We start from the raw sequence: 93,972 nt of genomic DNA, 5'->3' as shown, positions 1-93,972 counted from the left end.
AGCCGATGGTACTGCTTAACTGCGGGAGAGTAGGTCGTCGCCGATTTTTTACTACACACATCAAAAAGCCCGTCTCAACATAGACGGGCTTTTGTGGTTTACTTCTTCTTCATCTACACTTACCCTCTACCCTTCTATCCATCTCGCTCCTTTTACCGCTCACTCCTATTCTTTAACCCACCCCCACACACCTCTGTGAACGTCACTTCTTCTTTGTTGCTCTTGAACGCTTATACGCGCGCTCCTTTGCCCTCCTCCCTCGATGGCGATTTGTATGGTTGTCATTCAATAGCCGGAACAAATGACGCATTTTTCCGGTTATAAAAAAACACTCCCGACGAACCAGGTTCGGGAGAGCACTGTATTCTTTATGGAGTACCCATCTTCCGAGAAGCCTTTCCAAGGAGGTTGCATGAACGCCCGTCTTTCCTATTATCCCGCCGGAGTTTTCGCTTCGCAGGAACCACCCTGTATGTCGGTGTATCAGAAAACTCATCGTCACCACCCTGAAAACCAGCAGGATCCTATACGGTTCCGGAATCTTGTCAAAAAACTCGAGGAATCTCTTTCGAAGAAATATCCGAAAAAAGAGGTCATGCCGTTATTGAGTCCCTTTTATCGATTGGCAGACGATCATCGCTTCTGGAACCACACCCTTGACGGCCTTGCCGTATTTGGTGCGCCGGGGATGTTCAGGGTGTACAGGCTTCAGGAAAGTGTCAAAGATTTTGCCGTTGTTTCGGAAAGCTTCCATACCAAGCCGCTGGTACGGATTTTCCAATCGTATGAGCGTTTTCAGGTATTGAGCCTTACACGCAGTGCCATTCGATTGTATGAGGGAACAAAGGACGCTCTCGATGAAATACCTCTTGGAGAGGAAATCCCCGCTACCATGATCGAAGCATTGGGAGATCTTGTCACTGCACCACATCAGACAGTTGCATCCTACGGCAAAGGGGTAAAAGGACCAGCGATGCATCATGGTCACGGTGTGAGAAAGGACGAAAGCGAAATTGATGCCGTGCGGTTTTTCCGTATCGTCGATAAAGGAGTTTTCGATCATCATTCACAAACGACCGGTCTTCCGCTTCTTCTCGTCGCCTTGCCGGAAAATCAGGGTTTGTTTCGTCAGATCAGTCAAAACCCCTATCTGATGAAAGATGGTATCGATATGAATCCTGATGCATTGGCAAACGGCATGATGCACTCGAAAGCCTGGAAAGTGTTCGAGCCTCAGAGCAGGAGTAGGTTCAACGCTTTGATCGATGAGTATGGCGATGCATTGTCGAAAGGTCTTGGTTCAGGTGATCTCGAAGAGGTCGCTCGGGCTGCTGTATCAGGAAAAATTTCGAAATTGTTTATCGACAATGATTTCCAGGTGCCTGGTCGTTTGAACAGGGCTACCGGTACGTTTTCTCCTGATGATCTCGACAATCCGGATATAGGAGATCTATTGGATGATATTGGAGAGTTGGTGCTGCAGAAAGGAGGAAATGTCCATGTTGTACATTCTGAGAGGATGCCTTCCAATACAGGGATCGCTGCAGTTTTCAGGTTCTGAATTTACGGTCACTTTTCGATTAATTTGAATTTGTGTCCGGATTTTTCTAACGCAGGCGTAAGCTTCGATGTTCGCTGAAGTTTGGTGATGGAAAAAGTTGATTCTGCCTTGTGGCTGCCATATGAGTCACCTGATTTGCCATCAGGGTAAAAAATAGCTGTCATGCGGTATTTTCCTGTTTCGGAAAGCGCACTGGACGGGATGCTTTGTATGGTTGAGAGACCGGATAATGGCCAGCTTTTACTGTAAACAGTTGTCGGTGTTTTTGGCCATGAGCCCGGTGCTGTTTCATGAAGCTTCGAGACGAAAACTTCTGCGAGAGAGCCGGGTTTGACAAGATGTGTCGGGATATCGAGAGTAATCCGGATGGTTTTTCCATAAAGAAATGACGCTCCGTTTCCGGGGGATGTTATGGTTATCGCCGGCTGCAGGGGCGGTTGAGACAGTGTTTCCGAGACCGTGACTTTGAATGTTCTCCATACGGCTTCATCAGGATGCTGAAACTCCGGTTGAATACTGTACGCTCTCGCTCTCCAGCTACCGGGTTTCATGTCGATAGAGGTTCCCCAGTACGAGTTCGAGCCGGGAGCGGAGAGATCCTGTATGATATTCTTCTCCTCACCTTCCAGCTGCTCTACTTGTAATCGTATCTTTTGGGCGGGAACGAGTGTGAGGTCAGGGGGGATGTTCTGGCGTATCATGAACAGCACAGGGTTCTCGGCCTTGTACGAGGCATTTTGCCGGGGTTCGATAATGACAAGTTTTTTTGCTTCACCGGCAACCTCCTTTTCGAGGATCGCAACTTGTTCTGCGGTCAGGAGTTTATTGCGCATAGGCGGTATGAACCAACTGGAAGGAATGGTACGGGACTGGTATGTGGCCGTGCATGGGGTGTTGTGGTTCAACCATGGGTCAGCTGAACAGCTGTACTCTCCAGCAAATTCCAATGGAGGGTTGAAGACAGGATCCGAGCCAGTGACTAGGATTGATTCCTTTGCTGTATTGCTGTTTGCGTCGAACATTCCTTCAATGCTGTAATCGAAATATCTGATAGGGCCGGCCTCATGTTCCGAAGAGAGGATCGCTTGTCCGGTACCTTTGAGCGTGTAGATTCGTGTCCCGTTTTTAAAGGATACGTCAACTTCTGTTGGTGAGTTCCACGATGCAGACCATATCGGGGCTTTTCCTTCTTTGTCAAGGCTCATTGCGTGGACGGTGCACGGCAAGATTACATATGAAATAATCGCACAGAGGGCAGAGATTGTCCATCGGACCGCACTGTGGGACACCAGAGGATAACGAGGAGAAAGCATGGTAAAACTGTTTGCATTACTACGGTTGCTTACCATAATAATGTATACATTTTATACGTGTAATGCTTTAGGGTACCTCTATTCATTTGCCGCGTACCATGATTCCTTCGTTGATCGGTGCATATAATTCTGATGTACTCAGTGTACAGTTCCGCTTCAGCATTCCGTTCGGTTCATTCTCATTCCGCGGCGATGTTAAGCGATGTACTGCACTGCTTTGAAAAACCAAAACAGGCAGCATGCCTGTTTTTTCGATAATTCATATTTTCTACCATGCATGAACTTTTGAGTCATACTCTGGTGATGATCGGTGGTTATTTTGCCATCATGAATCCTTTTGCCAACACGGCAATATTTACCGCGGTTACCGCAGGTATGGATGCCCGTTCGGTTAAAAAAACGGCATTCAGTGCTGTTGTGACGGCTTTGGGTATCGTTTTGAGCTTTATCCTGCTTGGCCGGATCATTTTCGATTTTTTCGGTATTACGCTGCCTGCGCTGCGTGTTGCGGGTGGAATTATGGTTTTTTTTATCGGTTTTGACATGATGCACGGCAGGACATCGGCGGTTCATGCTCCCGCAGGTGACAATACCCCGGCAGATCAGGGGCAGAATATCGGTATAAGCCCGTTGGGTATACCGATACTTGCAGGTCCGGGAACAATCGCAGTTTCCATGAGTTATTCCGCAACGGGGAATGTTCAGGAAATCGCTATCAACGCTCTTGTGTTTTCGGTCATGTGTATGGTGACCTATGTTTTTTTTCTGCTCGGAGAAAAAGTTGAAGAGAAACTGGGTCAGGAAGGGCTCAAAGTCATTACCCAGCTTATGGGTTTGATACTCTCTGTCATAGGTATCCAAATAGGACTCGAGGGAATTTTCGGCGCAATATCCATATTCGAACAGCACCATGCAGGATAAGGGCACTTTTTTCTATTTACTCCGCGTACCGAATGTGCCTGTCGAGCCCGGGATGTCGGATCGAAATCCTCTTCTTGCGACGTGCCGAAATATTTCGGTTTCTCTGTGTTCTTTCTTGTTGTATTCCGATGCGATCGGGACTCATGATCAAGAATGAACGTTTCCGCCAGTCAAAAGTTTAACAATCAGAATATGTTGATTATGATACACCCGCTCTTGTCTCGCATTGCTCTATTTGCTTTTTTGTTTCTCATGAGCTGTGGAGACAGTCCGCAGTCTGTAGCGAAAAACTTTACGGAAAACCTTGCAAAGGGCAGAATTTCCGAAGCGAAGAAGTATGCAACCGAACCGACAGGTGAAATGCTTGACTTTGCCAGCAAGATCGGGGCTATGCCGGTCAACCCCGATTTTACGTTCGTTTATGTTGAAAAAAACGTTGATGGCGACAAGGCTACGGTTGTGTACAGAGAGTCAGTGGATGGGCCTGATGAGCGCATTAACCTGGTGAGAATCGATGGTGAATGGAAAGTTCACATGCAGACGCCGAAGTAGCTGGTTATTGCTGCAGACGCTTATTGTGATGTTTTTTCTTCCTTTGCAAACGGTGTATGATGAACAAGGCCGTTTGGAGGGAAAAAGAACACGTATGAGTATCGAGTCGCTGACCGGTATTCTTGATGAAGGTGATATTATTTTTCGTTACGGAAACGGGGTCTGGTCTCCTGTCTTTAGGAATGTATCCTTGACCGAGAAAAGATTTTCTCATGCGGGGGTTATCATTGTAGAAAAAGGGCGGTTCTGGGTTGTCCATGCATCGGCACACGAGATGAACGGTGTGGGCTATGTATCGAAGGTGTCGCTCGAGCAGTTTCTTGCTGTTTCTTCGGACTACGCTGTTTATCGTTTTGGAAAAGAAAAAAATGTTCGGTGGCGCATAGCTGAAAACGCCAAAAGTTATATCGGACGTCCATTTGATTCCTCGTTCGACATTGCTGATAGAAACAGGGTGTATTGTACCGAGTTGGTGATGCATTCGGTTAATGACGCTGTCGGTTATAACGCTATTTCCCCGACAGTGGTCAACGGTGTTTCGCTTGTCGCTCCGGATGACTGCTATGAAGGCCGTGGTTTTTTTTCTGTAGCTGACAAGCGATTGTCCGGGAAACTCTGAGAGAGAGGTAGCAAGATCGAATACTCCTTTCAGGATTGTTTTTTCAACGCGGCTTTTATGCCGAGGCCGATTTCCTGTGCTGAGGCGACAGCTTCCGGTTGCTTTTCAAAAGCTCTCAGGCCGACCGAGGCCGTTGTCGCACCGGGTCCGTAGAGCAAGGTGATGCCCGTCATGCTGCAGCTATCTCCGTTTCCGCAGGTCAGGCAAGGTACATTGCCTTTTAGATCGACGTTGCCGAGATAGTTCATGCCCTCTTCCATCATAAAAAACTGAACGGCATTTGCGCCCAGCATCCCGGCAGGAGGCAGGCCTTCGGCATTTTCCGGGACACATGAGGAAATGACCGAAGCACCGGGTTTTCCTTTTAATAAGCCATGATTGTGCCGTAGAGGATACATGCGCTCCAAAAAGGCTTTTGTGCGTGAATCAAGTGTGGAATAAGGAGTGAAGCCCCCTATGACCAGGGCATCGGCCTCCTTGACGAGCTCAACGAAGAAATTACCGTCATCTTTGATGACACAGCGATTTGTTTTTACACAACCGAGGCATGCGTTACAGGGCGAAACAGTGTATTCGCTCAATTTGTGAAATTCATGGTCGATACCCGATGCTGAAAGAACGGCTTTAACGGCTCTGTCGGTGTTACTGTCAGCAATAGGAGAGCCGGAGATTCCTAAAATTTTCATTGATCACAGCTTTTTTGAAATACTACGGATCGAACTATTTTACAAAACATGAACGATAATGTTTTTTTATTGTATTAACAATTATTAACGCATTGTTCAATGCAATCATACAACTTCACGCTTCCCATGAGCGTTCGTGATTACGAGTGCGATATGCAGGGGATTGTCAATAACAGTGTCTACCAGAACTATCTCGAACATGCCCGCCATGAATATCTTAAGGCGGTCGGGATGGATTTCAAGATGTACGCACAGGAAGGGATAAACCTTGTTGTCGTAAGGGCTGAACTCGATTATAAATTTCCGCTTGAAAGCGGTGACAGATTTTTTGTCGGGGTGAATATGGTGAGAGAATCAAGGCTGAAGTTCGCGTTTTATCAGGACATTTTTCGGGAAAAGGATAAAAAGCTTATCCTGAAAGCAAAAATTACCGGAACTGCACTCAATCAACGAGGCCGACCGGCAATTCCCGAAGAGCTTGATGCTGCTCTTGAACGCATTTCTACTACGATAATCGCTTAAAGAGTTCTTATGAAACCATTGAAACAGGTGGCTCAGGCGTATATGGCACTGAGTAAAGGGGAGAGAGGTTTGCAGGAAGGTGCTTTTGAAGAAGCTGTTTCAGAGTATCAAAAGGCGATGGCGGTTACTCGTACAATTCCACAGGAAGAGGTTTTCGATCATGATGGCTTCGATGCGCTCTGTCATGCAGGGCTTTCCAGTGCATTTCGGCAGTTGGAGCAGTACGAGGAAAGTTTGGCATCTGCCGAAAAGGCATTGCGCTATTTCAACCGCCGGGGTGAGCTTCATCAGGATGAAGGGAAACAGTGGATCGCCGCTGTTGTCAGCCGTGCATTTGCACTTGCGAGGACCGGTCAGCCGAAGGACGCGCTGAGAGCGTTTCATAGAGCGGGTGAAATGATTGCCGACCGGAATGGTGATTGGCCGGAGAAGAAGGAACTTCAAAAAACAGTTTCCGACAATATCGCCTTTCTACAGACTTCCATGCCGGAGGACAATGCGAAACGTAAGGCATGGTGGGAGTTTTGGTCCTGAATGGTTTTTCGAAGAGGTACAATGGATGATGTCAGGAGAATTCTGGTCATCAGGTTCAGTTCGATCGGTGATATCGTATTGACCACCCCTGTTCTGCGTCGCTTGCGGGCGGCTTATCCGGAAGCGGTAATCGATTTTTGCATCAAATCTCCTTTTGCTTCCCTCGTAGAAGGCTCTCCATATCTGAATACTGTCTATACATCCGATGCTCCACCACGTGGTCGTTATGATTTGGTTGTCGATTTGCAGAACAACCTTCGTTCACGTTCATTGGTGCAATCGATTTCATACCATGAACTCTACCGGTATCATAAAAAGAACTGGAAAAAACTGCTGCTAGTCAGGACTGGACTCAACCTGTTCGGTACAGCCGAGTCCGTTGTGGACCGGTATATGGCTGCAATAGAGGGCAGACAGATAGCAGGCGATGACAAAGGCTGTGAGTTATGGCTTTCGGATAATGACCGCAACTTTGCAGCTTCGGTGGATTGTGGAGGCGGACGCCGGCTGGCTGTTTGTTTCGGAGCTAATCATCTGACCAAGCGGTACCCTCCCAAAAAGTTTGCGTCGATTATTGAAGCGGTGCTTTCTGAACTGAGGCTGAGTGTTCTTCTGCTGGGAGGAACAGAAGATGTGGGGCAGGCTGATGAAATTATTGCAGCCCTCTCCGTGGCTGCGGTACCGGGAGTCGTGAATCTCGCTGGAAAAACTTCACTGACCGAGTCGGCGGCAGTACTGGAACGTTGTGATGCTGTATTGACGAACGATACCGGCCTTATGCACATGGCGTCAGCTTTCGGAAAACAGTTGTTCGTGCTTTTCGGCTCTTCGGTAGGTGAGTTCGGATTTCTTCCCTACCGTACACCGTATTGCATGTTCGAGATTGTCGATCTTGCATGCCGCCCCTGCTCTCATATCGGCAAAGACCACTGTCCGAAAGGTCATTTCAAGTGTATGATGGATATTCCCGAACACGCGGTGATTGAAAAGATCACTGATTACTTCAAAAAATTGTAACATACGTTCGAATACAAGTGCAACGTGAAATGATATGCTCATGAAGATAGCTACCTGGAACATCAACGGTATTCGGGCACGTAAGGATAGTTTGCTGGCATGGATCGATGAGAAAAAACCGGATATTATCGTGCTCGAAGAGCTCAAGGCTCAGGTGGAGACTATTCCCGAAGAGATCTTGTCGCTGAATGGATATACCAAATTCTGGAACGGCTCGACATTCAAAAAAGGATACAGCGGAATCGGTTTTCTTCTCAGAGAAGGGATCGATAGCGACTGCCGTTTTGAAATACCAGATTTTGACAGGGAGAATCGAACAGGGGTGGTCCACTACACAAACCTCACCGTTATAGGGACCTATGTTCCAAGGGGTGACGGAGATGCTCATTACGCTGTTAAACTCAATTATCTTTCCGATTTGAGTGCTTATATCCAGAGCCTTTTGCAGGAAGGAAGGCAGGTGATTCATGCAGGTGATGTCAACGTGGCTCATACGGAACTCGATGTTCATCGCTCCCAGAACAAACCGGGAGCCGTAGGACTTCGGCCTGAAGAAAGAGCCGCTATCGACCGGCATCTTGCCGTAGGCTTACACGATATCATGAGAGAACGGTTTCCCGACAAAAAGGATATGTTTACCTGGTGGCCATATTGGAAGGGGGCGAGAGAGAGAAATCTCGGCTGGAGAATCGATTGTTTCTACCTATCGGATCATCTGGTAGAGACTGTCCGGAAGGTAAGCGTCGATCTCGATGAAAAAAGTTCAGATCATGCTCCGGTTATCCTCGAGCTCGAATATTACATTGATTGACAGGTGTATCGTGATGTATCGGGTCTCTTTGACTGCATATCGGCGCCGGGATTTATTCTTGTTGGAATAATGACGAAAATCAGTTACTTTTAAGGTTCAAATTTGCAAGTGGTGTTCATGAAAGAGCATGAATCCAAGGGACAGGGAGGCGCAATACCTGGTCCCCGCCATTTGTTGGAGTCAACATAATCGTTAATAAGTTGTTTGCGCTATGGAAATGAAAAAACTATACGAATGTACCGTGATCATCGATGGCGGACTGGAAGATGACGGGATTGCCGCCGCCATGGATGAGGTAAAGAAAATCATCGCTGATAATGGCGGTGATATTGAAAATGTGCTTGAAGTCGGGAGACGGAAGATGGCCTACCCGATTAACAAGCAAACGATAGGTTCCTACGCTCATATCGAGTTTCAGGGGAACCCGTCAGGCTTGGCAGCCATTGAAAAAGCTTTCCGTTATGACGACAACATCCTGCGTTTTCTGATCGTGCATTTGAGCACTCCCCTACTGGAAATGCGCAAAAGGGTTGAGAAATACAGTGTAGTGATCGGCAGCCCTGAGGACCAGAGTGAAGAGGAGCAGCAACAGAGCTCTGCTGCAAAAAATTAGCACCCCTGGCTCAAAGTCTACAGTTAACTATGAATCGATACCTTTTGGATAAAACGGAGGAAAGGTTATGGCTGATTTGAAAATGCCTGAAATCAACAGTGTTGTCATCGCCGGTAATTTGACCAAAGACCCTGTTTTTCGTCAAACCAATTCGGGTGGTACACCTGTTGTGAATTTCTCGATTGCCTGTAACAGGCGTTTCAGGGACAGTAATCATCAATGGCAGGAAGATGTCTGTTATGTTGGTGTCGTTGCCTGGAACAAACTGGCTGAGAGCTGTCGTGACAACCTGAAAAAAAGCGCAGCAGTACTCGTTGACGGTGAGCTGCAGAGCAGAACATGGAAGGCCCAGGACGGGTCATCGCGGACAGTGGTTGAAATCAAGGCACGGAGAATTCAGTTTCTCAACAAACGAAAAAAGTCCGAAGGTGAGGAAGAGGACTCCTCTGGTTTTATCGAAGATGATTTTCATGGTAGTGAAAGCGTAGATGAGGGTTTTCGGAATGATGAATCCGGCCACGTATACGAGTATAAATATCTTTCTTCCGAATAAGGAAGGAAAAATCTGACAAATTGTAACGAGAGAATGAAACAGAGACGTACAAACTCATCGATGAGCAAGTCAATTGGTAATGCGCTTGCATCCAAGAAAAAAGTATCAAAGAATCAGGTTGTTTTTTTTGACTACCGGGATGAAAGAAAACTGAAACGCTTCATCAACGATCAGGGAAAAATTATTCCGCGTCGCATTACAGGATTATCCGCAAAAGAGCAGAACCTTCTCACCCATTCGGTTAAATGGGCAAGGTTCCTTTCTATTATTCCTTATGTTGCGGACGAGTACAAATAAGGTTATTGGAGAATTTTGTTTAAACATTTATTGAAATTGAGGAAGCAAAGCTGTGAAAGTTATTTTAAAAAAAGATATTGTAACGCTCGGTGATGCCGGTGAAGTTGTGGAGGTCAAAAACGGCTATGCCAACAATTTTCTTATTCCACAGGGGATAGCGCTCAGAGCTACCGAAGGCGCTCTCAAAGCACGCGATACAGAAAGAAAACAGCAGGCTAAAAAAATCGAACAGCAGAGAATAGCTGCACGTGAAACAGCGGATAAATTGCAGCAGTTGAACCTGAAGGTTTCTGCAAAAGCCGGTGATTCCGGAAAGCTTTTCGGTACGGTTACTTCAGGGGATATTGCAGAGGCGCTGAAGAACGAGGGCGTAGCGGTTGACCGCAGAAAGATCAGCCTTGAGGCACCGATTAAAGCGTTGGGGAACTATGAAGTAGGGGTAAAGCTTTTCATGGATGTTTCCGCAACACTCAAGGTTACCGTAGAGGCTCAAGGATAAGCTTTTTTTTCCTTCTGATAAGCTCGGAAAAGGATATATAGCCCGCCGCACAACGACCGATATCGTTGTGCGGCTTTTTTGTTTATGTCGAGAAATGATATAAATTGCTGTGCTAAAGTCGTAATAAGTGGTGTATAAGTAAAGTGTTAAATTTAATTGAAAAATGAATGAAGAGTGTCAACCCCCTATTGTTGAAAGCCAAGAAAGAAGCGGTGGATTGTCCCCATAATCATATCTGTTTGGAGGGTAAAAGAGAGCACCTGTGCAAGGTATGCGCTGAGTACGGTGATAAAGTTCTTTTTTTGAAGAATGGATTTCCCCAAAAAAGGAGTTGTCCCTACTTTTATACATTCGGTGATGATGGCATCTGTACCTGCCCGGTGAGATACGTGCTCTATAACGAATAGACGCGTAAATCCGGATAGTGTCCAATCGGAATTTTTTGTCGATTTTGATCTGGATACTATGCGATAATACGTTCTATGGTTTTATTTTATCCTTGTAGTGCCACTGCAGGAAGTATATCATAAATTTTTTTGGGGAGTAACACCATGAGGCAAGCTCTATTTCAGGAAAAATACCCAATTTACACGCTGGAAATCGACAAAACGGAAACCTCCTATGGTTCTGTCGATGAGATTCTGGCATTTTTCAAATCCAAAATTGATGCCCATCCGGTTGTTTCCTATATCGGTGCATTTGATCATTATGCACATACAAAGTCATTGAAAGACGGTAAGGTCAGCGACCAGATACTTGGGGCAAAAAACATTCTTTTCTGTTTTGGCAAGGAACTGCCGAGCCCATGTGTGCTTTCTGTACGTCCACGTTCTATCGGAGTTGCCGAAATGGATGATGCATATGTCATTACCTTTCTCGAGGCTCCGAATCCCATGGCTAACAAGGCTATGGAGGATTGGGCACTGAGTATAAAAGATAAGTAGCCGAAAAAGTTCGTGACGTGATTGGTGAAAAGAAGCAGGCTCAAAAGTGCTGCGGTCACCTTGCATACAGATCCGGAAGAGAGTCACGCCGCCCCTGAAATCCAGAAAAACTGTTTCACGGGGCGGTATGGCTTTTATGGCGTTTACTGAGAGAATTGCTCGAGCATTCTGACGTCGTTTTCAAAGAGAAGACGAATATCGTCGATCTTGTATCGCAGGAGCGCTGTGCGGTCGACTCCCATACCAAATGCGAAACCGGAATATTCATCCGGGTCGATCGAACAGTTTCGAAGAACGTTTGGATGAACCATTCCGCATCCCAGGATTTCAAGCCAACCGGATTGTTTGCAGACACGGCAGCCTTTGCCACCGCAGAGGTAACAGGTTACATCGACTTCGGCCGATGGTTCGGTAAAAGGGAAAAAACTCGGTCTGAAACGAAGTTGTACAGTGCTGCCGAACATCTGTTTCGCGAAAGAATAGATCGTTGCTTTCAGGTCGGAAAAAGAGACCTGTTTATCGATATACAACCCTTCGAGCTGATGAAAGACACAGTAGCTTCTCGCACTGATGGCTTCATTTCGATAGACCTTACCGGGACAGATGACCCTTATCGGTGGCTTTTCATCGAGCATAACCCTGATCTGCACTGGTGAGGTGTGTGTGCGGAGAAGCAGATCATCTTCACCGTCGTTTCTTGTTATGAAAAAAGTGTCCTGCATATCCCTTGCAGGATGATTTGCAGGAAAATTCAGCATGTCGAAATTATAGCTGTCTCTTTCGAGCTCCGGACCGGTTGCTATGGAAAAACCCATGGCCCGGAAGATTTGCTTCATGTCTCCCAGGACTTTCTGCACTGGATGCTCGGAGCCGGAGTACTCCTGTCGGCCGGGAAGGGTAAGGTCGAGATGCTTTTTCCCACTTCCTGACGATGGAGTCTCAAGCTGCTTTTTCGCTGCATCGTACTTTTTTTCGGCCGACAGTTTCAGCTGATTCAGCATTTTCCCTATACCTGGACGTTCAGACGGTGAAACGTCTTTCAGCTGATTGAAGAGTTCAGCTACACTCCCTTTGCGCACCATGAACTGGAGACGAAATGCCTCCAGTTGTTCAGTGCTCTCTATAATGAACTTGTCAATTTCCTGCTGTAGCGCTTCTATGCTGTATTTCATGGAATGGTAGTTGCTGCTTACAGTCTTAACCTATAGCTGATTTTACGATCTGGCTGAATGCGGCAGGATCCTTTACGGCAATTTCAGCGAGCGCTTTGCGGTTGATGTCGATATTTTTCTTGTTCATAGCGTCCATCAAGCGGGAATAGCTTGTACCGTTTTCCCTTGCGGCTGCGTTGATACGCATAATCCAAAGGGAGCGAAACGTCCTTTTCTTGACCCTTCTGTCACGGTAAGCATACTGCTCGGCTTTGTCAACAGCATGTTTGGCAACGGTGAGAATATTGCCTCGTGAACCCCAGTATCCTTTTGCCTTCTTTAATATCCGTTTTCTTCTTGTGCGTGATGCAACTGCGTTTGTAGCTCTTGGCATCGTAGTTCTCGATTTAAATGTTTAACAATAAAACTGTATTAAGCAAGGATCATGCGTTTAATCTGCTTTTCCTGAGCTTTGTCTACTAGCGTTGATTGATGCAGACGTCGGGTTCTTTTTCTGTTCTTTTTTTCCAGATTATGCGACCCGTTCATTTTTTCGCGTTTAACTCGTCCTGATGCGGTTGTTTTAAACCTTTTGCAAGCGCCGCGATGCGATTTCATTTTAGGCATGGTCGTCTCGTTTTGTTATATGTGTATACTTACTGTTGTGATTCCTTGTTCATTTTAGCCAGCTGTCTCTCGTAGGCTTCAATTTTTTTCTTGTCCGGCTCAAAATAGACAAACAGTCGTTTTCCCTCGAATTTGGGGGTGCCCTCACGATTGCTGACGTTGCTGAGCCGCTCCGTCAACCGTTCAACGAGTTCGAAGCCTTTGTCTTTATAAATAATGGAGCGTCCGAGAAAAACAACGGTTGCCCGGACCCTGTTGCCCTTACGAAGAAACTCTTCAAGGTGAGCCGCTTTGAAATCAAAATCGTGTTTGTCGGTATTGGGATGAAACCGAAGCTCTTTCAACGCGGTTGGTTTTGATTTTTTCTTTCTGTCCTTGTCTTTTTTGTCGAGTTTGTACTGAAGTTTGCCATAATTATCAAGCTTGCAGACGGGTGGTGTCGCAGTTGGCTGTACTTCTATGAGATCAAGCCCCTCTCCTTCTGCAAGTTTCAAGGCATTGCCAGTTTTCATGATCTCCTGTGATCCGTCACTGAAAACAACCCTTACCTCAGGAGTTCTGATTTGTTCATTGACCCTGTAGGTTACTTTCTGCTTTTGAGGAGTGCTTTTCTTTTTTCTCATACGGTCTCGATTATTTTAAATAACGCTGTTGATTCAAGATTTCTCTTTGATTTCTGTTATCAGCTTTTGCAGCAGGTGCTCAATCGTTAGATTTCCCTGATCGCCTTTTCTGTGTCGGCGCAGTGAAATTTCGCCGGAATCAGCCTCTTTCTGGCCGATTATCACCATATAAGGGATTTTACTTACTTCCGCTTCACGGATTTTTTTGCCTATTTTCTCGCTGCGCAGGTCAAGCTCGGCACGTATAGCCTTATCGAGCAGTGCTTGATGAACCGTGCTGGCATAGTCGTGAACATCTTCGGTGATCGGCAGGACAGCCACTTGAACCGGCGCAAGCCATAAGGGGAAATTACCGGCTGTATGTTCAATGAGAACACCGATGAATCGTTCCATGGAACCGAATGGGGCTCGGTGAATGATGACCGGCCGATGTGGCTGTCCATCACTTCCGATATAGGAAAGGTCGAACCTCTCGGGCATTACGTAGTCAACCTGGACGGTGCCGAGCTGCCATTTTCTTCCAAGAGCATCACGAACGATGAAATCGATTTTTGGGCCGTAAAAACTCGCTTCACCGATCCCGATGATGTAGTTGATGCCCATGCTATCGGCTGCTTCTCTGACATCATGTTCCGCTTGCTGCCATACGTTTTCTGTGCCGCCATATTTTTCAGGATTTTCCGGATCATGGAGGGAAAGCCTGATTTCAATGTCGTCGAAACCAAGTGTGGCGAATACGAATTTCGTGAGATCGATTGCGTTGCAGATTTCATCGACCAGCTGGTCCGGCCTGCAGTATATGTGTGAATCGTCCTGAGTGAATCCGCGGGCTCTGATCAGTCCGTTCAATTCACCTGACTGTTCATGTCGGTAGACCGTGCCGAATTCTGTCAAACGTATCGGAAGTTCCCTGTAGCTGCGAAGTTTTGAACTGTATATCATGTGATGATGAGGGCAGTTCATCGGTTTCAGCAAATACTGTTCCTCCCGGCCCAGGTCATCCTTGTAAGTGAGGGGCGGGAACTGTGAATCACTGTAATACGGATAATGGCCTGATCGCTTGTACAGCTCGATATTGCCGATATGCGGTGTGTACACGGGAACGTACCCACGTTTTCTCTGTTCTTCGCGAAGGAACGACTCGAGTTCGCTGCGAACGATAGCTCCTTTCGGCATCCATATCGGCAGGCCGCTGCCGACTTCCTGAGAAAGCATGAAAAGCTCGAGCTCGGCTCCGAGTTTGCGATGGTCCCTTTTCCTTGCCTCCTCGATGGTAGCGAGGTGTTGTTTCAAGAGCTTTTCAGATGGAAAGGCTATACCGTAAATTCTCTGCATGCTTTCTCTTGAAGCATCTCCTCGCCAGAACGAAGCGGAAATGTTGGTCAGTTTTACCGCCTTGAGCTGAGACGTGTTTGAAAGATGCGGACCACTACAGAGGTCGGCAAAATCTCCCTGATGGTAAACGGATACCCTTGGTGTATCTTTCAATGTATCTGCCAATATCTCTACCTTATAAGGGTCGTTTCTGGTAGAGGTGAAGTATGCTATAGCATCTTCTCTGGAAAGATCTTCACGTCTGATTTCAAGTGAACGTCTGCTGATTTCCAGCATTCTTTTTTCGATGACTTCGAGATCGCTTTCGGTGAAGCGGTGCTCGGAAGCGATATCATAGTAGAAACCCTGCTCGATCGCCGGTCCTGCACCGAATTTCGAACCAGGAAACAGTTCCTCGATCGCTTGCGCCATGATATGGCTCGCGCTGTGCCAGAAGATCTCTTTCCCGATATTGTCGGGATGATCGAACGTTATGATCTCTACTTCGGCATTTTCAGAAATTGGAATAGAAAGGTCGATGAGTTTGCCGTTGACCTTTATGGCTAGCGCATCCTTTGCCAATTTGCGTCCAATTGATTGTGCTATATCGTAACCGGTTACTCCCGAGGTAAATGAACGGTTTTCACCGTCAGGAAACGTAATGGTTACCGCAGCCTGTACGTCTATGTTGTCGGACATGAATTCTTCTGTCTCTATCAATACTCTTTGAAGAAGTCTGTGTTTGAACAGCTTCTTTCCTGATTTCAGGATGATCCAGCCGCTTTTAGTCAGTGTATTGCCGATAGGGAGGGCTGGCTTTCAGCATTTTTACTGCTGCACGTTCCCAAAACGACAAGAAGTCAGGGATGTTACGAATTAATCGTCACAATTCAAAATTATGCCGCTACGAAAAACCTGCAGCGCGTTTCGATTGCTGCGTTGGAGTCTGTTTTAAACGGTTTATCTTCGGTATAGAGCTTACATTCGGTATTAATATTCAGTTACACCTCACGATTATCTTCTCGAGCTCGACCCGTGAAATAATAAACAACTGTTTCGCAGGTTTTACCCGGTGATCCATGGGGTTTCCTGCTTTTCAGTATGGATACCGCATCGAGTGCGGCATGACTTCTCTCCTCTTGTCATCCTCGGGTAAGCGAAGCGTGGGGAATCCATAATGACTCAATCACTATTGCCTTTTCACTTTTTATCTTTTGCCTTTCTTACTCGAGCATCTGCAACAGATCGGGAGTGACGGTATCTTTTCCCTGCTTTGTGGCAAGTGTTTCCGCTTTTTTCTTCAACTCCCGACCAAAAGAGATCTGGCTTATGAAGGGGGCTTTCGCAACAATGGTATTGAGCAAAGCGTTCGCTTCTTTGGTCCACAATACTTTGCCGGCAGGTACGGTCACGGGTGCTGACTTTTTGGTGATAGGAAGGAATGTAAACAACGTGTCGTAGAGTGCATTGACGATTTCCTGAATGATGTAAACCGCACCGCTGTGCCCCATGAAGGGGGTTCCAAGAGCTCTGCGGACGATCGGGCCTGGGAAACCTGCTGGAATGAACCGGGTTTTTGCATCAATTTCAGCGAGATAGATTTTATCGACAATTCGTCCGAACATGAACTGTGGTTGAGTTGCAGAGAGCTTTTCACGAAGTTCATTGTTGTCGTTTTCAGCTGAATCATGACTGAAAAGGCACTGCATTCCCATTTCTTCGCCAAGGAACTTTGTAAGACCTTCCGCATAAGTTCGGTCAGCGGCAACACCGAAACGTATGGTGGGAAACCATTCTGATTGCGGGCCTCGCCAGAGATCCCATAATGGCTGTAATGTCGTGTGTTTTTCCTTGATGAAAAAGGCTTCTGCCTCTGTCCGGTTTCCTGTAAGTGCACCGAGATTTTTTATGAACTGCTCAGTTTCGCCGAGGCCGAAAGGCGCTTGAAGAAGAGGCCTGCCAAGCAGGTCAGCAAGCGTTTTGCCATACTCCTGATGCATGACGACAATGACGTCGGAATTTTTCAGTCCCGAAATATCGTTCAGGTTGCTTTCAAACGGATAGACATGCTTGATGGATGCTCCGCATCCGGAAATGAGCCGTTTGAGTTCAGCAAGATCGGATGGACTGTTGAAGCAGCCGTATGAAGGACCGATGATGCTCACCGTACCAGATTCGATTTCGGCAGGTTTTGTATCGTCAAAGTTTTCATGGAGCCAGACAAGAGCCCTGTCTCTGCCTTGCCATTCGTTGCTGCCGAGAGAGTTCGACGCAAAAAAACGGATATCAGGATACCTGTGCTGGAGCATCTTTTCGTGGTCGCTGCCGATCATTTCGCTCTCGGCACTAGAAACAAGGATCAGTTGTTTTCCTGTATCGCCAAGTTTTTCAATGACATCGATGACCGATTCCGAACTGCCGGAAGAAGCAATTTCTTTTTCAGTGAGGCTGGTAGGGGTGAAATTTTCCAAATAGGGAATAGCGTCGGTATAGTCCATTACCGCAGCTCCGACCAAATTATAGCAGCCTACAGGAGCATCGGCGATAACGTGTACATCCTGAAGGGCGCAGAAGGTATTGACTGCCCCCCAGTAAGCGCTGGCTGTGGATTCATCCCGGATTGTTTTGGTCATGACATTGAAACTTATCGTTTTTGAGACTGAACGACAATGTAGTAAAAAAGCATGTAGGGTCCGACAGCTCTACCATCATAGTTCCTTCAAGGAAAAATATGGTTACGGAAGATTTGCCGTAAGTGATACTGGCAGTTTCCCTTCCGGTGTTATCTCTCCTTGTAGAAGTCTGATGGTTGCATTTTCACTGAGTTCGGATGAGGAATAGGTGCAGATGTATGCGGGTATACCGGGGAATTGGTTGACGAGATAAGGGGTGCCGAACGAGATCATGATCAACGGTCGCCTCGATGGGAGATCACGGATCAGCTCATTGACGAAATCCTGCTGTCGGCTATTTAATTCAAGGGATTTTGCACCTGAAAGTACTTCAACATACGTTGAGACGATCACTGCTGAAGCCCGTTCGGCTGTATCGAAGGCATTCCGGTAGTCAAGTGAGTTTGCGTCAGTTCCGATGCGTATCGTTTTTGCATGATACGCCTGCCGCATTTTTTTTGAGAATGTTTCGCCCGAAAGAGAGTGTCGTTTATCTTCCAAAATAATGTGCAGTACGTTGTCCTGCTTTTTTAATGGCAGCACTTGTTTGTCGTCCTTGACAACGGTTATCGAGCGGTTCGCTATGGTTTCGGCAAGCTTCCGGTGGCTTTGCAGACTTATCTGATGCGGGATACCGTTGAGATTGACCAGACGATTTTGGTCAAGGCCGAGCCATCGTTTAGCGAGCAGAATCCGGCGGACCGATTTATCGATTTGCTTTTCAGAAAGTTTGCCGCTTCTAACGGCATTGAGGATGGTATAGTGTGTTATTGCCGGGTCTGGTGAGAAAAGAAGCAGATCGTTGCCGGCTTCAACTGCACGAAGAGAGATGTCCTCAATGGTATAACTTTGATAGAGTGCTTTCATGTTCAGCGCATCGGTGACGATGAGCCCTTCGAAATCGAGTTCCTTTCTCAGAAGTTTCGTGACAATTCTCCATGAAAGCGTTGCCGGGGCCATGTTTCCTGTAATTTCAGGAACAGCGAGATGGCCGATCATAACGCTCATTACGCCATGTTCGATAGCGGCTTTGAATGGTTTGAGTTCGAGGTTGTCAAGCCGTTTTTTGTCGGCTTGTAAAACGGGAAGGTTGACATGGCTGTCAACCGTAACATCACCATGTCCGGGAAAATGTTTGGCGGTAGCGATCATTCCTTTCGATTGGAGTCCGTCGATAAATGCTTCGGTCATTGCTATGACTAAAGGAATGTTGTCGCCATAAGAACGCGTGTTGATGACCGGATTCAGCGGGTTGATGTTCAGATCGACGTTTGGAGCATAGCTCTGATGAATACCGAGTGCTTTGGCTTCCCTGGCGATAACTCCTGCCATGCGATAAGCGAGCTCGGGGTTCCCGGTTGCAGACAGAGCCATGTTCGGGGCGAATTCTGTAGCGCCTTCGATTCTCATGGCCAATCCTTTTTCCATGTCTGCGCTGATCAGTAATGGGCGGGGTGCGATTAACTGAAAACGGTTGGCGAGAACAGCTGCATCGTACGTATTGCCTTTGAGAAACATCACACCGCCAACCTTTCCCTCCTTGATGAGGTCGGAAAGTTTTTGGTATGCATTGTTATCGGCACTCTGGAATTTAGCGGGACTGTGAGCGATGAGCATCTGGCCGATTTTTTCGGATAGCGTCATCTTCTTCAGCTGCTTTTCAACCCACGTATCCTTTCGGTTGAATATTTCCTGCGCCGTGGCTGTCGTGTTGGCAGGTGTTTCCTCCGCATGGACGCTATGACTGGGAGCGAGAGCGGGGATATGAAACTGCAAAAGCACTGCAACCAAAATATATCGTATCTGCATAACGAAATGGTCAGGGATTTTTTTCCATTATAGGTTCACCTGATCGAGCAATTCAACTGCGGGATAAAGCGCGGTAACCTCTCTATTCAGGAAGATGTCATGAAAAGATACGGTTTCCAATCTTCAGATACTGCAGTGATAAACTTGCGCATCAGCATGATATGGCTGGGACGAATAGGCTGCTTCATCGGAAGCATGCCCGCTTCCTGAGGGGTACGGTTGCCTTTTTTTGTGTTGCAGGGACTACATGCGGTAATAAGGTTTTCCCAAGTATCTTCACCTCCTTTCGATCGGGGGACCATGTGGTCGATCGTAAGAGGTTTGTCGGTTCGACCGCAGTACTGGCACTGAAAATTGTCTCTTCTGAAAATATTTTTTCTGTTCAGCATGATTTTTTTATACGGTAACCGGACATAAACGGTTAGCCGCACGATGCTCGGCATGGGAAATGACCGGGATACGGTACAGACAAACTCTTCCGGATGATGGGTAACGGCGACAGCTTTCCCGCAAAACAGCAACACAATCGCTTTTTGTGCATCACAAATGCTCAGAGGTTCGTAGCTACTGTTCAGGACAAGTACTTTTGTTCTGCGTAAGTGCATGGCTCGGTTGTTTGTAAAGTATACGCCCATATTCCGAAATTGTCAATACTCCGAAGTCACATTTCGGTTAAAAGAGGGGTGATTGGTAAACGGGTAACAGGTACAAAGAATACAAAGGAATGATTCTTGTAGGTGCAGACCTGTGTGTCTGCCCGAGAAGCGTTTGGATTTCGATATCGACTCCTGTCGGTATCGAATACGTTTTAATGTGTACTTGATAGCTTGATATCCCGACAAGTCAGGATTGACGGCTTGATAGTCTCATAGCTCTTTAGGGGCGAAAAATTTTTCGCCCCTATCGGTGTCCGTGATTATGAAAACCGGAGATTATGCAGTCATTATGTGCTCTTCAACAACCAGGACAGCAGACATTGAGTTTTCTCGATGCCTGTGCTTCGTCGAGGCGTTTAACCGGTGTTGTTACCGGGGCGTTGAGAACCTGTTCCGGGTTATTTTCAGCTTCGTCGGCGATTGCCAAGAGGGCATCGGCGAAAGCATCGAGTGTTTCGATAGTTTCGGTTTCCGTAGGTTCAACCATGAGTGCTTCGCTCACGATGAGCGGGAAGTAGATCGTTGGTGCATGAAAACCGTAATCGAGAAGCCGTTTGGCAATATCGAGTGTTCTGACGTTGTGCTGTTTTTTCTGCCTGTCGCCTGAAAGACAGAACTCATGCATTACCGGTTTCGGATAGGGAAGCTCGAACTTTTCAAGTAACCGTGAAAGAAGGTAGTTTGCGTTGATAATGGCATTTTCGGAAACACGGCGTATACCTTCCGCCCCAAGCATTCTGATGTAGGTATAGGCCCGCACAAGAACTGCAAAATTACCATAGAAGTTCATCATCCTTCCTATGCTGTCCGGCTTGTCGGTGTTCATGGTATAGGTGGTGATTCCCTTTTTTTCCGTTTTTTCGATAACCGGTACAGGCAGGAACGGAACGAGTTTGCCGCAAACACCGACCGGTCCACTTCCAGGCCCACCTCCACCGTGAGGTGCTGAAAACGTCTTGTGGAGATTATAATGAACAATGTCAAAACCCATATCCCCGGGTCTGGTGATACCCATCAACGCGTTCATATTGGCACCGTCCATATACAAAAGACTGCCATTTTCATGGACCAGCTTTTCGATTGTGAGAATATCGTTCTCAAAAAGTCCGAGGGTGTTCGGATTGGTGAGCATGAGAGCCGCGACGTCCGGAGTGAGTTTTTTCTTCAGGTCTTCAATGTCCGTTCGGCCTTCGGGGTTACTGTTAACCGAAACGATCTCGTAATTCGCCGTTGCAGCCGATGCGGGATTAGTCCCGTGTGCGGAATCGACGACCAGCAGCTTACTTCGCTTGGAGCCCAGCGATTCATGGTATTTTTTTATCAGAAAAATGCCGGTTAATTCGCCATGAGCTCCAGCGGCCGGCTGGAGGGTGACCGCTGCCATACCTGCTATTTCCCGCAGCATCTCGCTGAGTTCGTACATGAGCCTTAGTGAACCCTGTGCGGTGTGTTCTGGCTGTAAAGGGTGCATTGATATGAACCCTTGCAGATCGGATGTGCTGTCATTGATTTTCGGGTTGTATTTCATTGTACAACTGCCGAGAGGGTACATGTTTTTATCAACATGGTAATTGAGGTTCGACAAACGTATGAAATGGCGAACAACCTCTCCTTCGGGAAGTTCAGGAAGATCTGCAGGTTCTGAACGAAGAAAGCGTTCGGGAATCAACTCTTGAACTGGTTCTGACGGTAGATCGGGTGTACCGAAACGAATGCCCCGGCGCCCTTTTCGGGAAAGATCGAAAATGAGTTTTTCTTTCATTGCACTGATACAAGTTGAAAAGAGTGGTCGTACAGGAACTCTTTGTAAGCCCTGAGTAACATTGAACGCTTGATGTGTAAGTCAGGGCAGAATATTGATGACATGCAATATATGCTTAAACAGTCCGGAAAAAAAGCAGTGAAGAGTTTACCGGTAAAGGTATTCAGCAAGAGTCTGTTTCGAGTGTCGTCAAGGCTTCTTTCGCTGCTGATTGTTCAGCATCCTTTTTTCTGCCTGCTCTACCCCAGCCCAAAGGTTTACCTTCACAGGAGACCTCGATGGTGAACAGTTTTTCATGTTCAGCGCCTTCTTCAGAAATAACCGTGTAGACCGGTGGTGAAAGTTGTCGGGACTGAGTATATTCGATCAAACGGCTTTTGTAGTTGTTTTCGACAGCATCGAGTTTCTTCAGGTCAACATGGTTGATGACATGCCTCAGGATAAAATTCTTCGCTTCAGCAAGCCCCATATCGAGATAAATTGCACCGATGAGAGCTTCGAAGGCATCTGCCAGGGTTGACTCGCTGGAGCGTATTTTGTTTTTATCGGCGGATTCACCGATGAGCAGGTGCTCGGAGAGAGAAATTTTCCTGGCAAAACCCGCAAGTGATTTTCGATTGACGATTTTTGCCCGGTTGCTCGACAGTTTTCCTTCATCGCTGTCGGGAAAGCAGGTATACAGGTGCTCGGAAATGATGAGATCGAGGACGGCATCACCAAGAAACTCGAGGCGCTGATTGGAATCTTCGGGTTCAGCCTGGTCATGAACAATCGACCTGTGAGTAAGTGCGGTAACGTACACTTTGGAACTGGACGGAGAATATCCCAGTAGCTTTCTGAACCAGGCTATGGTGGTAGCCTGAATCGTTAGAGCACCTATATCGGTGTTACTTATAGAGCGAGATTTATCATCACTTTGAGAGCGATGAAAAGTGAATGAACCGAGTTTGTGCCAGAACTTCTCCATAAGCAGGAGAGGATTTGCAGAGACCTAAATTTTTCTGAAAATCAATGTTGCGTTGTGTCCTCCAAAACCGAAGCCATTGTTGAGAACGTATTCGATTTTGCGTTCTTTCGGGGTGTTCGGGGTGACATCTAGGTCAACGTCAGGATCGAGATTTTCTATATTGATCGTTGGCGGTACAATCTGATGTTCCATGGCCAGAAGGCAGACAATGGATTCTACAACACCTGCAGCTCCAAGCAAATGGCCCATCATCGATTTCGTGGAGCTGATGGCGAGCTTGTATGCATGTTCACCGAAGAGCTTTTTTATCGCTATGAGTTCGGCAATATCGCCACGTGGCGTTGCCGTACCGTGGGTATTGACATAATCGATTGCATCTGACGTGATGCCTGCTTTATCGAGAGCTCCGTTCATAGCATTCAACGCACCAGCACCCTCGGGGTGTGGAGCTGTAAGATGATGTGCATCTGCCGAGGCACCAACACCGGCAATTTCGCCATAAATTTTCGCCCCGCGAGCCTGGGCTGATTCAAGGGTTTCGAGGATCAGTGATCCAGCACCTTCCCCCATGACAAAACCATCACGGTTTTTATCGTATGGACGGGATGCTTTTTCAGGAATTTCGTTAAATGTCGAGAGCGCTTTAGCAGCGTTGAATCCACCGACGCTCATTGGAGTGATGGCGGCTTCCGAACCACCACAAACCATGTAGTCCGCCATATCGAGCTGTAAGAGCATCCATGCATCGATGATTGCATGCAGTGATGTCGCACACGCTGAAGCGGTTGCGTAGTTCGGACCCATCAGTTTGTTTCTCATCGAGATCTGTCCTGCCGCAATGTCAGGTATGAGCATCGGTATGAAGAAAGGACTGATCCTGCGGGGGCCCCGGTCGAGAAAGGCACGCATCTGCTTGTCATGGATCGTCATTCCTCCGGTTCCTGAACCGTGAACAACACCGATTCTTGCAAGATCTACGGCCGAAAGGTCAAGCCCTGAATCTTTCAGGGCCTGCTCTGCAGCTACAACGGCATATTGGCTGAAAGGGTCCATCCTCGAGGCGGATTTCGAATCCATATAATCCTCGGCGTTAAACCCTTTAAGCTCACAGGCGAAACGGGTTGAAAAGCCTGTCGTGTCAAAATAGCTTATGGGTGCAGCAGCGCTTTTGCCCTGATACAGGGACTCCCATAGTTCTTTTGTTGAAAAACCAAGGGGGGTTACTACTCCGACACCTGTTACGACAATACGTTTGCGTTCCTGACCCATTTCAATTCTTTAATGTTAAATCTGTAAATTCCGTTGCAGCAGGGAATGTCATTTTTTGAGGATGTAATCGATCGCCTGCTGTACGGTACTGATTTTTTCCGCATCTTCATCAGGAATCTGAATGTCAAATTCATTCTCGAGTTCCATGATCAGCTCTACTGTATCGAGTGAATCAGCTCCGAGGTCATCGGCAAATTTTGATTCAGGTTTGATCTGATCTTTGTTGACACCCATTTTGCTTACGATAATATCGTAAACTTTGTCTTTGATTTCCGCACTCATTGTATCCTCTCCAGATTAGGTTTTGGAATTATTCGTTTTCATTTAAACAAGTAAAAAAACGTTCGGCAATATACAAATCAGAGTGACCTCTGCCAAATTACATGACCATGCCACCACTGATGTTTACAACCTCACCCGTAATATAGCCGGCTTGATCGCTTGCAAGAAACGACACTACCCCGGCAACCTGCTCTTGGGTCCCGAACTGTTTCAGCGGAATGGCGTTGAGCATGCTTTCTCGAACGTCTTCAGAAAGTGCATCGGTCATTTTTGATGTGATAAATCCCGGTGCGACGGCATTGACCCTGATATTTCTCGAGGCGAGTTCTTTTGCTACCGACTTTGTAAATGCAATGACACCAGCTTTCGAGGCGCTGTAGTTTGCCTGCCCCACATTACCGGCAATACCGATAATCGAGGCAATGTTGACGATTGCGCCAGAGCGCTGTTTCATCATGGTTCGGCTAACGGCTTTGGTGCAGTTGAAGGTTCCTTTCAGATTTACCGCAAGCACGGCATCCCAGTCTGCTTCGCTCATACGCATAAGCAAACCGTCACGGGTTATGCCTGCATTGTTGACGAGGATGTCGATTGTTCCACATTCGGCTGCAATTTCCTGGAACACCGATTGTGTGGTATCGTGGTTGGTGACGTCGAGTTCTTTACAGCTGACTTTTCTGCCGGTTTTTTTAACAGCGGCGGTTGTTTCTTCGAGCCATTCCTTCTGCAGGTCACAGATGATGATATTCGCTCCTTTTGTTGCAAGGTCCAAAGCTATTGCCTGACCGATACCTCTTGCCGCTCCTGTGATAACGGCGTTTTTTCCTTCAAACATAGTTTTATCCGGTTGTTTGTGTCTTTTCATTACTGTTCTTCCTTCGTTGCGAGGCATTGTGCTACCTGATTCGCGTTATCAATGCCACTGATGGTGACTGACCGGTCGATTCTTTTCACCAGGCCCTGAAGGACTTTTTGCGGGCCGATTTCGATAAACGACGTTACTCCCCCTGCAACCATTGTCTCGACTGATTGGGCCCATCGAACAGAGCTTGTCAGTTGTAGTACGAGGTTTTTGCGTACCTCTTCAGCCGTTGTGATCGGTTTTGCAACGACATTCATGCAGACGGGGATGCTGGCATCGTTAATGGTGATTTTGTCGAGAGACGCTTTCAGCTCCTCTTCAGCGGGTTTCATGAGAGGAGAGTGGAACGCCCCTGAAACAACAAGCTCTTTAGCCATTCTGGCTCCCATTGCCGGGGCGAGTTCGACAGCTTTTCTTACGGCACCGATCTCTCCGGAAATCACTATCTGCCCTGGAGAATTGAAATTTGCGGCTTGAACGACGCCTGATGACCGGACCTCGACAAGAAGATCCTCAAACGCATCGTTGCTCATGCCGATGATTGCCGCCATGGTTCCGGGATTCAGTGTTCCTGCGTTTTGCATGAGTTCTCCCCGCTTTGAGACAATCCGAAGGGTGTCTTCAAAACTCATCGCACCGGCGAAGCACAAGGCAGTGTATTCTCCAAGGCTGTGACCTGCCGTCATTAGGGCGTCTGTATCACCGAGAAGCTTGGCGACACAGATGCTGTGAAGAAAGATCGCTGGCTGAGTGTAGCGTGTTTCGCGAAGAACCTCCTCACTGCCGTTGAACATGATGTCGGTGATCGAGTAGCCGAGAATTTCATTTGCCCGCTCCATCAGACTATGGGCTTCGGGATACTGCCGGTAAATATCTTTGGCCATACCGCAATACTGCGAGCCCTGGCCCGGAAATACAAATGCTTTCATGAAACGTGTTCTCAGTTACAAATAATGTGTTGACAAGGTATATCGTCTATCGGATAAAACAAGCGAGACAATGCAAGCCTGGGTTTATGACCATTTGATGTAAATGCCGCCCCACGTATATCCTGCGCCGAAGCTGACAAGGATAAGATTGCTTCCTCTCTGGAGCTTGCCTTCCTCATGGAGTTCTGCGATACAGATCGGTATTGTTGCCGCTGAAGTGTTGCCGTAACGATCGATGTTGACCGATACCTGTTCCAGGTCAATGCCCATGCGTTCTGCAGTTGCCTGAATGATTCTGTTATTCGCCTGGTGCGGTATAAGGTAATCTATGTCCCGAGAGGTGAGACTGTTGCGGGTCATGAGTTCCGTAGCAACATCTGCCATTGCAACAACTGCGGATTTGAATACCTGTCGCCCGTCCTGTTGTAAATAATGGAGTTTCTGGTCTACGGTTTCATGTGTTGTCGGATTGAGGCTTCCTCCGCCAGGCATACAGAGGTTGGCACTTCCTCTGCCGTCAGAATAGAGCCTGGAATCAAGCAAGCCATAGTTTTCATCAGTTCCCGGTTCGATCAAGACTCCAGCAGCTCCATCACCGAAAAGAACACAGGTCGTTCGGTCTGTGTAGTCCATGACCGCGGACATTTTTTCTCCACCGATAACCAGAACTTTTTTATGTGTTCCCGCTTTTACAAACTGTGCGCCTGTGTTGAGGGCGTAGATGAAGCCGGAGCAAGCACCTGAAAGGTCGAATGCCCAGGCATTCGATGCGCCGATATTTTTCTGGACGAGGCATGCCGTCGAGGGAAATATCATATCGGGAGTCATGGTCGCTACAATGATCAGGTCGATTTCATCGGCTGAAATACCCCTTTTTTCGAGGAGTTGTAACGCGACTTCGCTGCACATGAACGACGTAGCCTTATCAGGATCTTTCAGAATTCGTCGCTCCCGTATGCCTGTTCGGGTACGAATCCACTCATCACTGGTGTCTAGTATCTGCTCGAGGTCATGGTTGCTTAATACACTTTCAGGAAGATATTTTGCGGTCGCGCTAATTACTGCTTTCATATACATTGACGTTAGAATCTAAAGGAAGTCTTCCTGATTATGCAGGTTGTCGTGTTTCTCTACCGGATGCAGGTCACTTTTCCGCCAGAGCTTCGGCAATATGCTGATTTACCTTTTTGTCGATCATGTGCTCGGCCATAAAGATCATGTTCATGATTGCTATTGCCGAGGAACGTCCATGGCCTACAATGGAAATCCCATCGACTCCGAGGAACGGTACTCCGCCGAACTTTTCAACATCGAACGGCTGGAACATGGCTTTGAACGCTGTACCGACATGTTCGGCCGCTTTCAGATCGAGTTGGCCGGATGTAACCAGTTTTTCGATAGAGGGTTTGAATATGGAACTTAGAAAATGAGGGATGCTTTCACCGAATTTCAAGAGGGTGTTGCCGACAAGGCCGTCACAGACAATTACGGAAGCCTTGGACGAGAGAATGTCATTGCCTTCTATATTGCCAATGAAGTTGATCCTGTTTTTTTTGTCAGCTTCCTTGAGAAGGTTATAGGTCTGTTTCAGAAGATCCGGACCCTTGTTTTCCTCTTCGCCAATATTCAAAAGGCCGGTGGCAGGCTTTTCCATACCGGCTGCATCACGCTGATAAATGGTCAACATTTCAGCAAACTGAACGAGATGTTCGGCTTTGCAGTCAACATTCGCGCCGACATCGACAACATTGGTCAGGCCGGGAGCGAGCCGTGGAAAATAGGCTGCGATAGTAGGTCGAAGGACACCGGGGATACGTCCGAGAATAAACAGGGATGCGGCCATGAGAGCCCCGGTATTACCTGCGCTGACAAACCCGTCGGCTTTTTTCTGCTTGCATAGCATCAAACCCCTGACAAGAGATGAATTCTGCTTGGTTTTGACGGCAATGGCAGGAACATCATTCATTGTGATCACTTCGGGGGCATGCATAAACCGCAGGTTGAGATGCTTTGTTTCATACTGATCGAGCAGAGGTTCAACCTTTTCTTTCTGACCGATCAACAAAACTTCCAACCTGTTCCCCGCTTCCAGAAGAGTCTGTATCGTTCCTTCTACAACGCATTCCGGAGCGTTATCTCCACCCATTGCGTCAACGGCAATTGTCAACATCTTGGAGTTCGGTTATGTTTTGTTCAGCTGTTCGAAGATTTTTTTGTTACCGCTCTGCCACGGTAATGGCCACAGTGACGGCAGGCACGGTGAGGAAGTGTTGGTTCACCGCAATTCGGGCAAACTACAGTTTCTGCAGCTTTACTGCGAGCGGTAAACTGAGCGCGTCTTTTATCCCGTCTTGACTTTGATACTTTCGATTTAGGTGTCGCCATAACTGTAAATTTTTAGTACGAAAATTCTTAGTGATATTTTTTCTTTAGTTTTTTCAACGATTCCTGCCACGGGCTTTCTTCTTCCGGCTCATCTTCAGGACTACCTGGTGCACCATCATGATATACCGAGCATTTGGGATTATCTTCACAGACAACCTTCAGCGGCTTCGAAAGAAGCAGGGTTTCCCGAACGTCTTCAGTAAGATCCACACTGGATGCGTTCCTGTCGAGTATCCGGTAATTTTCATCGAAACCCTCCGTATTGCTGCCGGGTTCATCGAAAACAAAGAATACTCTGTATATTCCGGCCACTTCTTTTTTTAATGGTGCAAGGCAGATGTCGCAGGTTAGTTCCGCAACGGTTTTCGTTACAATATCGACAATGATATCATTATCGGTTTTGTTTGCAACTACTTTGACATCGATTGCATTGCAGAACCCGGGCTCTGCAAGTTCAGGGTGTTTGAAGTCCGTAGCTTTGCAGGTGAAGTCATACTCATATATACCCTCGCTAAGCCCGGCGATTCGTATCTCAATCACGCCCGTTTCCTTGCTCATCGTATCTTGGCCTTTGTAATAAAAGAACCCGAATTTACAAAATCTTACCGGTAAAAAGAAAAAAACGAGAGTATTCTTCGGTTTTTTTGGTTTTTTAAGCTGAAATGGCGGAAAATCGGTTTGTGAATATTGAAAAGAGGTGTATATTATTCACCCTCGAAAGAGGGCGACTGAAAACATAGCCATTCCGCGATAGCTCAATGGTAGAGCATCTGGCTGTTAACCAGAGGGTTGTAGGTTCGAGTCCTACTCGCGGAGCAAAAATTCTATCCGCTGAAATCGGAGGCTCTTATTTAACGCAAAACCCCGTGGGTTGATCCCCGCAGGGTTTTGTCGTTTCTGCTCTGTCTTCGCCGACTTGCGCCGTCGGGCACATCCTTTCCAATTTTCCCATAATCGATTAATTTCAAGTATATTGTGGAGTTAGTAGTGTCCTGCTCTGATTGGGTACTACAGGCAATATTCCATAGCCAGTCCTTTTGAGGGATTAAAAATTTCTTTTATATCTCATAATACCAAGCCGTTTCTTTGCGCTTAAACCTTTTCAGTAAGCGTCCATCAATTGCGATCAAGCCAATAAATATCAGACCCATCCCAGCAAATGCATTCCATTCCAGTCGTTCTCCTAAAACCATGACACCGAGTAAGATGGCACTTAAGGGTATCAATAAGGTAACCAACAGGAGATTCGTCGGTCCAGCAGTGGCCAATATTCTGAAATAGATAATGTACGCCAGCGATGTGCTGATAGCAGCCAATCCAAAGAGCGCTATCATTGTATAGCCACTAGGCGATAGATGCCATGGTTGATCAATAAACAGCGCCATAGGTGTCATCATAATCGTAGAACCACACAGCATTCCAGTAGCTACGACAAGAGGGCTGAGGCCTTTAAAACGACGCCCATAAATTGCCGCACACGCATATGAAAAAGCGGCTCCAAGAACGGCAAATTGCCCAAGCATTTCAATACCAAAGTTGCGTAATGAATCGATTCCGATCAATACTGAGACACCTACCCAGCCGACCAATACACCAGACACCCGGTTCGTTGTCAGTCGTTCTTCCTTTGTTAGAAAATGAGCAAGGATAACGCCAAATATTGGTGTTGTACCATTGAGTATACTTGCAAGACCGCTACCTATATGAGTTTGTCCCCAGACAATCAGGCTGAAAGGAATCAAATTGTTCAGTGCGCCCATGACGATGAAGCCACTCCACAAAGCCAGCGATGACGGCATTGTATTCCCTTTTACATATATGACGACCAGAAGAATAACCGATGCGAGGGCCACCCGGCAGAGTACTATAGTGAAAGGTTGGAAGTCTTTGACGGCCACACCTACAAAGAAAAAAGAGCCTCCCCATAGAATTGATAATAAAACGATAAGAATCCATTCATGAAATCCCATTACGTGGTTAACTGCTTCGGACATTCGTACACTTTTCTGTGCTTTCATGTATCCCCCGATTAATTGTCACTAGCCTACCAAATTTGTCACATTGTTTGCGTGCTTCAATAATACGTGTTTGCGGGGGAACGCTGCGACCCGAATGTTGCTGAATTGTATAGCAAGATTCGGGTGGATGTCTTTGCTATAGTTCAGTATTATGATGGTGGGTTAGCAATGAAAAAGGTTAGCAATGAATACATATGATTATTCGCAGCAGTCCGAGGACTTCCAACGGATTGAAAAAGCAATTCAATTCATCGAAGCAAATTTTAAATCCCAACCGACCTTGGATCAGATGGCGAAGAGCGTTCATTTAAGCAAATATCATTTTCAACGGCTCTTCAAGCGGTGGGCTGGGATAAGCCCGATCCAATTCATGCAGTTTATAACGCTTGACTACACTAAAAAAAGATTGATCGAATCGAAAAACTTACTTGAAACCGCTTTGGATGCAGGTTTGTCAGGTCCTAGTCGCCTCCACGATTTATTCGTTACTTTCGATGGGATGACGCCTGGTGATTTTAAAAAACAGGGTTCAGGCTTACAGATTTCGTATGGTTTCTGTGATTCGCCTTTAGGTCAGTGTCTGTTGGCAACCACTCAGAGGGGGATATGTTTTTTTGGATTTGCAGAGTCGGGAGAACGAGCCGAAACATTGGATCAGTTGTTCGATACATGGCCAGGTTCCGAGTTTATTGAAAATCCGACTACCGTTTCCCCGATCGTTAATGATATATTTAAGATTGATCGACAGAAAAGCGTACACCCATTTAATTTGCAGATCAAGGGAACCAATTTTCAAATCAATGTATGGAAAGCCTTGTTAAACATTCCCATGGGCTGTGTTGTAAGTTATCAGGATGTTGCTTCGTATATTGGCCATCCCAAGGCCTTTCGGGCAGTTGCCAGTGCCATTGCGGTCAATCCCGTAGCCTACCTCATCCCCTGCCATCGCGTGATTGCAAAATCTGGGAAAATTCATCAATACCGTTGGGGAGCAGCGAGAAAAAAGGCTTTGATCGGATGGGAAACAGCAAGATCGGTATAAAAACCTTTGCGCTGCATATTCTGGGATCGGGAAGCGTGGAACGTTATTACGTCGGCGTTTCTTCTGATCCGACTCGTTGCCTTGAATTTCACAATAGCCAGGAGACGAGGTTTACCGATCGTTCTCGGCCGTGAAAAATTATTTTCATGAAACATTACCCCGGACGCAGTGAAGCGCTCGCGATTGAAAAGAGGAGAAAGAGCTGGGAAAGCAAGATGATGATCACCCGAATCGTTTCGGGTGAGATCAAGATATAGCATGCGGGAGTTAACCCGGAGAGTCGGGATGTAGGTTCGAGACCTACTCGCGGAGCATAGAGAAGGAAGTGCATTTCATACTGTACTTCCTTTTTTTATTCCTCCTCTCCAATCCATATCATTTCTTCTCGGTTTCGAGGAGCCGAATTCATTTTTCAGGGCATTTCAAGTCTGGACGGGAACAACTCCTGAAGAGATGCGAAAAACACTGAAAGATGGCTATTGATTTTAATGGTTATTCTCTATACTATGCGGATAGTTTCGCGTGCTCAATGTTGTACAGGTATCGATAAACGGAGTTTGTTATGCGTAATGTCGCTTTTGTTTTGTCTCTCTTACTGCTGGTTGTCATCTCGGGATGTGGGGTGAAGATCACGGAGCCGGATGTAAAGCCCTCTGCTGGAAATATTACTTATTCTGGAACCATTCCCTGTTCCGACTGCCGGTCGAAGCAGCTTACCGTTACACTTTTTGATGATAAATCATTTCGCATGAAGCGTGTTTCCATCGGTGTTCAGGGTGGTGGAAACAAGGTAGAGTATGATCTTGGCCGATGGTCAAGGAAAGGCAACCGCCTGGTACTGGATAACGGAAAAAAGTGGCCGCTGCAGTTTCGCTATGTGTCAGGCAAAGAGATAACAATGCTTGACCAGAGGGGGAATGAAATTGTTTCAAAGCTGGATTACAGCCTTCGAAAGAGATCTTTTGTCGATATGCTGGCCGGTCCGATGACGATGAACGGTATGTTTCTTTCAACGTCGGGTACCTCTACATTCAAAGAGTGTAAGACAGGGAAAAGGTATCCGCTTGTTTTCGAGTCGTCGGATGCTTCTGTCAAGAAGCGATATAAGGCATTACGATCCGGAGCGGGCAAGCCTGTACTGGCTACTCTGAAAGGGAGGTTCGTCATGCGAAAACCCGGTGCCAACGCGGCGCCGCGTGAACATATTATCGTTCAGAAGTTCAAGCGATTCAGTCCAGGGGGAACCTGCCAGGACCCGGGGCATCCTGCAGTGATGCTTCGCGGGACATCCTGGCGCGTGATATCCATTTCCGGCAGTCAGGAGGTATTGAAGGGAGTGAGAAAAGTGCCTAATCTCATGCTGTCGCTCTATGGTGGCAGCATCAAGGGGTTTACCGGATGTAACAGCCTTATGGGGACGTATACGAAAGGTACGACGACACTGTCGTTTTCGAGGTTGTCGACAACTCGTATGGCATGTCCAGGCAAGTCGGGCGAGGTCGAACAGGCATTTCTTGGTGCGCTCAGAAAAGCATCGGGATGGAAAATAACCGGAAAAACACTTGAGCTTTTCGACAAGCGGAACCGCTTGCTGATGCGTTTGAAAGCAGGCTGATCTGCCAGTGGAATCATCGATGGAACTATGTAGCAATGTCTCCGGTTGCAGGATACAATGGTTTTTTTATATTGAAGTATGAATGGAATGACACTACATACCCTACTACTATCAACAGGGCTTCTTCTATTGCACGAAGAGGGTCGTGGGGAAGGTGTGTTTTAAAATATTCCATACAAGAATAGTTTCGGCATTGAAAGCCACCAGCCTCACGAAGGTTGGTGGCTTTTTTCGTTATGAATGAAAATTAAAATGGGGAAATGGCAACTATGAATCACGAAAAGTATGAACCCTATCCGGCGGTGAATATTTCGGGTAGAATGTGGCCCGATAACAGGATTGTCAAAGCACCGCTGTGGTGCAGCATTGATTTGAGAGATGGCAATCAGGCGCTGCCGGTACCGATGAGCGTTGAAGAAAAGCTGGAGATGTTCAAACTGCTTGTTGCTATCGGGTTTAAAGAGATAGAGGTTGGTTTTCCATCCGCTGCCGTGGTCGAATTCCAGTTTGTCAGAAGACTGATCGAAGAAAACCTTGTTCCTGATGATGTGACGATACAGGTGCTGACACAGGCAAGAGAGCACCTCATTCGAAAAACATTCGATGCCCTCGAAGGGGTGAACAAAGCGATTGTCCATCTCTACAACTCAACTTCCACCGTTCAACGGGATGTTGTGTTCAGAATGGATCGTGAAGCGATAAAGAATATAGCCGTCGAGGGAACCAGGCTTGTGCGGGAGCTCAAAGAGGCTTCCGGGAACAAAGGGATACGGTTTCAGTACAGTCCTGAAAGTTTTACAGGAACCGAACTCGATTACGCGCTCGAAGTTTGTCATGCTGTTATGGAAGAATGGGGAGCATCTGAGGATGATACTGTCATCATCAATCTGCCTTCGACAGTCGAGATGTCGACGCCGAATATTTTTGCCGATCGTATCGAGTGGTTCTGCAGGAACATCGAGGACAGGCGTGCGGTGATTGTCAGTGTGCATACGCACAACGACCGCGGAACAGCGGTTGCATCTGCTGAACTTGCCGTTATGGCCGGAGCCGATAGGGTAGAAGGCGCGCTTTTCGGCAACGGAGAAAGATGCGGCAATCTCGACATTGTTACTATGGCGTTGAACCTCTGTACGCAAGGGGTCGATCCCAAGCTGGATTTGTCCGATCTCTCGAATATCCGTGAAGTTTACTGCAGGACAACCCGGATGAATGTTCATCCCCGCCAGCCCTATTCCGGCGAGCTGGTTTACACTGCTTTTTCGGGATCTCATCAGGATGCTATCAACAAAGGCATGAAAGCGCTAAAAAGATCAGGGAAGAATCTGTGGGATGTACCTTATCTGCCTATAGATCCGAAGGATGTCGGGTGTTCTTACGAAGCTATAGTCAGAATCAACAGCCAGTCCGGGAAAGGTGGCGTTGCGTACATCATGGAAAATGATTTTGGTTACGAAATTCCCAAATGGATGCAACCTTTTTTCGGAGCTGTTGTTCAGTCGAGAGTTGATCAGAACGGTAAGGAGCTCCTGCCGAAAGAGGTTCTTGATCTTTTTCATGATGAGTATATCAGGCTGTATGAAGCCTATTCCATGAAGAAATGCACGATCAACTGGGAGGACAGGGATCTTGAACGTGATGACGAAGTTTCGACAACCATACAGTGTGTTCTCGATCGGGATGGCCATGAGATTGCTTTTTCAGCATGGGGAAATGGTCCAGTCGATGCGTTTGTACGAGGCGTGAACCAGCATACCGGTCTTGATTTCAGCGTCGATGAATATGCAGAGCACGCGATAGGGCACAGCGCCGACGCCAGAGCTGTAGCCTATGTAAGAATCAAGAATGCCGGTGGGCGTAAATCGATAGGGGCTGGAATTGATTCCAACATCAGCCTGGCTTCGATCAAAGCCGTGTTGAGTGCAGTGAACCGGCTCTAAAAGGTGTTGATTTGTTGAATTGTTGATTTGTTTTTTTTGTCGTTTGCTCTGGGGGTCTAATGTATCATCGTAACCTGTCCGAGTAATGTCTAAAAAGCATGCTGTAGCGCAGCGCTTTTCTTTTGACACTTCAACGATTCAGCACTTCAACAATTCAACGTTTTCTTTTTATATTTATAAATAGAAATAATTTCGATTTAGAGGATGAATGAACTGCTTGACAAACTCAGGGCTGCGGGATGTAAAGTGACCCTGCGCCGTAAAGCTATTATCGATCTTTTTCTGAAAAAGGGGGGAGTACTCTCGCCTCAGGATGTTCGTGGATTCTTGAGGGAAAGCATCGGGCAATGCGGACTTCCTGGTATATACCGGAATCTCGAAACGATGGTTGCATGTGGTATTCTCTTCAGGGTCGTGACATTTGGAGGTGAGCGGCGTTATGCGCTCTGCAACGCTGATGAGCCGGATATGCATCACCACCACATTGTCTGCATTTCATGTGGAAGGATCGGTGATGTCTCGGACTGTATGTACAGGGATGGAATGAAGATTGACGGTTTTACCCTGCTCAGTCATGTTGTTCAGTTAAATGGCTTATGCGACACATGCGCACAGGAACAAAACAGATAATCAACGGTGTCAAGGCTGCAGTAGCGGCATGTGTCATGCTGTTTGCCGTCAACCTACCGGTGCTCTATGCGGGTACGAAACAAGATGGCACGAGCAAAACGGAAACGGAGAAAATACGAGTTGTGACATCGATAGTGCCGCTTTCGTTTTTTGTGAAACAGATAGGAGGAGAACATGTCGATGTCACTGTCATGGTGCCACCGGGTGCCAATCCACATACATATGACCCCACACCCGGTCAGATGGTAGCTCTCGGTAGTGCTCGTATGTTCGTCAAAGCGGGTTCAGGAATTGAATTCGAGCTTGACTGGATGAAGAAGTTCAAGGCGTTAAACCCTCGGATGGTGGTTTGCGATGCCTCCCGGGATTACAGATCGAGGACGATGCAGGAGCATGGGGGCGATGAACACCTTCACGGCAGAATCGATCCCCATTTCTGGCTGTCACCTCGGAACGGCATCCTGATTGCAAACAATATCGAGCATTGTCTCGCTACGCTTGATCCTCAGCATAAAAGCGAGTATGCGGAAAACAGGCGAATACTCGAAGTGAGGCTCGAGGAGCTTTCCGGGGAGATAATGCAAAAGCTTGCGCGGATGAAGAACAGGGCATTCATGGTGTTTCATCCAGCATGGGGGTATTTTGCCGACGAGTTCAACCTGAAACAGATTGCAGCAGAGAAAGAAGGAAAGGAGTTGACACCGAAAACAATGCAACAGGTTATCGGTCAGGCTAAAAAATATGATATCAAAGTTGTTTTCGTATCACCTGCATTCAGTTCGCTTCAGGCTGAAACTATCGCTCGTGAGATTGGGGGCGTTATCCAGCCTGTCGATCCTCTGTCGGGTGATTATATCGACAATTTGAGACAGGCGGCAGAAGCTTTTGTGGCGAGTATGCAATGAACCGTGAAATTGTAACGCTCAACAACGTATCGGTCAGTATCGGTGGGACCAAGATTCTGGAAAAGCTTTCCTTGAAAGTCTTCGAGAGGGAGTTCTTTGGAATTGTCGGTCCGAATGGAGGTGGCAAGACGACTCTGCTGAGGGTGATACTCGGTCTGCAAAAGCCGACAGCCGGAAAGGTCAAGATTTTTGGCCAGGACCCGGCGGTATCGAGAAAGCGCATCGGTTATGTCCCGCAGCGCCTGTTTTTTGACAGGGACTTTCCGATAACCGTAGGTGAAACGGTGCTGATGGGAAGAATTTCCTCGAGAGGATTGTTTAGGAGTTACGGTAATGAAGACAAGGCGACGGCAAAGCATGCCCTGGAAACGGTAGGAATGGCAGGTTTGGAAAAGCGACAGGTTGGAGGGTTGTCCGGAGGGGAGTTGCAGCGTTTGCTTATTGCAAGGGCTCTTGTCGGTCAACCCGAACTGCTTTTACTCGATGAACCTACAGCAAGTATCGATCCTGGAATGAAAACATCCATTTATGATCTGCTGGACAGCCTGGTCAAGTCCATGACCATTATCATGGTTACCCATGATACAGGCACCGTTAGCCAGCATGTTTCAAGAGTTGCCTGCCTGAACTGCGGGCTTGGAATGCATGAGCATGGTAGCATTACAGAGGAGGAGCTTTCCAATATGTACCACTATCCTGTCGATATTGTCAAACATAAAGGAGCTGGCTGAACGAGTGTAATAGGCAATGGATATGATTGAAATTTTTCGCTACGAATTTATGCAGAATGCTGTTTTCGCAGCTCTCCTCGCAAGCCTTGCCTGCGGTATAATCGGTTCCTATGTTGTCGTCCGGAAAATCGGCTTTATCAGCGGTGGAATAGCACATTCGGCGTTTGGCGGTATCGGTATCGGTTATTATCTGGGGATCAATCCCCTGTTCGGTTTGATTCCGTTCAGCCTTTTTTCGGCGCTGGGTATCGGGCTGCTGAGTAAAAAGACAAAAGTCGCCGAGGATACCGCAATCGGGGCATTCTGGGCGGCGGGCATGGCCGTCGGGGTACTTTTTATCGGGCTTTCACCCGGATATGTGCCGAATCTTTTCAGCTATCTTTTCGGAAGCATACTTACCGTACCACGGTCGGATCTTCTTATGATCGCCGGCCTCGACCTTTTTATCGTTCTGGTCGTCTTTGCCTGTTACAAGGAGTTCCTTGCTATTTCTTTCGATGAGGAGTATGCAGAGGCTTCGGGTGTACCTACCATGTTGCTCTATCTGCTTCAACTCTGTCTCATTGCGTTAACGGTTGTTGTGCTTGTGAGGGTGGTCGGTATCGTGATGGTAATCGCCTTGCTGACCATCCCGCCAGCAATAGCGCGTTATTTCAGTAGAAACCTTCTCGTGATGATGGTGCTTTCATCTCTATTCTGTGTGCTCTTTACGCTTTCAGGATTATGGCTGTCCTACATTTTCGATGTGGCTTCGGGCGCTATGATCATTCTTACGGCGTCTGTTACCTTCATGATTGTCGCTGCAGGTAAAAGGCTCTCCGATAACAATTGATCACTGTTTTCACTCGTGCTGGCAACCTACTGCCGTATCACTTTGTGGATTTTTTTGATCATAGCACTGAAATGTGCATATTTTGTCTGGAGTCCATGAAAGCAACAAGTCGCTGTTCCCATGAGAGGTCCTGATTCCACCCCTTCTGTTTTCATTGAAAAGGGACAGGGCTTTTCCCTGCCTACAGAAGAGTATTCCATTCCTGATATCGATATCAGCCTGCAGCCTATCCGCTCATTCAAGGGTCTTTTTCATCTCAAGGCTCTGACCAGGATAATCCGATTGCCTATCGTTAAAAATATTTTTTCCGCAAGGGTGATCAACCCGCGTTCCATCGAATCCTTGAAAAACGCACGCCGTTCTCTTGAAGATGTGTATTTCAGGGATTATGAGACAAGCATCATTCATATCGATGATATTCACTCCATCAATGTTGATCTCTCTTATGAAATCAAGGAGCTGAAAAAAGATACGTATTACCTCGAGCATGGTGAGGATTCCTTTATCGACTATATCAGCAAGTTGTACAACAACTTTGATCATCATGTGATGAGAGGGTTGGAGTTTCTCGACAATTTGCATTTCAACTGTTTTATAACCGACAGGGACGGCACTACCAATAACTATTGCGGTCACTACCGTTCATCCATCCAGCCGGTGTACAATGCGATCTTTCTTTCCCGTTTTGCCTCGTTGTGCACCGAAAATCCCATTTTCATCACATCCGCACCGCTGAGAAATTTCGGGATTATCGATGTTTCGGTCAACCCGGACAATGTATTTATCTACGCAGGTTCGAAGGGCAGAGAGTTTCTGGATCTCGATCTTGTAGAACATAGGGCATTCATAGATCCGGCAAAACAGGTCAAGTTTGATGAATTAGCCGCAAAAATCAGCGAACTGGAGAAAAAAACAGCGTTTGAAAAGTTTTTTTATGTCGGATCAGGACTTCAACTGAAGTTTGGCCAAGTGACAATCGCCAGGCAGGACGTTGCAAACTCCATTGCCGAGGAGGAGTCGCTTGCCTTGCTGCAAAATGTCTCGGATATTGTACGTGAAATCGATCCTGACAGCTCGATATTCAAGATTGTCGATACCGGCAAAGATATCGAGGTCATTCTGACGATCAACGGTCAAAATGGATTGAAGGGTTTTGACAAAGGTGACGGACTGAAATTCATCGACGAGCAGATCGATCTTTGTCTCGATAAGGGACCGCACCTTGTCTGCGGCGATACGGCGTCTGACCTTCCCATGCTGGAAGCGGTTCTCGAGTACACCGATGATGTATATGCTATATTTGTAACCAGGGATATCGCACTGTCGAGAAAAGTTGTACAGCTTTGCCCCAACACCCTTATCGTGCCCAGCCCCGATATTTTACTCACCATTCTGGGAGTCGCTGCGCTGACAATGAAACAGAGAAGGGGCCGTAAGTCTCCGGGGATTTTTCTCTGAACGGTTATTGTCCGAACAGCCACCAGTAAAACAGGGCATATCCTGACAAGAGGACCAGGCCCGATAGACGGCCGATCTTGTTCCGCCTGTAACTTATCGGAAAAAGGGCCAGGCCGAAAGCGAGCATTACGAGGTACTCTATGTGTGGAAACCGTCCAGGGATTCCGGTGCCGGAAATGACGGGTTCGAGGATGGAAAGAGGTTTTATGAGGCCGACCCCTCCCAGTACGAACAGAATATTGAACACGTTACTGCCGATGATATTGCCAACCGAAATTTCGCTTTGTTTTCTGAATGCGGCGACAATCGACGTGGCCAGTTCAGGCAGTGATGTGCCGAGTGCGACGATTGAAAGCCCTATATAGAGTTTCGGGATACTGAACTGCTCGGCTATCCAAACGGAACTCTTCACGAAAGACCACGCTCCGAATGAAAGCAGAACACTTCCTCCAAGCACCATCAAAAGACTGATCGATAGAGAGTGTATTTCAAGTTCCGTATCGGCTTCTTCGAAAGATTCTTCGGCCATTTCAGGCATTTTGTAAAGAGAAAACAGGTAACCGATGAGCAACAAAAGCAGTAAGCCGCCTTCTGGTCTCGAGATCGAGCCGTCAAGGGAGAGCATATAGAGCAGCATGCTGATCCCGAAAAGAAAGAACAGCTGGTTACGGATGTTCTGGAAGGCGATATGAATAGGAAAAATCAGGGCGCTCAACCCGAGGATCAAGCCGACGTTGGTAATGTTGCTGCCGATGATGTTTCCAAGGGATATCGTGGCTGAATGTTCTACCACGTTGGCGAAAAAACTGACAACAAACTCCGGCATCGAGGTCCCGTACGCTACAACTGTCAGTCCTATGACAAAGGGTTTTACGCCATAACGCATCGCAAGGTTGCTGCCGCCTTTCACCAGCCATTCAGCGCCGAGATAGAGCAGGTAAGCACTGAAAAGCAGAGCGATGCTATTGCCGGGAAGACCTAAAAAGTTTGTATAGTCAGGAATTGTCATGCAGTTGCAAACAGATGAAGGGAGCCTTCGTTGATAAAACCGGTGTATAGTATAACCCTAAAAAATGATAAATTTAAAGCACCTCTGTTAATTTGTCGTGTACGTCATCGGACAGGTGACGGTACGCTGACAACGATAACAGAGTCGCTTTTTTACAACAGTCGATGTTTGCCGACACAGCATGACCGTATGATTATGAAGCCGATAGTCTACTTTATCGGGGCAGGGATGTGCATACTGCTCTCCATATACATCTTTATTTTCGGGACATGGGCCAATCATGAAATAATGGCTGTTTTTATCAGCACGTGGGCTCCGACAATAATCGGTATAGGCATTTTCAATACTCTTTTGGGGATTCTTGATGAGATGTGCTGTGCACACAAACGTATCGAGGATCGTCAGACAAAGCAGGAGAACTGAAAAGCCTCCCACAGTTTTTTGCGGACAGTCCGCAAAATACTGTCTGTGACCGGAAACCGAAGAGATACAGATATTCATGATGGAACGTTATGCAGCTCTGCTGTTAGTCGGTGCAGGGGGATTTGCCGGAGCGGTCGCAAGATACCTTGTTGCTCTTCTGCTGCCGTTTATAGGAACGGGCTTTCCCTTCGGTACACTCACTGTCAATATGGTCGGATGCCTGTTGATAGGATTTATCAGTGAGTTGACGATCACCACGTCGCTTCTTTCTCCCGAACTGCGCCTGCTCCTTGCAACAGGCTTCTGTGGTGGGTTCACCACTTTTTCGTCCTATATGTATGAAATTGTCTCCCTGTTGCGGGACGGGGAAATGCTGTTTGCATCGATCTATCTTGTTGGAAGTGTCATCGGTGGCATTTTCTGTCTTTATCTTGGCATACAGCTTGCCAAAATGTGGACATAAAAGCAGTGACAAGGTACGAGTGACAAGTGACGAGGTACTCTCATTCATTTTTTGTTGATACCCTATGATTGAATTTGAAAGCAGGCAGTTGTTGCGGGTCTACATGGGGGAACAGGCGAAATATCACCATCGTCCACTCTATGAAGCGGTTGTTGACGAAGCAAAAGAGCGAGGGGTTGCCGGTGCAACGGTGTTTAAGGGGATTCTTTCATACGGTATGAGTGGTACGCTGTACACGACGAAAATACTTGAGCTTTCACAAAACCTGCCGGTGGTGATTGAAATTATGGATACACGACAACAGATCGAAAAGTTTCTGCCGGTTATAGAGGCTTTTGCATCGGAATCCGGAACACATGTCTATGTAACACTTGAAGAGATACGTGCAGCGGTTATCCTGCCAGAGGAGTAGTTTTTGTCGGGGCACGACGCCCGATTTTTTATGGTCATGCCGAACGGGACACAATATCCGTAGAGACGTCCGCCAAAAATTGATCCCCGGTCAAGGCCAGTGAAACAGTTGTTTCGAATTTCACTGGTCTTGACCGGGGATGACTGCATAAAGACAAAATAGAGGCTGGAGACAGCCTCAACTGTTTTCGTTTATTCCCGAAACAGGTGAGCTACGCTTCAGCGGCCTGAAGAGCGACGTAGTTCGCCTTGATTGTTTTTTCCAGATCTTCGTCGCTGTGTGCAGTGCTGGTAAACATTGCCTCGAACTGTGACGGCGCAAGGTAGATGTTCTGATCGAGCATCGACTGGTAGTACCTTGAGTATTTCTGAAGATCGGAGGCAACGGCATCATCATGATTTTCAACAGGTTTGTCGGTGAAGAACAAACATGCCATGGAGCCGACGCGATTTTGGGTGTAATTCAGACCGAGTTTGCTCATGTTGTCCCTGAAACCTTCCTCGAGAACTGCCGCTTTTCTTTCGAGCTCAGGATAAGGATTCTCATCCTTGAGTACCGATAGGGTAGCAAGACCGGCCGTGATTGCAAGAGGATTGCCTGAAAGCGTTCCTGCCTGATAAACATCACCGATAGGAGCAATGTGTTCCATGATTTCGCGTTTGCCGCCGAATGCACCAACCGGAAGGCCACCACCGATGATTTTTCCCATGGTAGTCAGGTCCGGCGTAATGCCGTAGAGTTCCTGTGCTCCCCCAAGCGCAACTCGGAAGCCGCACATGACTTCGTCGAAAATCAGGACGATGCCTTCCTGAGTGCAGTAGTCGCGGAGTTCTTGGAGAAACTCTTTTTTTGCGGGAATCACGCCGGTGTTGCCGGCAACAGGCTCGATAATGATTGCGGCAACGTTATCCTTGTTTTCGTTGACCAGCGCTTTAACCGAGTCGATATCGTTGTATTTGGCGTTCAGGGTATCGTTGGCGGTGCCTTTCGTAACACCGGGGCTGTCAGGAGTGCCGAGAGTCAGGGCGCCGGAACCCGCTTTGATGAGGAAGCTGTCGCCATGACCGTGGTAGCAGCCTTCGAACTTGATGATTTTGTCACGACCGGTATAGCCGCGTGCAAGACGAACGGCAGACATGGTTGCTTCGGTACCGCTGTTGACCATGCGAACCATCTCGATCGAAGGAACGATCGTTGTCAAAAGTTCGGCGATTTCAATCTCGAGTTCGATCGGTGTTCCGAAACTCGTGCCGATCTTGGTCAGGGTATGCTCGAGAGCTGCGGTAACTTTGGGGTGCATACTGCCAAGAATGAACGGACCCCATGATCCAACGTAATCGATATACGTGTTGCCGTCGACGTCGGTCATGTAGGCGCCTTCGCCGTTTGCCATGAAAACGGGTGTACCGCCGACTGATTTGAATGCGCGAACCGGGGAGTTTACCCCACCGGGAATGAACTGTTTCGCTTTTTCAAAAAGTTCTGCTGATCTGGTTAGTTGAGGCATATTTACCAATCCGGTTAAAGATTACAAGAAAACATAATGGGTTATCAACAAACACTCAAGATAGAAATCCTCGTGAAGATATGAAACCTTGAATATGGTGGACAGGGAATTTTAATGACACCGATGACCTGCACCTCTTGTTACAGCTATAAGCCATTGATGAACGAGGCTGTTTCAGAGAGGGAATACAGGCCGACGATATTTGTTCCATGGTTCGGTTCGATATGAATATCCCCCTGATAATCACGGTTTTTTCGAAGAGACTGTTCCAATGCTTCTATCTTACCCTGCAAGCTGTAGGCTGCCGATTGCGGGGTAGAACAGGATACGGGAGGATTATTTCTGCCATGAGAAAAATAACCATCGGGAATGACGGATTTCCCGGGGTAGCCATGCCAGTGTGTCATCGACGCTCCTTTTTTGGCAAGTAGTTCGGGAAACAGACTCGATGGCCGGATCTTTTGAAGAATACTTGAAATAAAAACATTCCCCAGGGCGTGGGAGAGAATGGTCAGAGTATCGAACGAGGGTCTCGATATCGTGGTGTTCGGAAGTCCTTGTGGGGTCATGAGCGTTATCGTACCCTTGTCGAGACGTAGTGCTACCAGGTCTATATCGGGGTTCAGATTCGTCTTTCTGCATCCGGAGCGGGTAGTTATGACTGTAACGGGAACCGGTTCGACAAGGAACCATTCGTTCATTACCAGAACGGGTACATAGTGCTTGTTTTCCAGTGAGAGCAGTGGAGTACTTTTCAATTCCGATTCGCTTGCCATGCATCCGGATTCTTTCAGCAACAATGCTGGCGGGGCTGAGGCAGGTTGCTGGCGAGCAAAGAAACCATAACTCATACCGCTACGCTGATCGAGGTAGCGAGCGACAATTTTTCTGTAAAGAGGACTTCTGTATTGCAGGGTTTCCCGTGAGGTATGGGTAAGAAGATAATGGTTGGAACTCCAACGTTTGCCGCAGGTCGCAAAATCCTTGACGATCTCCTGCATGTCGGTCAATCCGGCTTTGAAAGCGCCTGGTTTGTGGTCGAGATCGGAAGTTTTTGGAGGAACGACCTGGGCAGATAGTTTTGGTACCAGCGTCTTGCGTACATCGGAAGGAAGGGGACACGTTCCTCCAATACTCACAACACCTCCATTCATCGTACAGATGGTCCAGCTCTCTTGTGTGACGTAAATGCTGAGATGAACCATGTCCCAGGCAAGTTTTCCGACAATCCTGTCGAGTTTGTTCTGGGGAGAAGATGCCGCAGTCAGAGGGGGGTGTTCATCATGAATACCGACGATGATATTGTTATAAAGGGTGGATACACGATTGATGGCGAGAAGTTCATCGCTGAACTCTCCTGGAGCCATGACGACGATCCCCGGTTTAAACGTTCCGTCGGAGCGGCAAGCTTCCTGTTCGCTGAGTATCCGGATTCCGAGAACGTTGCAGGCGTTCAGGAGCGCTGAGGTAAAACATTGCAGTCTCGAAGAGTTGTTTTCTGCGGGAAGAAAGGTAATGCTCAGCCTGGCACACATATCTGCGGTTGTAAGAGGCGTGGTTGGATCGATGCCGAGCAGGTGACCAAGTGAGGCAAGGGAGATACTGTTACTCATGAAACTCTGGATGGTAGACGGGATTATCAGGTGCCCGGCTTGTGTTCGCGTCCCCAAAGCAATTTGCTTCTGAGAATCTCGCAGTAATTTCTTCTTTCGTTGGCCACAAGATTGATCATTTCAGTGGATTTCTTTACGGTTATAACGTCGCCTGGCATGAGCATCTTTCTCACATGACCGTCGCAGTTGAGGGGAAACGTTCCACCGGGCGCATCGACGGAAATCTCGATGGTTTTGTCGTCACTGATGACAAGAGGTCTTACGGTAAGCATGTGCGGACAGATGGGAGTAATGACGAATACATTTGATTTCGGTGCGATGACCGGGCCACCTGCGGAAAGTGAATAGGCGGTTGAACCTGTAGATGTGGCTATGATAATGCCATCTGCGCGATATGCGCTGAGCTGCTCCCCATCGAGTTTTATGATAAATGCCGGAATTCTCGGATAAGCACCTTTTTCGACAACGACATCGTTGAGAGCGGTGAACCGTTTGATGCTGCCACCAAAGGGAACCTGCGCCTCGAGCTGTGTACGGTCATGAATGGTGTATGTTCGGTCAAGCACTTTTTCGATGGCACTGTACATCTCTTCCTTGCTGAACTCGGCAAGGAAACCGAGATGACCGACATTGATGCCGATTACAGGTTTTGTGACAGAGTAGTGAGAGGTGAAAAGCAATGTGCCGTCACCGCCGAGGGAAATGAAAACATCACAAAGCTTGTTCAGCTCTTCAATTTCAGCTGCATTTTCTACGCCGAGCTTGGCTGCCGATTTTGCGTCGAAAACATAGTCGAGATCCCGCATTTCAAGCCAGGTGATGAGTTCTCTGGCAAGTACAACCGCCTCATCACGGTTTATGTTGACTACGATGGCGAATGTCATTTGCTGCTTTTTTCGGTAAGGTTTTCATGGAGTGTGTTGGCTTTTTCGAACCGTATTCTGACCTTGCTCATCCTGTTGGTTCGGATCTCATCGGCGATTTGTTCAAGTTCACGGCTGAAGCTTTCAAGCTCCGATGCTATGTTTTCACGATTTGTCACGACGATGTCTTTCCAGATATCCCATGAGCTGCCGGCAAGGCGCGTCAGAGTCGAAAAGCCGGGACCGCTTATATCGATGTCATGTTCACAATGATTGATCAGGGCGGTTGAAAGCAATTGGGGAAGGTGACTGACCGTTGCTACGATTTTGTCATGTTCTTCTGGAGTCATGACAACAATCCGGCATTTGATCGATTGCAGGAGTTCCTGGAGATTGCCGGCGTCCGGGCGTGAAAGAGTTTCTTCATCAGCGCAAAGTACAACGGTTTTTCCGGAAAAAAGCTCCTCGTGGCTTGCATGGTATCCCTGCTGCTCTTTTCCGGCAATAGGGTGCATTCCTATAAAGTCGATCCCAAGTTCCCCGGCCCGCCTTGCTATGGCTGCTTTTGTGCTTGAAACGTCACTGACAAGAGTAGGGCGTTGAACAGTCCTGCTGATTTCGTCGAGTAGGGATATGTTTGTTTCGACCGGGGCAGCGAGGATGATGAGATCGGCCTCGTAAAGCGATTTTTTATCGGTTTCGAAACGGTCGAGGCCCAGTTCTTTTATATGATCGATATCCTGATCGTCGAAAGAGGGGTCGTAACCCTTGAACAGGATACGCTGTTTTGAGGCAACGGGCGATTTTTTCAATGCTCTCAAAACGGACGCTCCTATCAACCCAAGACCTATGATAGAGATGCTGTTAATACAGGCTGTCTGCATACCCGTCTCTCTTAGCTGTTTTGAAAGCTGCGGCTGCCCGGCGTGTCGAGCGGAACCTTGGCAGCACATAGCGGGCAGCTGTCCGGTTCATAGTTTTTTACTTCGAGAGTGAGCAGGGAGAACTGCTTTTCCGCAAGTGTAACCGTTCCATTGCTGCGATCGACCACAGAACCGACTCCGACGACACGGGCTCCGGCACCTTGTACCACCTCGATAACCTCCGCGACTGAACCACCTGTCGTGATGACGTCCTCGACTACCAACACTTTTTCATCGGGAGAAATCGTGAAACCCCTTCTCAGAACCATGTTGCCCTCTTTTCTTTCGGCAAACACTGTTTTCACTCCCAACTGACGGCCTATTTCGGTTCCGACAACAATACCGCCTACAGCGGGTGAAATGACGGTATCGATATCCAGGCCGTTGAAAGCCGAGGCAATGTTTCTGCATATTTCAGTAAGGTACTCGGGATACTGAAGCACCTTTGCGCACTGAAAATACGTGTTGCTGTGCAGACCGGACGTGAGTTTGAAATGCCCTTCGAGCAAGGCTCCGGAAGATCTGAATATATCGAGCAATGCAGGTGTACTCATGTGTTGTTGATAATTTCTATAGTTGATATTCGGAAGTTCCTGGCAGTTTTACATAAAGAACTCTTACAAGAGCGTTCAATATATTTTATTTTACCTCTATAAACGGTATTGAAACACTCGACCCTGGGTAAAATAATACAAGCCGTATCGAAATACTAAATGGATAACGAAGTCAGCCTCCGCTTTCAAGATAGGTTTGCAGCAACAGGCAGGCGGTGGCACAGTCAAGCCTTCCTTTTTGTTGTCTTTTTCTTCTGCTGAAGCCTGACTCGACGAGCAGTTTTCCGGCACGTCTCGATGAGCCGTGTTCATCGATGGTTTCAATGGAAATTTCGGGAAAAGCTTTTTTCAGTTTCTCTATAAAACAATCGACTATGCCGGTCATACGGTTTTCCGTGCCGTCACTGTCAAGAGGGTAACCGACGATAATTTTTTCTATAGGATCATTGAGGAGGAGGGAAGAGATGACCGTGGTGATTTTTTCAGGTGAAAATGTGCCGACGGGCTGGGCAAAAATCCCGAAGGGGTCACTTTTGGCTAGCCCTATCCGTTTTGTGCCGTAATCGATTGCAAGTATTCGCTTTTTTGTCTTCTCTCCCACGGAAATGCAGCTCCCGGTTCGTGACTTCAAGATTGTTTTCTTTACCGTAAAGGTATTAAAAAAAACGTTTTTTCCGGGAAACAGGTTGAGGTTCCTTTATAACTCTTTGACTATATGGGTTTGCAGTGTTTGGTTTATTTTCTATCTTCTCTCGCAAAAATCAACTGAATTCATTAATTATTTTTTAACAATTGCAACATCCATTTCAGGATGTTCAGCGAGAATAACTGGAGAAAACAGGCGATGGCAAAGGTTGCGATCATTGGTGCCGGATTCGCAGGGCATACTGCTGCAATGTATCTGGGAGATGCTGTAGGCAAGGAACATGAAATAACGGTTATACACAAGCTTGACTTTTTTGGTTTTGTCCCTTCATGGGTGTGGCTGGGCATAGATGCAGTAAAGCCTGAAGAAACCACTTTCAAGTTAAAGCCGATTTACGACCGGTTCAATGTCAATTTCATTCAGGGAAAAGTGACGTCGGTTCATCCTGACGAGAATTACGTTATTGTCGATCAGGCAAATGGAGGGGGTGAAGCGAGCGTCGAGTATGATTATCTCATAGTTGCCACCGGGGCCCATATGAATTATGCTGCGACGCCTGGTCTCGGCCCGGATAAAAATACTGAATCCATCTGTCATTTCGATACCGCCATCAAAGCTCGAAACGCTTATCTCGAGTTGGTCGAAAGGATGAAGCGGGGCGAAAAACAGCGCCTGGTCATCGGTACGGGTCACCCAATGGCTGCCTGTCAGGGTGCGGCTTTCGAGTATATCACCAACATACACACCGATCTTACACAGCGCGGTCTCAGGGATAAGGCCGAACTTGCCTATCTGAGCAATGAGCCGGCAATCGGAGATTTCGGCGTCGGTGGAATTAACGTTGTCAAACGTGGTGGAAGGATTGCCAGGGGCGGAGATCTCATAGAGGACCTTATGGATGAGTTCGGACTTGAAAAATCGGTTCGAAGAGGAGTCAAAGAGGTTGACGAGAAAAAAATCTACTGGGAGGATTTCGAAGGTAATTTCGGAGAGGATGAATACGATTTTGCCATGCTCATCCCGCAATCACGAGGCGTGACATTTCCCTTCTATGACAAGGAAGGAGAGGACATTTCCGCCAAAGTCACCAACCCGGGAGGATTTATTCTTGCCGATGGTATTTACGGGCTGAGCTATGATGAACTGGTGAGAACGCCTGATGCGTGGCCGGCAAACTACCAGAATCCGTTATATAAAAACATTTTTTCAGCAGGTATCGCTTTTGCGCCTCCCGGACCGATTTCAGTTCCACATACCACGAAGAACGGTTTGACCATTACTCCAGGTGCACCGAGAACAGGCATGATTTCCGGTGTTATCGGAAGAATCGTGGCTTTGAACATCATCGATCTGATCAAAGGTGGACGAATGACTCACCGTGAACGCATGTCGGAGATGCTTGCGGTCTGTATCGCATCGAACGGGAAGTCGCTTTGGAGCGGGCAGGCGACCACGATGATTATTTATCCAGTCGTCCCCGACCATACCCGTTATGATAACAAGGAAGGACGGGACCTCTTCGTTACCAGGGTTGAGCGCGGTCTTGCGGGTGCGTGGTTGAAGCAGATGGTAGAGACAACCTTTATGCACAAGTTCAGAGGCCGTATCGGCTGGCAGCTTATTCCGGAGTAACCATGAGCATTTTACAACACGTTAAACCTGAGGCGAACCATGAGACCGACAAAGTTTGATCGATTCAAGATGAAGAACAAAATATACCAGTTCTGGCGGTTTATTGTGCTGAACATCAAGATTCTCAAAGCGGTTGATCACAGTAAAAGAGCCTGATCGAGTATAGAAATACAAACCATCATTTCTATGAAACGCATAAGGGGAAAAGCCCCCTTATGCGTTTTTTTATTGCGTTCAACAATTGTTAAGTAATTGTTTTTTATGAGGATATACATACATTAACGTTGTGGGGACAGTTTGGTCTGTCAGTACGTAAACAAACACCGACCACAATGAATAATTTGTTGAAAGCCGGCATAAGCTCGGTTGTAATGTACCTCTTTGCTTTTTCACACCTTTCTGCAGAGACGTTTCACCCTCCCGTCGATTCCCTGTTGCTTTCGACAGCGGATCACACAAAGTTCGATGAACTCAAAAAAGAGTTCAAAAGCGGGCCTGAAGTCACGGAAGCCTGTTTGAAATGTCATACGGAAGCATCCAAACAGGTCCATCGAACCAAGCACTGGACATGGGAAGTGCTCATGAAAGATGGAAAAATGCTCGGAAAGCAGCATGTTGTCAACAACTTTTGCATATCCGTTGACAGTAACGAACCCCGGTGCACTTCTTGTCATATCGGTTATGGCTGGAAAGACCGGACATTCGATTTCACCAGCGAAAAAAATGTAGACTGCCTGGTTTGCCATGACGGTACCGGCACGTACAAGAAATTTCCTTCAGGAGCGGGGCATCCTCCCTACGAGGACAAGGTTTTTGGGGGTAAGACCCCGTTTAAAAAAGTCGATCTCTCCTATGTCGCGCAGCACGTTGCCAACCCGGATCGTCACAACTGCGGTATTTGCCATTTTGAGGGGGGGGGCGGTGATGCGGTAAAACACGGTGACCTCGACAATTCTTTGCTCGATCCTACGGAAACATTGGACGTTCATATGGCTTCCGGCAAGAATGAGCTCAATATGACCTGTACCGACTGTCACAAAACGGAAGGGCATCAGGTTCCGGGGAGCCGTTATGAACCGACGGCGAGGGATGTTCATGGTTTCGATTACCCGCTGCCTGACGATTATCCGACAACCTGTGCATCCTGTCACGGCGTCGATCCTCATCAAAATTACAAGAAACTCAATGATCACGTCGATAAGGTTGCCTGTCAAACCTGCCATATTCCCGCCATTGCAAAAGAACGGCCAACCAAGGTCTGGTGGGACTGGTCGAAAGCGGGAAAGCTTGATGAAGCGGGGCGCCCTCTGGTCAAAAAAGATTCTACAGGGCATGTTGTCTATCTCGGTAAGAAAGGCCTGTTCACATGGGCGAAGGACATCGAACCGGAGTACCGATGGTTCAACGGAGAGATGAATTATGTGACATTTCTTACCGAAATAAACGATTCCGGAGTTGTTGCCATCAATCATCCCGATGGTGAACCACGCGATACTCTTTCACGAATCTGGCCATTTAAAGTGCATAGGGGAAAGCAGCCATACGATCCTCAACTCAAGCGGTTCGTGAAACCAAAGTTATTCGGTCCGAAAGGAAGCGGAGCCTACTGGTCTGATTTCGACTGGGACAAATCGATTGCCGAAGGAATGGAATATGCCGGGCTCGAGTATAGTGGTACCTATGGTTTTGTGGAAACCGAAATGTATTGGCCGATTTCACACATGGTGTCTCCCAAAGAAGATGCCCTCAGCTGTGTGGAATGTCATTCCCGGGGGGGACGGCTTGAAAAGCTTGCAGGATTTTATCTGCCCGGCAGGGATGCCAACGGTTATGTCGAAATTCTCGGGTTACTGGTGATCGTTTCGTCTCTGGTTGGTATATCCATTCACGGTTTCATGAGGTTTGTTTCCAATAAACGCAGAGTGCAGGATGGTGAAGTATGAGAAAAGTCTATCTGTACGCAAGGTTTCAGCGGTTCTGGCACTGGATGCAGGCGTTGATCATTTTTTTATTGCTCGTAACCGGGCTCGAGGTTCACGGCCTTTTTCAACTCTTGGGCTATGAAACCGCGTTTCATGTGCATAACGCTTTGGCATGGGGGCTTGTAACGTTTATCGTGCTGGCATTTTTCTGGTACATCACCACGGGAGACTTCCGCCAGTACCTTACCGAAGGGAACATTCTCGACAAAATCTTCATGCAGATCCACTACTACATGATCGGTATTTTCAAAAACGAGCCACACCCGTTCAAGAAAAATGAAATATCCCGATTGAATCCGCTACAGCGAATAACCTACCTGATGCTGACCCTTGTCGGGCTGCCGTTACAGATTCTGTTCGGGTTCGCCTACTTCTACTTCAACGAGCTTGTCGCCCTCGGGATGAACCCCGATTGGATCGAGCCCATTGCGGTTATTCATACCCTGCTCGCTTACATGCTGATCGGCTTCGTCATCATGCATGTATACATGACCACCACCGGCCATACTCTCACCTCCAACATCAAAGCCATGGTTACGGGATGGGAAGAGGTTGACGAGTGAGGACGAGGGGAAAGTCAAAACTGAGAAGGCAACGGGCAAAAGGGCTGGCGTTGTTTTGCAGGAAGCTGTCTCATTAGTCCTGTAATTAATCTTTATGCAGTCATCCTCGGGCTTGACCCGGGGATCCATCTTCCAAAGAAAGTCGTTATGGATGCCGCATCGAGTGCGGCATGACTCTCTATCGGAAACGTCTGCATGGTGACCGATAGTCGTGAAGCAGTGCTTTTGAGAAAGCCTCTTTGCGTTAGGGCGAAAGGTTCTATTACCATCCAAAACTTCATACAGGCATAGGTATGAAGGAAATGCTCTCTGCCTGAATAGCCATCATGGTTGCAACCAATCTCGCAGTTCGACCGTTTCCTTCTCTGTAAAGAGGTAAAAAAAGTAGTTCCAGCAGATTGTTCTGCACCGTTCCATCGGAACCGGGTTCATACTCGTCCGTTTGGGATGCATGATATGTTATGCTGGCTTGCTTTTTCCCCATCCTGGTTGTGTCATCTACATTACAATTGCATGTTTAATGATACGTATTGTTATTCCTTAGAGAGTTACACGCATTGAATGCGGGGGTTACATTGTTGCCAAGCAGGTCTTCGTAGGTATGGTTTTTTAAGCTCATTGATACAATCCCAGTCGTCCTGCCTCGTCGTGGGTGATTTCCTTCCAGTCTTCTACATTGACCGGACAGGTACTGTTGAGGCTCGGCAATTCCCTCAGATCCAGGTACAGGCACACTTCGAGCGAAACGTCGAGACGCATGTCCATCAGCGCACCGATCTTGCATGCGACGCCCGTGCATCCGCCGAAAGTCTTCAGGCTCGCGGCATCTGATCGATGCCATTTGTTGTTCCTGCGGTACCCCAGGATGATTGCCTGAATCAGGTCCCATCGGTCGAACTTTCCATAATCCTGAATCCGGTTGATGCTGGAACGTGCAATGGTGAACAGCGGCTTGTCCCAGGTGATGATCATCCAGTCCTGGTAATCCTTCTTTTTTTCATCGATGTGCACGGTCGTGCAAAAGCTGTGTAACAGAACCTTCGGTATCATGTGCAGCCTCCTTGTTGTTTGATTTATCGAGCGAGTCGCAAAACCTGAAATGGTTTCAATTCTGGCAGGTGCATCAACATCGAAGCGTCATTCCGTTTTTCAGCCGAACAGAGTGTGTTATTGCGGTGGAAGATCGTCCGATGCCGCTAAGGCAATATAGCGCATATTCTTGCGTGTGGCACAAGAGTAATTGACCGCATCCTTTGAGCACCTATCGAAGGATGCATTCGTTCGATTGATGGGCCTGTAATTATGGTGTATATTAGGGTTTGTCTGCTATTCGCTTCATAAATTATTTCAAATTATCACCATGATTGGCAAAACAGTTTTGCTTTTGATCGTTATGCTTGCAGGAATCGCTGATTTCTGCTTGGCGAAATCTTCTCAAACTGCCGATTACAGCAGAGCGGAAGGAGAAGAATTCGTGTTCGCAAAAACTTTCCCTGGAGGAGAAAAATATGGCTACCAAGGATGGTCCAAACGGCCAACAACCTATAAGGGCGGTAAGCTTTCATATGATGAGTATGTCGGGCGAAAAGGGAAGATAGAGACCACAATTACGTTTGATCCCAGTCAGTCTCACTATATTAGTGAAAAGTCTAAATCTAAATTTCGCAAGGCTGTACTGGAAAACGGAGAGGTAGTCTATGTGCATCTTGTTTCCAATTCACTGCCTCATAATATTTACTTGACCGATGAAGTGAATCGGGCGCGATCTTTCATCGGTCAAAAAATATGGGTGAACAATACAAGAGTCGTTAGGCCTCAGGAGTTGATTACTTCAGATGAGAACCTATCATACCCGACATACAATACCGAGCCTTTGGCCGTCATTGATGTTTTTTTAGGGAAATATGGGCACGGCAGGGGTGCAGGGTCTTTCTCTATAAGAGTGAGAAAATCGTCAGGTGAAGAGGGCTTGATTAAATTTTACGACAGGTATTTTTACACTTCGAACCCGATTCCTCCAGGCTCGTCACAAAAGGTGCGCCAGGCCATCGAAAGACAGGAAGTTATCATGGGGATGACGGAAAAAGAGGCGGTGCTCTCTTGGGGAGAACCGGAAAAAGTCAATGAAAGTGTAGGATCCTGGGGAGTACGTGAGCAATGGGTATACGGGTATAGCTACCTCTATTTCAAAAATGGAAACCTGACAAGCTGGCAAACGACACACTGAAACGTTCAATGAGGGCCAAGCTTTCTGCCCGATAGTTTGGAGGTAACTACAGGATACCTCTTTCGTTCTGTGGTTTCAATTGCCGCGCCGATATCCCGGCAAGCGGGAAGACGTTACCGGTAAGATCGAGACTGACAGTGCTACCTTTGTTGTAGAACAAAAGCGATGCATTCTACATATTCATCGAGAATATTGGATTCCCGAATCTGGTTTAAATAGAAACTGTCAAACAGTCTGTTTTTATCGGGATGCTGCTCTTTCAACTGTTCTATCCTTTTCTCGATCGATCTATTGTTTGCTTCATTGTGTCGTCGAATATATTCTCTATTCGACTTCAATCGGGCAATGATTCGTAGCCCTGAATCCTTTATTGCCGAATAGAGCGCTTCTTCGGAAGAATACTCCTTCCCTTTGTATCTTCCATCGTGAAATGCCGTCTCGTAGATGATCGATCCATTCTCGTGTATCTTTTTTGAAAGAACCCGCAATGTTTTTGTGACTGAGCCAAAAGCATCGGAGTCATGACCATAAATGACAACATCGTACTTTCCAGGGGCGGCGACTGTCTCGCACATGTTTTCTTGTCTCAATACGACGGTTTCGGAGAGCTGATTTTCCCTGATTCTGTCATTTCCTTCTTTAATAAACTCGGGAATGATATCGATGCCAGTGTAGTTGCCTGGAAAAGTTTTGGCTAATTCGATGACAGTTGCTCCTTTTCCGCATCCCAAATCAATAATTTGACTGTCCTCCTTCAGTGCAACGTGTTGCTTCATGAGCTTAATGACGGCGTCCGGGTTTCCGCCCAGCGTCCATAAATCCTTGAGGATACGAGGAATAAATGGAGTGATATTCTCGTCTATGATATCCAAAGATGTGTTGAACTCTCTCTTTTTCATAGGTCCATGTGTACGGTCAAGCAAACAATTGGTCAATATAAACTTAAAAAGTTGTGTATGCCCATTATCCAATTATCGGGATAGGAAGATTTTACATTTCATTATTTCTTGAAATCTGTATACTTAATGGAGGTTGATAAAGATCCTGTCACCGGAACGGTCGGTGACCAGAACCTTTAATGTACTTTCCCTATGTCTCTTTCACGCAGGAAGTTCCTTATACGCTCGGTACAGTGTATTGTCGCCTGCGGGCTTTTTCCTGGTTTGTCGGCATGTGACGGAATAACCAGGGAAGAAGTGATGAACGATTCGGGTTATGATGAACTGGTATCCCTGATAGGCAGGGAGCGTACGGAGATTCTCCGGTATGCTTCTTTTGCTCCAAGCAGCCATAACGTCCAGCCTTGGACGGTTTCCATCAAAAGTCCCGATAACTGGGTTATCGGATCAGCCGAGGATCGCTGGCTCACGGAGGTCGATCCCCAAAATCGTGAAATGCTGCTTTCTATAGGAGCGTTTCTCGAGAATGTGGTGATTGCTGCGAAGGCGCACGGTTTTCAGGTGAACATTCGCTTGCTTGCGAGAAATCCTTTCGATCCCGAGCTGTTGTCAATCGAACTCCAGAACGCTCAAAGGATGGAATATCCTCTTCAGCGTCTCCTCGAACGCAGAACCGTACGAACCGTTTTCAAAGACGAAGATATCGATCCCCTGGATTTTTCTTTTCTCGCCGGTGGAGAAGAAAGTATTCATTATTACCCTCGGCACTCAACCCAGAGTACATGGCTCGATGAGGCCTCCGTGTCGGCAACCAAGCTGCAGATCGAACGAGAAAACGTACAGGAAGAACTATCACGATGGATACGATGGTCGGATGCAGAAGCTTGCAAGTATCGCAACGGTCTTACCCCGGAAGCCTTGGATATTACCGGGCTTGCCGGGTGGTATGTAAGAAATTTCTACGGTTCGAGGGACGTGCTGGGTAAAGACTTTCGGACGGCTACGGTTGAGCGTGTCAAGCGGCAGATTGCGCAAAGTGGTGGTTGGATCGTCGTTACGTCGGAAAATGACCGGATTTCCGCCCTTATAGAAACAGGCCGCTGTTTTGAGCGGATGTTTCTCAGTGCAAAAGACCGCTCTGTCGGTATACACCCTATGTCCCAGGTCCTTGAAGAGCCTCTCTTGTCGGAAAAGGCTGCAGAAATGTTGCGTTTGGACAAACCGCCCCAGTTTCTCCTGCGAGTCGGCTATCTAAAGGATTATCCCTCTCCAGTGAGTTTGAGGATGCCCCTTGATGGATTTACGACATTGAATGAGAACGGAAAAGAATAGGGCACCTGGCTTCGAACAGGTGCCTGGAAAGCAAATGAAAGAATGAGGAAGTCACTGTATTCCAGGTTTGATGATGATGAACTGATTCTTCGTGATGAGCTTGCCATCGATCGCACGTTGCTGGCCAACGAAAGAACACTGCTTGCTTATCTGCGATCGGGAGTTGCCTTGGTTATCGCTGGAATTTCCATTATGCATTTTGCCAACGAGATGTGGTTTTGGGCCGTTGGAGTAGCGTGTATACCGTTAGGCGCCGTTACAGGTATTGTCGGTGTGATACGATACCGCAGCATCGGCAAGTCGATCGACGCAGTGCGAAGGCAAACCAAACTACTGCAGTCGGAATAAAATACTTTTGATAGAGCGACATGGATGTTCAAAATTCCATAAACTTTCTTGACGCGTTGCGGAAAAACAACAATCGGGAATGGTTTCAGGCGAACAAGCCGTTCTATGACTCTGCCAGGGCTGACGTTGAGCAGCTTGTTGCGGTTCTGATTCCGGTTGTCAGGGAGATCGATCCCGAAGTCGATGTGGTCAGTCCTAAAGAGTGTCTGTTCAGGATATTTCGTGATGTGCGGTTTTCGAAAGACAAATCACCCTACAAGACCAACTTCGGTGCTTTTATCGCAAGGGGGGGCAGAAAAAGTCCGTATGCGGGATATTATCTGCATATAGAGCCTGGGGCGTCGTTTGTCGGGGGAGGTGCATATATGCCTGAATCTCGCTATCTCAAAGCGATCAGGTACGAGATTTTCGAAAACATCGACGAATATAAAGCCATCTTGGAAAGCGAGGGGTTTGGAAAATATTACGGGGGGATGTTCGGTGAAAAACTGAAAACAGCACCCAAAGGTTTTCCGAAAGATTTTCCCGATATCGATCTGCTCAAAAACAAACATTACGCCGTGACACACAGGGTTACAGATGATTTCTGGTTTTCTGCTTCTCTTGTCGATGATGTGGCGGAGATGTTCTCTGTTCTGTATGGTTTAAACAGGTTTCTCAATAATGCAATCGACAAGGTGCTTGTCGGAAGGAGCAATCATGAACTGGAATGAACTGTTGACAGAAGAGATCAAATCAACCTACGCAGTCACGAAAGGGCTGTTTGAACTGACCGATGATGAAATGCTGCAGTGGAAGCCAGCTACGGGAAGCAACTGGATGTCCACCGGTCAACTCCTTAAACACATCACTATTGCGTGTGGTGGAAGTATGCGCGGGTTTGTTACCGGCGACTGGGGCTTGCCTGAGGGAATCGATGTGGAAAGTCTGACCACCGAGGAGATGCTGGCTCCCGCTGAAACAATGCAGGCGATCGGGAGCGTATCTGAAGCGAAGAAGCTGTTGGAGGAAGACGAGCTGCTTGCGCTTTCCCTGGTATCGGAATGTAGTGAAGAGGATCTTGACACGAAACAAACAACAGCTCCCTGGGATCGAACCGAGGTGATACTCGGCCATCGCCTGCTTCAAATGGTCGATCACCTGAAAGTACACAAGGCACAGCTTTTTTATTACCTGAAACTTCAGAACAAAGCGGTCAATACCGGTAACCTTTGGGGGATGTAGAACTATCGGTAATCGTTCGGCATCGTTTTTGAAAGGAAATAACCATTGTAAATGAAGCTGGACAGTTTGATAGTTTGCTCCTGCTCTTGTCGCCATGTTTGCTTCATTGTTACCGATTACCATAGGTGTCGTTGCAGGTATCGGAGGCGTTACGTTCCATTGCAATGCATTCAGCACACATTATAATCAAACCTTTTTCCAATTCCTGTTGTTTGACTATGTATCTGAGACGCAATCAATCAGTCGCTCTGCTCAGAGTGACGAGAAACAGGAGGAGAAGAGAGATGAATATCGTTTTGTTGCTGCTATCGAGCTTTTTGCTTGCCGGTTGTTCGGTTCTGGGAAAACGGACAGCCGAAGAGGCGCAGTATACAGTGATGCAACGTGACGGGGTGTATGAGATTCGGCAATATCAGCCGATGATTCTTGCTGAAACGGAAATGGAAGGAGACTATCGATCAACAAGTGGGAAAACGTTCAGTAAACTGGCGGGTTTTATTTTCGGAGGCAACAAAGCGGATTCCAGTATCGACATGACAACACCGGTTATTCAGGAGCGGCGGAGTGAAGAAATTGCGATGACAGCTCCGGTAATGCAGCAAAAGTCCGGGGAAAAATGGGTGACGGCTTTTGTCATGCCACGAAAGTATACCATGGAAACCATCCCTAAGCCCCTTGATGAGGGGATTGTGCTGAGAGAGGTTCCGGAGAGGAAAGTCGCTACCATTCGCTATTCCGGCCTTCATTCCGAAAAAAATATTGAAAAATACTCGGAAAAACTCAATGAATGGATCAATCAAAACGGGTATCGTCCCGTGTCGGGGCCAAGGATGGCAAGCTTCGATCCTCCATGGACATTACCTTTTCTGAGGAGGAACGAGGTACATATCGATATTGAGTGATGCTCGGCAACCATTATTGTTGTCAGGCATGAGTATCGTGGGACGGGATGAGTGTGGTGAATATGGACGTCTGATTCTCGTGAGGCTGTCTCAGTTTTGTTTCTGAGACAGCCTCTTTTCGTGCGGGTGTTTCTTCACATGAACGTGTGATAGGTCTGTCCTGCAAAAACGATAAGGAAGCGAAGTATCAAACCGCCCATCAGCACGAGAACAGGAGCGACCTGGGGATACTTGATATGCACACCAACAGTTTCGAGGAACTCGAGGAACATGGGAACGATAAGCCCCAGCGCCACAAAACCTCCCCAGAACCACAGCATATACGACATACCTGCCAACTGGTGGTCACCTGCAATCAGGTGCATCATGGCTCCGCTGGTATTGGCCGGTCCGGTAATACCGCCGAGAACGAAAAGGCCGACAATGATCATCTCGATCCAGAGGGCGTTGGCGTCTATTTTGCTGTAGATGGGTTTTTCATGCTTTGGAGCGAAAAGAAGCATGAGCGCTGCCGCACTTGAAATACCGGAAACGAGAAACAGCATTCCCAGAATAGAGCTTGACCAGAGAGGACGGGCGTAGAAAAATGAGAGCAGAATACCGGTATAGATACCGATACCGATACCGATGTGTGCATTGAGAAGTGCAACGAGGGTAAGGTGGTCCTCGGTCCAGCTGATGAGTTTGTTGACGATCCCAATGTTCAGCTTACGCAGGAACTGCTTGTTGACCAGCATAGCCTGCAGTACGGCCATCGGGAAAAAAGCGATCAGTATCCAGCTCCCTGCAGACATGGGTGATGTAGGCTGGATGGTGGTGTAGAATGCCCACACATAGAATTTGTTCGCGAGATCGAGAAAAAGAAACAGCATACCGATACCGAGCAATATGGGGGAGAGAGCCGAGCCGAGCCTGACAGCCAGGCAAGGGCAGCCTTCTCCCTCATCCTGTGGACCGATGCCGAAATACCGTTTGGCTACGATCATCACAGCGGTGATGATGAGCAATCCTCCGGCAAGTCCGCCGAGAAAAAGGTAGATTGGAATATGCCATTCCCAAATGTGCAGGTGTGGAACCACATTCGGGTTCATTTTCGTCGATATGATTTCCGTCGTTGTTTCTGTCATGATTATGCTCCGGGTTTATTCCTTGCTGAAATCCAGTAGAGGCTCGGGTTAGTACCAGCATGCTCTTTTTGCTGGTAGACCTCCTTTCCGTTCATCATGTTCAATGCCTCTTCTTCGTGATTGTTCAGATCCACGAGGTTAAGGCTGGTCGTCGGGCAGACCGAGACGCATGCGGTTTCAAGGCCTTTGTCGAGCCTGTGTTTGCAGAGCGAGCATTTGTCTGCAAAGCCTTCAGGATGGACATAGCGCGCGTCATAAGGGCATGCGGCAAGACAGGCCTTGCAGCCGGTGCAGCGTGAGCGGTTGATCTGAACGGTTCCATCTTCGGAATAGTGTGATGCACCGGTTGGGCAGTAAATCACACAGGGTGCTTTTGCACAATGCTGGCAACGTTCCGAACGGTTTTCCATGCTGAGTCTGGGATAGGTGCCATTTGTTTCCTGCACGACCCAGTCCCGGCAATAGCCTTCCGGTATACTGTTTTCTGACTTGCATGCATAGACGCATGCAGAACAAGCGACACAGACTCGTGTGTCGATAACCATTCCGTAATTTTTTTTATCAGCCACAGGTTATGCCTCCTTGATAAAAGTCACAAAGTTGTTTTGAAAGCCTACGGCGCCGATACTTTGATCGATGTCTGCTTTTGAGATGAGCTGGTTATGGGACGCCCCTTTTCTGTAAGCCCATTTCAGCTTTTTATAATAGTGGCCGTAGCCGTGAACCATATATACCGAATCTTCTCTGATGCGTTCGGTAACCTTTACTTTTATGGGGAATTCCGAAACGATACCGGCCTGGTTTTTCAGGTGCACATACTCTCCGTGTGAAAGGGCATGCTTTTTGGCTATCCGGGGGTTGACCCAGATTTCGTTTTCTCTCGCCGTCGGCAGTTCATTCAGAAAACGATTGTTTGCGGTACGTCCGAACGTCAGCATCGGCTTGCGACCTGTCAGTATCCTGTAGTAACCCTGCGGAGGGTCGGGATGTTTGATGTACTTTGGAACTGCATCGAAACCAGCTGATTTCAACTGCGCAGAAGCAAGTTCTATTTTACCGCTCGGGGTTTTGAAGGATAATTTTTCATCGGGTTTTCGGTAGAGATTGGTTGGTTCACCGACGAGCACGCCTGTTTTTTCGACTTCTTCGAGTGAACTGCCGACTTTCTTCAGCCGCTTGTCGAGATAGGTTTCCACACTGTCTTCGAAAACACCGTGCAGGTCGAGTTTTTCAGCCATCATTCTTGCGATTTCATTGCCGGGCTTACTATCGAACATCGGCTCCACCACAGGCTGGCGCAGTGCTACAAACGGCGTCCGGTAAGGCCTTCCTCCATCGAGGTCATCATAGCGCTCCAGATAGGTGCATTCAGGAAGTACGATATCGGCATATCCGGTGACTTCCATCGGCAGCGTATCGACGGCAACCATGAAATCGAGTTTCTGCATCGCCTCGATTGCGGTTTTCCGTCCGAGGGTAATGGTTTCGGGAACGTTCACCCCATAGACAAACCAGGCTTTTATTTCTTCTTCGAGCGTCTGCTGAACAACCTCGTGGGAGGTAATGGAGTTTTCCGGTTTGGTTTGTACAAAGAACGGATACTTGCTCCAGACCTCTTTCTTGAAATGCGGATGCGGATGAGCTTCGGGTTTCGGCAGCTTGTATTTTTCATACTTGACAACACCGCCCGGCATTTTGTAGTTACCGGTCAATGCATTGAGTATCGCTATGGCGCGTACCCGTTGCGTTCCGTCGGCGTACCACTGTGTTCTTCGTCCTGGATGGACTGCTGCTGCCGGAGCGTAGCTCGCAAAAGTTCTTGCAATTTCACGGATTTCGTCTGCCGGAATATCGGTGATGCTTGCCGCTTTTTCAGGAGTCATCTGCTGGACTTCAGCCCAAAGCTCGTCAAATCCTACGGTGTTTTCCGTAACGAATTTCTTGTCGTAGAGGTCTTCGCTGATGAGAACGTTCATAAGAGCCTGCATCATGGCGATGTCCGTTCCTGGTTTTATCGGCAGCCATTTTTCGGCTTTTCCTGCAAGTGTCGAGAATCGGGGATCGAACACAACGATCTTGAGGCCGCGACGAATACCCTCCGAAATTTCCTGAACAGCGGTGTTGTGCATGTTTTCACCGTAATGTGTACCGAAAAAGAGCAGGTATTTACTGTTCATGATATCGATACCTTCAGGAGTGCCTGAGCCATGGCCGTAGGTCATGGTATAGCCTTGAAGACGTGGTCCACAGCAGAAGTCGTACGATGGCTTCGCAAATTTGTTCACGCCGAACGCCTTGAACATTTCCTTGAAAAAGGTGTACCCGTAACCATGATGGAGCATTGCGATGGATTCGGGGCCGTATTTTTCCTTTATCTGATAAAGCTTTTCGGCTGTGTAGGTGATGGCTTCATCCCATGAAGCTTTACGGAGGTTGCTTGTGCCCCCTTTTCGTTCTCTGATGAGCGGGTGGGCGAGCCTGTCGGGATCGTAAATCTGCCCGATGCCTCCTGTACCACGAGGACAGAGCTTTCCGTTGCTGAGCGGATGATGTTCCGAACCGGTGATTTTGTAGATTTTGCCATTACGTACGTGTGCTGCGATACCGCAACGCCAGAAACAGTGTTCGCAGAATGAATGAACAACTTTTTCCCTGTCGTCTTTCGCATAGGCAGTGTTTGTGCTAGACAATGCCTGCCCGACCTGACTAGAAATCGCAGCAGATCCAGCTAAAAACAGAGACGATATCTTTAAAAAATCTCTGCGGTTCAAATCATGACCATGGTTCATGTTTCAAGGTCTCCTGATGCTAATGGTTGTTTTCCGGCCAGGCGGGTTGCCTGGGAAAATTTTCTGCTCTCCGGTATTCCGGATTGGCAATGAGAATAGTGCTGTTGAAATATTTGATGATACCAACTCTAAGGAATGGATTACTTCTGTAAATGCAATCTTGTCCTTCGAACTGCTAACAAGAAATAATAATAAGACGAGTGGCTATTCACTCTTCTCTGTATCCGCAATTATATCTATGCAGGATAATCGATAAAATTCAGCCAAGAATATATAACATATGTGAATGTGTTGCAAAAACAAAAGATTTACACTGTTGCTGTTCGTCTAAAGTATTGTTTTTATATTAATTACGCTTTAGTCTGAAATGTGTTTTTGCTATATCTCTTTTTTTGTTTTGTTTATAACGATTGTTATTTTTTATATATAATTATATGGTTGTTTATTGGTTCTTTTCTGTGAGCATTATGTCTTTTTTTTGATCGATGAAATACGTTTGGGATATTTTTAACGTATAGCGTTGGGTTTACGGTCATAGTGAAATTTTTTCTTTTCCGCAGCGGTTGATGTGCATGATATGATTTCGAAAGAGTTATTTTATATCAAGGCATTGATATGCTATGAAGGTAATTCGACTGAAGAAAGGCCATAATCTTGCGATTGGAGGTCAACCCGAAAAACTTCTGGTCGATGCGGGGCAACCTGCCCGTTTGAAGATAAGGCCGGGGGATTTTCCCGGGATCAAGCCGAAACTGCTGGTCAAGGAAGGCGATCATGTCAATACCGGAGCACCGGTGTTGTATGACAAAACCTTCCCGGATATGCTTGTGACCGCACCGGGGGCCGGCCGGGTTGTGAACATCGTTGTAGGGGAGCGGCGGACCGTCAGGGAGATTGTTATCGATCTCGACCGAACCGAATCAGTTGAATCGTTCGAGCGTTTCAATGAGCAATCGGTTCCCGCTCTTTCTCCCGATACGATAAAAAGTCAGCTGCTGCGTTCGGGGCTCTGGCCGGTTATCAGGCAACGTCCTTTTTCCTCTGTAGCGGATCCTGAGAAATTACCGAAAGCTGTTTTCATATCGGCAACACCTACCGCTCCTTTCGCTCCCGATACGGATTATCTGCTCGAGCAGGGTGCAGCCGGGCTTCAGATGGGTTTGTCGGTTTTAAAAAGGCTTACAGGAAGACCGGTTCATCTCGTCGCCGGAAAAAATAGTTCGAGTGCAATGCTTGCCGGTTTAAAAGACGTTGTTCTCCACCGTTTCAGCGGACCGCATCCTGCAGGGAATGTCGGTATTCATATTCATCACATCGCTCCTATCAGGAACCGTGACGACATCGTCTGGTATGTTTCTCTTCAGGATGTTATGCGAATCGGCGGGTTGTTTCTCAAAGGAGTGCTGCCGGTTGATAAAGTCGTGACTGTCGGAGGGGAGTCGGTGGAGAAAAGGCTCTACGTAAAAATCCGTCAGGGTATGATGTTAAAAGACATTCTGTGGGGAAATCCGGTTGAACGGGATGCCCGGCTGGTTTCAGGTGACGTGCTTACCGGTTTGCAGTGCGTGGCGGAGGATTCTCTTGGATTTTATCACGACACCGTTTCGGTTATACCGGAAAGCACCCGGCGTGATTTCTTCGGATGGCTTATGCCGGGACTCCACAAATATTCTTTGACCAATCTCTTTTTATCCCGCCTTGTCGGTAACCGGGGGGCTCATCTCGATACCCGAATGCACGGAAGTGAGAGAATTATTATTCCTTTCGGTAATATCGAGTCTGTCCTTCCCATGAACATTCTACCCACATTTCTGATAAAAATGATTCTTGCCGAGGATATCGATGAGATGGAGAAGCTGGGAATCTATGAGTGTGATCCAGAGGATTTTGCGCTGTGCTCCTTTATCGATGCATCGAAAATGGAGATTGCCGAGATTATTCGTCAAGGGTTGGAATATGTTGAGAAAAACGGTTAGTGTAGAACGGTATGCTGGAATAATCGTTTAATATAGGACTATGGGCGCTTTGAGAACGTTTCTCGATCGAATCGAACCGCATTTCAGCAAAGGGGGAAAGTGGGAAAGGTTGTTTCCCCTGTACGAAATGGTCGATACCATATTCTATGTTCCCGGGACAGCAACCGCAGTTGCACCGCATGTCAGGGATGCCGTGGATATGAAGCGTTCGATGTTTACGGTGATTATAGCGCTTATGCCGGCCCTTGTTTTCGGAATTTACAATACCGGTTATCAGGCCGACCCCGGTGCGGGCTTCCTGCAGAATGTCATGACAGGGGGGAGTGCTGTAGTGCCGCTGATCCTTGTTTCGTACATTGTCGGCGGTTTGTGGGAAGTGCTGTTTGCCGTTATCCGCCGGCATGAGGTCAATGAGGGATTTCTCGTTACCGGCTTACTGCTTCCAATGACGTTGCCTCCTGATATTCCTCTCTGGATGGTTGCCATGGGTATATCGTTCGGTATAGTTATCGGCAAGGAAGTCACCGGCGGGACAGGATACAACATATTCAATCCGGCTCTCATTGCCCGTGCATTTATCTTCTTCGCCTATCCGGCAGAGATGAGTGGTGACCCTGTCTGGACTCTCGCCGACGATCTCACTGCAGCAACACCTCTTGCCGTTGCCGCATCTGTACCAGGTGACGATGCGGTTTCACTGGTGGCGGCGGCCGGCTACACTCTCAAAGACATGTTTGTCGGTCTTATACCTGGTTCGGTAGCCGGAACCTCCACGCTTGCCGTTCTAGCCGGGGCTGTTGTGCTCATTGTTTCGAGAATAGCCAACTGGCGCATCATGGCAGGCGGTCTTATCGGTCTTGTAACGGCGGCGATACTGGCGAATCTTCTCGCTCCCGCTTCGGAGAACACCATGCTTTCCCTTTCCCCGCTGTATCATGGCGTCATGGGCGGTTTTGCTTTCGGTATTGTTTTTATGGCGACGGATCCTGTCAGTGCTGCTCAGACCGATAAAGGCCGATGGATCTACGGTATATTGATTGGAGCCCTTTGCGTTATGATTCGTGTGCTGAACCAGGCGTTCGCCGAAGGTATCATGCTTTCGATTTTGCTCGGAAATGCGTTTGCTCCGATGATCGACTATTTTGTGCTGCGGCAGAATATTGCAAAAAGACAGAAGGCTTATGCGAAGCAGTAACAGCTATACATATTTTTTCGTTATAGCGATGGCGATTATTTCCGCGCTGATGCTCTCCGTCATGAAAATAAATTTGCAGGAGCGGCAGGAGTTCAACAAGGCGTTGGATACAAGGAAGAATGTCCTGAAGACCGTTGGGGCTCTCAGTCCCGAAATGAGCGACAGTGATGTCGAAGAGTTCTACATGTCGAAATTTACAAAACAGGTCTTTCCCGACGGCAAAGGGGGCGAGAGGGAGTATTACACTTTTGGTTTAGCGGAACGCCCCGAGGGCTATGTGTTTCCGGTATCGGGGAAAGGCGTCTGGTCGACGATAAATGGTTTTATAGCGCTTGAGCCGGACAAGAACACCATCAAGGGAATATCGTTTTATGATCATGGCGAAACGCCGGGTCTCGGCGGCGAGATTGAAAAGGATTTTTTTTCTCGCCGGTTTGTCGGCAAGAAAATCTTTAAAGACGGTGAATTGGTATCCGTGACCATTGCGAAAAGCAAATTGCTCGAACAAAGTGAACATGCGGTTGACGGCCTGAGCGGTGCATCGCTGACAACCGGATCCATCAATCGTTTTTTACGTGATGATCTGACGGAATATCTCCCCTTACTGAGAGAATCCGATGAAGAGGAGGCGTTATTGCGATGAAGAAAACTCTCGATACCTTTGCCGGACCCCTGAGCCGAAGCAACCCTATTACAACCCAGGTGCTCGGAATATGTTCGGCCCTTGCCGTTACGGTAAAAATGGATACGGCACTGGTAATGTCCGGTGCTCTCGTTTTTGTGCTGGTTGGTTCGAATGTCATCGTGTCGGCACTACGGGAAGTCATTCCTTCGAGAGTCAGGATTATCGTTATGCTTACCATAATTGCGACGCTCGTCATTTTTATCGACGAGCTTCTCAAAGCCTATCTCTACGATATCAGTAAGCAGCTGAGTATTTTTGTCGGCCTGATTATCACGAACTGTATCGTTCTGGGCAGGGCCGAGGCTTTTGCTTTGAAAAACACCGTTTGGGAGTCGTCTCTTGACGGCCTGGGCAATGCCATGGGGTACGGTTTGATTCTTCTTTTGGTATCGGCAGCAAGAGAGCTCTTCGGCAGTGGCTCGCTGTTTGGCTTTCAGATTATTCCAGACTTTCTGTACGTCGAGCACGGGGGATGGTATGTAAACAACGGCCTGATGCTGCTTGCGCCAGGTGCGTTTATCATTCTCGGTTTGCTCATATGGCTGCAAAGAACGATAAACGGTTACACGGAGGAGTAGATGGACGCCTTATCGCACTATCTGAGTCTTGCGGTTGAAACGATATTTATCAAGAACATCCTGCTTGCCTATTTTCTGGGGATGTGCTCGTTTCTTGCCATATCGAAAAAAGTCGAGACTTCGATCGGTCTCGGGTTTGCCGTTGTCTTCGTCAACGGAATCACTGTCCCCGCAAACTGGATGATCAGCCACTACTTATTGGAAAAGGGAGCGCTGCAATGGACCGGAATTGCCGGAATGGAGGAGGTGGATCTTAGTTTTCTGACATTTATCGTGTTTATCGCAACCATTGCAGCGATGGTGCAGCTTGTGGAAATGACGCTTGACAGAGTCAGTCCGACGCTCTATCAGTCTCTTGGCATCTTTCTCCCGCTGATAGCCGTCAACTGTGCAATTCTCGGTTCTTCGCTTTTTATGGTTGAACGGGAATATGACCTTATGGAAGCCGCTGTGTTTGGCTCGAGTGCTGGAGTCGGGTTTTTTCTTGCGATCGTGACGCTTGCAACCATGCGTTACAAGCTGAAATATTCCAACGTACCGATAGGACTGCGGGGTTTGGGAATAGCGATGATTCTGACCGGACTGATTTCGATGGCGTATATGTCGTTTTCCGGCATTGACCTTTAGCGAGCTGTTTAACCGATTCAAGATTTCAAATCAATGCTTGTCGCTCTTTCGGCTGTTCTGGTTTTCGTTGCGGTGGTCGTTCTGCTTGTTGCGTTGCTGAATACCGCTGCCAGCAAGCTGTTGCCTCAGGGAAAGGTCGCGATTATCATCAATGAAAACGATGAGAATACCCTGTCGGTCAATGCCGGCCGCAGTTTGCTGTCTACATTGTCCGATGAAAAGATTTTTATCCCGTCTGCATGTGGTGGGGGTGGAACCTGTGGTATGTGTAAATGCCGGATTACCGAGGGGGGAGGTCAGGTGCTGCCTACCGAGCTCAACCACATTTCCCGTTCGGAAGTCAAGCAGGATATTCGTCTGTCATGCCAGGTGAAAGTCCGCGAACCGATGAAGATATTTCTTCCTGAAGAGATATTCAGCATCCGCCAATGGGAATGTACTGTTCGTTCCAACCGCAGTGTAGCGACGTTTATCAAGGAGCTTGTCCTTGAACTTCCCGAAAAAGAAAATCTCGAGTTCAAAGCTGGCGGGTACATCCAGATCGATATCCCGGAATACCCGGATATATCGTTTTCAGGGTTCAAAATCGAAGAGGAGTATCGCGATGACTGGGATAAGTACAATATGTGGAAGCTTGTAAGCAGGAATGAAGTGGAAACGTTCAGGGCCTATTCGATGGCCAACCATCCGGCTGAAGGCAATAGCATCATACTCAATGTTCGTATTGCGACACCCCCTCCCGATCTTATGGACAGCGCACCGCCAGGGGTAGGTTCTTCGTATATTTTCAATCTCGAGCCGGGTGACAAGGTGCGTGTTTCCGGTCCTTATGGAGAGTTTTTCATCCGCGAATCGGAAAGGGAAATGGTGTATATCGGCGGGGGGGCAGGGATGGCCCCGATGCGTTCACATATTTTCTATCTGTTTAAAACATTGAAAACCGGCCGCAAGGTTTCTTTCTGGTATGGTGCACGGTCCCGTAAGGAGATGTTCTATGATGAAGAGTTCAGGGCCATTGCAGAGGAGTTCCCGAATTTCACCTACCATGTCGCGCTTTCGAATCCTCTGCCCGGAGATAATTGGAATGGATTCACTGGCTTCATCCATACAGTGCTCTACGACAACTATCTCGAGGATCATGAAGAACCCGAAGAGATCGAGTACTACATGTGCGGTCCTCCGGTCATGGTTTCTTCTGTAGAAACAATGCTCTATAATCTTGGGGTGGAGAAAGAGATGATATCGTACGATGAGTTTTCCTGACAATGCCACTAATGGAAGAGCGGCACCTCCTTGAGGATGTGTTGCCGGATTCTATCATACTAACTTTCAGCGTGAGGTTTTTTTCCCGCTTTTTTCGGCACAATGATTACCGGAATACCGGAATCGCTTACCACTCCCGAACAGACGGTGCCGACGATAAGCTGGTAGAGGGTTTTGTGCCCGTGTGATCCGAGCAGGATGAAGTCGGCCTGTTCTTTTTCGGCATGTTCGATGATTGTCCTGGCGGCATTTCCGTGCACGATCGATAAAGAGGCTTCTATTCCCTCTTCGTCGAGAAGGTCGGCGATGTTCTGCAGTTTCTTGAAATTCTTATGATGGAGTATCGGTACGGCGTCACCTTCTTCGGACGAGTCGGGTTCATGGTAGTATTTTTGTGGAGGTCGGTAGTGGGGTTCGATCGTTGGATGAAACTCGATGTCCTGCTTGTCATCGGCTATGACATGCAACAGGATAACGCTTGCCGATGAAGCGCCGGCGAGTTTTTGAATGGTTGTAACGACGTTGTCCGTTACATCTGAGAAATCCAGAGCTGCGAGTAGTTTCATGGTCGCTCCCTGTGTTCGAAATGCTTTGAATCAGCATCGATTGTTCGTCTACGGTACCGTAATGGATCTACTGTGTTTTTCCCCGCGTAGAAAGCGATTTGATTACCTGCTTCCGTTCTTCAGGGGTATTGATATTGTGCAGGTAGCGAGGATCCTTTACTGAAAGGTAATGAATGGGAGAATCTTCAAGAAATGACCGCAAGGAATTGTTGCCCGTTGCATGACGAAGGAGTAGTGGCAACCTGCTTTTCGGTTCATATAGTGTGCAGAGCGGTTCGGGTTTTCTGTCGGCATGGCGGTATGCCGTTGCAAAAGAAAACGGGTTTCGTTCGGCAGTGAGTTCACTGATCAGAGAGTGATCGAGAAAAGGCAGATCACATGCCGTTACAAGCCATGAGGCATCGGGAAAGCGTTGTTGAGCGGAAAGCAAGCCTCCGAGAGGGCCGATGTCCAGATAACCATCGAGCATGAGGGGGATGCCATACTTGACATATGAGCTTTGCTGATCGGATCGGCAGGAAAGGTAAACCTCTTTACACTGTTTCAACAGCATTGTTGCCGTGTGTTGGATTTGTACCTGTGTATGGTAGGCGAGAAGTGCTTTATCCTCTCCCATTCGTTCACTTTTTCCGCCTGCCAGTACCAGTCCGAACAGCGGTCGGCGAGTGACCGTGCTGTGAAAAAAGGCGAGAATGTATGCAGCGATATCTTCGATACGGTCCCGATGAAATACTGGAAAACCGTATGTATCGGGAATCGAAGCCGGATCGGCTGTTACCAGTGCGATAACATTTTTCAGCGTTTTATTCGCAAGCAGATCGAGTATCTTGTGATCGTGATCGATGAGGACGAGCTTTGGTAACGGGAGTTCCTTCAAGCCTTCGACAAGGAGAAAATCAACATGAAGCAGTCCCGTTTTTTCCAGGAAGAGATCGGAACTGCCGGTACTGATCAGTGCATGTTTTTCCGGGTCGGACACCATCACTGCCCTTGCTCCGGATTGACGCACAACGAAAGAATCCTTACCCTCCCGGTCGATATCGAAACGGTGGCAGCCGTGTTTATAATAGCCGACTGAATAGCTTTCGCTGAACAACGAAACGAGACGGGATATCAGCGTTGTTTTCCCAGAGTTGGAAAATCCGCAAAATGCTATTTCAAATGGATGAAATGTAACATCAGGCATAATGTTCATGCAGATATTCCTTTAGCTTCCCGTCATCGGCTTTTCCCTCGATTTACAGGGAACTCTTCAACCGGTCAACGGGTTTTATTAGCTTTCGAGCACGTTATACCTGCGGCTGACGGCGCTGGGTCTGTTGCTGGATCAAGAGAAAAAGTGCTGCAACGACACCGGGAACCCAGAAGAGCGCGGTTAAAAGTCCCACAAGCATAATCGTCCCGATTTCTCTGTCAAGAATGGCGGCTGGGGGGCAGATGACGGCAAGGATCCATTTGCGAATATCTATCATGGTATTCTCCGGGTTAATGGTTATTTTTTCCAAAATTTAATACTTCTCGGTGCAACAAGCAATGGTAAATGCGTTATTCTCTGTGAAATAGCCTGGGGTGTGTCGGTACTCTTGCATATTAGCGGTAAAATTTTAAATTACTAGCCCCCGGGCGTTTGTGAATCAGATGCTGAAAGTGCGTTGATCATATTCAGAGACATCGATTCTGGATTTTAAACATAAACATGATATAGCTTGCATAAGAAATTTCATCCTGAGATGGTATCGGATGATTTCAATGAGGTCCTTGAGGAACCGAATTTTAATAATCCGAACACCTCTCCCGACCCACCAAGTCCATACGCTGACCTTGAGAAAAGGTATCGAAAGAACAAATTCAACAAGAAAAAAAACTACTATCCCGAGCTTTTCGGCACTCAGGGTGTAGATCTGTCGGAAAGGCCGAGCAATTCCGGAAACAAGGTCAGGAAAAAAAAGACTTCGAAGCCTAAGAGAAAGCCCTCATCCAAAGCCAACCGGCAGAGACAGGGAAAGAGGCAGAGCCCCAGCACTTGAGAACGTATCAACGTATAGTGTCGTACATTGTCGGGCTGAAAAGATTGGCTGAAAACAGGAGGATTGTATTTGAAATCTTCTCTCGATACGTTTAGTTTTTTATGAGAAGAGGAATTTCCATTTCCATTTATATATAAATAACTGCAACATGCTGCTTATCAATCGTTTTACTGGCCTTATTGAGGATCATGCCGAATCACTTTCGCTCAAGTGGGTTGAAGAGGTGCGTTCCAATTCGCTGACCGGCGGTTACGCGAATTTATCGAAAAAAGATCTGCACGACAGTGTCTATGGCCGTTTCAGAAAACTCGGAACATGGGTGGCGAAGCAGGAAAACATCGATGAGGAGATAGCCCGGAATTTTTGCGAAATAGGTGAAGCACGCGCTCAGGCCGGCATAAAGTCCAGTGAGATGGTGTACTCCCTTATTCTCGAGCGGGACATGCTGTTCCAGTACATCAAGGAGCAAGGCATTATTACCGAAGGTATCGACCTCAATCGTGCCCTTCAGTTTGGCGAACAGCTCAATTATTTTTATGACAAAGCAATGTATTTCGCTCTTGTCGGTTATGAACAGGTTGCCTGTTCATCCAGAACTACGGATGGAGACAGCGAGTTCAAAAAGACAGTCGAGGGATTCAAGCACTGGTTGATTCGGGAGTGATCCGCGTTTTCGATAGAACATTATTCGAGGCTGTCTCTCAAAAGGACAGCCTCTCCTATTCTAGGCAAGCCATCATGTATGGTTCGATTTCCTTTCCTGGTTGTCATCCTCTGCTCGACCCGTGAAACTCGAATATCCATTTCACGGAGTGGCAAGACTTTTCCATAATGACAGTTTGAACCATTGTCGAATAGCTTGTGAGACAACCTTTTTATGATAGACCATTTCTTGGAAATACATGCCCACAGGGGAGCTCGCTCTTTTTTTCCGGAAAACACCATTTCTGCGTTTTTAAAAGCTGTTGAGCTTGGGGTCGAGGCAATAGAACTCGATCTCTGCATTTCAGGAGATAACCTGGTGGTTGTTTCTCACGATCCATACATGCAGGCCGGGTTATGTACTGCGCCGGACGGCAGGGTGCTGACAAAAAGCGACGAAAAACGGTATTTGCTCTATGCTATGAAGTATGCAGATATTGTTCGTTTTGGCTGTGGTCAGCCTTCATCTGAATTTCCCGGTCAGCAAAAAATTTCCGCAGTGAAACCGTTGCTTGCCGATGTTTTCCGTTTGGTGGAGCGGTATAGTAAGGAACTGCGAAAAGAGAGCGGAGTGATATACAACCTTGAAGTGAAGTCCAGGATGGATGGTGACGGAGTCAGGCATCCTGCTCCGTGCGAGTATGCGGCGCTTGTCGTCGCTGTTATTGAAGAATCGGGCGTCGCTTCACGTACCAGGGTGCAGTCGTTCGATGCTCGAATCATCGAGGAGGTAAGGAAGTTATCACCGTCAGTCGCTCTCGGGCTACTGGTCGGGATGGGACAGGACCCGGAAATCGAACTCGGCAGGCTTGATTTCAAGCCGGATTACCTCAACCCGTATTTCCCGATGGTTGATGGTTCTCTTGTGAAAAAGCTTCATGACCGTGGTATCGGCATTGTTCCCTGGACGGTAAATTCACCCGAAACAATGAAGATTCTTGCAGCGATGGGGGTTGACGGCATTATTACCGATTGCCCTGAACGTGCTGTGGAGGTATTACATGAATGATGCAAGAGAAAAGATGCCGATGCTGGTAGACCGCTATAACCGTGGTGTTCGGTATGTGCGTGTTTCGGTGACCTCGCGCTGTAACCTGCGTTGTGTCTACTGTATGCGTGAAGAGCATTGTGGTCAAAATGTGGCGGCTGAAGAACTTGATTATCAGGAGATCTGCCGGATAATCGAAGCGCTGGCTGCATTGGGTGTCAGAAAAGTCCGCTTTACAGGGGGAGAGCCTCTCTTGCGTGACGATATCGTCGATCTGGTGCGGTATGCAAAGGCTGTAGACGGAATAGAAACGGTCGTGTTGACGACAAACGGTGTCTTGCTCGGTCATTATCTCGACAGGCTTCTCGAAGCCGGTCTCGACGGTATCAATTTCAGCCTCGATACCTTTGATGAAGACCGTTACAAGGCGATTACCAGAAGAAACCTTTTACCGGATGTTCTGGGAAATTTCGAATCGTTGCTTCGCCATGCCGATGAGCTGCAAGTGAAGATCAACGTGTTGTTACTGCGGGGGATTAACGCCGGAGAACTCGGCAGGTTTGCCGATCTGACCCGCCAATGGCCGGTGACCGTCCGGTTTATGGAGCTGATGCCTTTTGACGATCATCAGATATGGCGTACTGGGAAGTTCATGGGAGCGGACAAGATACTGGAAATGCTCGGTAACATATATCCGGATCTGGAATCTACACAAGGATACGCTACAGAACATTTCAGCTTTTCTTTGCCGGGGTATCGCGGGTCGATTGCCATTATTCCGGCATTTACCCGTAATTTCTGTAGTCAATGCAATCGTTTGCGAATTACATCGTCCGGTAGGATCATGAGCTGCCTTTATGCAAAAAATGGTGTCGATATGCTTGCTGCGTTACGCAGCGGAGCCGATAACGAACAGCTTGGAGCGCTTTTTCAGGAGGCTATCGATATGAAGCCGAAAGATGGGAGAACGGCTGGAGGAAAGGCTCCGAGAACCAGCATGTCGGAAATTGGGGGATAGGGCATAGTGAATGGACGGAACTGCACTGAACGGATATGGATAGCTTTCCTCGAGCTGAGAGAACAGAATATCAACAAATCAACGAATGGATAGATATGCCAGAGTTTTCGCATCTTGATGAAAACGGTAACGTAAAGATGGTCGATATATCGGTGAAACCAGGTACCATGCGAACTGCTCGTGCTTCGGGGTATATCTCCATGAGGCCTGAAACCCTGCTTCTTTTGAAGGAGAACGACTTGCCGAAAGGCAATGTGCTGGTCACTGCCAAGATTGCGGGCATACAGGCGGCCAAAAGGACTTTCGATCTTGTGCCGCTTTGTCATCAGCTCAATCTTGCCTGGATCGATATCGAATTTACCCTTGAAGCCGACCGCATTGCAATAGCGGCGACGGTGAAGACCAAGGAGGCGACCGGTGTTGAAATGGAGGCTTTGACAGCTGTGACGGTTGCGGCGCTTACCATTTACGACATGTGCAAGGCGGTTGACAAGACCATGGAGATCGGGGGAATCGGTCTCGAGATGAAGACAGGAGGAAAAAGTGGTGTATCGACTGTATACAGGCCTCGAACCGCCATACTCGTGGTATCGGATTCCATTGCGGCGGGCAGATCGGTTGACCGGTCGGGCCAGGTGCTGAAAGAGGGATTTGAGCAGGCGGGCTGTCCCGTTGAAGCATCCGGAATCGTAGCTGACGAACCGGCCGATATAGCCGCTGTTGTAGAGGAATGGGTTCGGGAAGAGTTTGAGTTGGTGATTACATGTGGCGGAACAGGACTTGGTCCGAGAGATGTGACTGTCGAGACACTGTTGCCGAAATTTACGAGAAGGCTGCCCGGTGTCGAGCAGGCGCTTTTTCAGTGGGGTCAGGGTAAGATAAAAACAGCGATGCTCTCCCGGCTGGCGGCAGGTACGGTTGGATCCTCGGTTGTTATCTGTCTACCCGGAAGCGTGGGTGCCGCGAAAGATGCTCTCGAAGTTCTTGTGCCTGTACTGTTCCATGCGTTCGAGATGATGCAGGGGGAGGGCCACGGATGATAACCGTCAAGGAAGCACATGAGAGGATCGCCGTTTCGGTTGAACTACTGCCAGTGGAGGAGAAGTCCCTGAATTCGGCTCAGGGGCAGGTGCTTGCAGAGGATGTGATCGCGGATTTTCAACTGCCGCGTTTCGACAATGCAGCCATGGACGGGTTTGCCGTGCGATGGGAGGATGTACGAAATGCTTCACAAGAGCATCCTGTGGTGCTGAAAATAACCGAGGAGATTGCTGCCGGTGCGCAGCCAGGACTTCCGGTTGCTGAGGGAAGCTGTGCTCAGATCATGACGGGAGCTCCAATGCCTGAAGGTGCCGATACGGTTGTCATCTTCGAGCACACAAGTGGATTTGGAGGGCAGGAGGTCGAAATCTTCAAAGCGCCGGAGTTTTGTGCTAATGTGCGTTATGCCGGTGAAGAGGTTCGGCCGGGAGAGGTGCTTGTAAAGCGAGGTGATCGCCTGACTCCCGCTGAGCTTGGAGTACTTGCGGCATTCGGCAGATCGTCAGTTCCTGTCTATCGCCGTCCCAGGATCGCAGTCGTTACCGTCGGTGATGAACTTCGCAGTCCCGGGGAGCGGCTTGAAGGAGCGGCAATCTATAACAGTAACGGTTTTTCGCTTGGTTCCTGCGCTATTGCGGCAGGGGCTGAACTCACCGGACAGTGGCAGGTTCCCGATGATGTCGCTGCCATTCGCGAGGCTCTTGTGGAAGCATTGTCGGCCAGCGATCTGCTCGTTACCGCAGGTGGGATTTCAACCGGGGAGTATGATTACATGCAGAAACTGCTTACCGGTCTTGGCATAGAACAGGAGTTCTGGAAGGTTGTCCAGAAACCGGGCAAGCCTTTCTTTTTCGGTAGAGGAAAAGATGGTAAAATGGTTTTCGGTTTGCCGGGCAATCCAGTCTCGGCACTGGTATGTTTCCTCGAATACTGTATGCCGACGATTTCAGCCATGCAGAGCAGGAGGTATCACGGAAAAGTGGAGGCCGAGCTGGTAGAGCCGTTTCCTGCCGATAAAAAACGGTACCGTTTTCTGTTCGGCAGAATATGGCAGAAAAACGGCAGGCTTTTTTGCACGGTCGGCCCGAAAATCGAGTCGCATATGATTACATCGCTGGTCGGCGCGAATTGCCTGATCGAAGCCCCGGCTTCTTTGCAACCGTTGTCCGTCGGAAATGTCGTTACCTGTAATCTCTTGCCCTGGAGCACTCTCGACGAATAAGGGGTGCTTGAAACGTCTGAAACAGTTTTTCAGGACGCATTGCCGAACGGTTTGAACATCAGATTTTTTACTATGGATATAACCGTGAAATGTTTTGCAGCTGCGCGCGATGTTCTCGCCCGCGACGAATTTCACATGGACATTCCCGAGGGGACAACCATTGAAGTGGTGGAACGGGAAATCAGGAAACTTTCCACACAGCTTGCTGAAATGCCGTTCATGCTCGCTCTGAATATGGCATATCCTGCAGAGGGTACCCTGGTGAAAGAGGGTGATGAACTGGCGATTATTCCACCAGTCAGCGGAGGATAGTCATGGTATCGGTAAGCATAAGCGGAAAGCGAATCGACGACTGGAACTTCGGTCTCGAGCCTGATGCTCGGGTTGGAGCCGAGCTGATTTTTAACGGACAGGTTCGGGATAGTGAAAAGGATGAGAAGATCGGGGCGCTTGTGTATGAGCAGTATGAAGGGATGGCGCAGAAAGAACTTGAAAGAATAGGCAGCGAGGCCGTTGAAAGGTTCGGTGTCATCGATCTCCACTGCGTTCACCGTATAGGAACCATTCCGGTAGGAGAAGCGGCGATTGTCGTATTGATTCGCTCTGTACATCGCCATGAAGCATTCGACGCCATGAGCTGGTTCATGGATGAACTCAAGAAAACCGTTCCTATCTGGAAGGTCGGGAGCATGCGATAGTTGAAAGGGTAGTGCACATCTGCCGGAGATTTTCGAGTTCTTCTGCATCGGGTTCGCCCGGTGCGAACTCCAGCCTGTCGAATTCATCGAGTAAAACAAGCAGCTTTTCCAAAAAAGCACCCTCGATTCCCTGGTTTTTCATTGCCTGTTTCAGCTCCTTTCTTGTAAGACCCTGAACGTCGAAATCGCAACTCTGCTTGAGTATCCTGGAAAGTTGTTCCTGAAGCTCCTGTAGCGAAAGAGCGGGTTTCGGGTTACTTTTGCCGATGATGGAGCGCTTTTTCAGCAGAAGATAGAGTAAGGCAGCAACAAGTATGAAAGAGAGGGCCAAGAGTAGTTGTAGGAAAGCGGCAGGGACGTTTCTTTCAGAGCTTTTTTCATCAGCGATTGCCGTTACAGCGTCAGGTGTTTCCTCAGCGTTTTCACCGGTTTCAGGCAAGATGGTCAGGGTGATCTCGTTCGATTCTACAGCAGCATAGGTTTTTCTTTCGGGATCGAACGACGTGAAGGAGAGCGGAGAAAACGTGAAACTGCCGGGTTTATCGGCTTTCAGAACAATTGTTTTCCTCGAGCGTTCAGGTGAGTCGACGCTCATCGGGTCGGTTATCGTTTCAAGCACGGAAAATTCTTCGGGCAGTGACCATGGAAGAGTCGGAAAAGTCTTGAAATTTCCCGTACCGGTCAGGGTGCCCGTTAACCGCAGCGTATTGCCGGCTTGGATGGTGTCCCTGTCTGCTGAAGCAGTGGCATCGAGTATTCCCACGGCCCCGCTGAAACCCGAAGGTTTCGGTTCAGGAAGGGGATTGACAGCTATGGTAACTTCAGGAGCCGTAAGAGCGAGAGAGTCATCCGGTTCCGGAGAGGAGTCGAATGAAATGCTTTTCGGGATGATGCACAAAACACTGTATCCGGATATGCTGAATCTGCCGGCTTGAAGAGGAACAAGCGTCATCTGTTTGATGACGGCGTTTCTGTAGAGTGTTTCCCCGATGCGCTGCGGTCTGCTGGGGATCAGTTTCCCCAAAGCAGTTTCTTCAACCCATATTCCTTCCTGTGAGGGTTCGGCGGTGTCCAGGATTTTCGGAGCGATTCCTGTGAAACTGAGTGTATAGGTAAGCTCTACCGCTTCTCCGGTGAACGGTTTGTCGTTGCTGATATGTGCGGTGAGGAACAGCTCATTTTTCTCGTTGTCAGTAGGGCCGGCTGCAGAGCTGCTGATGGCAGGGGTGGCGAAAAGCAGCAGCAGCGGAATGAGCCTCCTGTATACCAGCGGTTTCACGGTTTCAGGCTATTGTTTCAGTTCAACCGACCGTTGTGCAGCTGCTGTTACGGTATCGATCATTGCTTGCCGGACATTGTGGGCTTCCATCTGGTGCAGCCCGGCCTCGGTTGTTCCGCCCGGTGTGGTAACGTCTTTGATGAGTGCCGCAGGTTTTTTTTGGCTTTCGAGCACCAGTTTTGCAGCTCCGAGCATGGTTTGTGCACTGAGGGTTACGGCTTCATCGTCTGAAAGACCGCATTGTTTCCCCCCTTCGGCCAGTGCGTCGATGATGAGAAACATGTAAGCGGGACCGCTGCCCGAGACGGCAGTGGCGGCATCCATATGTATTTCATCGAGTACCGTTACCTTGCCGATTGCACTGAAAATTTTTTTCGCCTGAGCGAGATCTTCATCGGTTGCGCATTTTCCCCTGCTGATCACCGTCATGCCTTCTCCCACGAATGCCGGAGTATTCGGCATCACACGGATGACATGCATATTCTCGAGAGATCGTGCTCTAATGAACTCCGAGGTAATACCGGCAGCGACACTTATGAGAAGCTGGTCCGGCCTGAGCTCGCAGCGAAGCTCTTCGAGTACGGTTTCTATCTGGTAGGGTTTTACAGCGAGAATGATGCAGTCGACCGACTCTGCAAGCTCGCCCATGGAGTTTTTCCGGGTGATGCCGAACTCCTTGCAGACCCCATCGGCAACGGCCGGATCTTTGTCGTATCCTGAAATTTCATTGTTCCTGTCACGCACGAGTCCTGCTATGAGGGCTTTTGCGATTCTTCCGGTTCCGATAAAACCGATTGTCGTTGTATGCATGCTCTTGTTCGATTTATTTGAAGCGCAGTTTAAAAACAAGGATCACCAATATGAGCAGAAAGGTTATGCCGTTTGCAATCATCATCGGCAGACTGTGGTTCGCGTAGCCGTAGCAAAACCAGAGAAAAACACCGGTAGCCATGAAGAGCGCCCATAGCAGGCTGATGTCCCGTGTTTTTTTTGAGCGGAAGACCTTCAATGCCTGAGGGAGAAAGGCGAGAGTGGTTAAAAACCCGGCAGCATACCCTATATATTCAATCTCCTGCATATATATCGTTTTCATTGCGTTTGGCGTCTTTGCAAAAAGAAGATACGAATGGCTCGGGGATTTACCCACCGGCGATAGTATGGTTTTTCAGGGCGTATTATTTCATGCAGGATACTACATTGTACAATCTTGTCATATCCCGGATTTCCACTACCAAAAATGGGTTTATGAACATAGTGAACCGCCATTTTCTTACCATTGCACTGTCGGCATCGGTCATTGCTCTGGTTCTACCTGTTTCGTTTCTCTGGGTCAAGCCGTTGATACCATTCTTGCTCGGACTCATCATGTTCGGAATGGGAACGACGATCCGGCTCCATGATTTCAAGGATGTCTGGGAAAAAAGGCGCGTTGTTTTCCTTGTGGCGCTGTTGCAGTTCACCCTCATGCCGGGACTTGGTGTGATCATCAGCCGCCTGCTGTCACTGCCTGAGGAGGTCATGATCGGCATGGTGCTTGTCGGTAGCTGTCCTGGAGGAACCGCATCCAATGTCATCGTCTATCTTGCCAGAGGCAATGTAGCACTTTCTGTAACCATGACCATGTTTTCAACAGTGCTTGCACCGCTGCTTACTCCCGGGATAATTTTTCTGCTCTTGAACAGATCGGTCGACATTTCCTTTATGGCACTGTTTCTATCGGTTTTTCAGATTGTTGCCATCCCCCTCGCTGCAGGGTTGGTGGTGAGGCATTTTTTTTCGGGCATTGTTACCCGATACAGTGATATTCTGCCGGGAGTGTCGGTTGTATCGATCACGTTGATCATTGCCTGTGTTATGGCTCTGAATGCAGACAAGGTTTTGAGCTTGCCTCTCGTGGTGGCAGCAGCCGTCATGATGCATAACCTGCTCGGTCTCGCGGCAGGGTACGGGGCGGCGAAGCTGTTGTCCTGCAGCCGTGTAGACCGCCGGACGGCCGCTGTCGAGATCGGAATGCAGAATTCCGGGCTTGGTGTGGCACTTGCCAATCAGTTCTTTCAGCCGCTGAGCGCTTTACCGGGAGCGCTTTTCAGCCTGTGGCATAACCTGTCAGGCATTATGCTTGCCAGGTACTGGACGAGGGAAAAGGGAAAGCGCTGAGGTCAAGGGTTGTGAAATTGTCTTGCAAACAGTACATTTTTTGAAAGAGCTGTGAACGTGCGTCACGGCTGATTGTTTTGTAACATTCCGGAACACGGTGAAAATCCGTGGCGGTCCCGCCGCTGTAATCGGGGACTGAACCTGCACGAGACCTGAAAGAGGGTGGTCACTGTTCCGAACTATCGGGATGGGAAGGCTTGCAGGCTAAGGATGATCCGAAAGTCAGAAGACCTGTTACATGACAATGACATAGAGCACGAAATCCGATGGTAAAGGGCTTCGCTCCATCTTCAGTAAGGTGGAACGAAGCCCTTTTTCTTTTTTAACAAAAAAGGAGAGCGACAATGAAACAGCATCAAACGACACAGAAGAACAAGACGGTCATCATTGCCAGGCGTAAGCGCAGCAGCGCGAAAGGTACCGGCCTTTCCCACTACATTTTGATCGAGAAACCCTCTGAGAAAAAGGAGCACGGGAAAAAAGCATGAAGAGAGGAGATATAAAAACAGCTGCATCGTCGCAAGGCAGATGGGCTAATTCCGGTAATGGAATCGCGCTCTATCCGGTGGACATCGATCACCCCGTGTTTACGGCTGTGGTGTCTCCCGATACAGCGTTCTGGGCTCTTGTTGACAAATCTGAATTGGCCGGAGTGTTTACTGACGGTCATCCGTTGTATCGGGAATATTACAGGAAAGCGGAGACGTTTGCACATGAGATGAACGCTCTGCGCTTTGGGCAAAAACCTTCCGCGGTTTACGTTAATCCTACCGAGCGCTGTAACCTCGACTGTTCGTACTGTTACATTCCCGGGGAGATGCGTAAGGATGGCCGCGATATGCCGAAAGAGGTTTTGATCGGTGCATTGGAACGTATGAAACGGTATTTCAGGAGGAACACGCCTGAGGATTACAAGCCGGAGGTGATTTTTCACGGGTCCGAGCCGATGCTGAATCGTGAAGCGGTTTTTGCCGCCATCGACTATTTTGGCGATGATTTCCGGTTTGGGGTGCAAACGAACGGAACGTTGCTTGACAGGGAATCGGCTGATTTTCTGATGTCGAGAGGAGTGGGTATTGGATTTTCCCTCGACGCTCCCGAAGCGGTGCTTGCTTCGAGAACTCGAAAAACCTGGTTGGGTGATGGCATCTATGATACCGTTGTTCAGGCGATAGAGCTTGTCAAGGGATATGACAGATATAGTGTCATTTGTACCGTGACGAAAGAAAATATGGCGGCGTTGGTCGATATGGTCGATTTCTTCCATGCCATGGAAGTTCCGGTATGCATGCTCAACCCTGTGCGATGTACCAGAGTTGGCGGGCATATGATGAAACCGGATGATGCAGCAGTGGCGAAATATTATCTGCAAGCGCTCGATCGCACCCATGAGCTGTACCGTGAGACAGGCAGGAAACTGGTGGTCGCTAATTTCGCCAATATTCTGCTTGCCGTTCTTGCTCCGACGGCAAGAAAGCTGATGTGCGATATTTCACCCTGTGGAGGAGGACGTTGTTTTGTCGCCCTGTCGGCGAAAGGTGATCTTTTTCCCTGCAGCGAGTTTGTCGGACTTCCGGAGTTCAACGGAGGTAGTGTGTTTCATGAGGATATCGACGATGTGCTTGAAAAAACCTCTTTCCGGAAAGTAACCGGAAGAAAAGTCGAAGATATCGATCCCTGCAACCGTTGTGCGATTCGTCATTTTTGCGGATCACCCTGCCCTGCTGAAGCATACAGTCTGCATGGAACCATGCGGAGTCCGGGAGCATTTTGTGAACTGTATGAAAAACAGGTGCGTTACGCCATGCGGTTGATCGCCGACGGAAAGGCGGATGATTTTCTTGAAGACAACTGGGAAAACAGCGTCGAGACGGTGTTTGATCTGGCACTTTCTTCTCCAGCGTGATTGCTGAGGGTGAGCCGGGATGAATAAAAAAAGCGGGCAGCCTCCTGGCACGCCCGCTTTTTTCAAAAGCGTTTGAAAGAGCCCCCTTGGTTCAGAGAACCTGCTTGACCATAAAGGCGACAGCATCGCCAACTTGCTTGTCGGTGAGGTCTGCGTTGCCGCCCCTTGCCGGCATGCTGCCTTCAGCGGTATAGCCGTTGATCGATTTTTGTACAAGTGTCTCCATTCCCTGTCCAAGACGTGCTGTCCAGCTTGCTTTGTCACCGGTCTTCGGCGCCTGCAGAATTCCGTTTGCATGACAGGCGGCACAGCTTGCATCATAGACGGATTTACCGTTCGCTAGGTCGTATTTGGCCAAATCTTCAGCGGTAACTCCGGCATGTGCATCCAAGCCGAAAGAAAGCACAGCAGCTGCGCAAAGGGTGAGAGCGGAAATCAGTCGTCTCATGTTTTTCTCCTTGACAACGTTGGGGGGTTGAAAAAATAAAAAAACGGGCGTTTTCTACGCCCGCTATAGTGATATATCGAGAAAACGCTTAGTTAGCGCTTTCGTTTACCATGTAGGCAACAGCATTGGCAACTTCTTCATCGCTAAGAGCGTCATTGCCGCCTTTTGCCGGCATGCTGCCTTCAGCAACGTAACCCTCGATCGATTTTTTGATCAAAGTGTCCATGCCTTGTTCGATGCGTGCACTCCATGCGGAAGCATCGCCTGTTTTCGGTGAGCTGAGTACGCCTTCAGCATGACAGCTTGCGCAGTTTGCTTCATAGATCTCTTTACCGTTTGCAAGATCATAACCGCTGACAAGCTCGCTTGCTGCTCCGCCTTCAGCAGGTGCCTCTGCCGAGGGTTCCTGTGCGCCGCCGCAACCGATGAAGAAAATGCTGCAGAGTGCCGCTACCGGTAGGATTTTTTTCATGTTGTTCTCCTTCGTTCGTAATGATATAAGTGTGCTGATATGTTTTTTTGAAAACAGGTAGGAAAAATACAAAAGTTAGCGATAAAATCATCCATATCTTAACTGAAAAAAGTTCAGAAGCCGCTTTTGTCAAGGTGTTGCGCTGCCTGATAGCGAGAGGTTTATCTGTTTTTTCAGGTCATGGCGTGAAAGAGCGTATAAGTGTGTATAAAAGAGATTGAACAGCAGTACCGCGGCTTTTGCACTCGGAGCGGAAACGCCTCGTAAAAAAGAGTTTTTAACCGTAAAGATGTCAGCTGTCAGTTTCGAATAGCTTTCAACAAAATCTGGGAGCGTTATGTGCTTCGGCATGTAGAGCATCTCCTGTCCGAACGTGTAGCGATAGGCGGAAAGATCATCTGCGTCGAACAATAATCGGCCTTCCTGTTTGAGACGTTCGAAAACCCTTGTTCCCGGATTTGGCCGCAGGATGTTGATGCCGGGAACGTCCAGCTTGGTCATGCGTATGAAATCCATGATCGCTGCCGGAGTCGCCAGTGTATCGCCGTCCAGTCCGTAAATGAAGCTGCCGTACAGACTGATGCCTGCCTTGCGGATATTGATGATTGCCTGCGCAAGTTCCGTGGAACGGTTCTGTGTTTTGTTATGGCTCTCGCGGCTTTCTGGCTCGATGCTCTCAATGCCGACGAGCAGTGCCTGACATCCTGATCGGGCGAAGGTTTCAAGCAGTCGGGGTTGTTTTCCGAGCATCGTTGTGGCCTGTCCGAACCAGGTGATATCGAGCGGGATGAGCTGACTGAACAGTTCCTGTGCGTATGCTTCGTGTGCGTTGATGGAGTCGTCGACGAAAAAAAATATCCTGTTGTCGTATTCGCTGAAGCGGCGAACCTCATCGACAATGCTCTTTACGGTCCTGCTTCGGTGCCGGTTGCCGTTGAGAATATGAACGTTGCAGAAATCACAACTGTAGGGGCAACCTCTGCCGGTTTGGATGATATTCGTTGTGAAATACCGTTTTTTATCGAGCAGTCGGGAGTTGATGGGGCGATTGTGTGAAAGATCGGGAAAATTTTCAGGAACATAGTTTTTTTGCGTGGTACCGTTTTTGAGATCTTCAAGAACGGTCTTCCAGGTATCGTCAGCTTCGCCCTGAACCAAAATATCGGCATGTTTGCTGCAGGCTTCGGGAAACATGGTTACATGGGCTCCTCCAAGAGCGACTGTATAGCCTTTCGCTCTCAATCTGTCGGCAAGGCTGAACGCTTTCGACGCCATACCAGTCTGAACGCTTATCCCGATCAGGTCCCAGGAAGTATCGAGCGGTAAATCTTCGAAACGCAGGTCGCATATGGTTTGCTCGATGCCTTCGACATCGATGGAGGCGAGAATCATGAGCGCCAGTGGAGGGATGGCAAACTGTGTCTGTTTTATCAGGTTGCGAACCGTTCTGTCAAACCATGCTTTAGCTTTATGACTGGATTGTTCTTCGAAAAGCGATCTGGCCCCGTCGACACCGCTGTCCGAGGCAAGAAACACCAGCAGCACCTTTTTACTGTTATTCATTCCTGTTACCAGTCCTTGTTTGATCCATCCGGTTTCACCCGTTCTGAATCGCGATATCTGCGCTGCAACACGGTTTGTTCATCCTGTACTGCCTGCTCGAGAATATTTGCTACGATATCATTGCCGATGCTGGATTTTTCAACATCGGAGGCGTTGTTTATTCCTGTTGTTGACGGAGGCGCTTGCTGTTTTAACAAACGAAGAACGATTTCATAGTTGATCTTGCTTTCCTGATCATCGGGGCTCAACAAAAGAGCCGTCCGATACTTCTCGAGAGCGGTTTTCAGGAACGTTTTTTTCTGGCCATCGTCGTTTACGGTCATTGCAATCCGGGCGTATGCGTTGCCTGCATTGTAATGTGCGTCGGTTTTAACTATATCGGGAAGTCCCGGTGTTTCAGCTATTTTTTGAAACAGCGTGGCCGCTTCGGCATAGTGTCGAGTCTGAAACAGCGTGTTACCGAGGTTGAAGGCGGCGACAATGCCGTTACGAGTTTGTGGTTCGCGTTCGATGACGTTTTTGTAGAGTCCACCAGCCTCGTTGTAACGACCTGCGTTAAAATGCTCGTTCGCGGATTGTACTGTAGCGTACTCTGCCGCGGCATCGGATAAAGAAATACAGGTCAGAGCGATGGCCAGTGGAACCGGTAGATACTTGTGTATCATAACACCATCCGTAGTGCTTCATCTATCCATCATTTCGGTAAACAGATTGAAGAGGTAGTGTGAATCATGCGGACCGGGCGCTGCTTCAGGATGGTACTGTACGGAAAAACAGGGCAGTTCACGGTGCCGGACGCCTTCAACCGTGTTATCGTAAAGGTTGAGATGAGTGAGTTCGAGTTCTTCGGGCAGCGAGTCCATCTCCACGGCAAAACCATGGTTCTGGGAGGTGATCTCGATGGATTTTGTCGAAAGGCGCTTTACCGGGTGATTGCTGCCGTGGTGACCGAACTTCAGTTTGTATGTTTTGGCTCCGAAAGCGAGTGAAAGAAGCTGGTGGCCAAGGCAGATGCCGAATATCGGCAGCTGGCCTGATGGTTTGTCGCGACGTGTCAGGTCTTTGATGATATCGATCGCATAGGTTACAGCGAACGGATCACCGGGACCGTTTGAAAGGAATACGCCATCCGGGTTCAGTTTCAAGACCTCGTCGGCAGAAGTCTTTGCGTTGAGCACGGTGACTTTGCATCCGGCTTCCTGCAGCATTCTGAGAATGTTTCGTTTGATGCCGTAATCAAAGGCAACGACGTGATATTTGGCATCGGGACAGTCAACCGTGTAATTCCTGGCGGTACTGACCTTTTTGACAAGGTCGAGTCCGGTCATTTCAGGGCTTTGCAGGGCTTTTTCCTGCAGGCTGTTCTCATCGTGGTCGAGCGTGGAGATAACCCCTCGCATTGCGCCTTTTTCCCGGATTTCACGAACCAGCTTTCTGGTGTCGATACCGGCAAGGCCTATAACCTTCGATTCTTTCAGGTAATCGTCGAGGCTTCCTGTCGCGGCGAAATTACTGTGCAGATTGGATGCTTCGCGAACGATGAGGGCCGATGCCCAGATTTTGTCGGACTCGCCGTCGCTTTGGTTGACCCCGTAATTGCCTATCAGAGGATAGGTCATGACCACCATCTGGCCAGCGTACGAGGGATCGGTGATGATTTCCTGATACCCGGTATGGGAAGTGTTGAAAACCACTTCCCCGGTGGCTTCGCCAATATGTCCGAACGCTATGCCTTTATAGACAGAACCGTTTTCTAAAACCAATGTCGCCTGTGTGGACTGCATATATCTCGTTTAATCCTTACTGGTAAGTTTTTCGCCGGCTTCCTGTTTTTCAGTTGTTGCAATAGCGCTGCGGTCGAACTTTATTTTCAGATTGTCGGCAACCTGAACCAAAACAGTTTTTTTCTCCGAATCGATCCCTGCGACGGTGCCATGGACACCGCCGATGGTGATGACCCTGTCTCCCCGTTTCAAACTATCGAGTACCTTTTCACGTTCTTTTTGTTTTTTCTGCTGTGGACGGATGAGAAACAGGTAGAAAACAACGAAAATTAGAGCTAACGGTACGAGCTGAATAAACATGTTGGGAGTTTCGCCTCCACTTGGAGGAGCGAAAAGAAGGAAAGATGATATGAAAGTGTGCATGGTATCGTTGTAAAATTTGAAAAACTTCAGCTCCAAAAGCCGAAAGATAACGTATTCAATCAACTAATTCAATGAGAAGTTTGGGCGCTCGGCGTGGGAACCACGAAGGCACGCGGGTTTCGAAATCCGTGTTGACCATTCAGGAGTATTCAAAGCTCGCGAAAGGTGCGACATCGTAATTGTTCGGTTTGACGAGTCCTCGGGAAAGTTTCAGGCTGGCGAGTGTGGCGATCATTGCGGCGTTATCGGTTGAATACACCGCTTTGGGAATGAAGAGGCGTATACCGTGTTTTACGCAAGCGGCTTCCATGGTATGCCGCAACCCAGAATTGGCGCTCACACCACCGGCCACCGATATCGCACCGATATTGTATTTCAAGGCAGCGGCAATGGTTTTTTCGACAAGGACGCTGACAATGGCTTCCTGGATAGAAGCAGCAATGTCGGCAAGGTGCCGCTCGATGAATTCCGGCTCATGGTTGTTGATGTAGTTCAGCACGGAGGTTTTCAGGCCGGAAAAACTGAAATCGAAGTTATCGCGATAATTTTTGCTGGTTCTGGATTGTGACGTCAGCGCCCGGGGAAACGTATGAAAATCAGCATTTCCTTCTTTCGCGAGCCTTTCGATGAGCGGGCCTGCAGGATAGTCGAGACCGAGCATTTTACCTGTTTTATCGAAGGCTTCACCGGCAGCGTCGTCGATAGTTCTTCCGATGGCCGTATAGTGCAGATCACTGTCCACGACGCAAAGCATGGTGTGCCCTCCTGAAACGGTCAGTGAAATGAAATTATCCTCGGGGACCTGATGTTCGGGATCTTCCTGTATAAAGCCGGAAAAGATGTGTGCCTCGATGTGGTTGACTGGGACAAGCGGCTTTTTCAACGCATAAGCAAGGCCCTGGGAGAAACAAAGGCCCACCATGACCGCACCGATAAGACCTGGACCGGCAGTCGCGGCTATGACATCGAGATCGTTTTTTTGTATATTAGCCTCGTTCACCGCACGATCGACAATCGATACGATCAGCCGCTCATGCTCCCGTGAGGCGAGTTCCGGAACAACACCGCCATAAGCCTTGTGAATGAGCTGTGAGCTGATGATGTTCGAAGCGACACGACCATGTTTCAGAACGGCGGCCGATGTTTCATCGCAACTGGTTTCGATGCCGAGAATATTCATAGGTTATTTTTACTCCCATAGTAATAAAAAGTATGGCCAAAGAAGCTAACAATAATAAACCAAGGGTCAAGGTTAAGTTTCTCAACGTTTTGCTTGTGCTGCTCGGAGCAGACATTATTCTGCTCTTTGCTCCCGGGATTGGAATGCTTAATGCTTTTTTATCACTTGACGCATTTTTTAGTTGGGGGGCTCTTGTTGTGGGAATAATTCTCCTCGTTTTCGGTTTTAAAGATCTCTACCAGAAGCAATAGGCAGTTTCTCCCCCGCAACCATCAAATGCAGGATCACAGGAATGAAACAAGACGCAGAGCTTCAGGAACTGGCGGGGCAGATCGCAGAAGCCTCGGCTTTTCTGAACAGGGCCGCGCAGTTGCTTGCAGAACGTATTGTCGGTCAGAACAAGGTTCTCGAAAGGGTTTTTATCGCCTTGCTGGCAAACGGTCATGTTTTACTGGAAGGGGTTCCCGGCCTGGCAAAAACATTAATTGTCAGAACTTTCGCTTCGGCAATGAACCTTGCCTACCGGCGCATACAGTTCACGCCCGATATGCTTCCGGCTGACCTTGTGGGTACCATGGTTTATAATCCCAAAGATATGGCGTTCTACCCCCGAAAAGGTCCGGTGTTTGCCAATATCATACTGGCGGATGAAATAAACCGCTCGCCTGCAAAAGTCCAGTCGGCGTTGCTCGAGTCCATGCAGGAGCGTCAGGTGACCATCGGTGACCAGTCGTTTGTGCTTCCGGAACCATTTATGGTGCTTGCTACACAGAATCCCGTCGAGCATGAGGGGACCTATCTATTACCCGAAGCACAGCTAGACCGTTTCATGATGAAGGTACTCGTCGAGTATCCATCGTATGACGAGGAGCTCGAGATCATGCAGCGGTCGGCGAAAACCGCACCGCTTCCCGATGTATCTCCTGTCGTTGACAGGTACGAGATTCAGAAAGCGAAAGCATTGATCGACAGGATCTATGTCGATACAAGGGTGCAGCGCTACATAGTCGATCTTGTGACAGCATCGAGAGACCCGGTGGCTGCGGGACTGCAGTCACTCGAAGAGATGATCGAATACGGGGCGTCGCCGAGGGCATCCATTTTTCTGTTGCTTGCTGCAAAAGCGCACGCTTTTCTGCATCAGAGAGCCTATATAACGCCTGAAGATGTCAAGGAGGTGACGTTCGATGTTCTGCGTCACCGCATTCGCCCGACATATGAAGCCGAAGCCGATAACGTGCACCCGGAAGACTGCATCCGCCAGATACTCGCTCATGTGAAAGTACCATAAGGCAGTGACGAGTAACAAGTGACAAGCAATTAAATAGTTACTAAACTAATGAATAATGGGATCTTACTTGTCTCTCGTCACTGGTCACTCTATCAGCGAAGCGGTAATCGTCAAGCTACTGCTTTTGACTTTTCACTTTTGAATTTTGACTTTCTTCTACCATGCAGCGAGGGGTTCACAATATTAAAGAGCTTGCCCGGACAATCAGGCATATCGAGATCCGTTCGAAGCGGCTGGTGAATGAACTTTTCAGCGGTGAATATCACTCGTCATTCAAGGGACGCGGTATCGAGTTCAGCAATGTTCGGGAGTATTCCTGGGGAGACGACGTAAGGACTATCGACTGGAACACATCGGCTCGCAAAAATGACCTTTATGTCAAGCTCTTTACCGAAGAACGCGAAAGGACGGTGTTGCTTGTTCTCGATGGATCGGGGTCGATGTTGTTCGGTAGCCGTCGGCGTACGAAAAAGGAGCTTGCCTCGGAAGTTGCTGCCGTGCTTGCGTTCAGTGCGATCATGAACAACGACAAGGTAGGGTTGCTGATTTTTTCCGATCGAGTCGAAAAGTTCATACCACCACGAAAAGGGCGAAGCCATGTGCTGGTCATTCTCGAGGAGATCATAAGCTTCGAGGCGCAACATCGAAAAACCGACATCGATGCGGCGCTTTCCTTTATCCGTTCTATCCAGAAGCGGCAGGCGATAGTTTTTCTGTTAACCGATCTTATCGACGAACGTTACGAAAAAGCCATGAAGATCCTCGATGCGAGGCATGATTTTGTTGTTGTTCATCTCACCGACCCGCTCGACACGGAAATACCCGACAGTGGAATTCTCTGGGTTCAGGACCCTGAAACGGGAGAAGAGGGCATTATCGACGCTGCCGGAGCAAAAGCGCTGAAGCGATACAAAAAAAACCGGCAAACGCAGCAGGAGCTTTTGATGAAAAAACTCAGCGGTATGAGAATCGATACGATCAGTCTGCAAACGAACAGTTCCATTATCGGGGCGCTCAACAGGTTTTTTCGGTACCGTGAGAAAAAAGTCTGACATAGCAGCAGCAATGCTCCTGCTATTCTCCCTTTTTTTGGCGGTTTCTCCGGTAACGGCAGATGATGGCGACGGCAAATACAGCAGCGACTTTTCTCCGGCATCGGTTACCATTGGAGGTAGAATAGCATATACCGTTACGGTAAAGCATGAGCCGGGACAGAGAGTGGCTTTTGCAATGCCTGACAGTTCAAGGCTTCATCCATTCGTGCTGATCGACCGGCAGGAGAAAAGACCTCGGGAGAGAACGGTTGTTTTTCAAGCGATGCTTGCAGTGTTCGATATCGGAGAGTATGCGTTGCCTCCGGTAACCGTTACCATTCGCAGGGACTCGGGAGCCGATACTACGATACAGGTTGTGCCTGAAAGCGTTGTAACAGTGAACGCATTGACCGATTCATCCGTCACCGCTTTATTACCGATCAAACCGATCAAACGGCCTTACCCGGCAAAGGCAGACATTCTTTTCCCTCTTCTTCTCGGTCTGGTAGTAGTTATAGCGATTATTGCAATCTGGTATCTGGTCAAGAGGAGACGTGGCTCCTTATCTCGAGAGGTAGATCATTCGAAGGTGGCACTTCGGAAAGTACGAAAGCTCGAAAAAAGCCTCGGTAAAACCGTGCAGCCTGAAGAATGTTACGAACAGCTAAGTTTCCTGATTCGCGAGTATCTCGAAGGAGAGTACCGCATCAAGGCTCTCGAAGAAGTGACAAGCGAGATCGCGGAAGAAATGTCGCACTGCTCGGTACCCCACGCCGATATACTGATAGAATTACTCGTCCAGGCGGATCTTGTCAAGTTTGCCGAAAGCAGGCCGGGGATCGAAGAGTGCCGCACATCTCTTGAACGGACACGGTCTGCGTTGAAGAATACGGGTGAGCCAAACAAGGCTGCCGGATAAACCATTCTTGCAGAAGGTCAAATCATTATCGGTTGTCGCTATCTCTTGGATGTAAGTGTAAATTATTTACAACGTCCCCGAGTGAGAGGGCCGGTGTTACAGGGAGGTGGCCCACATGGTGAGGGTGGCAATGGCGATAGCGGTCGAGAAGCTCAGAAGAGTGCCGATGAGAATATACTCGGCGAGTTTCTGTTTACGGGCTTCTTCGAACCGGAGGATGGATTTTGCAGTTACGAGAAAACCTATCGCGGTGGGCAGATTGATGAAGATAAAAAGAAAAATGAGCCCTCTTTCCAATTGACCGATGAGCTTGCCGCCATCGATCAGTCCGTCAGGGTTGAGCTGGTTTTTTTCGAGAATATCTTTAGTCACGAGGTTGATGAGGAAACCCGAGCCTCGGATGGTTGCCGTCAAACCTGCCAGGACGACGGTTGCCTTGTAAAGAAAACCGGAGAGTTCAGGCATGAAGTGCTGCTCGGCAAGCAGGAACGACAGTAAAACGAGGCTGAAAAGATGAGCCGTCTGGTCGGCGATGAATGACCGGTAGCTCTTTTCCATGAAACGCTCTTTGAGATAATCGATAAGAGCATGAACGGCGAACAGGTACAAGGGGACTTGCCAGTACGCCCATGCCTGCAGCAGCAGCCAGCTCACCACGGCATGAATCGCGGCATGGAGAAAGAGCAGCGAAAGGTTTCTTTTGTTGTTCGCCATCTTGCCGGTTTGCAGCAGAAAGTCGGCAAAGATATGAGCGCAAATCAGGATCGCCGCTATTTTTTCCATGAAGACACTGTTTATATCAAAATATGCTGCGGGTAAGCTTTGAGAGATTGCTTTTCATGTTTGCAGTCTCTCAAGGTTTCATTCTGTTGAGATGTTCAGGGTATCGGTTATCTGCTGCTCTGTCCAAAGCAGTACATCATGTACGGTGTTCCAGTGGGCACGCTGCAGAGAACCGCCGACAGCCTGCCGGGTAGGTTTCTTACCGTCGTTCGACTGCCACCGGGCGGCAGTCTGATCCTGAGTCAGACCCGTGAGAACGCAGTTGACAGCCTGGGATTCCGTAGGAGTCCAGTCGGATACAAGACAGTCGAGCAAAGGGATCGTCGTTCTTTCGAGCGTACTCCAAAAGGGAAGTGCATCGTGCTCGGTGCCCCATGTCAGCCGGGAATTCTTCATGGAATCGAGAAGCTTGCCGGATAGAGTGAACGCCGGGCCTCGTGAGTTGGAGATATTTGTCGAGTCGATGTACTCGACTTCTCCGATTCCGATGGCGATTCGGGTGTCGTACTTGGTATCGGCATCGGAATTCATCCTGAGAACGGTTCTGAAGAACAGCGCAGCTCTGAGTGCGGTTTCAGGCCGGTTGAGCAACAATTGCCAGCTATCGTGGCGGAACGTATCCATGCTGCCGTACACCGAGCCGAGAGCGAAGGTGTTGACTATCGAAACAGAGGCTTTCAGCCATGCCATGGCTTTCGTGCTGAGTGTGCTGGGCAACCTCGAAGACTTGACAAGGTCCCCCGTCAGTACCGCATATGTGGCCTGAGATTCGGTCATGTTCGTCGTTTTGCGCCCGAAAGCTCTTGAGATATGCTACGTTCCAGAGATGTCTATAATGTACGAGCACA

General features: G+C 48.1%; 104 protein-coding genes, 1 tRNA gene and 1 riboswitch. Of the genes, 55 read left to right on the top strand and 50 right to left on the bottom strand.

Translation table 11 applies throughout. The annotated features are described in order from the left end of the window. The first annotated feature begins 412 nt into the window (after positions 1–412). Positions 413–1,561: a hypothetical protein gene (locus tag QZ209_RS04000; RefSeq protein WP_294344891.1), complete on the top strand. Its 1,149-nt coding sequence runs from the start codon at positions 413–415 to the stop codon at positions 1,559–1,561. A gap of 8 nt (positions 1,562–1,569) precedes the next feature. Here the strand turns inward: QZ209_RS04000 and QZ209_RS03995 are convergent, their stop codons facing one another. Further along, the gene (locus QZ209_RS03995; RefSeq protein ID WP_294344889.1) at positions 1,570–2,766 is read right to left on the bottom strand and encodes a hypothetical protein; all 1,197 of its coding nucleotides are present in this window, start codon (positions 2,764–2,766) and stop codon (positions 1,570–1,572) included. 381 nt (positions 2,767–3,147) lie between these two features. On the opposite strand from QZ209_RS03995, the gene QZ209_RS03990 reads away from it, so the two are divergent. The 3 genes from QZ209_RS03990 to QZ209_RS03980 all read left to right on the top strand — a co-directional run bounded on the left by QZ209_RS03990 (position 3,148) and on the right by QZ209_RS03980 (position 4,966). Continuing rightward, positions 3,148–3,795: a MarC family protein gene (locus QZ209_RS03990; protein ID WP_294344887.1), complete on the top strand. Its 648-nt coding sequence runs from the start codon at positions 3,148–3,150 to the stop codon at positions 3,793–3,795. A 192-nt stretch (positions 3,796–3,987) separates the two neighbouring features. Next, a complete protein-coding gene (locus QZ209_RS03985) occupies positions 3,988–4,347 on the top strand; it encodes a DUF4878 domain-containing protein (RefSeq protein WP_294344885.1) in 360 nt (119 codons plus the stop codon). A gap of 94 nt (positions 4,348–4,441) precedes the next feature. Further along, positions 4,442–4,966, top strand: a complete 525-nt coding sequence (locus QZ209_RS03980) for a YiiX/YebB-like N1pC/P60 family cysteine hydrolase (RefSeq protein ID WP_294344882.1) — start codon at positions 4,442–4,444, stop codon at positions 4,964–4,966. Between the two features lie 29 nt (positions 4,967–4,995). On the opposite strand, the gene QZ209_RS03975 is transcribed toward QZ209_RS03980, so the two are convergent. Continuing rightward, entirely contained in the window at positions 4,996–5,652 is a 657-nt protein-coding gene (locus tag QZ209_RS03975) for a flavodoxin family protein (RefSeq protein ID WP_294344880.1), read from the bottom strand. Between the two features lie 99 nt (positions 5,653–5,751). Here QZ209_RS03975 and QZ209_RS03970 point away from each other — a divergent pair, with 99 nt between their 5' ends. The 9 genes from QZ209_RS03970 (at position 5,752) to QZ209_RS03930 (ending at position 11,442) form a co-directional block, all read left to right on the top strand. Beyond that, positions 5,752–6,174, top strand: coding sequence for an acyl-CoA thioesterase (locus QZ209_RS03970; RefSeq protein ID WP_265354564.1), 423 nt, complete (start codon positions 5,752–5,754; stop codon positions 6,172–6,174). 9 nt (positions 6,175–6,183) lie between these two features. After that, positions 6,184–6,708, top strand: coding sequence for a DUF3856 domain-containing protein (locus tag QZ209_RS03965; RefSeq protein WP_294344876.1), 525 nt, complete (start codon positions 6,184–6,186; stop codon positions 6,706–6,708). 21 nt (positions 6,709–6,729) lie between these two features. Next, on the top strand, positions 6,730–7,725 hold the full coding sequence (locus QZ209_RS03960; RefSeq protein WP_294344875.1) for a glycosyltransferase family 9 protein: 996 nt from the start codon (positions 6,730–6,732) through the stop codon (positions 7,723–7,725). A 40-nt stretch (positions 7,726–7,765) separates the two neighbouring features. Beyond that, positions 7,766–8,536, top strand: coding sequence for an exodeoxyribonuclease III (locus QZ209_RS03955; protein WP_294344872.1), 771 nt, complete (start codon positions 7,766–7,768; stop codon positions 8,534–8,536). A 211-nt stretch (positions 8,537–8,747) separates the two neighbouring features. Further along, on the top strand, positions 8,748–9,149 hold the full coding sequence (gene rpsF, locus QZ209_RS03950; protein WP_294344870.1) for a 30S ribosomal protein S6: 402 nt from the start codon (positions 8,748–8,750) through the stop codon (positions 9,147–9,149). Positions 9,150–9,216: 67 nt separating this feature from the next. Beyond that, a complete protein-coding gene (gene ssb / locus QZ209_RS03945) occupies positions 9,217–9,702 on the top strand; it encodes a single-stranded DNA-binding protein (protein ID WP_294344868.1) in 486 nt (161 codons plus the stop codon). Between the two features lie 33 nt (positions 9,703–9,735). Beyond that, complete coding sequence (gene rpsR, locus QZ209_RS03940) at positions 9,736–9,999, top strand: 30S ribosomal protein S18 (protein WP_294344866.1); 264 nt, start codon at positions 9,736–9,738, stop codon at positions 9,997–9,999. 52 nt (positions 10,000–10,051) lie between these two features. After that, on the top strand, positions 10,052–10,498 hold the full coding sequence (gene rplI, locus QZ209_RS03935; protein WP_294344864.1) for a 50S ribosomal protein L9: 447 nt from the start codon (positions 10,052–10,054) through the stop codon (positions 10,496–10,498). Positions 10,499–11,049: 551 nt separating this feature from the next. After that, positions 11,050–11,442, top strand: a complete 393-nt coding sequence (locus QZ209_RS03930; RefSeq protein ID WP_294344863.1) for a DUF6858 family protein — start codon at positions 11,050–11,052, stop codon at positions 11,440–11,442. Between the two features lie 143 nt (positions 11,443–11,585). On the opposite strand, the gene pheS is transcribed toward QZ209_RS03930, so the two are convergent. From pheS to QZ209_RS03840, 18 genes are all read right to left on the bottom strand, one after another. After that, entirely contained in the window at positions 11,586–12,614 is a 1,029-nt protein-coding gene (pheS, locus tag QZ209_RS03925) for a phenylalanine--tRNA ligase subunit alpha (RefSeq protein WP_294344862.1), read from the bottom strand. Positions 12,615–12,639: 25 nt separating this feature from the next. Further along, positions 12,640–12,987: a 50S ribosomal protein L20 gene (gene rplT / locus QZ209_RS03920; RefSeq protein ID WP_294344860.1), complete on the bottom strand. Its 348-nt coding sequence runs from the start codon at positions 12,985–12,987 to the stop codon at positions 12,640–12,642. A gap of 38 nt (positions 12,988–13,025) precedes the next feature. Further along, entirely contained in the window at positions 13,026–13,220 is a 195-nt protein-coding gene (gene rpmI / locus QZ209_RS03915; RefSeq protein ID WP_110022645.1) for a 50S ribosomal protein L35, read from the bottom strand. Between the two features lie 29 nt (positions 13,221–13,249). Beyond that, entirely contained in the window at positions 13,250–13,843 is a 594-nt protein-coding gene (gene infC / locus QZ209_RS03910) for a translation initiation factor IF-3 (RefSeq protein WP_294344857.1), read from the bottom strand. A gap of 33 nt (positions 13,844–13,876) precedes the next feature. Then, a complete protein-coding gene (gene thrS, locus QZ209_RS03905; RefSeq protein ID WP_294344855.1) occupies positions 13,877–15,856 on the bottom strand; it encodes a threonine--tRNA ligase in 1,980 nt (659 codons plus the stop codon). Between the two features lie 524 nt (positions 15,857–16,380). Next, positions 16,381–17,790: a chlorophyllide a reductase subunit Z gene (bchZ, locus tag QZ209_RS03900; protein ID WP_294344853.1), complete on the bottom strand. Its 1,410-nt coding sequence runs from the start codon at positions 17,788–17,790 to the stop codon at positions 16,381–16,383. 102 nt (positions 17,791–17,892) lie between these two features. Beyond that, positions 17,893–19,638, bottom strand: a complete 1,746-nt coding sequence (locus QZ209_RS03895) for a glycoside hydrolase family 3 protein (protein ID WP_294344851.1) — start codon at positions 19,636–19,638, stop codon at positions 17,893–17,895. Between the two features lie 86 nt (positions 19,639–19,724). Further along, positions 19,725–20,243, bottom strand: coding sequence for an HNH endonuclease (locus QZ209_RS03890; RefSeq protein WP_294344849.1), 519 nt, complete (start codon positions 20,241–20,243; stop codon positions 19,725–19,727). A gap of 349 nt (positions 20,244–20,592) precedes the next feature. Beyond that, positions 20,593–22,056 (bottom strand): aminomethyl-transferring glycine dehydrogenase subunit GcvPB, encoded by a 1,464-nt coding sequence (gcvPB, locus tag QZ209_RS03885; protein WP_294344847.1) that lies wholly within the window; start codon positions 22,054–22,056, stop codon positions 20,593–20,595. A gap of 163 nt (positions 22,057–22,219) precedes the next feature. Continuing rightward, on the bottom strand, positions 22,220–23,023 hold the full coding sequence (gene rnc, locus QZ209_RS03880) for a ribonuclease III (RefSeq protein WP_294344845.1): 804 nt from the start codon (positions 23,021–23,023) through the stop codon (positions 22,220–22,222). Positions 23,024–23,047: 24 nt separating this feature from the next. After that, positions 23,048–24,292 (bottom strand): beta-ketoacyl-ACP synthase II, encoded by a 1,245-nt coding sequence (gene fabF / locus QZ209_RS03875; protein WP_294344843.1) that lies wholly within the window; start codon positions 24,290–24,292, stop codon positions 23,048–23,050. A 48-nt stretch (positions 24,293–24,340) separates the two neighbouring features. Further along, on the bottom strand, positions 24,341–24,574 hold the full coding sequence (acpP, locus tag QZ209_RS03870) for an acyl carrier protein (RefSeq protein WP_294344841.1): 234 nt from the start codon (positions 24,572–24,574) through the stop codon (positions 24,341–24,343). A gap of 97 nt (positions 24,575–24,671) precedes the next feature. Beyond that, positions 24,672–25,409: a 3-oxoacyl-[acyl-carrier-protein] reductase gene (gene fabG, locus QZ209_RS03865; protein WP_294344839.1), complete on the bottom strand. Its 738-nt coding sequence runs from the start codon at positions 25,407–25,409 to the stop codon at positions 24,672–24,674. Between the two features lie 29 nt (positions 25,410–25,438). Then, positions 25,439–26,365 (bottom strand): ACP S-malonyltransferase, encoded by a 927-nt coding sequence (gene fabD, locus QZ209_RS03860; RefSeq protein ID WP_294344837.1) that lies wholly within the window; start codon positions 26,363–26,365, stop codon positions 25,439–25,441. Positions 26,366–26,449: 84 nt separating this feature from the next. Continuing rightward, complete coding sequence (locus QZ209_RS03855) at positions 26,450–27,436, bottom strand: beta-ketoacyl-ACP synthase III (RefSeq protein WP_294344834.1); 987 nt, start codon at positions 27,434–27,436, stop codon at positions 26,450–26,452. 73 nt (positions 27,437–27,509) lie between these two features. Beyond that, positions 27,510–28,535 (bottom strand): phosphate acyltransferase PlsX, encoded by a 1,026-nt coding sequence (gene plsX, locus QZ209_RS03850; RefSeq protein WP_294344832.1) that lies wholly within the window; start codon positions 28,533–28,535, stop codon positions 27,510–27,512. A 23-nt stretch (positions 28,536–28,558) separates the two neighbouring features. Continuing rightward, a complete protein-coding gene (gene rpmF, locus QZ209_RS03845) occupies positions 28,559–28,750 on the bottom strand; it encodes a 50S ribosomal protein L32 (protein ID WP_294344831.1) in 192 nt (63 codons plus the stop codon). A gap of 27 nt (positions 28,751–28,777) precedes the next feature. Then, entirely contained in the window at positions 28,778–29,308 is a 531-nt protein-coding gene (locus QZ209_RS03840) for a DUF177 domain-containing protein (protein ID WP_294344829.1), read from the bottom strand. A gap of 186 nt (positions 29,309–29,494) precedes the next feature. On the opposite strand from QZ209_RS03840, the gene QZ209_RS03835 reads away from it, so the two are divergent. Beyond that, positions 29,495–29,566, top strand: a tRNA-Asn gene (locus tag QZ209_RS03835). A gap of 242 nt (positions 29,567–29,808) precedes the next feature. Here QZ209_RS03835 and QZ209_RS03830 read toward each other — a convergent pair. Continuing rightward, positions 29,809–30,768 (bottom strand): DMT family transporter, encoded by a 960-nt coding sequence (locus QZ209_RS03830; RefSeq protein ID WP_294344827.1) that lies wholly within the window; start codon positions 30,766–30,768, stop codon positions 29,809–29,811. Between the two features lie 184 nt (positions 30,769–30,952). Between QZ209_RS03830 and QZ209_RS03825 the strand changes: the two genes are divergently transcribed. The 8 genes from QZ209_RS03825 to QZ209_RS03790 all read left to right on the top strand — a co-directional run bounded on the left by QZ209_RS03825 (position 30,953) and on the right by QZ209_RS03790 (position 39,921). Beyond that, positions 30,953–31,810 (top strand): methylated-DNA--[protein]-cysteine S-methyltransferase, encoded by an 858-nt coding sequence (locus QZ209_RS03825; protein WP_294344825.1) that lies wholly within the window; start codon positions 30,953–30,955, stop codon positions 31,808–31,810. Positions 31,811–32,372: 562 nt separating this feature from the next. Continuing rightward, on the top strand, positions 32,373–33,425 hold the full coding sequence (locus tag QZ209_RS03820) for an META domain-containing protein (protein ID WP_294344823.1): 1,053 nt from the start codon (positions 32,373–32,375) through the stop codon (positions 33,423–33,425). 260 nt (positions 33,426–33,685) lie between these two features. Further along, a complete protein-coding gene (gene leuA / locus QZ209_RS03815) occupies positions 33,686–35,365 on the top strand; it encodes a 2-isopropylmalate synthase (protein ID WP_294344822.1) in 1,680 nt (559 codons plus the stop codon). Positions 35,366–35,569: 204 nt separating this feature from the next. Then, positions 35,570–35,995 (top strand): Fur family transcriptional regulator, encoded by a 426-nt coding sequence (locus QZ209_RS03810; RefSeq protein WP_294344821.1) that lies wholly within the window; start codon positions 35,570–35,572, stop codon positions 35,993–35,995. Next, on the top strand, positions 35,971–36,900 hold the full coding sequence (locus QZ209_RS03805) for a zinc ABC transporter substrate-binding protein (RefSeq protein WP_294344820.1): 930 nt from the start codon (positions 35,971–35,973) through the stop codon (positions 36,898–36,900). The genes QZ209_RS03810 and QZ209_RS03805 overlap by 25 nt, the downstream gene beginning before the upstream one ends. Next, the gene (locus QZ209_RS03800; RefSeq protein ID WP_294344818.1) at positions 36,897–37,631 is read left to right on the top strand and encodes an ABC transporter ATP-binding protein; all 735 of its coding nucleotides are present in this window, start codon (positions 36,897–36,899) and stop codon (positions 37,629–37,631) included. The genes QZ209_RS03805 and QZ209_RS03800 overlap by 4 nt, the downstream gene beginning before the upstream one ends. 22 nt (positions 37,632–37,653) lie before the next feature. Next, complete coding sequence (locus tag QZ209_RS03795; protein WP_294344816.1) at positions 37,654–38,463, top strand: metal ABC transporter permease; 810 nt, start codon at positions 37,654–37,656, stop codon at positions 38,461–38,463. 120 nt (positions 38,464–38,583) lie between these two features. Continuing rightward, positions 38,584–39,921 (top strand): trehalose 6-phosphate synthase, encoded by a 1,338-nt coding sequence (locus QZ209_RS03790; protein ID WP_294344814.1) that lies wholly within the window; start codon positions 38,584–38,586, stop codon positions 39,919–39,921. A 4-nt stretch (positions 39,922–39,925) separates the two neighbouring features. On the opposite strand, the gene QZ209_RS03785 is transcribed toward QZ209_RS03790, so the two are convergent. Continuing rightward, positions 39,926–40,930 (bottom strand): calcium/sodium antiporter, encoded by a 1,005-nt coding sequence (locus QZ209_RS03785; protein ID WP_294344812.1) that lies wholly within the window; start codon positions 40,928–40,930, stop codon positions 39,926–39,928. A 195-nt stretch (positions 40,931–41,125) separates the two neighbouring features. On the opposite strand from QZ209_RS03785, the gene QZ209_RS03780 reads away from it, so the two are divergent. The 3 genes from QZ209_RS03780 (at position 41,126) to QZ209_RS03770 (ending at position 42,228) form a co-directional block, all read left to right on the top strand. Beyond that, the gene (locus tag QZ209_RS03780) at positions 41,126–41,353 is read left to right on the top strand and encodes a hypothetical protein (protein ID WP_294344897.1); all 228 of its coding nucleotides are present in this window, start codon (positions 41,126–41,128) and stop codon (positions 41,351–41,353) included. A 76-nt stretch (positions 41,354–41,429) separates the two neighbouring features. Next, complete coding sequence (gene crcB, locus QZ209_RS03775) at positions 41,430–41,816, top strand: fluoride efflux transporter CrcB (protein WP_294344811.1); 387 nt, start codon at positions 41,430–41,432, stop codon at positions 41,814–41,816. Positions 41,817–41,880: 64 nt separating this feature from the next. Next, positions 41,881–42,228, top strand: coding sequence for a DUF190 domain-containing protein (locus tag QZ209_RS03770; RefSeq protein WP_294344809.1), 348 nt, complete (start codon positions 41,881–41,883; stop codon positions 42,226–42,228). A gap of 211 nt (positions 42,229–42,439) precedes the next feature. Here the strand turns inward: QZ209_RS03770 and hemL are convergent, their stop codons facing one another. The 6 genes from hemL to ruvX form a co-directional block, all read right to left on the bottom strand. Next, positions 42,440–43,735, bottom strand: a complete 1,296-nt coding sequence (hemL, locus tag QZ209_RS03765; protein ID WP_294344807.1) for a glutamate-1-semialdehyde 2,1-aminomutase — start codon at positions 43,733–43,735, stop codon at positions 42,440–42,442. A gap of 146 nt (positions 43,736–43,881) precedes the next feature. Beyond that, entirely contained in the window at positions 43,882–45,348 is a 1,467-nt protein-coding gene (locus tag QZ209_RS03760) for a hypothetical protein (RefSeq protein ID WP_294344805.1), read from the bottom strand. A gap of 26 nt (positions 45,349–45,374) precedes the next feature. Continuing rightward, positions 45,375–46,232, bottom strand: a complete 858-nt coding sequence (locus QZ209_RS03755) for an NAD(+)/NADH kinase (RefSeq protein ID WP_294344804.1) — start codon at positions 46,230–46,232, stop codon at positions 45,375–45,377. Further along, positions 46,229–47,095 (bottom strand): prephenate dehydrogenase/arogenate dehydrogenase family protein, encoded by an 867-nt coding sequence (locus QZ209_RS03750; protein ID WP_294344802.1) that lies wholly within the window; start codon positions 47,093–47,095, stop codon positions 46,229–46,231. The genes QZ209_RS03755 and QZ209_RS03750 overlap by 4 nt, the downstream gene beginning before the upstream one ends. Before the next feature lie 11 nt (positions 47,096–47,106). After that, the gene (gene pyrE, locus QZ209_RS03745) at positions 47,107–47,688 is read right to left on the bottom strand and encodes an orotate phosphoribosyltransferase (RefSeq protein WP_294344800.1); all 582 of its coding nucleotides are present in this window, start codon (positions 47,686–47,688) and stop codon (positions 47,107–47,109) included. 172 nt (positions 47,689–47,860) lie between these two features. Next, positions 47,861–48,289 carry a Holliday junction resolvase RuvX gene (gene ruvX / locus QZ209_RS03740; protein WP_294344896.1) on the bottom strand — a complete coding sequence of 143 codons (429 nt, stop codon included), beginning with the start codon at positions 48,287–48,289 and terminating at the stop codon, positions 47,861–47,863. Positions 48,290–48,532: 243 nt separating this feature from the next. Here ruvX and QZ209_RS03735 point away from each other — a divergent pair, with 243 nt between their 5' ends. The 3 genes from QZ209_RS03735 (at position 48,533) to QZ209_RS03725 (ending at position 52,511) form a co-directional block, all read left to right on the top strand. After that, the gene (locus tag QZ209_RS03735) at positions 48,533–49,966 is read left to right on the top strand and encodes an FAD-dependent oxidoreductase (protein WP_294344798.1); all 1,434 of its coding nucleotides are present in this window, start codon (positions 48,533–48,535) and stop codon (positions 49,964–49,966) included. 371 nt (positions 49,967–50,337) lie between these two features. Beyond that, entirely contained in the window at positions 50,338–51,909 is a 1,572-nt protein-coding gene (locus QZ209_RS03730; protein ID WP_294344894.1) for a tetrathionate reductase family octaheme c-type cytochrome, read from the top strand. Further along, entirely contained in the window at positions 51,906–52,511 is a 606-nt protein-coding gene (locus tag QZ209_RS03725) for a cytochrome b/b6 domain-containing protein (protein ID WP_294344797.1), read from the top strand. The genes QZ209_RS03730 and QZ209_RS03725 overlap by 4 nt, the downstream gene beginning before the upstream one ends. Before the next feature lie 92 nt (positions 52,512–52,603). Here QZ209_RS03725 and QZ209_RS03720 read toward each other — a convergent pair whose 3' ends face one another. The 3 genes from QZ209_RS03720 to QZ209_RS03710 form a co-directional block, all read right to left on the bottom strand. Continuing rightward, positions 52,604–52,780 carry a hypothetical protein gene (locus tag QZ209_RS03720; RefSeq protein ID WP_294344796.1) on the bottom strand — a complete coding sequence of 59 codons (177 nt, stop codon included), beginning with the start codon at positions 52,778–52,780 and terminating at the stop codon, positions 52,604–52,606. 8 nt (positions 52,781–52,788) lie between these two features. Continuing rightward, positions 52,789–52,995 carry a hypothetical protein gene (locus tag QZ209_RS03715; protein ID WP_294344795.1) on the bottom strand — a complete coding sequence of 69 codons (207 nt, stop codon included), beginning with the start codon at positions 52,993–52,995 and terminating at the stop codon, positions 52,789–52,791. 131 nt (positions 52,996–53,126) lie between these two features. After that, positions 53,127–53,561 carry a hypothetical protein gene (locus QZ209_RS03710; protein ID WP_294344793.1) on the bottom strand — a complete coding sequence of 145 codons (435 nt, stop codon included), beginning with the start codon at positions 53,559–53,561 and terminating at the stop codon, positions 53,127–53,129. A gap of 310 nt (positions 53,562–53,871) precedes the next feature. On the opposite strand from QZ209_RS03710, the gene QZ209_RS03705 reads away from it, so the two are divergent. Beyond that, positions 53,872–54,738, top strand: a complete 867-nt coding sequence (locus QZ209_RS03705; RefSeq protein WP_294344791.1) for a hypothetical protein — start codon at positions 53,872–53,874, stop codon at positions 54,736–54,738. Positions 54,739–54,878: 140 nt separating this feature from the next. On the opposite strand, the gene QZ209_RS03700 is transcribed toward QZ209_RS03705, so the two are convergent. After that, complete coding sequence (locus QZ209_RS03700; RefSeq protein ID WP_294344790.1) at positions 54,879–55,637, bottom strand: class I SAM-dependent methyltransferase; 759 nt, start codon at positions 55,635–55,637, stop codon at positions 54,879–54,881. 192 nt (positions 55,638–55,829) lie between these two features. Here QZ209_RS03700 and QZ209_RS03695 point away from each other — a divergent pair, with 192 nt between their 5' ends. The 5 genes from QZ209_RS03695 to QZ209_RS03675 all read left to right on the top strand — a co-directional run bounded on the left by QZ209_RS03695 (position 55,830) and on the right by QZ209_RS03675 (position 59,443). Continuing rightward, complete coding sequence (locus QZ209_RS03695) at positions 55,830–56,969, top strand: hypothetical protein (protein ID WP_294344788.1); 1,140 nt, start codon at positions 55,830–55,832, stop codon at positions 56,967–56,969. 42 nt (positions 56,970–57,011) lie between these two features. Then, on the top strand, positions 57,012–57,317 hold the full coding sequence (locus tag QZ209_RS03690) for a DUF202 domain-containing protein (RefSeq protein WP_294344786.1): 306 nt from the start codon (positions 57,012–57,014) through the stop codon (positions 57,315–57,317). 20 nt (positions 57,318–57,337) lie between these two features. Beyond that, a complete protein-coding gene (locus QZ209_RS03685) occupies positions 57,338–58,030 on the top strand; it encodes a DUF2461 domain-containing protein (protein WP_294344785.1) in 693 nt (230 codons plus the stop codon). Continuing rightward, the gene (locus QZ209_RS03680) at positions 58,017–58,541 is read left to right on the top strand and encodes a DinB family protein (RefSeq protein ID WP_294344784.1); all 525 of its coding nucleotides are present in this window, start codon (positions 58,017–58,019) and stop codon (positions 58,539–58,541) included. Before QZ209_RS03685 ends, QZ209_RS03680 begins: the two co-directional genes overlap by 14 nt. Positions 58,542–58,825: 284 nt before the next feature. Then, entirely contained in the window at positions 58,826–59,443 is a 618-nt protein-coding gene (locus QZ209_RS03675; protein WP_294344782.1) for a heme-binding protein, read from the top strand. Between the two features lie 134 nt (positions 59,444–59,577). Here QZ209_RS03675 and nrfD read toward each other — a convergent pair whose 3' ends face one another. From nrfD to QZ209_RS03660, 3 genes are read right to left on the bottom strand one after another with little or no spacing between them, the layout of a single operon-like run. Further along, positions 59,578–60,570: an NrfD/PsrC family molybdoenzyme membrane anchor subunit gene (gene nrfD / locus QZ209_RS03670; RefSeq protein ID WP_294344780.1), complete on the bottom strand. Its 993-nt coding sequence runs from the start codon at positions 60,568–60,570 to the stop codon at positions 59,578–59,580. 2 nt (positions 60,571–60,572) lie between these two features. Beyond that, complete coding sequence (locus QZ209_RS03665; RefSeq protein ID WP_294344779.1) at positions 60,573–61,139, bottom strand: 4Fe-4S dicluster domain-containing protein; 567 nt, start codon at positions 61,137–61,139, stop codon at positions 60,573–60,575. Positions 61,140–61,142: 3 nt separating this feature from the next. Next, entirely contained in the window at positions 61,143–63,260 is a 2,118-nt protein-coding gene (locus QZ209_RS03660) for a molybdopterin-dependent oxidoreductase (protein ID WP_294344778.1), read from the bottom strand. A gap of 719 nt (positions 63,261–63,979) precedes the next feature. Here QZ209_RS03660 and QZ209_RS03655 point away from each other — a divergent pair. The 6 genes from QZ209_RS03655 to nqrF are packed head-to-tail and all read left to right on the top strand — an operon-like array spanning position 63,980 to position 69,683. Continuing rightward, a complete protein-coding gene (locus QZ209_RS03655; RefSeq protein ID WP_294344777.1) occupies positions 63,980–65,335 on the top strand; it encodes a Na(+)-translocating NADH-quinone reductase subunit A in 1,356 nt (451 codons plus the stop codon). A gap of 40 nt (positions 65,336–65,375) precedes the next feature. Further along, positions 65,376–66,530 (top strand): NADH:ubiquinone reductase (Na(+)-transporting) subunit B, encoded by a 1,155-nt coding sequence (locus QZ209_RS03650; protein ID WP_294344775.1) that lies wholly within the window; start codon positions 65,376–65,378, stop codon positions 66,528–66,530. After that, positions 66,517–67,173: an FMN-binding protein gene (locus tag QZ209_RS03645; RefSeq protein WP_294344773.1), complete on the top strand. Its 657-nt coding sequence runs from the start codon at positions 66,517–66,519 to the stop codon at positions 67,171–67,173. Before QZ209_RS03650 ends, QZ209_RS03645 begins: the two co-directional genes overlap by 14 nt. Then, positions 67,170–67,793 (top strand): NADH:ubiquinone reductase (Na(+)-transporting) subunit D, encoded by a 624-nt coding sequence (locus QZ209_RS03640; RefSeq protein ID WP_294344772.1) that lies wholly within the window; start codon positions 67,170–67,172, stop codon positions 67,791–67,793. The genes QZ209_RS03645 and QZ209_RS03640 overlap by 4 nt, the downstream gene beginning before the upstream one ends. Beyond that, positions 67,794–68,420: an NADH:ubiquinone reductase (Na(+)-transporting) subunit E gene (gene nqrE / locus QZ209_RS03635; RefSeq protein WP_294344770.1), complete on the top strand. Its 627-nt coding sequence runs from the start codon at positions 67,794–67,796 to the stop codon at positions 68,418–68,420. A 33-nt stretch (positions 68,421–68,453) separates the two neighbouring features. Beyond that, the gene (gene nqrF / locus QZ209_RS03630) at positions 68,454–69,683 is read left to right on the top strand and encodes an NADH:ubiquinone reductase (Na(+)-transporting) subunit F (protein ID WP_294344768.1); all 1,230 of its coding nucleotides are present in this window, start codon (positions 68,454–68,456) and stop codon (positions 69,681–69,683) included. A gap of 59 nt (positions 69,684–69,742) precedes the next feature. Here nqrF and QZ209_RS03625 read toward each other — a convergent pair whose 3' ends face one another. From QZ209_RS03625 to QZ209_RS03615, 3 genes are all read right to left on the bottom strand, one after another. Further along, complete coding sequence (locus tag QZ209_RS03625; protein WP_294344766.1) at positions 69,743–70,249, bottom strand: universal stress protein; 507 nt, start codon at positions 70,247–70,249, stop codon at positions 69,743–69,745. A gap of 67 nt (positions 70,250–70,316) precedes the next feature. Then, a complete protein-coding gene (gene mobAB, locus QZ209_RS03620; RefSeq protein ID WP_294344765.1) occupies positions 70,317–71,444 on the bottom strand; it encodes a bifunctional molybdenum cofactor guanylyltransferase MobA/molybdopterin-guanine dinucleotide biosynthesis adaptor protein MobB in 1,128 nt (375 codons plus the stop codon). A gap of 94 nt (positions 71,445–71,538) precedes the next feature. Beyond that, the gene (locus QZ209_RS03615) at positions 71,539–71,721 is read right to left on the bottom strand and encodes a YqaE/Pmp3 family membrane protein (protein ID WP_294344763.1); all 183 of its coding nucleotides are present in this window, start codon (positions 71,719–71,721) and stop codon (positions 71,539–71,541) included. Positions 71,722–71,979: 258 nt separating this feature from the next. On the opposite strand from QZ209_RS03615, the gene QZ209_RS03610 reads away from it, so the two are divergent. The 8 genes from QZ209_RS03610 to QZ209_RS03575 all read left to right on the top strand — a co-directional run bounded on the left by QZ209_RS03610 (position 71,980) and on the right by QZ209_RS03575 (position 77,945). After that, entirely contained in the window at positions 71,980–72,276 is a 297-nt protein-coding gene (locus tag QZ209_RS03610; protein ID WP_294344761.1) for a hypothetical protein, read from the top strand. A gap of 148 nt (positions 72,277–72,424) precedes the next feature. After that, positions 72,425–72,940, top strand: coding sequence for an RsbRD N-terminal domain-containing protein (locus QZ209_RS03605; protein WP_294344760.1), 516 nt, complete (start codon positions 72,425–72,427; stop codon positions 72,938–72,940). A gap of 213 nt (positions 72,941–73,153) precedes the next feature. Beyond that, a complete protein-coding gene (locus tag QZ209_RS03600; protein ID WP_294344759.1) occupies positions 73,154–73,987 on the top strand; it encodes a glycerophosphodiester phosphodiesterase family protein in 834 nt (277 codons plus the stop codon). Continuing rightward, positions 73,980–74,984 (top strand): GTP 3',8-cyclase MoaA, encoded by a 1,005-nt coding sequence (moaA, locus tag QZ209_RS03595; RefSeq protein WP_294344757.1) that lies wholly within the window; start codon positions 73,980–73,982, stop codon positions 74,982–74,984. The genes QZ209_RS03600 and moaA overlap by 8 nt, the downstream gene beginning before the upstream one ends. Before the next feature lie 95 nt (positions 74,985–75,079). Beyond that, positions 75,080–76,024 (top strand): bifunctional molybdenum cofactor biosynthesis protein MoaC/MoaB, encoded by a 945-nt coding sequence (moaCB, locus tag QZ209_RS03590; RefSeq protein ID WP_294344754.1) that lies wholly within the window; start codon positions 75,080–75,082, stop codon positions 76,022–76,024. Beyond that, a complete protein-coding gene (gene glp, locus QZ209_RS03585; protein ID WP_294344752.1) occupies positions 76,021–77,247 on the top strand; it encodes a gephyrin-like molybdotransferase Glp in 1,227 nt (408 codons plus the stop codon). The genes moaCB and glp overlap by 4 nt, the downstream gene beginning before the upstream one ends. A 3-nt stretch (positions 77,248–77,250) precedes the next feature. Further along, entirely contained in the window at positions 77,251–77,559 is a 309-nt protein-coding gene (locus QZ209_RS03580; protein ID WP_294344751.1) for a MoaD/ThiS family protein, read from the top strand. A 2-nt stretch (positions 77,560–77,561) separates the two neighbouring features. Then, complete coding sequence (locus QZ209_RS03575) at positions 77,562–77,945, top strand: molybdenum cofactor biosynthesis protein MoaE (RefSeq protein WP_294344750.1); 384 nt, start codon at positions 77,562–77,564, stop codon at positions 77,943–77,945. On the opposite strand, the gene QZ209_RS03570 is transcribed toward QZ209_RS03575, so the two are convergent. From QZ209_RS03570 to QZ209_RS03560, 3 genes are read right to left on the bottom strand one after another with little or no spacing between them, the layout of a single operon-like run. Next, positions 77,917–79,224, bottom strand: coding sequence for a BatD family protein (locus QZ209_RS03570; protein ID WP_294344749.1), 1,308 nt, complete (start codon positions 79,222–79,224; stop codon positions 77,917–77,919). The two genes, QZ209_RS03575 and QZ209_RS03570, sit on opposite strands and share 29 nt — an antisense overlap. 9 nt (positions 79,225–79,233) lie before the next feature. After that, the gene (proC, locus tag QZ209_RS03565) at positions 79,234–80,034 is read right to left on the bottom strand and encodes a pyrroline-5-carboxylate reductase (protein ID WP_294344748.1); all 801 of its coding nucleotides are present in this window, start codon (positions 80,032–80,034) and stop codon (positions 79,234–79,236) included. Positions 80,035–80,047: 13 nt separating this feature from the next. After that, positions 80,048–80,317, bottom strand: a complete 270-nt coding sequence (locus QZ209_RS03560) for a SemiSWEET transporter (protein ID WP_294344747.1) — start codon at positions 80,315–80,317, stop codon at positions 80,048–80,050. Positions 80,318–80,469: 152 nt separating this feature from the next. On the opposite strand from QZ209_RS03560, the gene QZ209_RS03555 reads away from it, so the two are divergent. The 3 genes from QZ209_RS03555 (at position 80,470) to cbpB (ending at position 83,287) form a co-directional block, all read left to right on the top strand. Next, positions 80,470–81,381: a bile acid:sodium symporter family protein gene (locus QZ209_RS03555; protein ID WP_294344746.1), complete on the top strand. Its 912-nt coding sequence runs from the start codon at positions 80,470–80,472 to the stop codon at positions 81,379–81,381. Positions 81,382–81,470: 89 nt separating this feature from the next. Then, positions 81,471–81,612, top strand: a riboswitch (cobalamin riboswitch). Positions 81,613–81,725: 113 nt separating this feature from the next. Further along, positions 81,726–81,869 (top strand): hypothetical protein, encoded by a 144-nt coding sequence (locus QZ209_RS03550; RefSeq protein WP_294344744.1) that lies wholly within the window; start codon positions 81,726–81,728, stop codon positions 81,867–81,869. After that, positions 81,866–83,287: a peptide-modifying radical SAM enzyme CbpB gene (gene cbpB / locus QZ209_RS03545; protein WP_294344743.1), complete on the top strand. Its 1,422-nt coding sequence runs from the start codon at positions 81,866–81,868 to the stop codon at positions 83,285–83,287. The genes QZ209_RS03550 and cbpB overlap by 4 nt, the downstream gene beginning before the upstream one ends. A gap of 91 nt (positions 83,288–83,378) precedes the next feature. Here cbpB and QZ209_RS03540 read toward each other — a convergent pair whose 3' ends face one another. The 7 genes from QZ209_RS03540 to tsaD form a co-directional block, all read right to left on the bottom strand. Further along, the gene (locus tag QZ209_RS03540) at positions 83,379–83,735 is read right to left on the bottom strand and encodes a c-type cytochrome (protein ID WP_294344741.1); all 357 of its coding nucleotides are present in this window, start codon (positions 83,733–83,735) and stop codon (positions 83,379–83,381) included. A gap of 88 nt (positions 83,736–83,823) precedes the next feature. Then, positions 83,824–84,207 (bottom strand): c-type cytochrome, encoded by a 384-nt coding sequence (locus QZ209_RS03535; RefSeq protein WP_294344739.1) that lies wholly within the window; start codon positions 84,205–84,207, stop codon positions 83,824–83,826. A gap of 129 nt (positions 84,208–84,336) precedes the next feature. Next, complete coding sequence (locus QZ209_RS03530; protein WP_294344738.1) at positions 84,337–85,770, bottom strand: radical SAM protein; 1,434 nt, start codon at positions 85,768–85,770, stop codon at positions 84,337–84,339. Between the two features lie 5 nt (positions 85,771–85,775). Beyond that, a complete protein-coding gene (locus QZ209_RS03525) occupies positions 85,776–86,435 on the bottom strand; it encodes a tetratricopeptide repeat protein (RefSeq protein ID WP_294344737.1) in 660 nt (219 codons plus the stop codon). An 18-nt stretch (positions 86,436–86,453) separates the two neighbouring features. Next, the gene (gene carA / locus QZ209_RS03520) at positions 86,454–87,554 is read right to left on the bottom strand and encodes a glutamine-hydrolyzing carbamoyl-phosphate synthase small subunit (protein WP_294344736.1); all 1,101 of its coding nucleotides are present in this window, start codon (positions 87,552–87,554) and stop codon (positions 86,454–86,456) included. Between the two features lie 9 nt (positions 87,555–87,563). Next, complete coding sequence (gene yajC / locus QZ209_RS03515) at positions 87,564–87,917, bottom strand: preprotein translocase subunit YajC (RefSeq protein ID WP_294344734.1); 354 nt, start codon at positions 87,915–87,917, stop codon at positions 87,564–87,566. A 139-nt stretch (positions 87,918–88,056) separates the two neighbouring features. After that, on the bottom strand, positions 88,057–89,097 hold the full coding sequence (tsaD, locus tag QZ209_RS03510; protein ID WP_294344732.1) for a tRNA (adenosine(37)-N6)-threonylcarbamoyltransferase complex transferase subunit TsaD: 1,041 nt from the start codon (positions 89,095–89,097) through the stop codon (positions 88,057–88,059). Between the two features lie 32 nt (positions 89,098–89,129). Between tsaD and QZ209_RS03505 the strand changes: the two genes are divergently transcribed. The 4 genes from QZ209_RS03505 (at position 89,130) to QZ209_RS03490 (ending at position 92,341) form a co-directional block, all read left to right on the top strand. After that, on the top strand, positions 89,130–89,348 hold the full coding sequence (locus tag QZ209_RS03505) for a hypothetical protein (protein ID WP_294344730.1): 219 nt from the start codon (positions 89,130–89,132) through the stop codon (positions 89,346–89,348). Between the two features lie 41 nt (positions 89,349–89,389). After that, positions 89,390–90,388, top strand: a complete 999-nt coding sequence (locus QZ209_RS03500) for a MoxR family ATPase (RefSeq protein ID WP_294344729.1) — start codon at positions 89,390–89,392, stop codon at positions 90,386–90,388. A gap of 161 nt (positions 90,389–90,549) precedes the next feature. Beyond that, on the top strand, positions 90,550–91,440 hold the full coding sequence (locus tag QZ209_RS03495) for a DUF58 domain-containing protein (protein WP_294344727.1): 891 nt from the start codon (positions 90,550–90,552) through the stop codon (positions 91,438–91,440). Further along, positions 91,424–92,341 (top strand): hypothetical protein, encoded by a 918-nt coding sequence (locus QZ209_RS03490; protein ID WP_294344725.1) that lies wholly within the window; start codon positions 91,424–91,426, stop codon positions 92,339–92,341. Before QZ209_RS03495 ends, QZ209_RS03490 begins: the two co-directional genes overlap by 17 nt. A gap of 96 nt (positions 92,342–92,437) precedes the next feature. Here QZ209_RS03490 and QZ209_RS03485 read toward each other — a convergent pair whose 3' ends face one another. Both QZ209_RS03485 and QZ209_RS03480 read right to left on the bottom strand, forming a co-directional pair. Next, positions 92,438–93,124 carry a DUF3307 domain-containing protein gene (locus QZ209_RS03485; RefSeq protein WP_294344723.1) on the bottom strand — a complete coding sequence of 229 codons (687 nt, stop codon included), beginning with the start codon at positions 93,122–93,124 and terminating at the stop codon, positions 92,438–92,440. 78 nt (positions 93,125–93,202) lie between these two features. Next, positions 93,203–93,901: a hypothetical protein gene (locus QZ209_RS03480; protein ID WP_294344721.1), complete on the bottom strand. Its 699-nt coding sequence runs from the start codon at positions 93,899–93,901 to the stop codon at positions 93,203–93,205. Positions 93,902–93,972: the final 71 nt, after the last annotated feature.

The organism is Prosthecochloris sp., assembly GCA_015482705.2.
Lineage (GTDB): Bacteria > Bacteroidota > Chlorobiia > Chlorobiales > Chlorobiaceae > Prosthecochloris.
Note: the sequence above shows the minus strand (reverse complement) of the source record. Positions and strands in the feature narration are given on the sequence as shown.

Excerpts from the sequence above, each read along its gene's own strand:
- QZ209_RS04000 (WP_294344891.1), top strand. The coding sequence starts at position 413 with ATGAACGCCCGTCTTTCCTATTATCCCGCCGGAGTTTTCGCTTCGCAG.
- QZ209_RS03995 (WP_294344889.1), bottom strand. The coding sequence starts at position 2,766 with ATGAGCCTTGACAAAGAAGGAAAAGCCCCGATATGGTCTGCATCGTGG.
- QZ209_RS03990 (WP_294344887.1), top strand. The coding sequence starts at position 3,148 with ATGCATGAACTTTTGAGTCATACTCTGGTGATGATCGGTGGTTATTTT.
- QZ209_RS03985 (WP_294344885.1), top strand. The coding sequence starts at position 3,988 with ATGTTGATTATGATACACCCGCTCTTGTCTCGCATTGCTCTATTTGCT.
- QZ209_RS03980 (WP_294344882.1), top strand. The coding sequence starts at position 4,442 with ATGAGTATCGAGTCGCTGACCGGTATTCTTGATGAAGGTGATATTATT.
- QZ209_RS03975 (WP_294344880.1), bottom strand. The coding sequence starts at position 5,652 with ATGAAAATTTTAGGAATCTCCGGCTCTCCTATTGCTGACAGTAACACC.
- QZ209_RS03970 (WP_265354564.1), top strand. The coding sequence starts at position 5,752 with ATGCAATCATACAACTTCACGCTTCCCATGAGCGTTCGTGATTACGAG.
- QZ209_RS03965 (WP_294344876.1), top strand. The coding sequence starts at position 6,184 with ATGAAACCATTGAAACAGGTGGCTCAGGCGTATATGGCACTGAGTAAA.
- QZ209_RS03960 (WP_294344875.1), top strand. The coding sequence starts at position 6,730 with ATGGATGATGTCAGGAGAATTCTGGTCATCAGGTTCAGTTCGATCGGT.
- QZ209_RS03955 (WP_294344872.1), top strand. The coding sequence starts at position 7,766 with ATGAAGATAGCTACCTGGAACATCAACGGTATTCGGGCACGTAAGGAT.
- rpsF (WP_294344870.1), top strand. The coding sequence starts at position 8,748 with ATGGAAATGAAAAAACTATACGAATGTACCGTGATCATCGATGGCGGA.
- ssb (WP_294344868.1), top strand. The coding sequence starts at position 9,217 with ATGGCTGATTTGAAAATGCCTGAAATCAACAGTGTTGTCATCGCCGGT.
- rpsR (WP_294344866.1), top strand. The coding sequence starts at position 9,736 with ATGAAACAGAGACGTACAAACTCATCGATGAGCAAGTCAATTGGTAAT.
- QZ209_RS03930 (WP_294344863.1), top strand. The coding sequence starts at position 11,050 with ATGAGGCAAGCTCTATTTCAGGAAAAATACCCAATTTACACGCTGGAA.
- pheS (WP_294344862.1), bottom strand. The coding sequence starts at position 12,614 with ATGAAATACAGCATAGAAGCGCTACAGCAGGAAATTGACAAGTTCATT.
- rplT (WP_294344860.1), bottom strand. The coding sequence starts at position 12,987 with ATGCCAAGAGCTACAAACGCAGTTGCATCACGCACAAGAAGAAAACGG.
- rpmI (WP_110022645.1), bottom strand. The coding sequence starts at position 13,220 with ATGCCTAAAATGAAATCGCATCGCGGCGCTTGCAAAAGGTTTAAAACA.
- infC (WP_294344857.1), bottom strand. The coding sequence starts at position 13,843 with ATGAGAAAAAAGAAAAGCACTCCTCAAAAGCAGAAAGTAACCTACAGG.
- thrS (WP_294344855.1), bottom strand. The coding sequence starts at position 15,856 with ATGTCCGACAACATAGACGTACAGGCTGCGGTAACCATTACGTTTCCT.
- bchZ (WP_294344853.1), bottom strand. The coding sequence starts at position 17,790 with ATGACCAAAACAATCCGGGATGAATCCACAGCCAGCGCTTACTGGGGG.
- QZ209_RS03895 (WP_294344851.1), bottom strand. The coding sequence starts at position 19,638 with ATGCAGATACGATATATTTTGGTTGCAGTGCTTTTGCAGTTTCATATC.
- QZ209_RS03890 (WP_294344849.1), bottom strand. The coding sequence starts at position 20,243 with ATGCACTTACGCAGAACAAAAGTACTTGTCCTGAACAGTAGCTACGAA.
- gcvPB (WP_294344847.1), bottom strand. The coding sequence starts at position 22,056 with ATGAAAGAAAAACTCATTTTCGATCTTTCCCGAAAAGGGCGCCGGGGC.
- rnc (WP_294344845.1), bottom strand. The coding sequence starts at position 23,023 with ATGGAGAAGTTCTGGCACAAACTCGGTTCATTCACTTTTCATCGCTCT.
- fabF (WP_294344843.1), bottom strand. The coding sequence starts at position 24,292 with ATGGGTCAGGAACGCAAACGTATTGTCGTAACAGGTGTCGGAGTAGTA.
- acpP (WP_294344841.1), bottom strand. The coding sequence starts at position 24,574 with ATGAGTGCGGAAATCAAAGACAAAGTTTACGATATTATCGTAAGCAAA.
- fabG (WP_294344839.1), bottom strand. The coding sequence starts at position 25,409 with ATGTTTGAAGGAAAAAACGCCGTTATCACAGGAGCGGCAAGAGGTATC.
- fabD (WP_294344837.1), bottom strand. The coding sequence starts at position 26,365 with ATGAAAGCATTTGTATTTCCGGGCCAGGGCTCGCAGTATTGCGGTATG.
- QZ209_RS03855 (WP_294344834.1), bottom strand. The coding sequence starts at position 27,436 with ATGAAAGCAGTAATTAGCGCGACCGCAAAATATCTTCCTGAAAGTGTA.
- plsX (WP_294344832.1), bottom strand. The coding sequence starts at position 28,535 with ATGTTGACAATTGCCGTTGACGCAATGGGTGGAGATAACGCTCCGGAA.
- rpmF (WP_294344831.1), bottom strand. The coding sequence starts at position 28,750 with ATGGCGACACCTAAATCGAAAGTATCAAAGTCAAGACGGGATAAAAGA.
- QZ209_RS03840 (WP_294344829.1), bottom strand. The coding sequence starts at position 29,308 with ATGAGCAAGGAAACGGGCGTGATTGAGATACGAATCGCCGGGCTTAGC.
- QZ209_RS03830 (WP_294344827.1), bottom strand. The coding sequence starts at position 30,768 with ATGAAAGCACAGAAAAGTGTACGAATGTCCGAAGCAGTTAACCACGTA.
- QZ209_RS03825 (WP_294344825.1), top strand. The coding sequence starts at position 30,953 with ATGAATACATATGATTATTCGCAGCAGTCCGAGGACTTCCAACGGATT.
- QZ209_RS03820 (WP_294344823.1), top strand. The coding sequence starts at position 32,373 with ATGCGTAATGTCGCTTTTGTTTTGTCTCTCTTACTGCTGGTTGTCATC.
- leuA (WP_294344822.1), top strand. The coding sequence starts at position 33,686 with ATGGCAACTATGAATCACGAAAAGTATGAACCCTATCCGGCGGTGAAT.
- QZ209_RS03810 (WP_294344821.1), top strand. The coding sequence starts at position 35,570 with ATGAATGAACTGCTTGACAAACTCAGGGCTGCGGGATGTAAAGTGACC.
- QZ209_RS03805 (WP_294344820.1), top strand. The coding sequence starts at position 35,971 with ATGCGCACAGGAACAAAACAGATAATCAACGGTGTCAAGGCTGCAGTA.
- QZ209_RS03800 (WP_294344818.1), top strand. The coding sequence starts at position 36,897 with ATGAACCGTGAAATTGTAACGCTCAACAACGTATCGGTCAGTATCGGT.
- QZ209_RS03795 (WP_294344816.1), top strand. The coding sequence starts at position 37,654 with ATGATTGAAATTTTTCGCTACGAATTTATGCAGAATGCTGTTTTCGCA.
- QZ209_RS03790 (WP_294344814.1), top strand. The coding sequence starts at position 38,584 with ATGAGAGGTCCTGATTCCACCCCTTCTGTTTTCATTGAAAAGGGACAG.
- QZ209_RS03785 (WP_294344812.1), bottom strand. The coding sequence starts at position 40,930 with ATGACAATTCCTGACTATACAAACTTTTTAGGTCTTCCCGGCAATAGC.
- QZ209_RS03780 (WP_294344897.1), top strand. The coding sequence starts at position 41,126 with ATGAAGCCGATAGTCTACTTTATCGGGGCAGGGATGTGCATACTGCTC.
- crcB (WP_294344811.1), top strand. The coding sequence starts at position 41,430 with ATGATGGAACGTTATGCAGCTCTGCTGTTAGTCGGTGCAGGGGGATTT.
- QZ209_RS03770 (WP_294344809.1), top strand. The coding sequence starts at position 41,881 with ATGATTGAATTTGAAAGCAGGCAGTTGTTGCGGGTCTACATGGGGGAA.
- hemL (WP_294344807.1), bottom strand. The coding sequence starts at position 43,735 with ATGCCTCAACTAACCAGATCAGCAGAACTTTTTGAAAAAGCGAAACAG.
- QZ209_RS03760 (WP_294344805.1), bottom strand. The coding sequence starts at position 45,348 with ATGAGTAACAGTATCTCCCTTGCCTCACTTGGTCACCTGCTCGGCATC.
- QZ209_RS03755 (WP_294344804.1), bottom strand. The coding sequence starts at position 46,232 with ATGACATTCGCCATCGTAGTCAACATAAACCGTGATGAGGCGGTTGTA.
- QZ209_RS03750 (WP_294344802.1), bottom strand. The coding sequence starts at position 47,095 with ATGCAGACAGCCTGTATTAACAGCATCTCTATCATAGGTCTTGGGTTG.
- pyrE (WP_294344800.1), bottom strand. The coding sequence starts at position 47,688 with ATGAGTACACCTGCATTGCTCGATATATTCAGATCTTCCGGAGCCTTG.
- QZ209_RS03735 (WP_294344798.1), top strand. The coding sequence starts at position 48,533 with ATGGCAAAGGTTGCGATCATTGGTGCCGGATTCGCAGGGCATACTGCT.
- QZ209_RS03730 (WP_294344894.1), top strand. The coding sequence starts at position 50,338 with ATGTACCTCTTTGCTTTTTCACACCTTTCTGCAGAGACGTTTCACCCT.
- QZ209_RS03725 (WP_294344797.1), top strand. The coding sequence starts at position 51,906 with ATGAGAAAAGTCTATCTGTACGCAAGGTTTCAGCGGTTCTGGCACTGG.
- QZ209_RS03720 (WP_294344796.1), bottom strand. The coding sequence starts at position 52,780 with ATGGTAATAGAACCTTTCGCCCTAACGCAAAGAGGCTTTCTCAAAAGC.
- QZ209_RS03715 (WP_294344795.1), bottom strand. The coding sequence starts at position 52,995 with ATGGGGAAAAAGCAAGCCAGCATAACATATCATGCATCCCAAACGGAC.
- QZ209_RS03710 (WP_294344793.1), bottom strand. The coding sequence starts at position 53,561 with ATGATACCGAAGGTTCTGTTACACAGCTTTTGCACGACCGTGCACATC.
- QZ209_RS03705 (WP_294344791.1), top strand. The coding sequence starts at position 53,872 with ATGATTGGCAAAACAGTTTTGCTTTTGATCGTTATGCTTGCAGGAATC.
- QZ209_RS03700 (WP_294344790.1), bottom strand. The coding sequence starts at position 55,637 with ATGAAAAAGAGAGAGTTCAACACATCTTTGGATATCATAGACGAGAAT.
- QZ209_RS03695 (WP_294344788.1), top strand. The coding sequence starts at position 55,830 with ATGTCTCTTTCACGCAGGAAGTTCCTTATACGCTCGGTACAGTGTATT.
- QZ209_RS03690 (WP_294344786.1), top strand. The coding sequence starts at position 57,012 with ATGAGGAAGTCACTGTATTCCAGGTTTGATGATGATGAACTGATTCTT.
- QZ209_RS03685 (WP_294344785.1), top strand. The coding sequence starts at position 57,338 with ATGGATGTTCAAAATTCCATAAACTTTCTTGACGCGTTGCGGAAAAAC.
- QZ209_RS03680 (WP_294344784.1), top strand. The coding sequence starts at position 58,017 with ATGAACTGGAATGAACTGTTGACAGAAGAGATCAAATCAACCTACGCA.
- QZ209_RS03675 (WP_294344782.1), top strand. The coding sequence starts at position 58,826 with ATGAATATCGTTTTGTTGCTGCTATCGAGCTTTTTGCTTGCCGGTTGT.
- nrfD (WP_294344780.1), bottom strand. The coding sequence starts at position 60,570 with ATGACAGAAACAACGACGGAAATCATATCGACGAAAATGAACCCGAAT.
- QZ209_RS03655 (WP_294344777.1), top strand. The coding sequence starts at position 63,980 with ATGAAGGTAATTCGACTGAAGAAAGGCCATAATCTTGCGATTGGAGGT.
- QZ209_RS03650 (WP_294344775.1), top strand. The coding sequence starts at position 65,376 with ATGGGCGCTTTGAGAACGTTTCTCGATCGAATCGAACCGCATTTCAGC.
- QZ209_RS03645 (WP_294344773.1), top strand. The coding sequence starts at position 66,517 with ATGCGAAGCAGTAACAGCTATACATATTTTTTCGTTATAGCGATGGCG.
- QZ209_RS03640 (WP_294344772.1), top strand. The coding sequence starts at position 67,170 with ATGAAGAAAACTCTCGATACCTTTGCCGGACCCCTGAGCCGAAGCAAC.
- nqrE (WP_294344770.1), top strand. The coding sequence starts at position 67,794 with ATGGACGCCTTATCGCACTATCTGAGTCTTGCGGTTGAAACGATATTT.
- nqrF (WP_294344768.1), top strand. The coding sequence starts at position 68,454 with ATGCTTGTCGCTCTTTCGGCTGTTCTGGTTTTCGTTGCGGTGGTCGTT.
- QZ209_RS03625 (WP_294344766.1), bottom strand. The coding sequence starts at position 70,249 with ATGAAACTACTCGCAGCTCTGGATTTCTCAGATGTAACGGACAACGTC.
- mobAB (WP_294344765.1), bottom strand. The coding sequence starts at position 71,444 with ATGAACATTATGCCTGATGTTACATTTCATCCATTTGAAATAGCATTT.
- QZ209_RS03615 (WP_294344763.1), bottom strand. The coding sequence starts at position 71,721 with ATGATAGATATTCGCAAATGGATCCTTGCCGTCATCTGCCCCCCAGCC.
- QZ209_RS03610 (WP_294344761.1), top strand. The coding sequence starts at position 71,980 with ATGGTATCGGATGATTTCAATGAGGTCCTTGAGGAACCGAATTTTAAT.
- QZ209_RS03605 (WP_294344760.1), top strand. The coding sequence starts at position 72,425 with ATGCTGCTTATCAATCGTTTTACTGGCCTTATTGAGGATCATGCCGAA.
- QZ209_RS03600 (WP_294344759.1), top strand. The coding sequence starts at position 73,154 with ATGATAGACCATTTCTTGGAAATACATGCCCACAGGGGAGCTCGCTCT.
- moaA (WP_294344757.1), top strand. The coding sequence starts at position 73,980 with ATGAATGATGCAAGAGAAAAGATGCCGATGCTGGTAGACCGCTATAAC.
- moaCB (WP_294344754.1), top strand. The coding sequence starts at position 75,080 with ATGCCAGAGTTTTCGCATCTTGATGAAAACGGTAACGTAAAGATGGTC.
- glp (WP_294344752.1), top strand. The coding sequence starts at position 76,021 with ATGATAACCGTCAAGGAAGCACATGAGAGGATCGCCGTTTCGGTTGAA.
- QZ209_RS03575 (WP_294344750.1), top strand. The coding sequence starts at position 77,562 with ATGGTATCGGTAAGCATAAGCGGAAAGCGAATCGACGACTGGAACTTC.
- proC (WP_294344748.1), bottom strand. The coding sequence starts at position 80,034 with ATGCATACAACGACAATCGGTTTTATCGGAACCGGAAGAATCGCAAAA.
- QZ209_RS03560 (WP_294344747.1), bottom strand. The coding sequence starts at position 80,317 with ATGAAAACGATATATATGCAGGAGATTGAATATATAGGGTATGCTGCC.
- QZ209_RS03555 (WP_294344746.1), top strand. The coding sequence starts at position 80,470 with ATGAACATAGTGAACCGCCATTTTCTTACCATTGCACTGTCGGCATCG.
- QZ209_RS03550 (WP_294344744.1), top strand. The coding sequence starts at position 81,726 with ATGAAACAGCATCAAACGACACAGAAGAACAAGACGGTCATCATTGCC.
- cbpB (WP_294344743.1), top strand. The coding sequence starts at position 81,866 with ATGAAGAGAGGAGATATAAAAACAGCTGCATCGTCGCAAGGCAGATGG.
- QZ209_RS03540 (WP_294344741.1), bottom strand. The coding sequence starts at position 83,735 with ATGAGACGACTGATTTCCGCTCTCACCCTTTGCGCAGCTGCTGTGCTT.
- QZ209_RS03535 (WP_294344739.1), bottom strand. The coding sequence starts at position 84,207 with ATGAAAAAAATCCTACCGGTAGCGGCACTCTGCAGCATTTTCTTCATC.
- QZ209_RS03530 (WP_294344738.1), bottom strand. The coding sequence starts at position 85,770 with ATGAATAACAGTAAAAAGGTGCTGCTGGTGTTTCTTGCCTCGGACAGC.
- QZ209_RS03525 (WP_294344737.1), bottom strand. The coding sequence starts at position 86,435 with ATGATACACAAGTATCTACCGGTTCCACTGGCCATCGCTCTGACCTGT.
- carA (WP_294344736.1), bottom strand. The coding sequence starts at position 87,554 with ATGCAGTCCACACAGGCGACATTGGTTTTAGAAAACGGTTCTGTCTAT.
- yajC (WP_294344734.1), bottom strand. The coding sequence starts at position 87,917 with ATGCACACTTTCATATCATCTTTCCTTCTTTTCGCTCCTCCAAGTGGA.
- tsaD (WP_294344732.1), bottom strand. The coding sequence starts at position 89,097 with ATGAATATTCTCGGCATCGAAACCAGTTGCGATGAAACATCGGCCGCC.
- QZ209_RS03505 (WP_294344730.1), top strand. The coding sequence starts at position 89,130 with ATGGCCAAAGAAGCTAACAATAATAAACCAAGGGTCAAGGTTAAGTTT.
- QZ209_RS03500 (WP_294344729.1), top strand. The coding sequence starts at position 89,390 with ATGAAACAAGACGCAGAGCTTCAGGAACTGGCGGGGCAGATCGCAGAA.
- QZ209_RS03495 (WP_294344727.1), top strand. The coding sequence starts at position 90,550 with ATGCAGCGAGGGGTTCACAATATTAAAGAGCTTGCCCGGACAATCAGG.
- QZ209_RS03485 (WP_294344723.1), bottom strand. The coding sequence starts at position 93,124 with ATGGAAAAAATAGCGGCGATCCTGATTTGCGCTCATATCTTTGCCGAC.
- QZ209_RS03480 (WP_294344721.1), bottom strand. The coding sequence starts at position 93,901 with ATGACCGAATCTCAGGCCACATATGCGGTACTGACGGGGGACCTTGTC.